This window comes from Kribbella catacumbae DSM 19601 (assembly GCF_000372465.1).
Classification (GTDB): domain Bacteria; phylum Actinomycetota; class Actinomycetes; order Propionibacteriales; family Kribbellaceae; genus Kribbella; species Kribbella catacumbae.
In genome coordinates, this window is sequence record NZ_AQUZ01000038.1 from 1 (window position 1) to 82,977 (window position 82,977).

Sequence of the window (82,977 nt, forward strand, 5' to 3'; positions counted from 1 at the left end):
CCGTCGATGGTGGACAGCAGGGCGCTGTCACCAAGCATCGACGGTGGGAGTAGCTGCGAGGTCTCCATACCCAGAACTCTAGACGGGCCCACCGACAGTTTTCGTGGCTGGAAGGCCTTATCTATAAGGCGGGTTCGCGAGTGGCCGGAAGTGGTCAGGTTGTGCACAGGAAGTCGCGCGTTGTGGAAACCCGGTGATGTTGCTTATGGCAACAGCCGGCGTCTAGGTCTGACCGTTCCCAGGCTGCCTCGAGTGAACATCTACGACGTCGCGGGTACGCATGCCGCCCTACATAGCTGCTGTTCGCACAGTCGCGACTGCAAAGATTGGCCGCGGGACGCGCAAGTTGCAGGAGTTGGGTCCGTGAAGGGACGGTTGCGGGTGCCGTGCCGATCGGCGCGTGGGTCGCCAGCGTTCCGGACCGGGCTGACGCACATGTCGCTGAATCTGATCGTTGTGATCCTATTCATCGTCAACTTCGCGGTCCGCGCGGGGCGGCAAGCTCGCCTACCGGTACGGCGTACGCGTGGCCGCTGAGGACATCCAGAGCGAGGGGTTCCGTCGGCAGACCGATACGACGGCCGGTGACCAAACCATCACCAACGGTGGACGCCCGGCTGAACACCGCCCGGCCGTGGCCCGTTCAAGCCGTGTCGTTTGCGGTTGCTGTGGGTACTGGGCTGGTACCCAGACCGCATGGAAGGTGGGTGGTCTCGATGTATGACGTTGTGCTGTTGGTTGAGGAAGAGTTGAGCGTACCCGACGCGGAGGGGCTGGTACGCCGCTACGCGAGCACGTCGGAGGTCAAGTTCCACGTGATCATTCCGTGTGAGGACGCCAGGGCTCAGATCGAGTCGTCGCTGGCCAGTCTCGCCGGCACCGAGCTCTATGGGATGGCGGCCGAGCGGTACTCGATCTACTCGGATGAGGAGGCCCAAAAGGCTCAGCAGGAAGCGCAGCGTGCTGTTGATGCCCAGGCCACCGCTGCGCTTGAGCGCAGTCTTGAGCGGTTGCGTTCACTCGGCCGGGATGCGGACGGAGTGATCACTCGCCAGCACCCCGTGGACGAGCTCGTCGACTACCTCAAGCTGGTGGACGGCGACGAGGTCGTGGTTCTCACCCGGAAACACGTCATTGCCGAACTGCTCCACATCGACTGGTCCGCCCAGGCCCGCCGGCACCTCGGCGTACCGGTGTTTCACCTGGTCGAGACGACGGAGGAAGCAAGCGATGAGGCTGATTGAACCCAAACCCCCACCGTCTCCCGGCCCGATCCGGTCTACGGTGTTTTCGTGGAGCAGACAGAGGAGTTCGTTGTTCGGCCGCTGACTCCGCAGACGTGGGGTGCGTTCGCGCGGTTGGTCGAGGCGAACAACGGCGTCTGGGGTGGCTGCTGGTGTATCGGCTTTCAGGTCAAGCTGAAAGAGCGAACCGCTGAGCAGAACAAGGCCGACAAGGAACGGCTGGTGCGCGAAGGGGGAACGCACAACGCGTTGGTGTTCGACGGCGACGAATGCCTGGGCTGGTGCCAGTTCGGGTCGCCCAGTGAATTGCCAGAGATCAAGAGCCGACGCCTGTACGAGAAAGGGCTCACCGGGCTGCCCGACTGGCGGATCACCTGCTTCTTCACAGGCAAAGGCTTTCGGGGTCGTGGCGTCGCCAACGCCGCTCTGGGCGGAGCACTTGCCGAGATCGCCAAGCTCGGCGGTGGCACGGTGGAGGGCTATCCCGAAGAGACAGACGACCGGAAGGTGGCCGGCTCCTTCCTGCATACCGGGCCGATGGCCGCGTTCGAGCATCATGGCTTCACTCGAACGCGGCCCATCTCCCCTCACCGCTGGGTCGTCACCCGAGCTGTGGCGAAGTCCTAGGGCTTCGCCATCGTGTACCTGACCAGGTCGGTTCGTAGTACGTCGCCCGAGACTTTCACGATGCGCAGGGTGTGCTGTCCATCCTTCAGGCCGGCCTGGGAGAACACCTGCCGTGCCGTGACCCGCGCCTCGTTGAACAAGTTGACCCGGGCAACGACCTTGCCGTCGACGGAGACATCCGCTTCGCCCTGATCCGGGCCGAGCGCCGTCACCCACTCAACGCCGGTACCACGGAACGCGAACTCGATCGCCGCGCCGTTCGCCGTCGCGGCGTGCACATCGTCGCGATAGTCACCACGGAAGCCGAAGTCGAGCTTCGTCGTACCGGTCGGCTGCGTCGCGAGGTACTCCTTCTTGATCGTCACGACGCGCCCATCGACGGTGTAGTCGGTGCCTTTGACGAGTGCCTTGCCGGCGTTCGCGATCCCGGCCAGCTCGCCGGGGTCGCGCCCGATCTCGGTCGTCAGGTCAGCCTGAGCAGTCTTGTCGAAGGCCGCGGTACCGGGGTTCAGCAGACTCTCCTGCCGGACGACCAACTTGTCGACCAGCATGAACTGTCCCGACTTCTTCACCCCGCGGATCGTGTGGCTCCCGTTCGGCAGGTCCGAGATGCTGAACACCACCTGCTGCGCGGAGCGCGCATCGGCATGGGTGTCCACGGTCGCCTTCAAGGCACCGTCGACATAAATCTCAACCTCACCCTGCGACGGGTCCTTCTCCGTCACGTAGTCGACGCCGTTGCCGACGAAGCTGTACGAGAAGGCGTCGCCGTTGGTCTCCGTGTACTGCACATCGTCCTGATAATCACCAAGCCCACGCCCCGTACTGCGGCTCCATGAACCCGTGTAGACGATGCCCGGATCATCGTTGTTCAACTCAACAGTTCGTACGCCGGACGTAGCGGCCGGCGGAATCCCGGTATCCGTCACCGTGACCGTCAGCGGCTCCGACACCGCCGGAACCTCGCGGTTGCCGTTGCGCTGCCAGACGCCGTCGTACGAGATCCGCAGATCATCGTCGTTGACGCGAATCGCCGAGCCCTTCTGCGGCGTGACCTTGAACAGGCGGGCACCGTGCGGGGGCACAGTCGCCGCGGTGTAACCGGACGCAAACTGCCCAAGGTCCTTCCTCGCCCACAGGTCGCGTACCGTCGCCGAGCCGTCCAGGCCGAGGTCTGCCCAGTTCACCGTCAGGTTGGCCTCGGTGGTTCCAAGGTTGAACAGCGCAACGGAGTACGAGCCGTCGGCGTTGAGCGAGTACCACACCTGCCGGTTGGTCTTGGTCGACACCGGTTGCGCAGGGCGCCCGGCCTGGTTGACCCCGATCACCTCGGGGTTCGTGAGCAGTTCCAGCCCATACGCATCGAGCTTGGTCATGTCGTTGCCGACGTAGAACGGCGCGGCGGAAACGGCCCACAGCGTCGCCGCAGTACGGCGTTCGTCCCTGGTCAGCCCGTCCATCGTGCCGTTGCCGACATTCAACGAGTCGAGGTCGTTCCAGCCGCCCGGCCCACCGTGGCGCCACCAGTCCGCCACCTTGGGGAAGAGCCGCGAGATGTTCGGCCAGGCCGTGAGCGCCTCACCCGGGCAGTAGCACTCGACATCCCAGTCGACCCGCCAACCGTTCGACCACTGCTTCCAGTACTCCGCGTAGTTGATGTCGAGCGCCCAGGAGAGCTCGAGCCAGATCTTGTGCCGGGCGAGGGCCTGCGACCATCCCTTGACCTCGTCGCGTGCATCGAGCGACAGGTCGTTCTTGCCGGAGCCCGGCGTCACGCTGTCGAACTTCAGGAAGTCGACACCCCAGGAGGCGAGGAGATCTACGACCGAGTCGATGTATGCCTGGGCGCACGGCTTCGTCATGTCGATGCGGTACCCGAAGCCCCAATAGTCACCTTGCTGCAACGGCTGCTTGGCCAGGTCCCCCGTCCTGCACTCCGGGTGGCCGTAGACGGGAAGGTTCGCGTCCAGCAGCGCCTTCGAGATGCCGGGGATGCTGTAGAGCCCGACCTTCTGGCCGTTCGCGTGGATGTGCTTGATCACGGCCTGCAGACCGTTGGGGTACAGCTTCTTGCTCGGTACGGGCCGGCCGTACTCGTCGATGCCACCGTTCCACGCCGCGTCGATGTTGATGTACTTGTACCCGTACGGCTGGAGCTTCTTGTGCATCGCATCCGACTGGGCCATGATCTGAGCCGCCGAGATCCAGTTGCCGCCGTCGTTCGAGTACACCTGCATGCTGTAACTGCTCCAGCCCATGTACGGCTTCAGCGCCGCCTCCCCCGCCGGCCCCAACGACGGCCCCGTCGCCGCGGTGACGCTCGCCGGACTACTGATGCTCGCCACGCTGGGCGTACTCGCCGTCGTGCTAACGCCACGCGGCCCTGTTGGAGGCTTACCCGGGCCCGGTACGGCGGACGACGTCGCAGCCGGGAGCAACGCCCCGACGACGGCAAGCGCGACCACGCCTCGCAACGCCCTACTTCGAAGGGATCTGGTCATGAGCGGCGACCTCTCTGATGATCTGACAGCCGAGACCCCTGGCACGCACGCCTTCTAGGCACCGCCCCAGAAACTCGGATCCGATAGGATATTGGAACAATTACTTAACCCTGTCAAGATTCAGAGCCGGACCGGCTGAAGCGGGCAAGCCCAGTACTCCGGCTACCGCCCGTTCGGTGGGGTGCCCTCGCCGAACGGCCTGCCGCCCAAGACCTCCCGGCCAGGTGGGATGAGCCAGCCCGACAGGTCCGGACCCTTGGGAACGATCTGGGTCGGGTTGATGCCGGTGTGTACCTCGTAGTAGTGGCGCTTGATCTGGACGAAGTCGATGGTGTCGCCGAACCCCGGGGTCTGGAACAGGTCGCGCGCATACGCCCACAACACCGGCAGCTCGGTGAGCTTGTTGCGGTTGCACTTGAAGTGCCCGTGGTACACGGCGTCGAAGCGCGCCAGCGTGGTGAACAGCCGTACGTCGGCCTCGGTGATGGTGTCACCCACCAGGTACCGCTGATCGCGCAGCCGCTCAGACAACCAGTCCAGCGTCGCGAACAGCCCGTCGTAAGCCTCGTCATAGGCCTCCTGCGAGCCGGCGAAACCGCAGCGGTACACGCCGTCGTTGACCTCGGTGTAGACGCGCCGGGCCACTTCGTCGATCTCGGCCCGCAACGGCTCGGGGTACAACTGCGGGGCACCGCTGCGGTGGTACTTCGCCCACTCGGTGGACAGGTCGAGCGTGAGCTGAGCGAAGTCATTGGTCACGACAGCACCGGTCGCCTCGTCGACGATCGCGGGCACCGTGATGCCCTTCGAGTAGTTCGGGTCGCGTTTGAGGTACGCGTCCTGCAACCGCGGGATCTTCAGCACCGGGTCGACGCCACCGGGGTCGAGGTCGAACGTCCAGCTGCGCTCGTCGTGGGTCGGCCCGCAGAATCCGATGGACAGCACGTCTTCCAGCCCGAGCAGGCGGCGGACGATGATCGCCCGGTTCGCCCACGGACACGCTCGCGCCACCACCAGCCGGTACCGGCCTGGCGCAACTGCGAAACCGTCACGACCGTCGGCGGTGATCCGGGTCGTGATGTAGTCGCTGTCGCGGTTGTACTCGCCCTTCGCGTTCACGGTGGAAACCAACTCCTCAAGCATGCCGGTCAGGTGGTGGGGGCGCGATCGACTCTCGGTAGATGACGTGGTTGACCGTCCGGTTGGACGGTTCGGGAACCGGCTCGCCGCGAATCTCGGCGAGCAGGCGGTGCATCGCGTCGTGGCCCTGGGCCTCGAAGTCGACCGCGACCGTCGACAGGGACGGGGTGGTGAACCTGCCGAGCTCGTCGTCGTTCCATCCGAACACACTGAGGTCCCCAGGCACAGTCCAGCCTCGGGAGAGCGCTCCACGGATGGCGCCCATGGCGATGAGATCGTTGGCCGCCACGACCGCGGTGACGTCGCTGTCGTCCGGCAGGCTGGTGATCGCGTCGAATCCGGACTGTCCTGACCAGTCGCCGTCGACCGCGCCGGCCGATCGCAGACCGAGGCTCTCGATCGTTTCCAGGTAGACGCTTTTGCGGTTGCGCGCCGAGGTAAAGGTCTGATCGCCGGCCACGTGCAGGAAGGTCCGGTGGCCCAGCGAGCTCAGGTGCTCGATGATCTCGCGGACCGCCGAGGCATCGGCGAGTTCGCCCAGGACATGCAACTGCTCATCGTAGGAATCGATTTCGACAATCGGTACGGATCGCGTTCTTCTGCCTTTTCCGCCGATCGAGGAAATGGCCAGAATTCCCTCCACCTGACCGGATCGAACCAGGTCCTCAATGCGTTCGGCCCGCGCTCGCGGACCGCCTTCGACGCTGACCACCTCGACTTGATAACCCGCCCGATGAGCCGTTTCAGAGGCCGCGGAGAGTTGCCGTCCGGGAAAGTACGACCCGGCGGCGAGGACGATCGCGAGCCGGTTCGAGCGCCGGGTCCGCATGGACCGGGCGACCAGGTTCGGTCGATAGTCGAGGGTCTTTACGGCGAATTCGACCTTGATTCTTGTCTTCGGTTTCAGGCTGTCCTTGTCCTGCAAGTACCGGGACACCGTTGTATGTGATACGCCGGCCAGTCCAGCCACTTCGTGAATGGTTGCAGGCCGTTTCGGCCTTGCCTCTGACACGTTTCCTCCCTCGCGCCCGGCCGTCCGCGCGGCGGCGTACGAAGGCTAGCCGATCCATCCGCCCTCGGCACGCTCTCTAGGCGGAAGTCCGGCTCCGGACGCGATCGTCGAAGCGCGGTCGATGCGGCGGGGACGACTCGACCGGCCGCGGCGAATACCGGGCCGAGGGGTTGACACCCCCTGACGGCCTGCGGTTAGCTACCGGCTCAGAAGTGGATCGATCACTTTTTTTGGGCCGCCCCAAGGAGTGCCTGTGACCGATACTGACACTGCTCCCCCGCCATCTAGAAATTTGCCAATCCGCACGCGTTTACGCCGTGATTACGCAGTACTGCTGTTGGCGCTACCGGGAATGCTGGTCATCTGCGCGTTCCAGTACTACCCGCTGTGGGGCAACGTCATCGCGTTCCAGGATTACCAGCCGTATCTGGGCATCAATCAGAGTCTCTGGACGGGATTCGAGAACTTCAAGACCATCGTCGATGGCGATCCAGAATTCCTGAATGCCGTCAAGAACACCTTGATCCTGACCGCGATCCAGACCGTCATCGTCTTTCCGGCCCCCATCGTGGTGGCTCTGGTCCTGCACAGCCTGCTGTCGAACCGGCTCCGGCAGATCGTCCAGACCATCATCTACGTGCCGCACTTCATGTCCTGGGTGATCGTCGTCGCGGTCTTCCAGCAGGTGCTGGGCGGCACCGGGATGATCAACAACTGGCTGCGCGGCCACGGGTACGACCCGATCCACATCATCGGCAATGTCGAAGCGTTCCGTGTCCTGCTGACCTCGCAGGTGATGTGGAAGGACACCGGGTGGGCCACGATCCTGTTCCTGGCCGTCCTCTCGCAGATCGACAGATCGCTCTACGAGGCATCCGCCGCCGACGGCGCCGGCCGATGGCGCCAGACCTGGCACATCACTCTGCCGGGCCTCAAGCCGATCATCATCCTGCTGCTGATTCTCAAGCTCGGAGACTCGCTGACGGTCGGTTTCGAGCAGATCATCCTGCAGCAACCAGCCGTCGGCCAGGAGGCGAGCGAAGTACTCGACACGTACGTCTACAACAACGGGATCATCGGCGGCGACTGGGGCGTATCCGCTGCTGTCGGCTTGGTGAAGAGCGTGGTCGCGCTGGCCCTCGTCCTGGGCGCCAACAAGCTGGCACACCGCCTGGGCGAGGAAGGGGTGTACCGCGGATGAGCCACAAGCGACAGCAGGTACTGGTGGGCGGCATGCCGATGCCGGGGCGGGCGGAGAGAGTCGTCAAGGCCCTCTTCCTCACCGTGATCTGCGGCGTGGTCGTCTTCCCGTTCATCGGGGTGATCTCCACCAGCCTCGCCTCACCCGAGGAAGTGATCCGGGCCGGCGGCTTCGTGATGTTTCCGACCGACGGCATCGACCTGTCGGCGTACCGGTCGATCCTGTCCGGTGGAACGGTGACCCAGGCGCTCGTGGTGAGCGGTTTCATCACCGCTGTCGGCACCACTCTCGCGCTGTTCCTCACCTGCACCCTCGGCTGGGCACTGAGCCGGCGGGGAACCTTCGGCAACAAGCCATTGCTGCTGCTCGTCCTGATCAGCCTGTTGTTCAATCCCGGGCTCATCCCGACCTATCTCGTGGTCCAGCAGTTCGGACTCCTGGACAGCCTGTGGGCGGTCATTCTTCCGGTCTCGGTGAGTGCGTTCAACGTGATCGTCGTCCGGGCGTACTTCGCCGGCCTGCCCGCGTCCGTGCTCGACTCTGCCCGGATCGACGGCGCCTCCGAGTGGAAACTGTTCTGGCACATCGGGCTGCCGCTGTCCAAAGCGGTGGTCGCCGTCGTCGGCCTCTTCTACGGCGTCGGCTACTGGAACAGCTTCTTCGGCGCCCTGCTCTACCTCAACGACAGCAGCAAATGGCCGCTCCAACTGGTGTTGCGAACCTATGTAGTGAACGGCGTCGAGATCGGCGCCCAGGATCTGGGGGCCGCGGGCGAGGCGCTCCCACCCCAGACCTCCATCCAGATGGCAATCCTGATGATTTCGGTTGTCCCCATCCTGTGCGTCTATCCGTTCATCCAGCGGCACTTCGCCAAGGGCGTGCTGACCGGTGCCGTGAAGGGCTGAGAGGTAGCAAAAATGAGTATTGACGATCTACGACCGGTCACCCGCCGGACGTTGCTGGCCGGAGCCGGCGCGGCCGGCCTGGCCGGTGTCTTCAGCGGCTGCTCCAACGAAGGCCGCGGCGGCACGGGCGGGGGCACCGACAAGGCATCCGCGACCCAGGTCCGGCCGGCCTATGTCCGGTACGCCGGGGTCAAGCCGGATCTGCCCGGCTCCGACTACAACATTCCCGACGCGTTCCTCCGCTACCCGGCCGACCCGGTGACGGCCATCACGCAGCCGCCGGGCGACGGCAAGCCCATCAACGTGATGACGTTCACGAACACCCCGATCCCGCCGAAGCTCGAACAGAACCGGTTCTGGCAGGAACTCGACAAGCAGGCCGGATCGCCCATCTCGGTGAGCCTTACGCCCTCGGTGGACTACACGCAGAAGTTCGCCACCGCGGTGGCCGGCGACCGGCTCGGCGACGTCTTCCTGGTCGGCAACGTGCCCCAGGTCCCGCAGTTGCTGGAAGCCAAGGCGACCGACCTGACACCGCACCTGTCCGGTGACAACATCAAGAAGTACCCCTTCCTCGCGAACCTTCCCGAGGTCGCCTGGAACGCGGCCATCTTCGGCAACAAGATCTACGGCGTCCCGATCTCGCGCGGAGCGATCAGTTCCCAGGTCCTGTACAGCCGTGCGGACATTCTGGAGAAGCAAGGGCTGAAGGCGGAGGTCAAGAACCTCGACGACTTCACCGAACTGTGCAAACAGCTGACCGACAAGCGCCAGAACCGCTTCGCGCTGGCGGCAGCACCGACGCAGTTCGTGCGGAACATGTTCGACATGCCGAACCTCTGGAGCGAGAACGGCAAGTCCGTGGTCAGCTACTTCGAGCACGAGGCCCACGAAGAGGCGTTCGAGATCCTGCGCAAGCTGTGGAGCGCCGGCTCCATCCACCCGGACGCCTTCTCCGGCCAGAACCAGGACCTGAAGGTGAGATTCGGCAACGGATCGAGCCCGCTGGTCCAGGACACCTTCAGCGGCTGGCCGAGTTATCTCCAGACCGCGGTCGACAAGACGGCCCGGATCGGCATCATCGCGCCGCCGAAGCACGACGGCTCGGGACAGGCCCGGATCTGGCTGGGCGCTCCCGCCGCCGGCTTCACCGCGATCAGCAAGAAGTCCGAGGGCCGGGTCGAGGCCCTGCTGTCGTACCTGAACTTCCTCGCGACGCCCTTCGGCACCAAGGAGTACCTCTTCCGGAAGTTCGGCCTCCGGGACGTCCATCACACCCTCGTCGACGGCAACCCGGTCCTCACCGAGCGGGGATTCAGCGAGACCCAGCTCGGCCTGATGTACCAGGCGGACGGACCGTGGACGATCTTCCTGCCGGAGAAGAAGGGCAACACTGAGGCAGAGTTCAATGCCATGAAGCAGACCTGCCCCGACGCCATCGCCAACCCGGTCGCCGGCCTGTACTCCGAAACGAACGTCCGCAAGGGCCCGCAGATCACCGAGGACATCACCCAGGTGACCAACGACATCATCCAGGGCCGCAAGCCGGTCTCGGCCTGGGCCGCCGCGGTCAAGAAGTGGAAGAGCGGTGGCGGTGACAAGATCGCGGAAGAGTTCTCGCAAGCACTCGTTGCCTCACGCTGAGCCGAAAGGACCATCTTGACCTCCACGCAAACCCCCCGGTTCGCCGCCGTCGGTCTCGATCACGCCCATATCCACGGTCAGATCGCCGGCCTGATCGAGGCCGGTGCGAAGTTCGTCGCGATGGCGACCGACGATCCGTCGTCTCCCATCGCCGCCCAGGTGCGCGAGCGTTATCCCGACGTTCCCGTGGTCGACGACCCCGACGACCTGATCGCCCAGGACGGGATCGAGCTGATCGTCACCGCCGCCGTACCGGACCGGCGCGGACCGATCGCCGTCGCGGCGTTGCGGGCCGGCAAGGACGTCGTGGCCGACAAACCCGGCTGCGTCAGCTTCGACCAACTGGAGCAGATCGAGAAGGCGGTCGCCGAGACCGGCCGGTTCTGGTCCGTGACGTTCTCCGAACGGTTCGAGGTGCGCTGTGTGATCAGGGCCGGCGAACTGGTCCGCGCGGGCCGGATCGGCACGGTGGTGCAGACCCTCGGGCTCGGTCCGCACCGGATCGGGGATCGCGGCCACCTCGGGGGTGGCGCCGGCCGGCCGGACTGGTTCTACGACAAGAGCCGGCACGGCGGCATCCTCGTCGACATCGCCTCCCACCAGATCGACCAGTTCCTCTGGTTCACCGGCGCGCGCACCGCCGAGGTCGTGGCCAGTACGGTCGGGAACTTCGCCAACCCCGACAAGCCCGGTCTACAGGACTTCGGTGATGTGCTGCTCCGCAGTGACAACGCCCAGGGCTACATCCGGGTCGACTGGTACACCCCGACAGGGTTGCCGACCTGGGGAGATGGCCGGCTGATGATCCTCGGCACCGAGGGATACATCGAGATGCGCAAGTACGTCGACATCGGCGGCCGGCCGGGCGGCGACCACCTCTTCTTGGTCGACCAGGAAAGTACGCAGTACATCGACTGCTCGGACGTGGAGTTGACGTACTACGCCGACCTGGTGCACGACGTACAGGAGCGGACCACCACGGCCGCACCGCAGGAGCACACCTTCGAGACCATGCGGCTGGCCTTGACGGCCCAGCAGCAGGCGGTCGTGCACGGAGCGGCGCGATGACGAGTGGTTCAGGTACGCCGGACCGGGCCCTGAAGGTCGCGGTCGTCGGCTGCGGCAACATCAGCCATCGGCACGCGGAGGGTTACGCGAACACCGGCCGGACCAGCCTCGTCGGAGTCGCCGACATCGTAGCGGCGAAGGCGCAGGCGCTCGCCGCGAAGTACGGTTCGAGGCCGTACGGCGGCGTGACGGAGTTGCTGGCCGCCGAGGATCCCGAGCTGGTCTCGGTGACGACGCCGCCCGGGAGCCACGCCGAGATCGCGATCGAGGTCCTGGGTTCGGGTAAGTCGGTCCTGCTGGAGAAGCCGCCGGTGCTGAGTCTCGCCGAGATGGACGCCGTCGCCGAGGCCGAGCAGTCCAGTGCAGGCTCGGTCTTCGTGATTTTCCAGCACCGGCACGGGTCCGGAGCGGTGCGGGCGGCCGACCTGCTGGCCAGCGGCGCGCTCGGCGCCCCGCAGGTCGCCGTCTGCGAGACGTTGTGGTTCCGGCCGCGCAGCTACTTCGCCCCGGACTGGCGCGGCACGTGGGTCGGCGAGGGTGGTGGACCGACTCTCGGCCACGGCATCCACCAGATCGATCTGTTGCTGCACCTTCTCGGGCCGTGGCGGACGATCAACGCCACCGCCGTACGGCTGGATCGCCCGGTGGAGTTCGAGGACGTGTCGATGGCGTCGGTGGTCTTCGAGAGCGGCGCGGTAGCGACCGTGATCAACAGCCTGCTCTCGCCACGGGAGCTGAGCAGGATCCGGATCGACACGACCGGCGGAACGCTCGAGGTCGGCCACGTCTACGGGTACTCCGACGCCGACTGGACCTTCTATCCGGTACCCGACGCGAGCCGCGCGTCCAAGCTGGGCCTGGATCCCGGCGTACGGCGTACCGACGATTCGCAGCTCGAGACGGATGAGACCGATCCGTGGACCGCCTCAGCCGGCAAGGACGTACCGAGCAACCACGACGCTCAGCTCAACCGCCTGGTGGACGATCTGCTCAGTGGCCGGACCCACGGCACCACCTTGACCAGCACCCGGCCGACGATGGAGTTCGTCACCGCGCTCTACGCCTCCGCGCTCACCGGCGATCCGGTCCATCGCGCCGACCTCACCCCCGGGCACCCGTTCTACCGCGCACTGCACGGCGACGTACCGCAGTCCAGGATCAGCGAGGCGTTCAAAACCTGACATGATCGAGAAAGAGCTACCCCGACGGCGAGCGGAGGCAAGTTGTGTCCAGCTGGGCTGATGCGGTCGCGATCGCCTCCCGATTGCCGGAAACCGGGGAATCCACCTCGTACGGGACGCCCGCACTCAAAGTGCGCGGCAAACTGCTGGCCAGGCAGCGCGGTGACGAGGAGGACAGGACCCTGATCGTCTGCGACCTCGCTGAGAAGCAGGCCCTGCTGTCCGACGGGCACCCCGCCTTCTCGACGACACCGCACTACGACGGGTACGGCGGGGTCCTGGTCCAGCTCGCCCTGCTCGACCGCACCTACCTCGAAGAACTCCTCACCGAGGCTTGGCGGCTGCAAGCCCCCGCCAAGCTCCGCGCCGCCAACCCGGGCATCTAATAGCCCTGCAGCCTGCGCCCGCTCTGAGCCTTGACAGCACCATGCACGGTGAGTGAGAGTCTCTGCGCTGTCCGTTAGCGCTGACAGCTCCTTCTTCCGCCTGGATGTTCCGGGACTGGTGGCGCCATCTGAAGAGCCGCTACGGCTACTGATGTCGGGGCCGCGTCACGTCCAGGGGGCGTGACGCGGCGCCGGCACCGCGACTCGACAGCGCCGACCGTGATCCGGGGTGGCGACAGGTCAGAGCGTGTGCAGTTTGTCGAAGGGCGACAGGACCCGCAGCAGCTTGCCGCCGCCCAGGTCGACGATCACCGCGTGAGGGCCCTCGACAGCGCTGATCCTGCCGATGCCCTCCTTGTCGTGGGACACACGGTCACCCTCCTCGAACGTCTTGATCGGGGCGGGGACCCGGGGCTTGAAGGGACTCGTGGACAGGTGACGACGCGTCGTCGCGCGGGAAGGCTCCATCAGAACTCAAGTATGCGCCCAACTCCACCCTTGCGCACACCCCGAGCAGTCTCCGCTCCGCTCTGACATGATGCTTGCATCAATGCAAGTATCATTGATGCAAGCCTTAGCAGTGGAGTTGACTCAACGATGGATGGGTTTGTCGGACGTCGAGCCGAGCTCGAAATTCTCGACGGCTTGTTGTCCGTCGTACGCGATGGTGGCCGGACCGGCCGGCCTGGACGCGCAGTGCTGATCCGGGGTCGACGCCGGGTCGGCAAGTCCAGGCTGGTCGAAGAGTTCCTCGAACGCTCGCAGACACCACACGTATTCTTCACCGCCGTCGGAGGTTCCAGAACAAACGATCTGAGCGGATTCGCCACCGAGGTCGCGACTTCCTCGCTTCCCGACGCGTCACGCCTCAGAGACTTCGCCGGACCGCAAACCTGGGACGCGGCGCTCGGCCTGCTGGCCACCGCGCTGCCCACTGACCAGCCAAGTGTCGTCGTCCTCGATGAACTCCCCTATCTGATCCGCGAGGACGCCACCGTCGAAGGAGCCTTGCAGAAGGCCTTCGACCGGACACTGTCCAAGCTGCCGGTTCTGCTGGTTCTGATCGGCTCCGACGTCGCCAAGATGGAGAAGCTCAACACCTACGGCAGGCCGTTCTACCAGCGCGGCACTGAGATGGTCGTACCTCCCCTGAGCCCGGCCGACGTCGCGGCCATGCTCGATCTGTCACCGGCCGAGGCCTTCGATGCCTACCTGATTTCCGGCGGGCTCCCCCTCATTTTGGAAGAGTGGCCGCATGGCGCCGGCGTGTGGGGCTACCTCGAACAAGCCCTGCGACGACCGACATCCGCACTGCTCGTCAGTGGCGAGCGAATACTTTCAGCCGAGTTCCCGAGCGAGGCCCAAGCTCAGACCGTACTGCGGGCTATCGGACACGGTGAACGCACCTTCACCCTCATCGGGCGGGCCTCCGGCGCCCTCAATCCCGGATCTCTGACCCGCTCGCTGGAACAGCTCACCAGCCGACGCGTGGTTGCGGCCGAGCTACCTCTGTCCACCAGACCCAGCAAGGAAACCCGCTACCGGATCGACGACCCCTACCTGCGTTTCTGGCTCTCCTTCGTCGGGCCTGGCATTCCGGCCGTCGAACGCGGTCGCGGCGATTTGGTGGTCGACACGATCCGCCGCAACTGGACCTCATGGCGCGGGAGAGCCATCGAGCCCGTCATCCGAGAGGCCCTCTGGCGCAGTGCTGACGACCGGCTCCCCGTCGACACGAACGTGATCGGCGGCTACTGGACCCGCACCAACGACCCGGAAATCGACCTCGTAGGTGCGGACCGGTCCCCCGTCGCCCGCAAGATCACGATGGTCGGCTCAATCAATTGGCTCGAGAACAAGCCCTTCGACGCACGCGATCTCGCCCGCCTGGTCAGCCATCGCTCTCAACTACCCGGGACGGCCGAGACCACCCCGCTCGTTGCCGTCACACGAACCGGCAGCACCGCCCAGGGAATCCTCGCGTTAACCCCCGCGGACCTGCTAGCAGCCTGGCCCTAGGCCGAACCCCGAGCCGTGCCCGACTTCATCCCCCACTGCTGAGCCAGCCGGTCCGCGGGCGGTTGGTGGAAACATCAACCGCCCGCCTTTCTGATCGGCGTTCTGGAACTTGCTCTTGCGGTGGGAGTGGGAGCGGTATCTGCTGGAAGGTGGGCAGGCAGTCTTTGCGTACTGAGAGGAGCACGATCATGAAGGCGGCAACTGGCGACTGGCTGGTGATCGAGGGCACTCACCTCAACGACCGGAAACGGCACGGCCGGATCCTCGAGGTCCACGGCTCCGACGGCGCACCGCCGTACCTGGTCCGGTGGGATGACACTGGCGCCGAGACCGTCGTCATCCCGGCCGCGGGCGCGCACATCCTCACAACCGAACAGCTGAAGCAGGCACCGAACCACCTGACCTGAGCCCCGCCGGTCAGACCAAGGTCATCGGTCCCGTCTCAAGCGGTGAGCCCCGGGTCTGGGACCCGGGGCTCACCATTCAGCTCAGAAGCGGTAGATCGTGTAGCGGAAGGTCGTGCTGCCGGTGACGCCGCCGGAGTCCGTGGCGGTGACCACCACGGTGTAGATACCCGCAGTGGTCGGCGTACCTGCGATGACTCCGGTCGAGCTGATGGTCAGTCCGGCCGGCAGGCCTGTTGCCCGGAAGGTGATCGCGCGACCCGCGGACGAGGTCGCCCTCAATTGCAGCGGGAACGTCTGGACACCGGTCCACCAGGTCTTCGCCCCCGGGTTCTCCACCACGACGCTGCCGGTCGATGCCCCGGTCACCGTAAGGCTGTACGTCGCCTGGTGGCTGACCGCCCCTGTTCCCTTGACCGTCACCTGGTACGTGCCTGCGGGTGTGCTCGCCGTGGTGCTGATGACGAGCTTGGAGCTACCACCCGAGTCGACAGTCGACGGAGCGAAGGCGGCAGTGGCCCCCGTGGGAAGACCGGATGCGGCGAACTGCACGGGCTGAGGAGCACCAATCGTCGTAGTACTGACGGTGGTCTCGACAGACCCTCCCGCCTGAACGCTGCCAGAAGCCGGGCTGATCGCCAGCGAGAAGTCGTTACCCACAGGCTGGGTCTCTCCGACCGCGAGCTTCCACAGGCCGTACGCCGCCGCGTCCGCACTCCGGTCAAGCACAATCGACGAAACGTTCGTCGGGTACTTGTCACAGGCCGAGTGATAGCAAGGGTCGTACGCCGTACCCGACGTGCCGCCCCATTTCTGCGCCTGCGCCGAAGTCTTGCGGGCACTCGCACCAGCAGCCACACCGCTGGTCGGAATCCCCGCGTTCTTGAATGACGCGTCGTCGGACCGGCCGACACCCTCGACGTTTTCCTCCGGCTGCAGGTTCAGACCGTCGTAGAAGGCCTTCAACACCTTGCCGGTCTCGCTGGTGATGTTGTTGACGAAGTACCCGGCATTGGTCGAGCCGACCATGTCGAAGTTCAGGTAAGCCTTGATCTTCGACCGCTCGGCCAGAGGCAACTGACCGACGTAGAACTCGGAACCGTTCATCCCCTGCTCCTCGTCGGTCCACCAGCCGAACCGGACATGCTTGGCCAACGCCGGCTTCTCCTGAGCCAGCCGCAGCGCGACCTCCAGGATGGCGGCCGAACCCGATCCGTTGTCATTGCCGCCCGGACCCGCGCTGACGCCGTCCAGGTGCGCACCCAGCATGATCACCTGGCTCGGATCACCGCCCGGGAAGTCCGCGATCAGGTTGTCCGACGGATACGTGCAGTTCGTGCAGCGCTGCTTGGCAACCGTGTAGCCGGCAGCACGCAACTTCTGCTCGAGATAGGTGACCGACGCGGTGTGACCCGCGCTCCCCGCCCGACGGTGACCGCCGTTGTTGACCGCTGCCTGCTGCAACGCAGCCAGATGCGCCTTGACCTGCTCGACGTCGATATCCGGTACGCCGACGGAGGGAGTCGTTCCTCCGACGGTCAGCCGGTAGCCCGCGGTACGGTCGACGCTTACGCCATCTCCGGTCACCTTCAGGTCGTACACACCCGCCGCAGTGCTGGAGGAGGTGTTGATGGTGAGGGTGGCGGAGTTGCCCGACTGCACCGAGCTCCGGTCGAACGTCGCCGTGGCACCGGCCGGCAGACCGGTCACCGCAAGGTTCACGGTCTGGGCCGAGCCGTTCGCGATCGTTGTGTTGACCGTGGCAACGACTGACTCCCCGGGCTTGACCGAACCACTGGCCGGCGACACAGACAGCGTGTAGTCGTTGCCGGACGCAACACAGGTCGCTTCACCGGCCTGCGCGCCGAGGCTCACCGCCGTCCACGCCGCCTTGACCTTGGCGTGCAGCGCACAGCTCGGGTCGAGGTTCTTCGCGGCGGCCAGAGTGCCGAGGCGCCACTTTGGGTAGGTCATGCCGGTGGTCTTGGTCAGCATCGCGTTGTAGAAGATCTTGCCGGCTTGCTCATGCCCGATGCCGGTGAGCGAGGTGTTGTCGCAGGTCGGGCTGGCCGGCTTGCCGTTGCCAGGACTGGTGCCCTCGGCAAGCAGGTAGAACCAGTGGTTCATCGGACCCGCCGCGGCATGCACCGACGACGGAAGGCTCGCCGAATAGCAGTTCGGGTGCCCGGCCTTGGCCGGCTCGTACATGTACCGGATCGGACCGTTGCCGGCCAGGTCGACCCGCTCGCCGACCTCGTAGTCCGGCGCGTCGTTCGGGTTGTTCAGGTATGCCTCGGTGAGCGCTCCCCAGATGTCAGCGACGGCTTCCTGCGTCGGGTACCTCGACACGCCACCGGGCGTGTTGGCGTCCAGGCCATGTCCGTACTCGTGGGCGACGATGTCGATCTGGGTCGCCCACTGCTTCTTCGTGTTGTACCCGTACGCCGTTCCGCCTGGGTTGTGCGGGCCGTCCCAGTGCGCGTTCTGCTCCTGCATGCCGACGAGTGCGTCGGCCCAGGAGCCGTTGCCGTCCAGGCCGTTCCGGCCGTACTGCGCCTTGAGCAGATCCCATTGCCCGGCTGCGGCGTACATGACGTCGACACAAGCCGCCTCGCGACTCAACTTGTCAGCGCTGCCCCAGACGTCATCGGGACCGCTGTACGTCCTCCCGGTGGCCAGATCGCCACACCTGAGGTTCGGCCGGAGCGGGTCGGTCATCGTGAAGGTCGTTCCCGACTTGGTGGAGCCGACGGGCAGGTTCGCGCCGTTCCACCCGCCGGTACCGGTGCCGGTGGCCGTAAGCTCGACTGCGTCCAGCACCTTGCCGTTGGAAGCGTCGACGTACACCTTCTGGTGCGAGGCTTCCCCCTTGTCCTTGCCCTTGACAACTGCCTCCCAGGCGAGCACGGGCTTCTTGCCACCCGCGTACACCACCAGGGCCGGATCACCCTTGTCCGGGTTCGCGACGTCGAGGGTCGCACGGGCCGCCTTGGTCGCGGCGCGCTTGGTGACGACGGGCCGGCGATCGACGTTGATGGCCTGCTGCTGGGCGACGGCCAGTCCGCGAGTGTTGCCCTCGGCATCGGTCGTGACGACGAAGTCACCACCGATCACGGGCAGGTCCTGATAAGTACGTTCATACGAGACGTACTCCAGACCCCACGGCGTGGCGACGGACTGCTGCCGGATGAACGAATCAGCCGGAGCAGCCTTGAGTTCGGCCGCGCGACCCCGCACCAGCCGTTCCGCCGTCCGTACGGCGGCCTCCAGGGGGCTGGCAGGTGGCGCGGCGGCCAGCGATGCGGTGGAGTCCGCGGATGCCGGCGAGGTCATCCGGACGGCGATCGACGTACTGACGATCCCCAGACTCAGCACACAGCCGACCGCGGCAAGGCGGAGGACTTTTGTCTTCACGTGGGCACTTCCTCATCTCACAGGGCGAAGGCCGCTTGTCGCCGGATCGCGACCGGGAGCGGCGCAGAGACCGCTGGTCGCCTCAAGGGGCGGGAGGCTGAACAGCAGGGGTTCTCTGTGAGAAGACAGTCGCACCGACGGTTGTCGCAGAGACATCCCAAGGAGGTATAACCTGCCCACTATGGAGCTGGAACTCCGGCATCTGCGAGTGGTCTGCCGGCTGGCCGACACGGGCAGCGTGTCCAAGGCCGCGGCCTCGATGAGCGTCTCTCAACCGTCGCTCACGGCGCAGCTGCGCCGGATCGAGGCGGCCGTCGGTGGCCAGCTGTTCCAGCGTGGTGTCCGGGGTGTGGTCCCCACCCCGCTCGGCAAGCACATCCTCGGCCGCGCGCGGGTTCTGCTGGCCGACATGGACGACCTGGTCAACAGCAGCTGCAAGTACGTCGACACCGGCGGGCCATTGCGTCTCGGCTCGGTCAACACGGTCACGTTCGTGTCCTGGCTGACCCGGCTGGAGGAGCAACTGGAAGGGCGGGAGATCAAGGCCCAGGTGGACCCGTCGTGCGGAGTACTGACCGATCTCCTGGAAGCCGACGTCCTCGACATCGTCATGCTGATGCTCTGCGACGAGGCCCATGCGCCGCCCTGCCCGGTGGGGATCCAGGAACAGGCCATGGTCGATCCCGAGCCGGTCCTGATCGTGATGGCCGCGGATCACCGGCTGGCCGGCCGGTCCGTGATCAGGCTGACCGACCTCGCCGACGAGACCTGGCTGATGCCGCCGGGTGGCAAGCGGGACGGCAACCTGGCCGCCCTGCGCGCCGCCTGCGAAGCGGTCGGCTTCACGCCGGGATTCCGGTACGACGCGCTCGGCGAGGCCGAAGTCGAGCAGTTCGTCAGCGCGGGCCGCGGCATCGTCACCGCCGCGCCGACCGTCGGATCGATCCCGAACACCGTGGGTCTGCCGCTGGCCGACCATTCACTCGGACTGCGACGGGTCCTCCGCTGGCGGCCCGAGCGGGTGCCGCCGGAGCTGGTGGACAAGGTCCACCGGGCGTTCACTGGTGCCTACCGCGAGATCCTCGCCAGCCGGATCCCGAACCACCCCTGGTGGCCGGCCACTCCGCACGCTCACCCGGTCATCCACGAGCCATTTCAGGACTGAGCGACCAATCCGCCGGCGGAGAACGGGAAGTACAAGTGCAAACCGGACTAGCGGCCGGTAGCGCCGTCGATTTGTTCGCGGAGGATGTCGGCGTGGCCGGCGTGGCGGCCGGTTTCCTCGATCATGTGCACCAGTAGCCAGCGCATCGTGGGTGCCTGCCTCTTGCGGGTGGGGGCGGGCGCGGGCAGCGTCAGGTCGGTGTAGGACTCGATGACCTGGTTGGACTTGCCGACCACCTCCCGGTACGCCGCGACGATGTCGCCTTCTCATCCACCGCGGTCTGGGGAGGCCTGACGTCCTTGCGTCCAGGTGACATCCACTGCTCCTTCGTAGGTCGACTCGCGCACCACGGTAACCAGCCCTGCGAAGGCCGGTCGAACCGGACGGCCTCACGCGGCGTCTCAGAAGGCATACCGGGTTGAAGCGGGCTCGGCGCCGCGGTGGTCATCGGGTCGGGATTCGATCAGCCGCGGCGACTATCGGGGTGGTTCTGAAATTCTGGGGGAATTTCATGAATGCGGTACAGATGTCGTTGCCGGCTGCGCCCAGCGAGGCGGTGTTGCCGGAGGTCCTGCCTTGGCGAAGGCGGGTTTTGAAGCATCCGCGGTTGATGCAGAGCAATCGGTTGGCCTCCTTCGTGCTGCTGGCCAACGTGGCGATGTTCGGGTGGGGAGTGGGGAATCACTGGTGGACCGAGGTCGCCAACCTCGCACTGGTAGCCCAGGGCAACTTCGCGCTGGGAATCCTGATCCGCCAGCAGTTCTTCGTGAATGGCCTTTCCCAGCTGGTGATGAAGGTGCCCAAGTCTTGGCCGCTGCGGCTGCGATGGGCGTTGGCGAAGGGCTACCACCTGGGCGGGTTGCACGTCGGTGGTGCCGCGTGCGGGACCTTGTGGTTCCTTGGACTCACCGTCGTCGCGACCGGCGAGGTGGGCTTGGGACTGCTCCTCGTGTACTACGTCCAAGCGCTTCTGCTACTGGGAATCGTGATGACTGCTCGGCCAAGCTTGCGGGTCAAGCGGCACGACCTGTTCGAGCGGGTTCACCGGTTCGGCGGGTGGGCACTGTCGGCCTTGTTCTGGATCGGCGCGGTACTGCTCGTGGACGAGCGGCGTGGCTCCGAGTCGTTGCCTGAGGCAATGGTCGGTACGCCGACGGTGTGGGTGCTCGTCCTGACGACGATCAGCTCACTGGTGCCGTGGATGTTGCTGCGGCGGATCCCGATCGAGGTAGTGCGGCCGTCTTCGCATGTCGCGCTGGTGCGGAGCGGTCGCAGTACGCCGATGGCCGGGTCGACGCGGTCGATCTCGCGGCATCCGTTGCGGCAGTGGCACAGCTTCGCGGTGATCCCGACGCCCGGTGCACCCGGGTTCCGGATGGCGGTGTCGCGGGCCGGCGACTGGACCGGGGAGTTCATCGACGATCCGCCGTCGCACGTGTGGGTACGAGGCGTCGCGACCGCGGGTATGGCCAACTACGGCACGGTCTTTCGCCGAGTGGTCTATGTGGTCACTGGAAGCGGGATCGGACCCGTACTCGCGCACGTCCTGGCCGCGCGCGTGCCGCACAAGCTGGTGTGGGTGACGCGTGACCCGGTGAAGACCTACGGGCGCGAACTGGTCGACGAGATCCTGGCCGCCCAGCCCGACACCCAGATCTGGGACACCGACGCGCACGGCAAGCCCGACATGGTGAAGCTGGCCTACTCGGCGTACGCGTCCTCAGGTGCGGAGGCCGTCATCTGCGTGTCGAACAAGAAGGTGACGTGGTCGGTGGTGCACGGGATGGAGCGGCTTGGCATCCCTGCACTCGGCCCGATCTGGGACTCCTGAACCAACGCCCAGCGACCGATGGCCAGCGGGCATGCTGGCCTGTCGGACTGGGTGGCAGGTCAGTAGCTGGGTAGTTGTAGGCGGAGTCTGATGAGTTGGGCGTCGCTGGCCCCGCAGGCGGGTGGGGGTTCGACCTCGGCGGCGCTCTTGATTCGCGTGGTGGCGTCGTACCAGGAGATGCTCGAGGCGACGCAGAAGGCCAGGCTGTCCGCGTTCTCGGCGATCGATGGCGGCCAGACATTGTTGTCCAGGACCGTCAGAAAGCGATGCTCCGCCGCCACGATCAAGGCGGCATCCTGCCTCAGAGTCTCGACCGACGCCAAGGCCTTCCAGTCCGCGTCGAACTTGGCGAGAGCGGAGTTGCGCGGCCTAACAGCAGCGAGGTACGCCGTGGCGGCCTGCTCGACGGTCAATGGCGGCAGGCTCGGCCGCGGTACCGGCGTAGTCACCACCGGCGTCGAGGTCGGCTGTACCGGAGGAGTAACCAGGTCCTCCGTGGCGCCGTCGCCACTACAGCCGGCCGACAGCATCACCAGCGCAACGACGGCTGCGGCCCTGACGCCCATCGCGGCCCCCGTTCGGAGGTGTGAATCCCCTCAGTCTAGTTGAGTTGCCGCGGCAGAGCTGGGAAATCTGTGGACGAACGCTGTTTGTGGGGCCACTGGCGCGCTACAAGGGCGCCAGCGTCCCCACAAGGCGCTAGTGAGCTACGCGGGCTTGGCGTAGCCTGCGACGCCGGTGTCCATGATCACGCAAGCTTCATCGCCGGTGGTCCAGGCGTCGTGTCCGGGATCGATGTCGACGACATCGCCGGCGGCGACGCTGAGTTCGTGGCCGTCGTCGAAGCGGATGGTCATCTGCCCGGAAAGGACCAGGCCGGTGTGATGGGCCTGGCAGGAGTCGGTACCGGCGAGCGGCTTGACGTCGTCGGACCAGCGCCAGCCCGGCTCGAAGACACCGCGGCCGAGAGTGAAGTCGCCGAGAGTGACCACGTCCATATGCCCGTGATCCTTGAAGGGCCGCCGCTCGTGCGGGGCATCGATGCTCTGCTTGTCGGACATGGTCTCTCCCTCTCCCCCTGGGCAGCATCCCCCGCCCGGATCAATTCAATGACTCACTTGAATAGAACGCCGGTACCACGAGCGTTGTCAAGGAAGCACAATCCGGCATCGTCACGTGGTCGGTCTGACCGAAATGTCCCGCCCGTTGACGCGGACAGTCACTTTGCGGGTGTGGCCGGCGAGGTCCGCGACGATCTCGTAGTTCGTGACCTTGCCGTCTTTCCAGGAGCAACTGACCAGGTACCCGCCGCGCGCCCGCAGACCGCTGAAGGATCCCTTCTTCTGCCACGCGTCGGGGCAGGCCGGCAACAGATGGATGACGCCTTGATGGCTTTGGAGCAGCATCTCGGTCACGGCACCGGTGATGCCGAAGTTTCCGTCCAGCTGGAAGGGCGGATGGTTGCAGAACAGGTTCGGCAGTGTGTTGTAGGTGAGGAGACCTCGCAGCATGATCCCGGCTCGCGTGGCGTCACCGAGCCTGGCGAACAAGGCCGCCCGCCACGGCCAGGTCCAGGACCGGCGGCTGTCCCCGGAGACGGTTTCAGCTGTGAACGGTACGCCGGCCTTCTCGCCGCACCGGGCCTTGAGGGACACCAGAGCCGCCTCGGCGAATTCGGGTGTCTGCTTGGTGATCTGGCGGCCCGGATAGACGGCGAACAGGTGCGAGGTGTGCCGGTGAATGTCATCCGGATCGTCGAGGTCCTCCTGCCACTCCTGCAGCTGCCCCCAGCGTCCGACCTTGTTGGGTGCCAGCCTTTCCTGCAGGTCGATGATTCTGGCCCGGTACGCCGGGTCGGATCCGAGGACGGCCTGGCAGTCGAGGTAGTTCTGGAAGAGGTCCCAGATGATCTGCTGGTCGTACATCACGCCGTCTTCGCGCGGACCGTGCTCCGGTGACCAGCCGTCGGGTGAGACGAGCAGACCGTCCGCCCGCTCGACCAGGCGGTCCTCCCAGAACTCGCAGATCTCCTTGATCATCGGATAGGCGATCGTGCGCAGGTAGACCTTGTCCTGGGTGAAGGCGAAGTGTTCGTACAGATGCTGCGCGTACCAGGCGCTGGCGACGGTGTTCCACTCCCAGCCGTTGCCGCCGAAGATGCTCTGACTGGTCCGGGCGGTCCAGCCGCGAGTGCTCTGACCGAACGCGTTGCGGGTGGCCACTCTGCTGGGCACCGCGACCTGCCGGACGAAGTTGACCAGAGCCAGGTGGCTCTCGGACAGGTTGGCCGTCTCGGCCCCCCAGTAGTTCATCTGGACATTGATGTTCGTGTGATAGTCCGAGGCCCAGGCCGGACTGTTGCTGTTGTTCCAGAGTCCCTGGAGGTTGGCGGGCAGCCCGTTCGGGCGGGATGAACTGAGCAGCAGGTAGCGACCGTAGTCGTACATGGTCTGCTCGAGAACGGGATCGGCCGCTCCAGCGGCATAGCGTCGCAGCCGCACGGCCGTCGGGAGGGCGGCGGCCGCCTCGTCTGTCTTGCCCCAATCCACCGAGACGCGCGACATGATCGCCTTCACCTCCGCAGCGTGCGCCTCGCGGAGTACGTCGTACGAACTCGACGCCGCGGCATCGATGGCGCCCGCGATGCGCGGCTGCGGGTCGGGTCCACGCCATCCCGCCGACGCATCCAGCGCATAGTTCGTTCGCGCGTCAAGTACCAGGGTGAGGGTCTTGCACCCCGCGAAGACCAACTTCGCGCCCTCGGCCCGTACTTCGCCGTCGGCCTCGATGACCTTGACCGCGCAGGCGTGCTTGAGTCCATTGCCCAGTACGCCGCTGAACCCGAGCTGGCCCTTCGCCGCGTCGGCCGTCGTGGGCGCGCCCGCTTGTGCAGAGGTCAGCGCGATCGAACCGGAGAGGCCGGCCGGATTGTCGGTGCGGTAGCGGATCAGCATGACGTCAGCCGACCGGCCGGCGAATGCTTCGCGGAGTACCCGGCGGCCCGGTGCGCCGTACCTGGTGAGGTGGATGCCGGTGGCCGGATCGAGAGCTCGCCGGTAGTCCACCACGGCGTTCAGCGTGCGCGAGTCGAAGCCGTTCCCCAGCAGAGCTACCTGGAATGCACTGTCAGGTGAAGAGGTGACCCGATAGGCGCTGTAGGCGGTGGTGTTGGAGATGGTGAAGGTTTTCGTTTCGCCTGGCGACGTCCAGGGCGTGTCCGGACCGCGGGAATCGAGGGTGGCCCAGGTGTGTCCGTCCGACGTGGCCTGCAGCTCCCATCGTTTCGGAGCGCCGGCCGGCGACGCGGTAATCGCGTACGAGGTGACGACGACCTTCCGGGTGAGCTCGGCCTGCCACCTCACACCCCTGTCAGGAGAGCTGAGGTAGAGCTGACCGCGGCCACTGAGGTCGACCCCGGCGAGCCCGATCTCGGCGACCTGGAAGTGACTCACGCCAGGCTTGGGGACGAAGCTGAAGCGGAAGAAGCGGTAGGCGGTCGTGTTGGTGAAAGAGAACTCCTTGGTCTGGAACCGGTTCTCGAACGGCGCCGCAAGGGATCTGGTGTCGAGGGTGACCCACGACCCGCCATCGTCCGAACCCGCCAGAACCCACTGCTGCGGATCGCGGCTCGGCACATCATTGGCACTCGTGAGCTGGTACTGCGTGACCACCTGGGGGTCCGGGAGCTCGACCTGCCACAGCACCGTCGTCGGCGGCCCATCGATACACCACTTCGTCCGCGAGTCGCCGTCGATGCTCTGATCGACTGTCTCGTTCGAGGAGGTTTGGTAAGGCCCGCCGGGACTGGTGACCTTCGGACGGCCGGCGAAGGCAACAGAGAGCAGCCCGAAGTCACGGTAGGAGCCGAAGCCGGTCATGCTGGTGTCGAAGACATTGTCGGGCTGGCCGGCCAGCGCGTTGTCGTAGTCGTTGCGGCCGCCCCAGAGGCTCTGCTCGTTGAACTGGATCCGATCCTCGTCGGGGTCGCCGAACAGCATCCCCCCGAGGCGGCCGTTGCCGATCGGGAGCGCCTCTGCCTCCCACCCGGACGCGGGCACCGAGTACCACAACGCTTTCCGGGACAGCGATGGCCAGTTCAGGCCGGCAGACGTTGCGGTGGTTCCGTACGCCGGCGTGCCTCGAACGGCCGCGGCCGTTCCACTCGTCAGTTCACCCACGAGCGGCGTGAGTGCGAGAGCACCGCCGATCTTGAGAATCGATCTCCTGTCCGGGGCGGAATTTTCCTCGAGCGACAAGTTGTCCCCTCCGACGGGAGTTGGTCACGGGCGGCGGCCTTCAAATCCAATACGATATAGGAACCTTGAAGGCAGTCGTGACCGATGTCAAGAGCGGCCGGAGGGCTTGTTGACGCCGGCTTTCAGCGGTAGCGACGGGACTGGTTGGGAGCTTTCGATTCGCCGGGTTGCCAGCCGGCGATCCAGGGGCCGGTGCCTTCGGACTGGTCGAGTACGCCGGCTTCGAGCCAGTCGTACCTTCCGTCCAGCAGCTGATCCGCAATTCGGCGATCGCTGTCGTCGGTGTTCGACCACAGCTGGTCGAACAGGCGGTCCACCCGCAACCGTGCCTGCTCGCAGAACACCCCAGCCAGCTCGTACGCCGAATCGCCTTGCGCCGGATCGTCGGTCCGCAGCATCTCGGCCCGTGAACAGCAGGCCGCCATCACGAACAGCTCCGCGCCGATATCCACGATCCGGGCCAGGAATCCCTGCCGGTACTCGAGTTTGGCCTGCCAGCGGCTCATCCCGTAGAACGTCTGCCGGGCGAGCCGCCGCGACGCGCGTTCGACGTACCGCAGATGATTGGCGAGCGGTCCGAACTCGGAGTACGACGTCGGCACGGTTCCCTTGCCGACGGCAAGTTGTGGCAGCCATTTCGCGTAGAACCCGCCGGCCTTCACGGCCGCTCTGGCCTTGGCCCGCAGGTCCGCGTCGACCGAGGCGAGGTCGCCGGCCGCGGCCAGGTGCGCGTCGACCGCCTCCCGGGCGATCAGCAGATGCATGATCTCGGTCGAGCCCTCGAAGATCCGGTTGATCCGCAGGTCCCGCAGGATCTGCTCCGCCGGTACGGCGCGTTCGCCGCGAGCCGCGAGCGAGTCGGCGGTCTCGTACCCTCGTCCGCCGCGGATCTGGACCAGCTCGTCAGCAACCTTCCAGGCCATCTCGCTGGACCACAGCTTGGCCAACGCGGCCTCGATCCGGATGTCCTTGCTCCCCGCATCGGCCAACTGGGCCGACAGTTCGAGCACCGCCTCGAGGGCGAAGGTGGTCGCCGCCATGAACGAGAGCTTCTCGGCCACGGCACCGTGCTTGCCGACCGGACGACCCCACTGGACGCGTTCGGCCGACCATTCGCGGGCGATCTTGAGGCACCACTTGCCCGCCGCCGCGCACAGGGCAGGGATGGACAGTCGCCCGGTGTTCAACGTCGTCAGCGCGATCCGCAGGCCGTCGCCCTCCCGGCCCAAGCGGTTCGCGGCCGGCACCCGGACCTGATGGAACCGGGTCACGCCGTTCTCGATCCCTCGCAAGCCCATGAACGCGTTCCGGTTCTCCACCGTGATCCCTGGCGAGTCGGCCTCGACCACGAACGCGGTGATGCCGCCGCGTTCGCCATCGCGCTTGGGTACCCGCGCCATCACCACGACGAGTTCGGCGATCACGCCGTTCGTGGTCCACAGCTTCACGCCGTCCAGCAAGTACGCCTCGCCGTCTTCGGTCGGGGTCGCCGTCGACGCCATCCGCGCCGGGTCGGAGCCGACATCGGGCTCGGTGAGCAGGAACGCCGTCACCGCCCCAGCCGCACACCGCGGCAAGAACTGTTGCTTCTGCTCATCGGTGCCGAACTGCTTCACCGGCTCCGGTACGCCGATCGACTGGTGCGCGGACACCAGTGCACCGAGGGTCGGGTGCACCGAACCGATCAGCATCAGCGCGCGTCCGTAGTACGCCATCGACAGCCCGAGACCGCCGTACTCGAGCGGGATCTTCAGGCCGAACACGCCCAGCTCCGCGAATCCACGCAGGTACTCGTCGGGGACACGGGCCTCGCGTTCGATCAGGAGTCCGTCGAGCGTTGCGCAGTACTCCGCCAGCCGGCCGAGGAACTCCTCCCCGCGGACGGCGTCATCGACCGCGGCTCGCGGATGCGGATGGATCAGCGACAGCTGGAAATCGCCCAGATACAGCTGTTTGGCGAAACTCGGCCGCTCCCACACCGTCTCCCGCGCCGCCTCGGCGGTCTCCCGGGCTTCCCGCTCATCGACATCCCGTACTACCTGCTCGTCGGTGGTCACGCCGTACCCCTTCCTGGTCGGCTTTGCTACTCACCAGTCTTACTCCTAAGTAGTGCGTTTACCACTGGGGAACTGGTACAGGTCAGCTCAGCTCTGGAGGCGATGATGAGTTTCGACCGACCGGGCCTGAACAAGCCCGCTGCTGCCACTGACACCGACCTCAACGAGGCGCTGGAGAAGGGCGAGCTCGACGAGAGCGGCCTGAACGTCGACAACCTCGAGCACGACGACGGCCAGCGGGCACCGGGTCCGGTGGACGACGACCAGCGCGGGCCGGTGGACGACGAGGAACGGCGCCCGCCGCGAGACCAAGACGTCAGCTACGGCGAGAAGGGCACCCCGGTCGAACCCCCCGACTGATTCTCCTCAGCCTGCTGACGCTGTGCCCGTGCGGTTCCGGATCCGGAAGGTGCCGGGGGTAAGCCGCGTCTGACGTCGTTTATGATCGGCCGTCTCACCGGTCCAGACCCCGCCTGGTCCGGCAGCCGGTACGTCGATCGCCGACGGATCGCGATGGTCGGTCATTCACTCGGCGGCGCGAGCACGATCGCCGCGATGCGGGCCGACCAGCGCATCCGCGCCGGAATCACCATGGACGGCCAGATCCACGTCCAGCCCGGGGGCCTCGACCGGCCGTTCCTCCTGCTCGGCGCCCCCAGCGGCTCAGCGTTTGACGCGGTCGACGCGGTGGCCGTGGGGGTCGAAGATGTGAATGCGGGAGACGTCCAGTGCAAGGCGGATCCGGTCGCCGGCGCTCAAGCCGCCGGTGTTGTCGATCTCGAGGACCAGGTCGGATCGCCGATGGGTCGGCGACGTGATGAGCTCCGGCGGGGCTGGGGTCGCCTTGCGGATCAGGGATCGGGTCTTGGCTCCGAAGGCTGACACGCGACCGGCCGTCCGATGGGCCCGGGATCCGGCGCTGTGCGACGTCGGCCGGCCCTCGGAATTGGCCCTGCTCCGCTTGCGCTTCGACAGTCCGATGAGATCGGGACTCAGCAACTCGACGCCACTGTCGACGAACGCGATCCATTGGTGACCGTGGAATTCGAGGGCCCGGAGTGTCCCGGTGAGCTGGTTCGTGGCGTCGGTGTCCGTGGTCAGTGCGAAGGCGTCCGAGCGTGCTCCGACGACGACCTGCTCCCCGTCGTGGTGGCTCAGGATCATCGATCTGCGGTCAGTCGGTGGCAAGGCGATCGACTGCGTTCCGAAGGCCAGAGTGACTCTGTGCCTGGCCGTGACCTGGACGGTTGCGCCGATCAGGTTGATCCTCGGCGTACCGAGAAAGCCTGCCGTGAAGGCGGTGGCGGGATCGTCGTACACCTGCGCCGGGGTGCCGACGTCCTCGATCTTGCCGTCGCGCATGATCGCGATCCGGTCGGCCAGCGTGAGTGCTTCGACCTGGTCGTGGGTGACGTAGACGGTCGTCACCTTCATGTCCCGGGTCATCGAGCCGATCTCCTGGCGCAGTTCGGTCCGCATCGTGGCGTCGAGGTTCGACAACGGTTCGTCCATCAGGAACACCTGGGGCTGCCTGATGATGGCCCGGCCGATCGCGACGCGCTGGCGCTGGCCGCCCGACAGCGTCCACGGCAGCCGGTCGAGCGCCCCGTCGATGCCCAGGATCTGGGCCAGCCCGGCGGCCTTGGCACTGGCCTCCACCGGGTCCTCCCCCGCCATCCGCAGCGGGAAGATGATGTTCTCGCGAGCCGTCCGGTTCGGGTACAGCGCGCCGTTCTGGAAGACCATTGCGACGCCACGATCCTTCGGAGTCATGGGCGTGGCCTCAGTACGGCCGAACCACACCTGGCCGTCGGTGACCTCCTCCAGACCCGCGATCATCCGCAGCACGGTGGTCTTGCCACACCCTGACGGCCCCAGCAGCACCATGAACTCGCCGTCCGCGACCTCCAAGGACAGCTCGTCGACGGCCAGGTGGCCACCGGCGTACACCTTGGACACGGAGTCCAACCTGATTCCTGTCACTACCCCTCCCGCTCGCCCAGGGCTGAGTAGACAGTGTCCGCCAGTAGCTGTCCAGTGTCCACCAGGTGGACACCTGATATGCCAACGTAACTATACCGACCGTCTGGTACAGTTACGAAATGAGGCCGAGTTCGAAGACAGCGATTCTCGATGCGGCGTTCCGGTTGGCGGGGCGTGACGACGGGGCGGTGGAGATCACCTTCGAGGCGACCGCACGCGAAGCCGGCGTCACCAAGGGCGGGGTGCTGTATCACTTCCCCACCCGGCAGCATCTGGTGCTCGCCGTGGTCGAGTACGTCGCTCTCCGCCTGGAGGAGACGATGCTCGCCGGCCTGGGCAAGCCGTTCGAGCAGGCCACCCCCGCGGAGCGGGTTCGTGCGTACGTCGGCGCCGTCGAGGCCGGCCGGCTGACCCGTGCCGACCTGGCCGTCTACGCCGAGAGCCTCGCGAACCCGGCGCTCTGCGTCCCGTGGGAGAAGGTCCTCGGCCCTTGGCTCAGCCTCGAAGACGTCACGGACCCTGTTGAGCGTGCCCGGCTGCGCACTGCCCACCTGGCCGCCGACGGCCTCTGGATCGCCGACGCCACCGGCGTTTTCTCACCGGTGGCCGACCGCGCCGCGACCATCGGCCAGCTGCTCGCACTCACCGAAGTACCGCAAGACTGGTCGAGCTCGGCGCCGCCCACTGAACCGGGTTTTGAACGGGCCGGATCGTGGCACCTGGAGACATGACGTACTCCGACGCGACGCCACCACCACCCCACAGCGCGTTGACCCTGCGTCTCGTCCTCGCGACCTTCGGGCTGATCGTCTGTGGCGGTGCCGCGATCGTCTTCGCGCTCCTCGACCTGCCGCCCGTCCTCATCGCGCTCGCCGCTCTGCCGGCCGTTGTCGCCGCGGTCGACATCACCATCATCATCCGCCGAAAACTCCACGGCGAACCAGGCTGAACGACAGCTCAATCATGGGCGGGTGGCTCGGTCAGGAAGCGTGCTGGATCGCCTGCCGCACTGGCGTTTGAGGCCAGCCAGGCTTGGAGGCCGGCCGGATCCCTTCGTTCGAGTTCGTCCAGGCAACGCGCCCGCTGCTGGACGATCTCCAGCCTGCGTGGAAGGGCCGACTCGGCCCGCAACTCGTCATAGCTGCGTTGCCACTGCCGGCACAGCATCACCGTCGACTGCTCGCGAAGCTCATCATGCTTCTCAGCCTTCGCGAAGAACCGGCGTACGACGATCGGCGACCCCGCGGCCGCGAGGACTCCGATCAGCAACGCACTCGGCCCGATCAGCGCAAGCAGTCCCGCACCAGCGACGCTGGTCGCCCCGGCTATCAAGGCCAGGGTCACCACCCGCCACAACCGATCCCGCGCCCGAACGTCGGTTCCACTTTGCAAAGTCACCAAAGCGAACATCAGGCCGACAACCCCCGACAGCACGAACAACGGCACCAGCGCCCCAACAGGCACCGCAAGCAGCGCCGCCACCACTCCCAACGCGACCAGCAGCCCGCACACACATCCCCAACCACGGCGATACCACACCATGCCCACCAGGTACCCACCCCGAGCGCGGAAAATTCGCCCGACACCTCCTGTTCCATCCGCATCAACCAACTGCAGCCACAAGGTCGCGGCCAACGGCGGACCGCAGTCGGCTGTCGTCTACCCGTCGTACAGCGGGGATCTGCTGTCCGACCGCCTAACCGTCAATCCAAACAGAACTCATTGCCCTCGGGGTCCGTCATCACGATGAAGCCGAGACTCATCGGGGGTTCGGGTTCGTGGCGGCGTCCGCGCTTGGCTCCCAGGGCGACCAGCCGGTCGCACTCGGCCTCCAGGGCAGCCATCCGCTCGTCGCCCTGCAACCCGGGAGCCGCCCGGACGTCCAGGTGGACACGGTTCTTGGCGACCTTGTCCTCGGGCACCTGCTGGAAGAACAGCCGCGGGCCGTCGCCGTCCGGGTCCTCGAGGGCCGACCGCGTGTTGCGCTCCTCCTCCGGTACGCCGACGCGCTCGAGGAAGTCGGCCCACGCGGCCAACGGGTCAGCGCCTTCAGCCAGCTCGACGCCGGGCGGACCAGGATGGACGTACCCGAGGACCTCGCGCCAGAAGAGCGACAGCGCCGCCGGGTCATGAGCGTCGAAGGTGATCTGCAGTTCGCGACTCATCGCGTTGCTCCGTTCGTAGCAGCCGTCGTGTGCATGTAGAGGTCGCGCAGCAGGCAGACCTCGGACAAGTGATGGATCAACTCACGCTGGATGTGCAGCACCAGCGCGGCCATCGGCGAGTCGGGGTAGGGCTCCTTCTCGCCGACCGGTGCCCGCAACTCGGCCTCGCTGAGATCGCGTACCCCGGCCAGCCACACCTCAAGCTGGGTCTCGAGCTGATCGAGCGCGGCGGCCGCACTCCCGGCGTACTCCCAGGTCTGGTACGACACCTCCGGCGCGCCGAAGTGCCCGGCATTGCGGGCGGCGAGCACACCCACGATGACGTGACCGAGTCGCCAGGCGATCGTGGTGAACGCTGGGGGCACCGGCTCGGGAATGGCGAAGTCAATCGTGAAGTCCCCTGTGCCGACCTGCAAGGGCGCCGTCGAAGTGCCGCGCGGGCGTACGCTCCAGGCGTCCGGCACCGGTGACCAGAAGTACTCCTCGTCGGTGAGGTCCTTGAGCCGGTCTCTGAGCTGATAGTTCCAGTGAAACTCCCACTGCTCGCGCAGGATCTGGTTCCAGCTGAATTCGTCTGCGTTCATGAGATTCACTCTGGCACCCCAAGCGGACAGGATCGGTCCGCTATGTCTGGCAGGGTGGGTGGCATGGATGACGAGCTGGGGACGACGGAGCGGGTGCTCACGTTGCTCGGGTTGTTGCAGCAGCGACAGGTCTGGACCGGGCCCGAGCTCGCCGAGCGGCTGAGTGTCACGCCGCGCACCGTACGGCGTGACGTCGACCGCCTGCGCACGCTGGGCTACCAGATTCGTGCCAGTCAGGGTGTCGGCTATCAGCTCGGCCCGGGGCAGGACCTGCCGCCGCTGCTGCTCGACGACGAGGAGGCGATCGCCACCGCGGTCTCACTGCTCGCCGGCGCGGGTGGCGGTGTCGCGAGCGCCGGCGACGCCGCAGTACGGGCTCTGACCAAGCTCGACCGCGTGCTGCCAACCCGGCTGCGGCACGAGGTGCGTGCTCTCTCCGGCTCGGTGGAGTCGTTCGGCGGAGGCCGCCCGCCGGTCGACGCCGAGGTGATCATGACGCTGGCCAGGGCCTGCCGCGATGAGGTCGAGGCCGGCTTCGACTACCCGTCCGGCAGCGAGGTCCGACGGCGGCGGGTCGAGCCCTATCGCCTGGTCGCCTCCGACCGGCGCTGGTACCTCCTCGCCTTCGACCTCGATCGCGACGACTGGCGCAGCTTCCGCGTCGACCGGATGACCGAGGTGTCCGCACGGACCTGGCGCTTCCATCCCCGCCCGGCGCCCGACGCAGCGGCGTACGTGCAGGAAGCCGTGGCAAGTCGGGTCTATGCACACCAGGCGCGCTTCCTCGTGCACGCGTCGGCCGACACGGTGCGCGCGCAGATCCCGGCGTCGGCAGCCGTCGTACGGCGACGCGGCAGCGACCGCTGCGAGGTGCTCAGCGGCGCCGGCAACCTCGACTTCGTGCTCATGCATGTGCTCCTGCTGGGCCACGACTTCGAAGTACTCGACCCTCCCGAACTCGAAAGCCGTTGCCGCGCCCTGGCAGCAAAACTCCTCGCGGCCGCCCCGGCGCAGGACGTCAAGAATTCCTGAGACTGGTGGACATATCGTGAGTGCCATGAGCATCGAAGTTCGTCCGGCTGAGGTTTTCGAGGATGTCCGTGCCGTCCTCGGTCCCAAGTCGCCGGACGCCAACGTCTGCTGGTGCCTGAGCTATCGCATCCCCTCCAAGCAGAACAACGAACTGCGCGGACCGGCCCGAGGCGAATACGTCGCTGAGTTGTGCCGGGCCAAGCCCGCGCCGGGAGTGCTCGCCTATGACGGCAGTACGCCGGTCGGCTGGGCCGCGATCGCGCCACGCTCGGAGACAACCTTCGCCCGCAATCGCAAGATCCCGCACGTCGACGAGCTGCCGGTCTGGTCGCTGTGGTGTGTTCGCGTCCGCCCCGGGCACCGCAAGCAGGGCATCTCGCACGCGCTCATCGCCGGCGCTGTCGAGTTCGCCCGCGCCAACGGAGCCCCGGCGATCGAGGCCTACCCACTCGACAACGGTGATGCCAAGGTCGACCTGACGATGGCGTACGCCGGGATCCGGAAGAACTTCGAGCGTGCCGGCTTCACCAAGGTCGCCGACACCACCTCGGTCCTGGCCGGCCACCCCCGAATCCTCATGCGCCTGTCCATTTAGGCCTGGGCACCGGCGAACCACTCCTGGTGGCGCGCCGGCGAAGTGCGGCCAGCCTCGTACTACAGCCGGAGTTCGTGATGGTCAGCGTGCGGTCGTCGCGTTGGGCCGGACCGCCGCCACTCACAAACCTCAACTGATCGCCCCCGGCCAGGCGTGCACAGGCGCGCTCCCGGGCGGAAACGGGAGGTTTGTGAGTGGCGGAGGTCCGGGCCTGCCGCCCAACGTCTATCCGGTGGCCGCGTCCGAGGCCGATGAGGCCGAAGAGATCGCGCACAGCCAGGAAGAGCATGTCGAAGGTTGAGGCCTGGGTACCGGCGGGGTATGAGTGAGAACGAGCGGCTGATCCAGGCGTCCGTCGAGGACGTTTTCGCGATCCTCACCGATGGTTGGACGTATGCGTCGTGGGTGGTCGGCGCGTCCCGGATCCGCGACGTGGAGCCCGGCTGGCCGCAGCCGGGGCACAGCATCCACCACTCCGTCGGCGCCTGGCCGCTGCTCATCGACGACACCACGACGGTCGAGCAGTACGAGCCGCTGCGCTACCTCGAGTTGAAGGTCCGCGCCTGGCCGACCGGCGAAGGCAAAGTGGAGTTCGTCGCCACTGACCGGGACGGCAACTGCCACCTGGTCATGCGCGAACAGACCTCCAAGGGCCCAGCCGCCCTCCTCCCGGACGCCGTGCTAGAGCCCGTACTACGCCTGCGCAACGCGGAAACCCTCCAACGCCTAGCGCTCCTCGCCGAAGGCCGCCACCCGTAGACCGTCAGAAGCCCAGCCCGCCGCCGATTCCCGCCCGGGCAAACTCATTCCGGGTTGTTGGATCAGGAGGAGCTTTCGCGGTCTTCGAGGCCGACGGCGTCGCGGAGTTCCGTGGACGCGTCCTGCAGCTTGCGAGACTCGCCGGTGTCCTCCATCAGCTCCGCCAGTGCGGCCGCGAGCGCATTGAGCTTGTCCTGTACTGCGGCGTCAGCGCGGGTCTGGGAGTTCTGCAGCAACGCGACCATCAGGAAGGTGACGATGGTGGTGATCGTGTTGATGATCAGCTGCCAGGTGTCGACGGTGCCGATCAGGAAGTACGACGGCGCCCAGACGACAACCAGCAGGACGCAGAAAGCGAAGAACCAGGCGCGCGAAGCGAACTTGGACGCGGCGCCGGCGAACCGGTCGAACAGGCCCGGTCGCGACGAGACATCGGACGGCATATGCGCCGATCCGCTCATCTCGGTCACCGTGTTAGCCACCACAACCTCCTCGATTCAGGGGCAGGCCGGAGCACCGGGGCGGCGGATGCCGGCCTTCGCCGGTCCGGTGCCCCGGGCACCGAACCGGTATGCATCGGCGAGGCGGTCGTCAGGGCTGGGAGATCGCCTGGACCGTGTCCCCGGTGGCTCGTTCAGGCATCGCCCGGGCGATGTCGGCCTGGGCGAGCATGCCGACCAGGTCGTGGCCGTCGATCACGGGCAGCCGCCGGATCTGGTGCTTGGTCATCATCGCCAGCGCTTCTTCGATGCTGTCGTCAGCGCCGATCGTGATCGGCTTGCCCTCACCGAACTGACCCGCGTGCGCGGTCGCCGGGTCGCCACCGTCGGCCAGGCACTTGACCACGATGTCGCGGTCGGTCAGCACGCCCTTGAGTCGCTGGTCCTCGCCACAGATCGGCAACGCCCCGACATCGAGGTCCCGCATCTTGCGGGCCGCGTCCACGAGCGTCTCGTTCTCGCCGATACATTCCGCGCCGGCCGTCATCAGATCTCGTGCCTTCGTCATCGCCACATCACTCCCACCACTTGGCCGATCCGACTGGATGACCCTGCGGTTCCCCCGCTCAGCCCTACCGAAACAGCTGGCGCGCCGGGTTCCACGGCCCGGACGGGCACGCGATGATGGGCAGATGCGATGGATACGGCTCAGAGGGCTGTTGCTGGTGAATCTTGGGTTGTTCGCGGTGTTTCTGGGCGGGGTTCTGCTGACCGGAAATGCGCACGAGAACGAGCAACTGACCGATCACGGCCAACCGACGCAGAGCCTGGTCGCGTACGCCGGCTCCTCCTCGTTCGGTGAGACCGTCTTCGAGAACTGGGAGTCGGAGTTCCTGCAGATGGGCATGTACGTCCTGCTGACCACTTTCCTGGTGCAGAAGGGCTCCGCGGAATCCAAGCCGATCGACGAAGCCGTGCCGCAGGACGAGAACCCGCGGAATCACCGCACCGACGCCGACGCGCCCTGGCCCGTCAGGCACGGGACGGAACTGGTGCTGAAGCTCTACGAGAACTCACTCGCCATCGCCTTCGGGATCTGTTTCGCGCTGTCCATCTGGCTTCATGCCGTCACCGGCGCCGGCGCCTACAGCGAGGAACAGCAACTGCACGGCAGCGAGGCGGTCACCGCCTGGCAATACCTTGGTACGTCGCAGTTCTGGTTCGAATCGTTCCAGAACTGGCAGAGCGAGTTCCTCGCGGTGGCTGCCATCGTCGGCGGCTCCATCTACCTGCGCCAACGCTCGTCGTCCCAGTCGAAGCCGGTCCACGCCCCCCACGCCCAAACCGGCGGCTGACCGGCACGCATCGGATACCTCGGCCGGGGTACCGGAAGTGCATGGTTTCCGTTTGGACTGCAACCGCCGAAGTCCCTCCGTACGACGCGTTGCGCACCGACAAGCGCGCCGAGGTGGCGGTCATCGGTGGCGGCTGGATCGGGCTGACCACCGCACTACTCCTTGCCCAGGACGGCGCCGACGTCGTCCTGCTCGAAGCGGGCAGACTCGGCTCCAGAACCAGCGGGCACACCACCGGCAAAGTCACCTCGCAGCACGGCGCGATCTACGCGGACCTGATCGATCGCCACGGCGAGGACAAGGCCCGTCTGTACGCCGACGCCAACCAGGCGGCAGTCGGCAGGGTCGCCGGGCTGGCCGAGTCCGAGGCAATCGACTGCGAGCTGATCCGGACGCCGGCCTTCGTCTACTCGCCCGATTCGGAAAACGAACTGAAGCGCGAAGTCGAGGCAGCCATCTCGCTGGGCCTGCCGGCTCAACTGACCGATGGGTCTGACGTCGGAGTGCCCGCGGCCGCGGCGGTGCGGTTCAACGACCAGGTCCAGCTCCATCCAGTGAAATACCTGGCCGGCGTCGCCGCGGCGCTGACTCGGGCCGGCGGCCGGATCTTCGAGCACACCAGGGTCGTCGGGCTCCACGAGAAGGACGACGTAGTACGGGTCAGCACGGAGGCCGGTCCCGAGGTTCGCGCTCGCCACGTGGTGGTGGCGACGCTGTTGCCCTTCGGCCTGACTGGCGGTTATATCGCCAAGACGCGACCAGAGCAGTCTCATGGGATCGCTGTCCGGCTGCCGGTGGAGGCGCCGGTAGGGATGTCGATCTCGACCGGCTCCCCCGTCCGCTCCACCCGCCCCTGGCCGGGTGGCGGGCCGAACGGGCTGATCGTTGTCGGCGGCAACCACGGGACCGGCACCGTCGAGGACACCGAGGCGATCTACCAAAGCCTGATCGACTGGACCAGCTCGACGTGGAACTACTCCTGCCAAGCCGAATATCGTTGGTCGGCGCACGACTACAGCACCCCGGACCTCCTTCCGTACGTCGGCAGGTCACCCGGCAGCAGTGCCGTACTGGTTGCCACCGGCATGCATAAGTGGGGACTCAGCAACGGAATGGTGGCCGCTGGCATCCTTTGTGATCTGGTTGCTGAGCGCACCAATCCCTGGACGGACCTGTACGACGCCGGGCGGATCGGTGACGCGAAAGCCGTCGCCAAACTGCTCAAGGACAATCTGCTGGTCGGCAAGGACTTCGCCACCGGCCATCTCAGCCGGGCGATGCACGGCCGGCTCGACCATCTCGAGGTCGGCCAAGGCGGGCTCATCGACATCGACGGGCAGATCGTCGGCGCCTACCGCGACCACGAGGGCACCCTGTACACCGTCAAGCCGACCTGTACCCATGTCGGCTGCGCCCTCCGCTGGAACAACGCCGACACAACCTGGGACTGCAGCTGCCACGGTTCCCGCTTCTCCCCCGACGGCACCGTCCTCGACGGCCCGGCCACCAAGCCCCTCAGTCGAGATTCATAGCGTTGTAGACGATCTCCGTGGCGGCGTCGCCGAGAGGTTGCCCGCCGTCGCGGGCCAGCGCGAGCAGCAGGTCGAACGCCACGTCCCGGTCGCTTGATGGATCGCTGCCCGCGAGGACCAGGCTCCGCTGTCCGTCGTGACACGGTCCCTCGCCCAGCACGTCCTGCAGATCCTCCAGCCGGACCAGGATCACCGCGTGGTCTGTCATGACATTCTCCGTATCGAGCCGTGATGGAGTACCACCACCACACTTCCGACGGTACGCCGACCGCCGGCCTCGGGCTGGTATCCCCGCCGCGCGATCGCAGCAGGCGGATCCAAATGGTTACCGAACGTGACGGCCATGTTGAGGTGTGACTTCTGGACAGGATTGGCATGATGGTGGCCATGGATCACTCCGACGGAGCGGGTGCCCCTGACGCACCTTTGGAGCCCACCGTGGCGATCGACCATCAAGAAGTTGCCGACGCGTTCGCCCGGTTGGCGATCGAGCTGCACGATGCCGACGGCGTCGTGGAGACCGTCGAGACGGTCGCGCAGTTCGCCCTGCAGGCCCTGGACTGCTCGTACGCCGGCGTCATCTTGTCCACCCGTGACAGCCGGCCGGAGATCGCCGCTGTCACCGATCCTCTCGTCGCCGAGGCCTTCGAGCTGCAGCTCGCCAGCGACAACGGGCCGCTGATCACCTCGCTGCGCAACCGGACCACGGTACTGATTCCTGACACCACCACGGAGCAGCGATGGCCCGAATGGGCCGGCAAGGTGGCCGCGCTCGGCGTACGCAGCGTGCTCGATGTTCCGCTGGTCATCGGCAGCCAGCGATCCCAGACCGTCGGCGTGCTCGGGTTGTACAGCCTCACCGCGGAGGCGTTCGACACCGACGACGAGGCGATCGCCCACATCCTCGCCCGGCATGCGTCGGTCGCCCTCGCGACCGCCAGGCACGAAGCCTCGATGGCGCAGGCCGTAGACGCCCGCAAACTGGTCGGGCAGGCGATGGGCATCCTGATGGAGCGGTTCGCCATCGACGGCGACCGCGCGTTCGCCATCCTCAAGCGCTACTCCCAAGACACCAACACCAAGTTGCGCGACGTCGCGCAGCAGTTGATCGACACCCGGAAACTGCCGACGGCCGGCCACCCCGATCAGGCGAGCAGCCGGCCACCGGTCTGAGTGCCTACGGCCCTATAACTTGTCCCAGTGCGGGAGCTGCTCGTTGGGGTCTTCTTCGCCAGAACCCGGCTTCGGCACCGGCTGCGTCAGCGGGCTGTCATCACCGGGACGGGTACCGACGTCCGGGTTCTCGGTGTCCGGGTCGACCAGATCGGGGTTCTCGGGGTCGCTTCCGGGTCCCATCGGCGGCACGGGCGGAACGGGTGTGGTGCTCATCGCAGTACCTCCTCTTGGATGGTCCACAGAGTGGACAAACCCTCCGGTACCCGTTGGTTTTCCTGGCAATCAGGCCAGCCGGCTCCAGCGCCAGTCGCGGACCTCGGGGAGGTCCTCGCCGTAGTTGGTGACGTGCACGCGATGCCGGGTTCGCTGATCGGCGAACCACTGCCAACTGAGGCAGGTGTTCGCGCAACAGGTCGACCGCGGCCAGCGTCTCCAGCGTCGGTACGTCACCGGCGCACGCCATCACGACGTCCGGCTCACCGCCGTCATTGCTGGCGAAGTCCCAGACCCCGATCCCCCGAGCGCGGTGCAGCGCGGCCGCGTCCCAGTCGAGCCAGTTCGGCTGCGGTTGCTTGCCTGCGACAACGACATTGACGTAGTTCCTGGTCCGCAGGCAGTGATCCATCGTGGACAGCAACGTGTTGGTGTCCGGTGGCAGGCAGACCCGCACGACCTCCGCCTTCTTGTTCACCACGTGATCGATGAAGCCGGGATCCTGGTGCGAGAAGCCGTTGTGGTCCTGCCGCCAGACGTGCGAGGTCAGCAGGTAGTTCAGCGACGGGATCGGCCGGCGCCAGTCCAGCCGGTTCACCGTCTTGAGCCACATCGCGTGCTGGCTCACCATCGAGTCGACGATGTGCACGAACGCCTCGTACGACGAGAAGACCCCGTGCCGCCCGGTCAGCAGATACCCCTCCAGCCACCCCTGGCAGGTGTGTTCGCTGAGCATCTCCAGCACCCGTCCGTCGACCGCGAGATGGTCGTCGGTGTCACTGCGGCCCGCGTTCCACGCCTTGGCCGTCACGTCGTAGACCGCCGACAACCGGTTCGACTCGGTCTCGTCCGGTCCGGCCATCCGGAAGTTCTGGTGCTCCTCGTTGGCCGTGAAGACATCCCGCGGGAAATCTGAAACGGCACGACGACCCGATCACCAGGCACCAGGTTGCTCACCTCGGACCCAACCTCGGTGACGAACCCCATCGGCTCATGGCCGAGCACGTGTAGGCGACGTCCCGCTTACCTTGCCAAGTCAGAGCTTTCACTTTCGGCGGTACCCCCTGCCCCGATCACCAATCAGTGAGGCGTGGCAGGTGTCTCCAGTGGTGGGTACGGCGCTTCGGCGAGGCCGAGGTTGCGCCAGACGAAGCGGGGGATGCGGGCCAGGAAGCCGCGGAGGAAGATCGAGCTGTGCGCGATCGTCGGCTGGCTGTGCTGGCTCACAGCGAACCAGGCCCAGTGGTCGGTGAACGCGAACGGCATCCCCGGGTTGGCCATCAGGTACTCCATCTGCCGCGGATGGATCACGTCGTACGCGTACTTGGGGTCCTGCGCGTGGACCGCGAACTGCTCGTTGAACGCGCCGCTCTCGAAGCTGATGCCGCCGCCGAACCCACGAGGGCCGACCTGCAGTGGTGGCATCCGGGTCGGCAACTGGAACCCCAGCAACGCCTGGCTGTGGTTGTCGGTGACGGTCCGGGTCTGGGACCGACCTTGGCTGTCGGTGTAGCTCTCAGTGCGGGTGGTCTTCCAATGGTGGTTGAAGGCAACGAACGGCGGGCCGTCACCGTCGCGGCCCCGGATCACCTCACTGGTGCGGTGGGCGTGGCCGGCCCGAGTCACCGGGGTGGTTTGCAGCAGGCTGTCGTCGACACCGATCCAGTGCCAGTCCGGGTGGCGGTAGAAGCTCAGCCTCGGCGGCCGCTCCGGCTCGATCCGATGGTCCAGCGGTAGGGCGTCGATCACGGCAGCGACGCCGGCGAGCTGCTCCAGCCAGGGACCGAGGAGGTCGACCTCCTCGCGCGGTGGATCCAGCACGACCAGCTGGTCGCCGTCGATGCTGAGGTTCAGACCGGGCTGTCCCGCCGCCATCGCGTTCAGCCGCTCGCACAGCTGCGGAGTCAGAACCTCATCGGCGTACGCCGGTACGAGCGCGCCGATCTGCCACCCCGGACCCAGTTGCGCAGGAGACGGTACCCCGGTCACCGCCACCCCGAACCGGGGCTGGGTCTGACCGCCCGTGATCCACAACTCCGGGAGCCTGCGCGACAAGGTGACCATCCCCACCCAGCCAGACCAGTGCTCGGAGCCGTACTCGATCACCTGGAACGGCCGGCCCGTACTCGTCCAGCCGGTGATCTGGTCGTCGGTACGGCGGTGGAAGCCGATCCCGAACGGCGGGTTGCCGAGCCTGGCCACGGGTTCGAAGGTCGGGCTGTTGACGAACGTCCAGCCCCGGTCCCGCAACGACTTGATGTACTGCTGCCGGCGCACGATCGCGATCACGCCCCAGGTGACACCGGCGATGCCCAGCACCACGACCATCACGAAAGCGACCACCGCTGCGCTCACGTCCACCTCCTGGCTCCTCGGCTGATACCGCCCGGCTGGTACCGCGCCGGGACCCGATTGTTCCCCATCACAGGGCGAACACTTCCCGTAGTCCCGATTTGTGATTAGCGTCGTTATTTCCAGGGGTGGAGTTTTATGGCGGGGGCCAGGGGGTTTGTGATGTCCGATTCCGGGCGGTATCCGAAAGAAGAGATCCGGTTCGCGGTGGTGCTCAACGGCGGCGTCAGTCTGGCCGTCTGGATGGGCGGCGTCGTGAACGAGATCAATGCCGTCACCTACGGGAGCGGCGCCTATGGGCCGCTGCTCGAAATGCTGAATCTGACGGCTCGGGCGGACGTGATCGCCGGTACGTCGGCGGGCGGGATCAATGGCGCGGCCCTTGCCCTCGGGCAGGCGAACAAGCTTGCCGATGTGTCGTTGTTGCGCGATGTGTGGGCCGAGCAGGGCCGGATGGACAGCCTGCTGCAGCAGCCGTTCCGTGGCTCGCCGACCTCGCTGTTGCGCGGCGACGAATTCTTCCTGCCGAAACTCCAGCTGGCTCTGAAACGTCTGATCGAACCGTGGGAGGCGACGACCACCGAAGATCACCCCATCGATCTCACGATCACGACCACGCTGCTCAACGGAGCCCGGACCGTGTCCGTCGACTCACTCGGCCAGCAGTTGCCCCAACGGCAGCACGAGGGACAGTTCTGGTTCCGGCGTGGCGCTCCCTCACTGGACGGAACCGACGACTTCTCCCCCGGCGACGACCCAGACCTGGTCGCGGCCCGGCTCGCCGTCGCCGCCCGGTGCTCGGCCGGCTTCCCGCTCGCGTTCGAGCCGTGCTTCGTCCCCGCGGTGGCCAGTCGCACCGGCCACCAGGGAAAGGCCGTCTGGGATGTGCCCCGCGGCCAGCGAGACGTCTCCGAACCGAATCGGCGACCCGACCTCGGGAAATACGTGTCCTGGCGGGAGGCCGGGCCGGCCGATCAGGTTCCGGACGACCGCTCCCGGTACGCCGTCGACGGTGGCGTCCTCGAGAACACGCCCACCAGGCGGGCCCTCAACGCGATCAGCCTGATGCCGGCTCGCGGGCCGGTGCACCGGGTGATGCTGCTGGTCTATCCGCACGCGCCCAGCCACGACGTCGACCCGCCCGACGACCCGGACAGCCCGCCAGAGGTCACCGGCACGATGGGAGCCCTGCTCGGTGCGCTCATGAGTCAGAGCAGCCGGACGTTCGTCGACGAGGTGGAGGACTTCAACCGGGCCAGCGCTTCGCGGCGCGGTACCCGGCACGACGTCCTGACCAGCGCGTCCGGCGTGGCCGGTCTGTGGGAACTGTCCAACGCCATCTTCGAGAACTACCGGCAACTGCGGATCCGCCGGGCGGCTCGCGATCTGGCGAAACGCTTCACGCCACCGACGAACTGGTCGTACGAGCGCATCCGGCAGGCGGCCGAGGACGCGCAACGGACCTTGCTGCGGACCCAAGCGCTCCCGTACGTACCGGCTGGCGCCTTGCCGGCCGGCGCGACTGCTGTGCCGTCGCCGTGGAACTGGGGCGTGACGGCCGCTGCCGACATCTCGGACGCCGCGATCGACCTGCTCGATCTGCTGATGGGCGTGGTCTCGGACGAAAACGCGACCAAGGTCGCCGACGCACGCGCCATGACCTGCATGTCACAGGAGGAGCTGAGAAGGGTCCGCGCCGGCACCGACGACATCTGGCTGACGAACGAGATCCTGGCGAAGCTGCAGCCGAGCGCGGAGTACTGGTCCCTGCGGTTGGCCTTCTACACCGCGACCATGCTCGGCGACGACAGCCTGCTCGATGCGGCCGCCGCCGATCTCAAGGACTTCGAGCTTGCGGATCTCAACGGCAAACTGCCGGCCGCTCAACTGGACCGCGTCGCCGGGATACTGCGCCAGGCGAACACCAACGGCGGGCTCGGGCAAATGGCGAGCGGAGCCGTGCAGCAAGTGGTCAAAGCCGTGGCCTCCGTGACCGGGCAACTGGCCGGCCTCAGTGACGACTTCCTCGAGGCCACTGGGCTGGACGCCTGGAAGTTGTTGTTCGAGGGTGCGGGCGAAGCGGGCGTCTACCAACGCCTGCTCTGCCTGCACGTGGCGACCTGGACGATCGCGGACGAGGCGCCGAACGAGGCGAGCCTGCCGATCGACCTGGTCCAGGTGTCGCTGCAGACGGCCAACGACTTCGCCGTCTACTCCAGAACGCCGGACGACAAGGTCGGCGGGCTGTCGCTGAGACGTTTCGGCGGCTTCCTCAAGCGTTCCTGGCGGATGAACGACTGGACCTGGGGCCGGATCGACGCCGCGACGATGCTCTGCCAGATCATCTTGTCGCCGCAACGGATCCAGCGGCAGATCATCCGCGACGATCAGCTGCAACCGGACAACGAGCAAGCACACGAGGCCGCCAGATCATTCGTCCGCAAGCTCGAACTGAAGCTTTTCGGCTGCGAACCGGCCATGCTGGAGCGGCTCCGGCGCGATGCCGCCAGCGAGCTTCTCCCCTTGTTCCACCGGGGTGCGACCGGCAGCCAGCTTCCTCCCAGCCTGCCCAAGCTGGCTGCGATCGCCGCCTGGGCGGTCCATCTCGGGATCGCCACGAAGGAGCTACCCGCGATCGCCGCGGCAGTGAAGACCGACCGCATCGACCGGGCCAACCGGTACTCCCGGGGCGAGTTGTTCGTCGAGCAGTACGCCGATCTGCTCCGCACGTTGCAGAACACCCGTGATGACCAGCCGCTGACCGAGGACACGATCAGGAACGGCTGCCAAGCACTCCAGGCACTCGATCGCGCCGGTATCGGCCGGGAGCCGATCTCCGAAGAGTCCCGCAGCGACCAGCTGATCCGTACTGCGACCACGGCGGCCAGCGTCGCGGTGACCGTCGCGGACGGACCCCGATCGGGCCTGTCCGCGATCAAGCCGGTCACCCGGGCTCTGCGCGGCGTGATGCTGTTCCCCTACTGGACCGTTCTGGGCCTGGCATCGAGCGGCCCGATCGCCCGCTTCCTCGCACTCTGGTTGCTCGGCTCCGGCGCAGTACTGCTCGCGCTTCCGCTGCTGGGCGTCCTGCACGGCTGGGCGGCCGCACCGGCCACCGCGATCGGCGTCGGTGCATTGCTGACCGCATTCGGCTTCGCGGCGTTGCGCACCGGGAGCCTGTTGCACGGTGTCGTCCTGCTCACCCCGCTGATCCCACTCATCGCCCTCGCCGCCGAGCGCTGGCGTGAACGGCCCCGCGACGACGGCGAGATCATTGCCCTCGGCACCCTTGGCACGATCCTCGCCCTCGCCCTCGCGTTGACGCTGCTCGGCAGCTTGCCGTCGAACCTGGGTACTCCGCTCGCGAGCCTGTACAACGCCCTCGATCGGACCGCCCGCCGCTATCGGGCGAAGTACGGCCCGTACGTCGTCGCGGAGGCGCCGAAATCCAAGCGCAGGTGGGAGACCTTCGTCGTCTGGTTGTCGTTGACGGCGATCAAGGTCGGGGCCGTCGTCGCCGCCGCGCTTCTCGCGTACGCCGGTGCCCTCTGGGTCGATGACCAGGCGAGTTCCTGGAAGACTCACCACGCCCTGCTCCTGGTGATCTCTGCGGTGCTGATCCTGGTCGCCTGGGGTCTTGGGTTCCTGGCTGGCTGGTCGTACCGGCTGTGGTCCGAGACTGGCGGCGTGTGGGCGACACGAGCGGTCAATCTCGCCAAGGCGACCGCTGCGACGTGGTCCGTGATCTACGGCACGGTGTTCCTCGTCATCGCCACCTGGCTGATCTGGCACTGGCCGAAGCCGTCCGGCTGGGCCTGGCAAGCAGCGCTGATCACGGCCGTCTTGTTCGCCTTCTCGCTCCTCTTCGCCGTACCACTCCTGGTCCTGCTCCGGTCCCGCGCCGGCATCCGGCGCCAACTCATCGACGACGCCCAGCAGGGCCTGATCACCTGGCCGCAGCCGGTCAGCGAGGCACCCGCCGCCGACCGCGAACTCCAGCAGACGACCGCAGTGATCACTCTGCTTCATCGACAGCAACTGGCCTACAGATGTCTGATCAGAGCCAAACGCCCCGAGCGGAAGGACCAGAACTGGCGCAAGTGGTTCCTCAAGTACGTCGTGGGCGTCAAGCGTCCGGAGGTCAGCGAGGTGGTGCTCACCTCGGCCGGCACCAAACTCACCAGCAAGGTCACCACGGCAGCCGCCCGCGCCCGCCCGTCAGAGTGACCGGCGGGCGCGGTCGTGCTTGGTCAGCTCACGGGTAGCTCACCACATTCACCGGTACGGTGCCCGGAGGCGTCACCGCGCCGGTGTCGTTGATGACGTGGGTGATAGTGCCCTGGTAATTCAGCGACACCGTGCACAGGCTGTGGAAGCGCACTCCTGCGTTGACCGGCGTCTCGAACGCGTTGTACGCGCTCACCGAGGGATTCACGTTGAAGTAGTTGTAGCTACCCAGCCCCCACGCTTCGTGCGAGGTGACGTTCTCGCCGACCTTGTACGCCGCGTACCCGTTGCGGCCACTCGGCCGGTTCCAGCTGGCCTGGTTCGGTACGTCGTACGGCATCTCGTTCTGGAAGAAGATCGTCTTGCCGCCCTGGCCGTTCCAGATCACCTGGGTCTTCTGGTAGTGCTCGACGAACAACCCGGTCGCGAGCACGTCGTTGCCATTGACAACCACTCCGGTGTCGCCGGTGGACTGTGTCCAGCCCCAGGTGCCCGCGTTGCCGTGGTCGGCGCGCCAGGCCCAGATGTGGTCGATGATCGTGTGCTGGCTGTTGACGACCAGACTCGTCGTCGCGTGGCCGGCGATCGACCCTCCGATGCGGAAGAACACGTCCTGCAGCGTTGTCGGATTCGCCGCATGGCTCGCGGCGGAACCTGCCGGTCCGACGGTCAGCAGCGCAGCCGACTTCGTCGTACCGGCATCGAACAGCAGGCCCTTGACGCGGACTCCGTCGACATCGGCGATCTGCATCGCGTTGACGCCGTTGTCCGGGATCAGCGTCGGGTAGCCGATGCCGAGGACAACAGTGTTGGCCTTCGTCACGTTCAGCGTCTGGTTGAGGTGGTAGACGCCGGGCGTGAAGAACAGGTGACAGCCCGCCGACAATGCGGAGTTGATGGACGAAGCGGTGTCCCCCGCCTTCACGACGTAGAACTGGCTCATCGGGATCGACGTACCGGGGGTTGAGCCGTTCGCCCAGCTAGCGCCAGAAGCGTTGGTGCGTAGCGACGGAGTGAACACGCGGTACTTGCCCGCGCTGTCTAGGTACAGGTAGGGCACGTCGCGCGAGACCGGCGTGGTCGCCAGGGTGGTCTCCGGCGGGTTCGGGAACGTGGTCGGCGGAGCGCCGGGGGTGCCGGAGAAGACCATGTTCCAAACGCCACCGGCCCAGCTGCCGAGGTTGCTGTCCCTGGTGTACCACTGCTGCTGCGAGATGGACGCCGTCTGGCCGGACACCTTCGAGTCGGCGATGTAGCCGCCGCTGGCGAAGCCGTAGCTGGCCGGGTAGAGCTGCAGGTTGCCGCGGATGTCCATGCGACGGAACGGTGCCGCCTGAGCGACCGCCCAGCGGTTGGAGCCACCGATCGGGTTCACGGCCATGTTCTCCGCGGACCGCCAGAAGTTCTGCAGTGCCACGCCCTGGTCGGACTCGTTGAACGCGTCGACCGTGATGGCGCCGTTGATGACCACGTCACCAGGGTTCTGGCCGAGGCCGGCGACCGAGGTGTAGTAGCCGACGTCGTCGTGCACGCTGTAGGCACCGGGCTTGAACAGATGCGCGATCCGGCCATTGCCCATCTGGTGCGCGATGGTGTCCTTCTGCGCGTTGAAGTCGGCATCGAGCCGCGCCTGGATGGTCGCGGCCGGCATGCTCGGGTCGAAGATGCGCGTGTTCGGGCCGAAGTTCGGTACGTCCGATTGCGTCGGGCAACCCTGCGCAGTACCGATCGTGTACGTCGCACTGGCGACGGTGGAATTCGACAGGCCGGCCTTGATGGCGATCGCGTTGACCGTCCGCGTCGACGGCACACTGATCGGCCCGCTGTAGAGCGTCGAGGACGCAGTGGGAGTGGAGCCGTCCACGGTGTACCGGATGGTGGAACCGGAGGTGGCCGTGGAGATCGTCACCGTCTGCGCGGACGTGTATTGACCGCCCGCCGGGGAGAAGGCCGGCGTCGCGACGGCCGTAGTACCGCCGCCGTGCGTGTAGGTGAAGTGCGGTGTGTCGTACTGCGGGCCGCTCTTCTCGTACGTGAACCAGTAGTCGATGGCAGTGCCCGTGGACAGCCCGCTCACGGTCTTGCGCCAGGTGCCGGCGCTGAGCTCCATCCGGAAGTTCTGCTGGCCCTGCCCGGCGACTATGTAGTGGACGTCGACGTAGACCGCGGGCGTCGTCGGGGTGAAGGAGATCTGGGCCTGGGTCGCGTTCAGCGACGTGACCGACTGGGTGTAGTCGTCGGCTGCCGTCGCCACGCCGCCCACCAGGAGGGTCGAGGTCACGGCCAGGACGACTGCGGCACAGGCCGCGCGCCAGCGCGCGCGGCGTCGGCGGGTTCTTTCAGGACTCCGAATCACGGGGTACCACCTCCGGGGCGGAAGAAGGCGAGAAGGCAGAATGTGAGAGCGCTCTCACACTCGTGACAGTAGACCGATTCAGCCCGGCGCGGAAGAGGTCACCCAGCAGCGATCAACGGCGGGCGAAGAACGGATGCACCCACAACCGCAGCCGATCCAGGATGCGGGCCCTCAGCTTTTCAAGCTCGCGGGCGGCACGAGCTCGCGGATTCTCCTGGTCAGCAGATGCAGGTCGGAACTCTTCCGCACATAGCTGCCGAGCAGTGGCATGGTCTCGCCACTTCTCTCGAGATCGCTACGTTCCAGAATGGTGTAGATGATCACCGGGACGCTGCTCAGCTCATCGTCCTTGGCCATCAGCTCGGCGCAACGCAGCCCGGCACGAAAGTAGTCACCCTCGATGACATCGGGTGGTGGTTCGGGAAGGTCCGGCCGTGGTGATGCCCAGCGCAGCATCACGTCTAGGATGACGAGGTCCGGCTTGGCTTCACGCAGCGCCGGGAGACGCTCCCTGAATTCGCTCTCGGTGCTGAGAGTCTCGATGCAAGCTGCCGGGAACGTGTTCTGGAGGTGTTCTTCCAGCGGTCCTTCCTGCAGGAAGTCGTCTTCTACCACGACGATATGGGCGGGCATGATCAGCTCCTTCGGGGCCGCGTCTGGTCGGCGAGAGGTAGGGACAGACGGACCGTCGTTCTCTCGTCGGCGGGGATGATGTCGATGGTCGCCTGCATCGATCGCATCAGGTTGTCGACGATCCAGAGTCCGAGTCCGGATCCTTCGCCGGTGGAGTTGCGTGCCCGCGCGCCACGCCAGTTCCGCTGCAGCGCCAGGACCGCGTCCTCGGCTTGGAGGGCCAGGCCGGTGCTCGTCACCGCGACAGCGAAGACCTCCTCCGTCACGAGCCCGGAGATCTCGACCCTGGTCTGTTCGTAGCTGTACTTCGCCGCGTTGTCGAGAATGTTCCCGATGCACTGTTCGAGAAAGGCATTGTCGAAGCTGACGAGTCGTCGGCCCAGCCCCTGGATCGACGCCCGGTCGACGTCGAACCCGATCCGCCGGCGTGGGTTGCTCAGCATCTGCGCGTCATCGGCCGCCGCTATCAGCATCCTCAGCAGATCATCAGCACCGTGTACCTCCACCTTGGCCTTGGGCGATGCTCCCTTGCTGAGCGCGGCGAACACGCCGGCTGACATGGCCACCCGACTCGCCTTCCGGCACAGCCCCCGGATGGCCCGCAACTGGAGTTCGGTCTTGCTGTCGAAGCGGGCGCTCTTCAGAACGAGTTCCGTTCGGCTGGTTGCCGCGATCAAAGGGCTGACGAGCTGATGCTCAAGATCCTCCAAGGCTTCGGCCTGGCCCCGGTTGGTGACCTGGAGGTGTTGGCGGGTCTCGTGCAATCGGCGGAGGGACTCCTGGAGGTGCTGGTACAGGCCGATCTGATCTCCGACGATTTCGCAGACCTGCGCGGAGTTCGCGGGCACCTCGCGGGAGGGGCCGAACGCCTCCAGGACGCCGAAGAACTTCTCGCCGACGCTGATCGGCGTTCCGATCAGCCAGTGAACCGGCCGGTCCAGCCCTTCGTCGGCCAACGCCTGGTCCTCGGTGGTGATCAGCTGCGACTTCGACCGGTGCACACTGCCCGCGAAGAAATTGTGGCGGGACGTCTCGCCCTTGCGCCGGCGGTTCACCGCTGCCCCCGCCCGCGGGGACCCGGTCGCCAGCACGCGTTCCAATCTCGATCCGTTGCTGCCTGCGGATACCGTTCGATGCACTCCCGCACCGGTGCAGTCCTGGACCACGTCCTGCACGATGCTCAGGGCCTTTTCGTAGATGAGTTCGTCTCGAGGAGCATCGCGCTTCAGCTCATCCGCGACCAGCTTGTTCAAGCCTGTGATCGCGGCGGCCAGCCGACGCCAGGACTCGATCTCGGCCGAGATCATTCGCCGCTGGAGCCAGTTGCTCCAGTGCTGCGCCACCAGCGACCCGACCGGAACGAGCAGCGACAAATCGGCGGGGGTGAAATGGAACGGCGGGCCATGCAAGCCACTGCAGCTGATCAGTCCCCAGATGTGCTCACCGGTCGCCAACTGCGCCACCATTTCCTCCTGGTCAGCTTCGACATTCGGGCCGCCACGCTCGACAGACTGCCCGGCCACGCCGGCTCGACGGACGTGGACCGGCTGGTGATCGGACTTCTCCGACGATGTCGCGACCAGTGGGAAAGGCTGTTCCGCTTCTCCCGGTTCGTGCAGGTAGATCGACACATCGGCGCATCGCAAGGACTGTCCGACCGCCTCACACAACGTCTTCAGATGGCCTGCCAGCAAGTCCCGGTCCAACGGAAGCAGCGAGGTCTCGAACTCGGCCTCGCGGAGGATGCCGTCGCACAAGTTCACCAGGTCCAGGGTCTGCCGGTCCCGGACGACACTGCACAGCTCCGGCAGTACCTCCAGCAGATCCACCGCGAGGTCGAACGCCTCGTTCCCTAGCGGTTGCCCGCCGTGAAGGGTCAGCACGCCTTGACCGCCGTCGAGGAAGTCAACCGGCAACGCTGCCATGGCCGGGCGATGGCCGTCGGCGGCTGGGGTACTGCTCTCGTCTGCGGCCAGTGGTATCGCCAACGACCGATGGGCAAAAGCCGCGAGGGTGACCGAATCCGCGCGTGCCGGAGCTGTCGGCGCGGACCGCGCTCCATCCGTCCAGATGGCGAGAACTGACGGTACAGCCGGATTTGCCTGGCTGTGCACTGCCTCCCAGAGGATCACCGAGGATGCGCCGGTTGCCTGTCCGATGACCCCCACGAGGTCGTCCAGACTTCCTGACGGCTCGCCACGAAGCGCGGCACGCACCATGCGGCTGAGCCAGGAGGCCGACGAGACGGACTCCATTTCAGACGCCTCCGCCGTGGAGCCATTTCGCGGCGACCGGCTGAGAGGAGGTCGAGAGCCCGTACTCCGCTCTGTCTACCCTCACATCGGCCAGGCCCAGCAGGTTGAGCCGCGCCTGATTCGATCTCGGAACAACACCCTCATCGAACACCGCCCCACGGGCAGCGAAGTCCTGAAACATGTGCGCGGCCAGGCCGATCAGCGCCGACTCGCTTTGGAAGGGCATCTGGACGAGGCCTGCCTCCAGAGCACTCGCGCATTGCTGGAGGTGGCTCGCTGCGGGGCTGTCGGCAACCGCCTCTGTCAAGGCGCCAGGCACCACCTCGCCTTCGGGCTGCCACTCATACTGGGATGGCACGATCTGGAGGAGGTCCGAGTAGACCTCGATCCGGTTCCTGCCGTCGGGCAGATGGCCGAGGAATCTGAACAAGCCACCCGCTCCGTTGCCGGGAGTCGAATCGTCACTGTCGCCGACCAGCCAACGGAGCAGGGACACAGCCTCCTGCGCGGCCTTTTCGACGTTCGGCTCGACCTGAGCTCGCACCCGACGCCAGCTGAGGGCCGACAGCAACCGATCTGGCGCGGCGCTGGACGGAACCTCCTCATCCGGCCGGCGGGTCAGCTCGTGCGCGAGGTTGAAGAACCAATCAGCCAGTCCGCGGTCCGTGGGCTTCTCGACATAACTCACCAGCGCGCACACGTCGGTCGCGGTCTCGACCAGGAACTCCCCCGCCACCTCGCGGCCCATCGCCTCCGACTCGGTCAGGGTTGCCAGCGCGAAATCCACCCGCAGCCGCGGCGCCGGACCGATCCAGCTCTCGGACGGGCCGCCGCCGGGCGCCTCATCGTCCGCGCCCAGCATCCACCAGTCCGATCGGCCTGAATCCGCCGCCACGAACTGACGCAGATAGTTCCTCGCGGTGGCCGCCATGATCCGGCGAACGTCGGCAGACTCCTCAGCCGCGCAGCTGATCAGAGTCTCCTCGGCACGCAGGAGCCGAATCCGGGTCAGCGGATCTTTGCGGCGGGGCTGCGCTGCCGCTCGTGCGGTCCGACCTGGAGCGGATGTCGCGATCAGGTCGCGCAGACCCGTCGTGTCAACCACATGCCAGCGCTGCGCACCGAGCAGGTCCGGCCCGCTCTCGCGCTCATCAGTCGGCTGATCGCGGGGCTGGACGAGCGGGTGCGCCGAAGACAGGACCTTCAGGATGCCGGCGGGATCGGCCTCGCAGTACGCGGCAAGTTCGAACAACGAGAACTCCTGCAGAGTTGCCGCGGCCGCCAGAACGCTCGAAGTCGTGGTCATGGCTACCTCACCTCACATCGACTTCCAGCAACTGCTCGGCCTTGACCGAATCCGCGACCCAGGATCGGAGCGCCTCCTGCATCTGGGGCGGGAGATCCGCGCAGCTCAGGAATCCGACGAACCTGTCCTTCAGGTCGAGCGGCCGGTCGAGCACATTCAGCTGGACCGCCAGCCTCGCGACCCGCGCCTCGCTCTCCTCGGGACTCAGCTCCAGGTCGCCCTCGAGCCAGGCCACCAGATTGTCCGCCGCAAGGTGACCCATCGCCCGCGCGTGTACCTCGGGTGCGTCCGGGCGTCTCTCGAGGACGCCCTTGAGCCGGTCGGCATGCCGCCGTGCGGCCGGTGCCAGCTGTGGATCGATCTTGCCGGCCCATCGGTCGAGGAAGTAGTGCGCCGCCCAATCGAGGAATCCCTCGGCGAAATCACTGTCGTTCTTCACCTTGTCCTGCCGGGCAGGCACGTGACAGACGAACTCGTGAGCCAACAACATCGGCACCGCGGCGTAGGCAGCCGGCCCGAACTTGTCGCAGAAGATGCGCAGTTCGACTTCCGCGGCCTGTGCATTAGGCGGTAGATGCGTGACGGCCGTGACGGCATACGGATCGATCTTCAGATCCGCGTTGCGGGGATGGCTGAGAGTGTGAGCAACCGACAGCCGCGACGGTCTCCACGAGGGTCCGTAAAGAGCACCTGCCTGGGCTTGTACGCTCTCGAAGAGGCCCTTGAAAGGATCCTCTACATTTGCGGACTGAATCCGATCCTGAAGCTCGAGCAGCAGTGTCCGCTCCTCCGGACCCGCGGGCTTTCCGGCGATCGTCTCGACAATGACTTGTTTCCAGTCGCGAACGACCGTCGCGACGGCTGTGGCGTCGTCGCAGTCCAGCGCCGACAGGTTCCGCGCCAGGAGGTCCAGCTCGAGGAGCACCAACTGCACTGCCTGCATCTGGTCCGTCACGTCGGTCAGCCGGGCCAGGCTTGCCCGTACGGCGTGGAAAACAGCTGCCCTTGCCAGCAGACTTCGCCACATGATCGGTTCGAGCCCCGCGTACGGGGACGTGCCGACCGGGCTCATGGGACTCGGCCGTCGGCACCGTCGACCTGTTGTGGTTCCTTGAGAACCGCAACGCCGAGGCGCCGCCTGAGTCGTGGCCAGATCACCTCCTTCCACAGGGTCTCCGCGACCTTCGAGCCGGCACTGACCGTGATGCCAATAATGATGGGAGTCAGGATCGGGTCCAGCCCTTGGCTGCCCTCCGTGACCACTACTTCGGCGCGATCGACCTCATCGATGCGAACATCCGCCGCCACCGCGGCAGCGGCCGCTTCGCTGGCCGGATCGCTCAGTTCGGCCAGGATCTCGTCGACCACTGCCTGGATCTTCTCTGCCCCCGCGTCGCCGCGAACATAACGCAGCTCAATCGTCGAACTGATCATCGTCGTTTCCCCCATTGCCCCCGCGCAACGATTTCGATGCGCGTCTCCAATCTGGCACCGCGGACCCCTGGACGCCAGAGGTGGTCGGCCGCAAGTTTCCACCCGGCAGATCAGAGCAGTCGTCCATCAGTGCCGTCCGTTCGCTCCAGATCACACCTCGCGTTGCAGGCCGGTTGAGTTAGGCGAACTAATGAATTGAAATCGCCCTGCCCTTTCATCTTCGCAGCCGTCAGAGGAAACAATTGCCGTAAGGCTTCCCGGCGCGCGGTGAGCGCGGAGTCATCGGGACTTCCGACCGCCCATCGCGGCATCAGTGGAGCTGCCCCGCGGCGGCTCGGGCGGTGAGCATCGCCACTCGAAGGCCGGAGGGGATGGTCTGCCCATTAGGGTGGAGATGCCTCCACGGGGTGGCCCGGGAGCGACACGAGGAGCAGAGGACGTACCTGGTGACTGAGTCGACCATCATCTATACCCACACGGACGAGGCCCCGGCACTGGCGACGTACTCGTTCCTGCCGGTGATCCAGGCGTACGCCGCGCAGGCCGGGGTGAGCGTGGAGACCCGGGACATCTCGCTGGCCGGACGGATCATCGGCGTCTTCGGCGACCAGCTGACCGAGGCCCAGCGGATCCCGGACGCGCTCGCCGAGCTCGGCGAGCTGGCCAAGACGCCGGCCGCGAACATCATCAAGCTGCCCAACGTCTCCGCCTCGCTCCCCCAGCTCAAGGCCGCGATCGCGGAACTGCAGAGCCAGGGGTACGCGCTGCCGGAGTACCCGGACGAGCCGAAGACCGACGCCGAGCGGGAGATCCGCACCCGCTACGACAGCACCAAGGGATCGGCCGTGAACCCGGTCCTGCGCGAGGGCAACTCCGACCGCCGCGCGCCCGCCTCGGTGAAGAACTACGCCAAGACCCACCCGCACCGGATGGGCGCCTGGACCGCCGACTCGAAGACGAACGTCGCCACGATGGACGCCGACGACTTCCGCTCGACCGAGAAGTCGACCGTGATCGAGGCCGACGGCACGCTCCGGATCGAGTTCGCCGGCGCCGACGGCGAGACGACCGTACTGCGCGAGTCGATCCCGGTGCTGGCCGGTGAGGTCGTGGACAGCTCGGTCATGCACGTCGCCGCGCTGCGCGAGTTCCTCACCGCCCAGGTGAGCCGGGCGAAGGCCGAGGGCGTGCTGTTCTCGGTGCATCTGAAGGCCACCATGATGAAGGTGTCCGACCCGATCGTGTTCGGGCACGTGGTCCGCGTGTTCTTCCCGAAGACCTTCGCGCAGTACGGCGAGACGCTGGCCGAGGCCGGTCTGTCCGCGAACGACGGGCTGGCCGGGATCTACACCGGGCTGGCCGGGCTGCCGGACGGCGACGCGATCAAGGCCTCGTTCGACGCGGAACTGGCCGACGGCCCCGCGCTGGCGATGGTGGACTCCGACAAGGGCATCAGCAACCTGCACGTGCCGTCCGACGTGATCGTCGACGCCTCGATGCCGGCCATGATCCGCACGTCGGGGCACATGTGGGGTCCGGACGGCGGGGAGCACGACACGCTCGCAGTACTGCCGGACAGCAGCTACGCCGGGATCTACCAGGTCGTCCTCGACGACTGCCGTGCGAACGGCGCCTTCGACCCGGCGACGATGGGTTCGGTCCCGAACGTCGGCCTGATGGCGCAGAAGGCCGAGGAGTACGGCAGCCACGACAAGACCTTCGAGCTGGCCAGCGCGGGTACGGTTCGGCTGGTCGATGCCGACGGCAACGTAGTACTGGAGCAGGAAGTTGCCGCGGGCGACATCTTCCGCGCCTGCCAGACCAAGGACGCGCCGATCCGCGACTGGGTCAAGCTGGCCGTCACCCGGGCTCGCGCCACCGGCGACCCGGCCGTGTTCTGGCTGGACGAGGCGCGCGCGCATGATCGCAACGTCATCGCCAAGGTCAAGCAGTACCTGGGCGAGCACGACACCGAGGGTCTGGACCTCCAGATCCTCAAGCCGGTGGACGCGATCAAGTTCTCGCTGGAGCGGATCCGGCGGGGAGAGAACACCATCTCGGTCACCGGCAACGTGCTGCGCGACTACCTGACCGACCTGTTCCCGATCCTCGAGCTGGGCACCAGCGCGAAGATGCTGTCGGTCGTTCCCCTGATGGCCGGCGGCGGTCTGTTCGAGACCGGTGCGGGTGGCTCGGCGCCGAAGCACGTCCAGCAGTTGGTGAAGGAGAACTACCTGCGCTGGGACAGCCTCGGCGAGTTCTTCGCCCTGGCCGCGAGCTTCGAGCACCTGGCCCAGACCACCGACAACGCCCGGGCCCAGATCCTCGCGGACACCCTGGACCGCGCCACGGCGACGTTCCTCAACGAGGACAAGTCCCCCACCCGCCGCGTCGGCGGCATCGACAACCGCGGCAGCCACTTCTACCTGTCCCTGTACTGGGCCCAGGAACTGGCCAAGCAAACCGACGACACCGACCTGGCCAAGGCCATCACCTCCCTGGCCGAAACCCTGGCCGGCAACGAGCAGACCATCGTCGACGAACTCCTCGCCGTCCAAGGCGACCCGGCAGACCTCGGCGGCTACTACCAGCCCGACCCGGCCAAGGCCGCAGCCATCATGCGCCCGTCAAAGACGTGGAACGACGCTCTCGCTTCCTTGAGCTAATACCACCAACAAAGGCGCCCGGTGACCATCTGATATCGGTCACCGGGCACTCTTGTGTTCGCCACCAGACCGAGGATCATGAGGGCCCATGGACAGCTTGGTTATTCAGACAATTGTTGGGCTGCTGTTGATTTTCGCGGGCCTTTCCGTGGTGGTCTCGGTGGTCACCGAGGGGGCCACGCGGTTCATCGGGTTGCGGGGCGAGTATCTGCTGCGCGGGATTCGGTCGCTGGTGGATGGGCCGACGGCCAATCAGATCATGATGCAGCCGATGGTCGCCCGGACGGCCGACAAAGGAGTACTGCCGGACAACGCGGGTAATACCGCGCTGGGCAGGGTGGAAAGAAGGAAGCTTCCGTCTTATCTCTCGGGTCGTTCTTTTGCGCGGTCGTTCCTCGACGTTCTCGTGCCGGACATCTCCGGGACCACCACCGTCGCTCAGGTCAGGACCAAGGTCGTCGGCTGGGAAGACGACAATGCGCTGAAGAAGCCGTTGCTGAGTCTTCTCGCTGAGGCCGGGGACGACATCGGGAAGTTCCGGGAAGGCCTGGAGCAGTGGTACGACGACCACATGGACCGGGTGACCGGGTGGTACAAGCGCCATGTCCGCTGGATCTCGCTCGGCGTCGCGACGGTCATGGTGCTGCTCTTCAACGTCAACGCCATCGGCATCACCCGCTCGCTCTACACCGACGAAGCGCTTCGGGAAACCGTCGTCACCCAGGCCGCGAACTCCGCCGACTGCTCGAACAAGGACGCGGGCGACTGTCTGAGCGACCTCCGCACAGAGATCCAGAAGGTCCGCGCGTCCGGCCTTCCCATCGGTTGGGGCCCTGTCTCCGCCTGCGCTGCGCCCGATGCGTCCTGCAACTGGTTCGAACAGCGAGGGTTCGCCGACCCGGACCAGGGAACCGGCCAGGACATTCAACTTTTTCTGCTCGTCCTGGCCGGCTGGGCGCTGATGGTGGCTGCCACCGTCCCCGGAGCTCGCTTCTGGTTCGACGCGCTGTCGCGGCTCGGGAGCCTGCGATCCACCGGGCCGAAACCGTCGAGCAGATAGCGGCCTAGCTCAGCAGGCTCGGCAGCGGAGTTGTGTGGACTATTTGCAGAGAGCTGACTGCGCGTGTCAGTACGACGTACAGGCGGTGGAGGCCGCGGGGTTCGGCTGCGACGATGTGGGCTGGTTCGGCGACGATGACCGCGTCGAACTCGAGGCCCTTCGCGAGGCTGGCCGGGACGCAGACCAGGCGTTCCGTGTCCATCTCGTCTTCGGTCGCGCCCAGGAGTGCCGGGTGCAGACCGGCCGCTGCGAGTACGTCGTACAGGGGTGAGATCTGGTCGTCGGCCGCGATGAGTGCGACCGAGCCTTCGCCGGCGAGGGCGGTCTTGCAGGCGGCGACGAGGGTGTCCGTGAACGAAGGCTCGTCGGTCGAGACGATCGAGAGCGCGTCGGCGACGGTCCGGACACCGCGCGGTACGCCGAGCGTCGGTGCGATCTGGGGCAGCAACCTGGCCGCGAAGTCGATGATCTGGTCCGGGACGCGGAAGCCCCGATCGAGTTCGGCCACGATGGCGTCGGACTTCTCGAGGTGATCGAGGACGCGATCCCAAGAGCCTGCTGCCCAGGGCGTCGTCGCCTGCGCGAGATCGCCGAGGACCGTCGCCGACCCGGTGCGGCACCGCCGGCCCAACGCGCGCAACTGCATGGCCGACAGGTCTTGTGCCTCGTCCAGCACGAGATGGCCGAGCGAGCCGGCCTGGCGTTCGATCAGGTCGTCTAGCTCGTCCAGCAAGATGGTGTCGGCGCCCGACCACTTCGCCGACTTCCACGAACGGGGAGCCTTCGGCCACAGCAGTGCGGCGCGCTCGTCGGCGGTGAACTCGTCGGCCGCCTGCGCCAGGAACTGGGCGTCGGAGAACAGCCGCCAGAGCACCTGCTCGGGGACGACGCGGGGCCACACCGTATCGAGCACTGCACGCACGGGCTTCGAGCGGGCCACGGCGTTCTGCGTACGGTCGTCCGGCGACTCGCCCCGCTGCTCCATCTGAACCAGTACTGCGTGCGCGATCCGCTGCGCCAAGGCGTTCCGTCCCGGGGCGTATCGCGTCGACTCGCGCAGGGCGGACACGATGTCCGCGAGCTCGTAGTCGTGCACCCGATAACGATAGGAACCCTTGCTGTAAAGGATTCCGGTGGTCGGCGTACCGACAGCTGACCACAGGGCGCGGCGCAGTACGCGGGCCATCCGTGCATCACCTTTGAGCCGCGCGGCCTCCGAGTCGTCCGACGCGGCCGCGGGCTGGTTGATCAGCTCGTCGATGGTGATCTGCCGTACGTCGACCTCGCCGAGCGCCGGCAGGACCTTGCGGATATAGGAGAGGAAGGAGCGGTTCGGCCCGACGATCACGACTCCGCCGCGACTCAGCCGTTCCCGTTCGGTGTAGAGCAGATACGCAACCCGGTGCAGGCCGACGGCCGTCTTGCCGGTACCGGGTGCGCCCTGCACGCAGACGCTTGGATGCAGCGGGGCGCGGACCAGGTCGTCCTGCTCCGGCTGGATCGTCGCCACGATGTCGCGCATCGGTCCGGTGCGCGGGCGCTCGATCTCGTTCCGCAGGAAGGCGTCGGCCTGGTCGGCGTACCCGCTGCCGATCATCGGCTCGTCCTCGAACCCGGTCAGCTCAGCCACATCGGAGAACCCATAGCGGCGCCGCAGCATGACCCGCTGCCGGTCGCTGCGGGTCGCTCGATAGAACGGCACCGAGACTCGCGCCCGCCAGTCGATCACCAGTGGGGTGCCGTTGCCGTCGTGAACGTGCCGGCGGCCGATGTAGATCCGGTCGATGTCCTCGATGGCGCCGGCCTCGTAGTCGAGCCGGCCGAAGAACAGCGGCACCTCTGGCAGGTCGAGCAGAGCCTGCGTCCGCATCCGTTTGGCGCGTTCGTTCGCTTCGTTGGTGAAGCGTTCGTCGTTGTCCTCGCCGCCGATCAGCGGCACGTCTCGTGCCTCGACCTCCTGGTACATCCGGGCCAGCGCCACCCGGGCCTCGGCGAGGAAGGCCTGTTCGGCCTCGAGTTCTTCTTCGGAGCGTGCGGATTCGAGCATCGGAAAATGCAGCCTCGACTCGTGTTGGAGAAAGCGAACGACGGACAGGCGATCAACAGATCCCGCCCCGGAGACCATCCGGTTCGATTCGATCCTTCACGCAGTGCACGGAAACCACCCGAAAAGGCAGGCCGGGGACGCTACCAGCACCCCCGGCAACCCGCCACTGATTTATTGGCCGGCTACAGCGCCTCTTCCAGCCGGTTGCGCAGCAGCTGTTCAAGCGGCAGGGAGTCCCCGTCCCGCGCGCCGAGCCCGACCGTGAGCGGCGGATCCGACGGCACCACCCGTACTCCGAACAGCCGCGCCTTGAGGCCGGCCGGCGTACCGAGGATGTAGAAGTTGCCGTCGGCATCCGCACCGAGCGACCGGTTGCGACGCAGGTACCAGCCGACGATGCCGGTCCGGTAGCTCGCACTCGACCCGACCACCGGCGCCCGCAACGGCTGCGGCTCGATACCCGCCGCCTTCAGCTTCTCAATGAAGTCGGCCAGGAGCGCCCGAGCCTGCGCGGTCTCGGTGGCCTTGCGGTGCGCGAGGGCAGCAGCCTGAGCGACGGATGCCTCCCGCCGTCTCTCACGCCAACTCGGCTCGTTGTCCACTCCCCCAGCCTAGGCCGGGCTCAGGGTGACGACCGTACCGGTGGTGCGGGCGCGTTCGGCGGCCCAGACGACTCGGTGGCTGGCGAGGCTGATGGTGGCATCGGTGGGGAGTAGTCCCGGATCACCGGTCTCGACCGCGCGCAGGAACGAGGCGGTGAGTTCCTGATCTCCCCCGCCGTGACCGTCACCGTCCGCCTCAGGTACGGCGACGAGCTCCTCGGCGCCGGTGCGGAAGTCCACCAGCCGGATCGTGCGGCCGTTTCCTTCCAGATAGCCGTGAGTGCCCAGGAGCCGGGTCTGCCGGTGTTCCATCGGAGTGAACGCACTCATCGTGAAGGAACAAGTACCGCCGGCTGGGAACTCCAGGTTCACCACCTGATGATCGACGACGTCGTTGTCGCACGCGTAGACGCACCGGCCGTACGGACCGGTCCGTAGAGCCTCGAGTACGCCGGCCTCGGTGCGCTCCTGAGTGACCGCCCCCAACGGCCAGAAGTGCCGGCCGGGGTCGGCCAGGCAGTCGAGATAGAGGCGCTTGGCCGAGTAGGGGCACGACGGTTCCAGCGGGCAATCGACGCATCGCGACGCGGCTCCAGCCGGTCGCTCGGAGGCCCGGAAGTGGGTCAGGCTGCCGAACGAACTGACCCGGGCCGGCACCTGGCCGAAGAGATGGACGAGCCAGTCGAGGTCATGGCACGCCTTGGTCAGCAACATCGGCGCTGACGTGTCCGACCGGCGCCAATGCCCACGGACAAAGGAATGTGCGTGATGCCACCAGCCGACGGGTTCCAGGTGCTGCACGTTCACCAGCCTCCCGATCCGGCCGGAGTCGAGCAGCCCTTTCAGCATCCGGGTGTACGGCGTGTACCTCAGCACGTGACAGACGGCCAGGATGATCCCGTTCCGCTGAGCCGCCCTGGCAATGGCGGCAGCATCGTCCTCGCTGGTGGCCATCGGCTTCTCCAGCAGGATGTGATAGCCGAGATCCGCGAGCCGTACCGCGGGTTCGGTGTGCAACTGGTCCTGGGTGGCGATGATCGCCGCGTCGGCCAGCCGCCCGGCATCGGCGAGTTCACCCCAGTCGGAGTACAGCCGATCGGCCGGTACGGCGAACTCTGCGCCGAGTGCCGATCGCCGGCCCGGATCGGGTTCGGCGATGGCGGTCACCCGCGCCACTGAGGACCCGACCGCGCTCCGGGCGTACAGCTGACCACGCAGTCCCCCGCCGACGAGGGCTAGAGTCACGCTAGCCATGGATTCCTTTCCGCTACATTATTAAGGAGTCCATCATTATTGACCCTGACAGCAACGAACCTCAAGGGGAGACATGACCGAGGAGCCGAGCGGCGGAGACTTGTCCCGGCTGCGGCAGCTGAACGGGCTGGCGGTGATCCGCGCACTGCGCGACGACAAGGCGCTGACCCTGACTGAGCTGGCCAAGCGAACCGGCCTGTCCCGCGCCTCGACCGAGGATGTGGCCCGGGAACTGATTGGGCGCGGCTGGGTGGCCGAGGTCGAGCCGACCGCGGGTACAGTCGGCCGGCCCGCCCGCCGTTACCGGTTCCGCGCCGACGCGGGACGGGTCCTCGGCGTCGACATCGGTGGACACACGATCCGCGCCCTGGTCACGGACCTCGACGGCGAGGTGCTCAACTCCGCCACTCTCGCCGTGACCCCCCAGCTCGGCCGCAGGCAACGCTTCGCCGCTCTGGACGCGTGTGTCAGCACGGCTCTCGCCGGGGCCGGGGTCGCCTCCGACCAGATCTGGTCGACCGGAGTCGCCACCACCGGCCTGGTCGACGGGACGGGACGAGTCATGCTTTCCGACTCGCTGACCGAGTGGACCGGCGTCGACCTCGCCGCACACCTGCGACGACTCGTCCCCGCGCCGGTTCGGGTGGAGAACGACAGCAAACTGGCCGCACTCGCCGAGTCCTGGCGTGGGGTCGCCCGGTACGCCAAGGACGTGGTGTTCCTGCTGGCCGGCGTACGGACCGGCACCGGCCTGATCATCGACGGCAAGCTGCACCGCGGTTTCGGCAACGCCGCGGGCGAGATCGGCGCATTGCCGGCGGCCGGCTGGCTCCGGGCTCCGGACCACCTGCGCGCCTGGTCGGGCGGGAAGGACGAGTTCGAAGACGTCTTCCTCGCCGCGCGGGACGGCGACCGCGACGCCGTCAGGGCGGTCCGGCGGTACACCCGCGACATCGCGGTGGGTGTCTCCGCGCTGGTCCTCACGCTGGACCCGGAGCTCCTGGTGGTCGGTGGCGGCTTCTCCCGCTCCGCGGATCTGGTGGTCCAGCCACTGCGCCGCGAACTCGATCGATGGTGTCTGCGAACGCCGGAGATCCGGGTCTCCACCTTCGGGGACGAGGGCGTGGCGCTGGGCGCGGTACGGCTCGCGCTCGAGCAGGTCGAGGCAGCCCTGTCCGGGGGTGCCGAGCTGGCCTCCGCGGAGATCTTCGGGGCGACCGGGCGGAACTGATCTGCGCTGGGCTCTTGACATAATTTCCATGGACTCCATGATTAACCCATTCACTGCGGATGTGTTTGGAGGACCCAGGATGCGGATGTCGAAGAGGCTGAGTGCTGTTCTGCTCTCGGCGGTACTGGCTGTTTCAGCCTGTTCGGGTGGCACCGGCGCCCAGCCGGCTGCCGACCCCAACGCCAAGGTCACGCTGTCGTACGGCGTCTGGGACGCCAACCAGAAACCGGTGATGGAGTCTCTCGCCGCGGAGTTCACCAAGACTCACCCGAACATCAGCGTCGAGGTCCAGCTCACTCCCTGGGCCGACTACTGGACCAAGCTCAAGGCTGCCGCGACCGGCGGTGCGGCGCCGGACGTCTTCTGGATGAACGGGCCGAACTTCCAGCTCTATGCCTCGAACAAGGTGATCGGACCGATGCCCGGCCAGCCGGACCTGTCCGTCTACCCCAAGCCGCTGACGGATCTCTACACCTTCGAGGGCAAGCCGTACGGGCTTCCGAAGGACATGGACACCGTCGGCGTCTGGTACAACAAGACGCTCTTCGACGCCAAGCAGGTCCCGTACCCGAAGGATGACTGGACCTGGGCCGACTTCCAGGACGCCGCGGCGAAGCTGACCGATGCCGGTAAGGGCATCTACGGAACCGCCGCGCCGCTCGGCAGCTTCCAGGAGTACCAGTACGACACGATCGCTCAGGCCGGTGGCTACGTCATCTCGCCGGACGGCAAGAAGTCTGGGTACGGCGACCCGAAGACGATCGCCGGCCTGACGTTCTGGACCGACCTGATCAAGAACAAGCAGTCGCCCGACCTCAAGACGATGACCGACACGACCCCGATCCAGCTGTTCGAGGCCGGCAAGATCGCGATGTACTGGGGCGGCTCCTGGAACGTCTCGGAGTTCACGGCCAACAGCTACACCAAGGGCAAGATCGATGTCGCCCCGCTCCCCCGCGGCGAGAAGCAGGCCACCATCATCCACGGCGTGGCGAATGTCGTCTCGGCCAAGACGGACCATCCGGACCAGGCCTGGGAGTTCGTCCGCTTCCTCGGCTCCAAGGAGGCCGCGCAACTCCTGGGGCAGAAGGGCCCGATTCCGGCGTACAACGGAACGCAGACGGCTTGGGTGAAGGCTCATCCCGAGCTCAAGCTCCAGACGTTCCTCGACTCGGTGAGCTACGCGGTACCGTTCCCGGTCTCGAAGAACACCGCGGCGTGGAACGAGGCGGAACTCACCTATCTGACCAAGGCGTGGAACGGTGAGGTCCCCACGGACCAGGCCGCGACCGACTTGGCGAAGGCCATGGACGCCCTGCTGGCCAAGGAATGAATCGCGGACGGGCCCGGGAAGCCTTGTGGGGGTACGCGTTCATCGCTCCCACCGGGCTGGGCATCGCGGTCTTCTATCTCTGGCCGGTCCTGCAGACCGCCTACTTCTCGCTCACCGAGTGGGGCGCGTTCGGCGGTCACACCTGGACCGGGCTCGACAACTACCGCCGGCTGGCCGACGATCCGGAGGTGGGCCGGGCCCTGGTCAATACGCTGACCTACACCGCGCTGGGCCTGCTCAGCATCCCGCTGGCGATCGGCTTCGCCGTCCTGCTCAATCGCAAGGGCATGCGGTTCGTCGGGCTCTATCGCACGTTGTTCTTCCTGCCCGTCGTCACGATGCCGGTCGCGATCGCGATGGTCTGGCGGTGGCTCTACAACGGCGACTACGGGCTGATCAACTACCTGCTGTCGCTGGTCGGCATCGACGGTCCGAACTGGGTGGCCGACCCGGCGACCGCGCTGTATGCACTGGTCGTGGTCGGCGTCTGGGCCAGTGTCGGCTACAACCTGATCATCTTCCTGGCCGGGCTCCAAGCGATCCCCAAGGAGTACTACGAGGCGGCGGCCATCGACGGAGCGGGCGGGTGGCGCCAGTTCTTCCATGTCACCTTGCCGCTGCTGTCACCGACCGCGTTCTTCGTCTCGGTCGTCTCCGTGATCGGTTCGCTGCAACTGTTCGACCTGGTCTATGTGATGGCGGGATCGGGCGCGGGTGCTCGGGCGAATCCGGCGTTCCCGCGGCTCCAGACCGTCGTCCAGTTGTTCTACGAGCGGGCCTTCGTCACCAACGATCGAGGCTATGCGGCGGCCATCGTGATGATGCTGCTGCTCCTGATCGTGGTGCTGACCGCCGCCCAGTTCCGGTTCCAGAAGAAGTGGGTGCACTATGCGTAGGAATCGCTACGTCCACACGATCCTGATCGCGTCGGCGCTGGCGATGGTCGCGCCGTTCTGCTGGCAGCTCATCACCTCGCTCAAGTCGTTGAGCAGTGCGACGTCTGTCCCGCCGTCGCTGCTGCCCGAGGGGCGATGGGACAACTACAGCAGGGTTTTCGACGTCATTCCGTTCGGTCAGCAGTTCCTCAACACCGTGCTGATGGCCGGTTTGCGAACGATCGGGCAGGTGTTGTTCTGCTCGATGGCCGCCTATGCCTTCGCCCGGCTGCGCTTCCCCGGCCGGAACCTCCTCTTCGGCATCCTGCTGTCGGTGCTGATGGTTCCGCCGCAGCTGTTCATCATTCCGCAGTACCAGATCATGTCGTCGCTCGGCTGGCTCAACTCGCTGCAGGCGCTGGTCGTTCCGGGTCTGTTCAGCGCCTTCGGCGTCTTCCTGCTGCGCCAGTTCTTCCTCGGGCTGCCCAAGGAGCTCGAGGAGGCCGCGGCGATCGACGGCGCGGGACCGGTCCGGATCTACTGGTCGATCGTGCTGCCACTGGCCCGGCCGGGCCTGGTCGCCCTGTCGCTGCTCGTCCTGCTGTGGTCCTGGAACGACCTCTTCTGGCCGCTGGTGGTGAACACCGATCCCGGCAAGATGACGCTGTCCGCCGGTCTCGCCTCACTCCAGGGCCAGTTCCAGACCGACTATCCGGTGCTGATGGCCGGATCCTTGCTCGCCTCTCTGCCCATCATCGCGATCTTCACGCTGCTCCAACGTCAGTTCATCCAAGGAATCGCCACGTCCGGCATCAAAGGTTGACCCATTCCCCCAGGAGGACTCCGCCCATGAGGTCTCTCAAACTGCTCGCCGGCGTCGCCGCCGGAAGCCTGCTCGCCACCCTCACTGTCTCGCCACCTGCTTACGCCGCGATCAGCGGCCAGTCGGCGACCAACACCGCGACCACTGTCACCTACCAGTTCACCTACACCGGCGCGCCGCAGTTCGCGCGGACCTACATCGACACGGACCGAAGTACTTCGACCGGCTTCGCGCAGAGCGGGATCGGCGCCGACTACCTGCTGGAGAACGGAAACCTCTACCACCACAACGGCGGTGGCTGGAGCTGGACACTGGTCGGAGCCGTCACCTACTCGGCCACCGGCGGGGTCGCTCGATGGACGGTCGACCGCGCCGCTCTCGGCGAGATCGCGAGTCCGAACGACGCGGATCTCGTCTTCCAGGTCGAGAGCCCGCTGGAGACGTCGTCGAAGTACACGCACGTCTACAGCGGCGGCGGTGGGACAGGCGACGTGACCTACGCGGCGTCGGGTGACAACTTTGCCAATCCCGAGCGTGGGCTCTATCACCACACTGGGGACTGCGACAAGAACGACTTCGACCTGGCTGCCTTGCAGGGGTATCGCAGCAGTCAGGGCATCTCGTTGGTGATGTGTGTGTTCTACCTGGCGGAGTACAAGAACGGGCCGATCGGGCAGGCGGCGCTGGACCAGCTTCAGCAGCAACTCGCGACGGTCCGGGCGGCAGGGCTCAAGATGATTCTGCGCTTCGCCTACACCACCTCGACCGCCGGCGATGACGCGCCGTTGGCCCGGGTCCAGTCCCACCTCGACCAGCTCGCGCCGTATCTCAGCGGCGGCAAGGACGTCATCTCCGTCATGCAAGCGGGCTTCATCGGCGCTTGGGGCGAGTGGTACTACACGCAGAACTTCGGTAACGCGGGCGTGATCAGCGCGGCTGACTGGGCCAATCGCAAGGCCGTCACCGACAAGCTCCTCAGCGTGCTGCCTTCGGACCGGATGGTCCAGCTCCGTACGCCGAAGCTCAAGCGGACGATGTATTCGACCAGCCCGGTCCAGTCAGGGCAGGCCTACAACGGTTCGTCGCTGTCCAGGCTGGGACACCACAACGACTGCTTCCTGGCCAGCCCGGACGACTTCGGTACCTACGAGAACACCGCGGTGGAGTACCCCTACCTGCAGTCGGACACCACCTACCTGGCGATGGGCGGCGAAACCTGTACGTCGAACCCGCCGCGATCCAGCTGCCCGACGGCGCTCACTGAACTCGCGCAGTTCCACTGGTCCTACCTCAACACCGACTATGAGCCGACCGTGCTCAACTCGTGGAACACCGGCGGCTGCCTTGCCGACGTGACCAAGCGACTCGGGTACCGCTTCACCTTGCAGACCAGCACTCTCCCAACCACCGCCACCCGAGGCGGCAGCCTGCCGGTGACGGTTGCCCTACGCAACGACGGCTTCGCCACGCCGTACAACCCGCACAGCGTCGAGCTCGTACTGCGCAATGCCTCCACCGGAGCCGTTCAGCGACTCCCCCTGACCACTGATCCCCGCCGCTGGACGGCCGGCTCGACGACCACGCTCTCCCAGACCCTCACCATCCCCACCAACCTCGCGACGGGCACCTACGCCGTACTCCTCAACCTGCCCGACCCGAACCTGTCCGCTCGCCCCGAGTACTCCGTCCGCTTCGCGAACCAGGGCACCTGGGAGTCGTCGACCGGCATGAACTCGCTGCTGCGCACCATCACCATCAGCTAGCCAAGGAGACCATCGTGAAACGGCTCATCGCTGCGATCGCCCTGATCGGCCTGACCTTGCCGACCCAGGTCGCCGTTGCCGACAGCAACAGTTCGGCAACGACCCGGACCTACCCGCCGACCACCGACGTGATCGCCAACCAGGAACGCGGCTTCTACCACCACACCGAGACGCACTACCTGGCCGACGGTACCGGCTACACACCACTCGACCAGGCGACGCTGCGCACCTTCCGCACCCAGGAGAACATCACCCAGATCCTCCGGGTGTTCTACCTGGAGAAGTTCGCCGGCCAGGACGTGATCGACAAGGCGTACCTGGAGAAGGTCCGCGCCGACTTCGGCATCATCCGTGCCGCCGGCGTGAAGGCGATCGTCCGGTTCGCCTACGCCAAACCGCCCGGCTGGCCACCGACCACGCCGTACGGCGATGCGCCGCTGACCCGAGTGCTCAAGCACATCGACCAGCTGAAGCCGATCCTGCGGGCGAACTCCGACGTCATCGCCGTCGTCCAGTCCGGTTTCGTCGGGCTGTGGGGAGAGGGCTACTACACCGACCACTTCTCCGACCCTGCCGACCCGAGCATCGTCACCGACCAGAACTGGGCCGACCGCCGGGCAGTGAACGATGCGCTGCTCCGCGCTCTCCCCGCCGACCGGATGGTCCAGGTGCGCACGCCGTACATGAAGCAACGCATGTTCGGCGTCCCGACCGGTACCGCGGGAGGGCTCAGCGCGGATCAGGCGTACGACGGATCGCCGGTCGCGCGGGTGGGGCACCACAACGACTGCTTCCTGGCCAGCCCGGACGACTTCGGCACGTACCTCAGCGATCCGATCGAGCTCGACAAGGAGTTCGTCGCGCAGGACAGCAACTACCTGCCTCAGGGCGGCGAGACCTGTGCCGTCAACTCACCACGGTCGGACTGGCCATCGGCGTCCGCGGAGATGGCGAGGCTTCACTTCTCCTATCTGAACACCGACTACAACCAGGACGTGCTGACCACCTGGGGCGACGGCATCACCACCGCCAAGCGGGAGCTCGGCTACCGACTCGCCCTTGCGAAGGGGACCTTCACCAACACCACCCGCCCACGCGGCGCTGTCTCGGTCAGCCTCGACGTGCGCAACGACGGCTGGGCCGCTCCCTACAACCCACGCCAGGTCCAGCTGATCTTCCAAGGTGACAAGCACACCTACGGCGTGACTTTGCCGGCCGACGCACGGCACTGGGCCCCCGGAACGACGACAACCGTCGCCCAGAAGGTCTGCGCTCCGGCCATCCCAGGCAGCTACCGACTCCTACTCAACCTCGCCGACCCGGCACCCCGCCTGCACTCGACCGCGACCCTTCCCGGCTCCACAGAGACCTACAACTCGGCGTACGCGATCCGTCTGGCCAACGCCAACACCTGGCAACCCACCACCGGCTACAACAACCTCAATCACACCGTGACAGTCACCCCCACCGCCCACGGCACCAACTGCGGCGGCCTCCCCACTCCACACCTCATCCACTAGCCCCAAGCCAACCGCAGCCAAGGGGCACGGAAGGCGAAAGCGCGGACCGCTGCGCACGCACCACCCGGCACCGATCTCCCGACACGCCGGGGGAAGCGCTTGCTGGCCGGAGGTGGGTATGCGCGGGCACCCAGACCCTCCCGGCGTTGCACCCCAGCGCCGCGCGGGTCCGGCCAGCGCGGCGACTTTGGGCACCCGCCAGCCACTCGATCTCCGGGCGGGCGGCTGACGGGTGCTCAAGGTTGCGCTTCAGTCCTGCTGCTTGGGCGACCCTTTCGAAACTCAGGGGTGGAGTTCGGGTGTTTGGGAGAGGTTCCAGTACGTGGCGTAGGGGCCGGCCTGGTGGAGGAGATCGTCGTGGGTGCCTTGTTCCGCGATGTGGCCGGCGGCTAGGAAGATGACGTGGTCGGCGCGCCGGACGGTTCGCATCCGGTGCGCCACCATCACCACAGTGCGGCCTGCCATCAGGCGTTCGATACCTTCGTGGACGGCTGCCTCGTTCACTGGGTCGAGCGCGGAGGTCACCTCGTCCAGCAGCACGATCGGCGCGTTCTTCAGCAGGGCTCGCGCGATCGAGACCCGCTGGCGCTCGCCACCCGACAGCAGCGCGCCGCCTTCGCCGACGTTCGTCGCCCAGCCGCCGGGCAAGCGCTCGATCACGTCATCCAACTGCGCAGCGGTCGCCGCCGCCCGTACTTCGGCATCGTCCGCGTCGGGCCGGCCGAGACGCACGTTCTCCTCGATCGTGCCGTCGAAGAGGTAGACATCCTGGAAGACGATGGCGAACTGGGCCATCAACGCTTCGGTGCTGATCTCCCGCACGTCCACACCGCCCACCCGGACCGCTCCCGCATCGACGTCGTAGAACCGCGCGAGCAACTGCAGCAAGGTGCTCTTGCCCGCACCCGACGGCCCGACGACGGCCAGCCGCCGTCCCGCCGGTACGGAGAACGACACGTCGTCGATCACTGTGCGATCGCCGTGCCGGAAGGTGACGGAGTCGAACTCCAGATCATGGCGTTCCGGCTGGATCGGCTCGCTGGGCTCCGGAAGCGGCTCGGTACGCAGTACGGCATCGAGCCTGGCCAGCACGGAACGGGCGCCGCGGAGCTGACCGGCGAATTCCGCCAGCGACAGCACCGGATCCGCGCAGCGGGCGGCCAGGACGAGGATCGTCAGAACCTCCGCCGCACCGATGTTCCCGCCGAGCGCGAGATAGGTGCCCAGGACAAGCAACCCGGTGAACATCGCTTGCACCGCAAGCGTCAGGCCCACGATGCCGGGCAACGCCGACAGCGTTGTACGCCGGGACGCGCGCTGGACTTCCTGCAGCGAATCGTCAAGCAGCTTGAAGCGTTCGGCGGTCCGGCCGCCGGCCCGCAGTACCGGTTGGGCTTGGAGGTACTCGACCACCCGCGCGGTGGCCTCGTTGTCGCGTTCGGCGCGATCCGCATCGGTGGCGGCCATCGAGCGTCCCGTCCGAACCTGGATCGCGGCCACGACCGGTACGGCGGCCAGCGCGGCCAACCCCAGTTGCCAGTTGAAGGCGAGCATCACGGCCACGATCGTCAAGGGAGTCACGGCAGCGGAGATGAACGGCGACAGCAGATGTGCGATCACACCCATCGCTTGCAGAACACCGCGACCCGCGAGCACGGACAACTGCCCGACGCGGCCGGTGCTGTACCAGCCGATGGGCAAGCGGGCCAGGTGATCGCCGAGCCGGTGGTACATCCCGCGGAGCAATGTGGTTCCGACCCGGAAGCCGGACAGATCGCTGCTGTACCGCAGAGTCGCGTAGATCGCGACGGCAACCCCAAACGCGATCAGCCACGGCCATGCGTCCGCCGGCTCGCTGCCGAACAGCGCCCGCAGGACGGGGACCAGGAATGCGTAGGACAGGCCTTCGGCGATCGCGGTCACCGTCATCAGGGCCAAAGTGCGACGTACCGGCCGGGCGTATTCATGGCCCAGCACCCGTAGCAGCAGTCGAATCATCGGGCCTCTTCTCCTTGCCGTGCTCCGTCGTTGGATCGCCAGAACGCGGCGAACTTTCCGTTCTGGGTCAGTAGTTCGGCCGGGCTGCCGCGCTCGACGATCGAGCCGTTCTCGAGCATCACGACGGTGTCGGCGTCGGCGATCGTCTCCAGCCGATGCGCGATGACCAGAATCGTCCGCTCCCCCGCCAACGTGGCCAGCGCTCGGCGTACCGCCTCTTCGGTCTGTGGGTCAGCGAAGGCAGTCGCCTCGTCGAGCACCAGCACGGGCGCGTCGGCGAGCAGCGCGCGAGCGATCGAGATCCGCTGGGCCTCACCGCCGGACAGGCTGGTCTCTTGGTTGAGCACCGTGTCGTAGCCGCGGGGCAGTTCGAGGATCCGCTCGTGGATGTTGGCCAGCCGGGCGGCGTCGACCACGTCAGCGAGGGAGGCCCGCGGCACGGCCAGGGCGATGTTGTCCGCGACCGACGCGCGCAGCAAACGCACATCCTGGAAGACGAAGGAGACCATCCGGTAGAGCTCGCGGCTGCCGATTTCCCGCAGATCGACACCGCCCAGAACGACCGAGCCTTGGGTTGGATCGAAGAACCGCGGCAAGAGCTGAACCAGCGTGGACTTCCCGCTCCCCGACGGTCCCACGATCGCGGTGACCGTCCCCGGCTCGAGCACCAGGTCGATGCCACGCAGTACCTCGTGATCGGCCTCGTAGCCGAACCGGACGTCACGCAGTTCCACTCGGTGCCCGTGCGGTGCGACCGGACGAGCAGGCTGTGGCAGCGACTCCACGTCGAGCACGTCCTGGATCCGCCCGACCGCGCGCCGGGCGGCCTGCATCTCGTCGAAACCGTGCCCTAGCGCGGCTACCGGAGCGGTCAGCCCCAGCCCCAGCAGCAAGAAAGGCAAGAGGTCAGCCGGGGCCAGCGAGCCGGTGGTGATCAGACTTGCACCGCCGATCAGCACGACCAGCAGGACGAACGGCGGCGACAGCGCGAGCTGCATCCCCGCGGCGATCCCGGAGATGCCGCGCACCCAGCGGTAGAAGATGGCCACGAACTCGTCCGTGGCCTTGAGGAACTTGTGGTGAGCGCGCCCGGATCCACCGAACGCCTTCACCACGGAGATCCCTTGCACGAACTCGACGACCGAGCTCGAGATCCGCCCCATCGCCGCGTCGAACTCCTCCTGCTCGCGCTGCCGCGTCGGGGTCATCATCAGCGGCACCAGCGCCACCGCCAGCAGCACCGGGAGCAGGGTGATCAACGTGAGCCGCCAATCGATGCTGAACAGGTAGATCAGCGACACCAGCGGTACGACGAAGGCGGAGACGAGTTCGCCGGGCGTGTGGGCGATGAACGGGTGGACAGCACTCACGTCCTCGCCCACGACCTTCGCCAGCTCGCCGGTCCGACGCCGGGAGAACCAGCCGATCGGCACGCTTCCCAGCCGCGTGGCCAGTTGCCGGCGGAACGACAGCTGTACGCGGTCGTCGAGAAGATGCCCGATTCCGGACGACACGGCCGTGAACAGCAGCCGGACGAACAGACCGGCCGCGCCCGCGATCACGGCGTACCAGGCCTGGCTGTCATCGATCGGGCCGGGCGACAACAAGATGCGGCCCAGCTCGACGACCGCCAGCAGCGGCGCGAGACCCGCGACGGCGCCGATGACCTGGAAGATCACGACCGCGGCGAAGCTCAGTCGATAAGGACGAAGCAACTCCCTCATCGGCTGCTCACCATCTGCTCTGCTTCTCTGCTCGTACTGCGCAGAACTGTGAATGCGATGACAACAGCGCCGACCAGCAGCACGGCACCAAGCCGCAGGCCAAGCGCATACCCGTCGTTGAGCGCCTCAGCCGTCCCTCCCCCACCCGTACGCCGATGCGCAGCGGTCCCCAGCACAGCCAATCCGAGCGAAGCGCCGATCTGCCGCGAGCTGGCCAGCAACCCAGAGGCGGTGCCCGTCTCGTGCGGCGCGACCCCGAGCGTGGCGATGGACACGACCGGCCCGAGGCACAGCCCGATTCCCACGCTGGTGACGATCGACGGGCCGAGCACGTCGACGAGGAAGGACCCGTCGGCGCTGATCAGCCCGAACCAGGCGAACCCGGCCGCGGTCAGCAGCCCGCCGCCGACCAGCAGCGTCCGGGGATCGACCCGGTAGCCGAGCTTGACGGCGAGAACGGCCCCGGCAACCACGCCGAGCGCGAACGGAAGGAACTCGAACCCGGTCGCGGCCGGGCCGGTCCCGAGCACCCGCTGGAGGTAGAGGGAAGCGAAATAGAAGGCCGACGTCATCGCAGCACCGAGCAGGAGGTTGAAGCCGTTGGCGCCCGCGACCGCACGGTTGGTGAACAGGCCGAGCCGGATCAGCGGATCGCGGGTGGTGGTCCGCTCGACGTAGATGAACCCGGCCAGCAGCACGACGGCGATCGCCAAGGTCGCCCAGGTGACCAGCGACGTCCACGAGTGCCGGTCGGTGCGGAGGACGCCGAACACGAACAGGGTCATGCCCGCCGTGGCCAGGATGGCACCCAGCACGTCTGGGCGCCCGCGGCGTACGGCAGGCGGATCGGTGGCGACGCTGCGCCAGGCCAGGGCCAGCGCGCCTGCAGCCATCGGCACGTTCACGAACATCAACCAGCGCCAACTGGCGTACTCAGTGAGCAGGCCGCCGATCAGGACGCCGAGCGCGCCGCCGGCGGCATTCGTCGCACTCCAGACGCCGAAGGCCCGGACCCGGGCCTTGCCGGCCGGAAACGTTGCGGTCAGCAACGACAGCGCGGCCGGAGCGAGCGCGGCGGCACCGACGCCCTGAGCCGCCCGGGCGGCGACGAGGTGACCGGCCACCTGGGCGAACCCGCCGGCGAGAGAGGCGAGGCCGAAGACCGCGAGCCCGAACAGCAGCACCCGCTTGCGGCCGTACCGATCGGCGAGCTTGCCGCCCAGCAGGAGCAGCCCTCCGAAGGTGAGGGCGTAGGCGTGGATCACCCAGGTCAGGCCCACCTCGCTGAAGCCGAGGGCGACCGCGATCTGTGGAAGTCCAAGGTTCACCACCGACAGATCCAGCGACACCATGAACTGCACTACGGCCACCGCGGCGAGGATCAGGCCTGGCCGGGTGCCTCGGGCGACTGACTTTTCGAACTTGTTCCGGAACATGTTCCGAAAGTAGCATCGAGACCATGACGTCGTCGAGTGCAGCGGCCGAAGTCACCCGCTTCCCCGAAGCCGGAGGCCCGGACAGGGATGATGGGACGATGCCCCGACCACTCGCAGCGTCCGGCCGCACCGGCCGGCCACCGGTGACCTCCCGCGTGCAGATCCTGGCGGCGGCCCGCCGGCTCATCGACCAGCAGGGCTGGGAGAAGCTGACCATCCGCCAGCTCGCCGCCGAGCTCGGCATCGGACCGACGACCCTCTATCACCACGTCCGGGACAAAGAGGACCTGCTCCTCCTGCTGATCACCGAGTACGCCGATCAGATCCCCCATCCCGAGCTGCCCGAGGAGCCGCGGGACCGGATCATCGTGGCCGCCAACGTGGTTCACGACGCCCTCGCCGCCTGGCCGTGGGCGGCGGAGGTCCTCACCGTCGACGGGTTCATCGCCCGGATCGGCGAGCCGACGCTCTGGTTCGTCGAGACCATGCTGGCCGGCGCCGTCGACCACGGCTGCACACCGCAGCAGGCCGTCCTCCTCTTCCGCAACATCTGGTACTACACGGCCGGCGAGATCCTCGTCCGTGCCCGGTCAGCCAGGCAACGGCCCGACTTCGACATCGACGCCGCGATGAACAGGCTCAGCACGTTGCCGCTGCCAAACCTCAGCTCCGTCGCCACTCAATGGCCCGCTTTGGTCGCCCAAGACACCTACCTCCGGGGTCTGGAGGCTTTCGTCGACGGCCTCCTCGCCCAGGCGACGTCAGGTCAGTAGCCGGGCCACCGAGCGTTCGAGCTTCTCGCGGATCGTGGTGCGGTTGAGGTTGTCGGAGCCGGCCCGGCTGATCGCGCGGGCGATGGTGCGGCCTTCCTCGTACTGCGTGATCACGCGCGGGTCGACGTAGGAGGCGCGGGCAACCGCCGGGGTGTTGCCGAGATGTTCGGACACGTCGGCGAGCATCGCCTTCACCGCGGCCGTGGTGGCCTTCTTGGTCTCCGGTGGATCGGCGTGGGCCAGCGCGACAGCTGCGTGGACCGTGGCCGTCCAGGTGCGCAGGTCCTTCACGGTGTAGTCGTCGCCGACCAGTTCCTGGAAGCGTTCGTTGATCTGGTTCGCGTCGAGCTCGTGCCAACCGTCCCGATCCCGGTAGACCAGCAGCAGACGGCTGTTGTGCCGGCTGCGTTTGAGCGCGTTGACGGCCGTGACCAACTTGGGATCGTCCAGTTCGAGGGTCCGGCGCTGGTTGCCCTTGGCGGTGAAATCGAAGACCAGCAAGCCTTTGCTCACCCGGACATCGGCGCGGAGCAGCGTCGCGGCTCCACGGCTGCCGTACTCCTCGGCGTACTCCGTGTTGCCGGTGCGGAACACGCCATGGTCGAGCATCCGGAGTGCTACCGCGAGCACACGTTCGCGGGTCAGGCCCTTCGCGCACAGATCGCGGTCCACGGCTTTGCGGAACTCCGGGAGGCGGCGCGCGAGGCGGCGTACTCGCTCATGTTTGTCCGCGTCCTGGGCGACGCGCCACTCCTCGTGGTACAGGTACTGCCGCCGGCCGGCCTCGTCCGTGCCGACCGCCTGGATGTGGCCGTTCGGGTGCGCACTGATCCAGACGTCCTGCCAGGCCGGCGGGATCGCCAGCATCCGGATCCGCTCGATCACCTCGGCCTTCCGGATGATGTTGCCCTCGGCATCGAGATAGCTGAAGCCGGTGCCCCGCTTGCGCCGCGTGAGTCCTGGCCGCTCGACATCGACCCGCTTCAACCGCACAGGACCTCCCACCGGTGGCCGATCAAACCCCTCACACCAAGCTACCGGCCCCGTCCATGAATTGTTGGCCACAACCTCCCATCAAGCGCTAGACCTGGGCGACTGCCCGGCGCATCATCGGCTGTATGGCCCGGTTCGACGTGGGTGTACGGCTGCGATGCGGCTTCCCGCCGTCGGCCTCTGAGCTGCACAAGATGCGGCGCGCTGCCCGGCGGCTGCCACGGCCCTTGCGGCTGCACTCCGTGCTGTTCTTCGTCGAGGGTGACGTCGAGGTCGTCCTCCGCATCCACGGCCCGACGCCGGCGATGGCAGTCCAGCAAGCGCGCCTCGCGCTGCCCATGCTCGGGCTGCGCCGCGACGCAGTACGGCGAATCGACGTGATCCGGGTTCACCTGCTCCGCTCCCATCGCGCCGTACTGGCCACTTGGCTGCCTCCTTCGCGCGATCGCAACTGCCCGCCTCCTCCCCCTTACTCGACAGCTGATTCGGCCTGACGGGATCGCGGCCAACCGGTTGTTCAGGTGCTGTTTGCCGTAGTGCCGCCGGACGAGGGCAGGATCAGCTCGCGGCGACGGCGGCGGTCCACTCGGGGAGCCTGCGCGCGGCCGCAGATCCCACCGATGTCTTTAGGAGCACCGCCATGTCTCTCGCTCGCCGTTCCGTACTCCGCGGCGCCGCCGCCGGCGCAACCGGTGTCGGCTTCGCCGCCTTCGGCGCCGTCCCGTCACTCGCCGAGGCGACCCCGAACCCTCAGCGCGGCCCGTACCCCACCCACCGCCCGTTCCCGCCGCTGATGGACGACCCCAAGGGTGTCCTCGCGCTGCCGCCGGGCTTCAAGTACACGGTCGTCACCCGCGCGGGCGAGACCAAGCTGAAGACCGGCCAGCCGACGCCGGGAGCGCACGACGGGATGGCGGTTTTCGGCACCGGCAAGCGCTACACGCTGATCCAGAACCACGAGATCGGCAGCAACAACGCGCTGGGCGTGCCGCCCGTCGAGGGCACCGTGTACGACCCGGGTGTCGGCTCGGCCGGCGGCTGCACCGTCATCTCCGTCGATCGTGACGGCACGAACCACGGCGAGTGGGTGGCCATCTCCGGCACGCTCACCAACTGCGCCGGCGGCCACACGCCGTGGGGCACCTGGCTGACCTGCGAAGAGACCGAGGGCAAGGCCAACGGCACCACCCGGCTCAAGGACCACGGCTACGTCTTCGAGGTCTGGGCCGACGGCGAGACCGCGCACCCGGTGCCGCTCAAGGCCCTCGGCCGGTATGCGCACGAGGCCCTCGCGGTGGACCGCGACAAGGCCCACATCTACCTGTCCGAGGACGCCTCCGGCCCCAACGGCCTGTTCTACCGCTGGAGCGCGCCGGCCGGCTACCGGCTCGGCAAGGAGAGCTGGAAGGACCTCGCGAAGGTCGACTTCGGCACCTTCGAGGCGATGGCCATCCTCGGTGACGACGGCAAGCCGATCCCGGATGTCGCCTACCTGACCTCCGCGCAGCTGCTCCGCCCGTTCCGGGTCGCGTGGGTGCCGGTGCCCGACCGGGACGCGGTCTCGGTCTCCTGCCGCAAGCAGTTCACCGACGGCCAGGTCACCCGCGGCAAGAAGTTCGAGGGCGTCTACGGCACCGACGACGGCGTGTACGTCGTCAACTCGTACGCCAATTCGGGCACGACGGACCTGCCGGCCGACGCGGTCCCGCACGACGGCATGGTGTGGTTCTACAACTACAAGACCCAGAGCATCCAGCTGGTCACGTACTTCCCGTCCAGCGGCGCCGCCGACCAGGGCGCCGGCGCGAAGTACCAGGACTTCAACTTCGACGGCCCGGACAACGTCACCGTCACGCCCTGGGGTTCGCTCATCCTCGCCGAGGACGGCAACGCCAGCAGCCACGTGCTGAGCTCCACCCCCGGCGGCCCCACCTATGCGATCGCCCGCAACATGCTCAACGACTCCGAGTTCTGTGGCCCGGCCTTCTCCGAAGACGGCAAGGTGCTCTTCGTCAACATCCAGTCCCCCGGCCTGACCCTCGCCATCACCGGCCCCTGGCGCGACTACCTCGGCTAAGACTCACCGCGTGGATCAGCTCTAGCGAAACCTGGTTGGTCGCGAACAGCCGGCTGAGACACTCGGCCTGCCGGGCGGCAAGTTCGTAGGCTTCAGCCGAGCGATGTCTCGCGGCGATCACTCCCCTGACCTGGTCCACTCGGCGGGACCAGGACAGGGGCGTGGCGTGGCGACCGGTCTGCTCGATCAGAGTGAAGCCCGTCCGGTCGAGCAGGGCTTCGAGGTCGTCCTGGGTCGGGAAGTAGTTGCCCTCGGGAACCGGCAGGCATTGCGGGCTTTGGGCAACTACCACTAGTAGCCCCAGCGAGGCACCGGGTGTCAGGACCCGGTTGATCTCTCCGAGCAAGGCGGCTTTGTCCTCCATCGTGCACAGCACGCCCAAGCACCAGGCGGCATCCATCGACGCGGTCCGGAGTGGAATCCGGGCTCCGTCGGCGGCTATGACGGGCAACCCGAAGAGCCGTGCGGCGGCCCGGGAGGCAGCCTGCATCGGCTCCAGTAGTACAGGCCGTACTCCGAACTGCTCGGCCACCCACGCCGCGGGACCGCCCGCGCCGGCACCAACGTCCAGCAGCCTGGTTCCGGCGGACAGCTCGCAGGCCTCGGCCAGCCAAGCCAGAGCACCCGGGCTGGCACTGCCACGACAGGCTGCCGGGATCGCGTACTGGATGCCGAGCTCTTCGACAGCTTCGGCGGTCCACCCCGCAGCATCGTCGAACTCGGCGACCATCGCCGCAACGGTCACAACACCACTGTCGTCTCGTCTGGCGCCGTCGGCAACTAAAACAGTGCAGCCGGACTGGCTGTGACAGGCCCCTGACTCAGGGTTTGCGCGAGACGACGAACAGGTGCGGGAGCGTGCCGGGCACCTCATCGAGTGGCGTCAGCAGGTCGTCCTGGGCGGCCAGATAGCTGTCGGCCCAGCCGGCATCGGCCAGCAGCTTCAGGAGGTGGTCGACAGGTACGACGATGTTGGTCATCGTGGTCTCGAACCTGTCGTAGCGGCCGTCCTCGGCTTGGACGACTCCGGAGATGCGATAGAAGCCGACGCCCAGGGGCTCGTTCAGCGCGCCCCGGAACAGCAGCATCGCCTCGTCGGTCTCGCGAATCTGGACCGTGTTCATCCCCCGCAGCCCCGTGACGGTGGCGATGTCGAACACGAACAGGCCGCCCGGCGAGACCGCCCGGTACACGCACTGCAGATAGGCCCCGATCCGCTCCAGGTCCGGCAGATGGTTCGGGATGTCGTACGTCGACACCGCGACGGGAAACTGCTCGTCGACGGTGAAGTCGGCCGCATCCCCCTCGATCAGCGCTGCCGCATCGCCAAGGCGTGCCCGGGCCCGGGCGAGCATGGCCGGCGACTTGTCCAGCCCGGTCACCGCGTAGCCGGCCCGCTGGAGGTGATCGGCCACGATGCCGGTACCGCACCCGACATCCAGCACGGTGCGGGCGTCGGGTACGACGCTTTGCATCAGCTTCAGCAGCGACGCCGCGGACTTGGTCGGATAGGGATGCCAGAACTGGTCGTAGGCCTGGGCGAATCCTTCGACGTATCCCTCGTTCATGGGCGGACTCCAAGGTCTTGTCGGGGTAGGTGATGCCGAACTGCTGGGTGGGCCAACGCACTGGCCGCCGCGACGACCATCAGGCCGCCGAAGAGCAGAAGTCCTGTGGCTGGACCGAGCTCGGCGGCTACCAAGCCCGCGACCACTGCTCCGACGGGCTTCAGGGACAGGGAAACCAGGTACTCGTACGAGCTGACTCGCGACAACGCGTCGGCCGGCACCTCGGTCTGCATGGTGGTGTCCCACAGAACGCCGAAGATGTCCGTCGCGACGCCCGCACAGAAGGCCGCGACGACGATGACCGGCACAGGTGCGCGGAAGCCGAGTGCCAGTAGCGGTAACGCCAGCAAGGGCGCGAACATGACAGCTGTCGGCAGCGGCCGCCGCGGCTTGAACCTGATCGCCACCACGACTCCGGCCAGCATGCCGACCGCATAGCCCGCCAGTACCAGTGACCAGGCCACCGCGCCGCCGAGGCGTTCCTTGGCCATTGCCGGACCGAGTACTCCGAACGCGGCGGTCAGGGCCGCGTTGATCACCGCGGCCGCGGCCACGGTGGACCACAACCAGGACCTGCTCGCGAACTCATGCCAGCCGACTCGCAGATCGCCAAGCAGATCACGGCGACCGGCGACGGCCGAGCCGGGCAGCCGGACCGCGCTCAGGAGCCCGGCCGCGACGAAGTAGGTCGCTGCATCGACCACCAGCGCTATGCCCGGTCCGAGCCAGGCGACGATCGCTCCCGCAGCGAGCACACCGGCGATGCGAGCCGAGTTAGTACCAAGCCGAAGCTGCCCGTTTGCGCGCTGCAGCTCGTCGGCCGGCACGAGGTCGGCCACGGTGCCGGTGAGAGACGGCAGCAGTAGCGCGGAGGCAGCGCCCGCGACAAAGGCGGCCGTACACAACAAGACGATCGGCGCTTGGCCGGTAAGCAACATCGTCGCCAGTCCGGCATAGGCGAGACCTGAGACCAGTTCGGCGACCACCAGTACGCGGTTCCGGGGGAACCTGTCGCCGATCACACCGCCCAGCAGGAGCAGGGCGAGTTGCGGAACACCTTGGGCGGCCAGAACCACGCCGAGTGTGGCGGACGTCGTACCTGGCAGCGAGAGAACTCCGAACGCCAGGGCGATCGGCCCGAAGGCGCTGCCGAGCACTGACACCGTCCGGGCACTAAGAAAGATCCAAAACCGTCCCGGCACCCTTTACTCGCGATCCGGTCTGCCCTGCGGCAACCACCGATCGACCGTCGCGCCGCCGTCGATGACGGTGATCTCGACCTTGCCGCGCATCAGGTTCACGGCCAGCGGGCAGACGTGACCGGGCAGCAGCCGACCGTCCCTGGGCACCGACACCGAGTCCGGGTCCCAGGGCTGGGCACAATCGGCAAGCAGGTCTGCCCGATCGCCGGCCACGCTGATCGCCACCTCAGCAAGATCACAGACGCCCGCGGCGGCAAGCCCGGCATCCAGGGTCGCGTACGCCCCCGCGACGATCTCGGTGATGCCGTTGACGCTCAGGGCACCCAGAGCTGTCGGAGTACCGCCGGCGCTCACCACTGGGCACTCGATCCCGTCTGCTCGAATCGACTCTGCGGTGGCGACAAGCTCTTCCGCGTGGCGTCGTCCCAGCAGCGAGAAGTCCTTGATGTCCTCGGCCGTCTCCGGCCCGTGGTACCCGGTCACCCCGTCCAGCCGTACTCCGGCAGTCGACTCGGTCAAGCGAGCCAGTGTCAGTACGTCGGCCGCCGGGGTGTGCCGCAGATCGATCCGTACGCCGATCTGCACCCCAGCCGCGGCGGCCGCTCGCCCCAGCCCGGTGATCGTTTCTGCATCGTCGACGTGGACGGCGAAGTGCTCAAGCTCGTGGGCGGCGCCGACGTACAGCGGCCACCGCCACGGCTCCCGCCAGGGCCATGCCACCACGACATCGGTCACCCCGACGGCAGCGAGGTCACGCGCGGCCTGCGCACTGTGGACGGAAACTCCCACCGCGCCGGCCGCTACCTGCCGCGCGGCCAGTTCGGTGGTGCGATGCGCCTTCAGATGCGCTCGGGTCATACAGCCGGCCTCTGCCACCTGCTGATGAAAGCGCTTGATATTCCGATCGAGCTGCCGGGTATCGACGGTGACAGGTACTGCGGGCATCGGTCCTCGCACAATCGACCTCATTGACGTGCGCCCGGGCCGAAGCGCCGGGCGCAGCGCCATGCTTGGCTAGGGCACTACGGTCAGCTCTCCACTGGCGGATCGATACAGCGCATGACGCCCCCTCCCTGTGGTCCGTGTCGGAGCATCGGAGTCTAGGTCAGCGACCAACCGGCCGGAACCCCTCAATCTCGGCAAAAAATGAGCAATCCGGCCACCCCTCCTCTGATCATTCGCCCCCTTTTCACCCACGTTCCGAGCCACAGTCATCGGATCGGCTGCCTGGAGGAGTCGGGCAACACCCCGAAAGACCCACGGATCAGTCAGGAGAGCCGAAAATCGGGCCTTACCCCCGGTTCATGGACACGGTGGTGGATTACGCCGCCGACGGGAGCGTAGCGGGGTAGAGGGTTTCGTAGGTGTTCGGGGAGTGGTAGCGGCACCAGGAGTGCCGCCTGCGGGTGTTGTAGCGGGTGACCCAGCGGAACACTTCGCGGCGGCAGGTGGCCTCGTCGGGCCAGGAGTTGTGGTCTTGGAGGATCTCTCGCTTGAGGGTCGCGTTGAACGACTCGGCGAGTGCGTTGTCGGCGCTCGTGCCGACCGCACCCATGGACTGGGTCACGCCGAGGGCGTTG

At 66.8% G+C, this 82,977-nt stretch carries 71 protein-coding genes and 1 pseudogene; 34 read left to right on the forward strand and 38 right to left on the reverse strand.

The genetic code is table 11. From position 1 onward, the window contains the following. Positions 1 to 716 precede the first annotated feature (716 nt). Both A3ES_RS0131040 and A3ES_RS0131045 read left to right on the forward strand, forming a co-directional pair. A complete protein-coding gene (locus A3ES_RS0131040; RefSeq protein ID WP_026163371.1) occupies positions 717 to 1,244 on the forward strand; it encodes a hypothetical protein in 528 nt (175 codons plus the stop codon). A 48-nt stretch (positions 1,245 to 1,292) separates the two neighbouring features. Beyond that, positions 1,293 to 1,871: a hypothetical protein gene (locus tag A3ES_RS0131045; protein WP_020390745.1), complete on the forward strand. Its 579-nt coding sequence runs from the start codon at positions 1,293 to 1,295 to the stop codon at positions 1,869 to 1,871. On the opposite strand, the gene A3ES_RS0131050 is transcribed toward A3ES_RS0131045, so the two are convergent. From A3ES_RS0131050 to A3ES_RS0131060, 3 genes are all read right to left on the reverse strand, one after another. Beyond that, the gene (locus tag A3ES_RS0131050) at positions 1,868 to 4,372 is read right to left on the reverse strand and encodes a X2-like carbohydrate binding domain-containing protein (RefSeq protein ID WP_026163372.1); all 2,505 of its coding nucleotides are present in this window, start codon (positions 4,370 to 4,372) and stop codon (positions 1,868 to 1,870) included. The genes A3ES_RS0131045 and A3ES_RS0131050 overlap by 4 nt on opposite strands. A 162-nt stretch (positions 4,373 to 4,534) precedes the next feature. Continuing rightward, positions 4,535 to 5,515 (reverse strand): glutathione S-transferase family protein, encoded by a 981-nt coding sequence (locus A3ES_RS49010; protein WP_020390748.1) that lies wholly within the window; start codon positions 5,513 to 5,515, stop codon positions 4,535 to 4,537. After that, positions 5,508 to 6,524, reverse strand: a complete 1,017-nt coding sequence (locus tag A3ES_RS0131060) for a substrate-binding domain-containing protein (RefSeq protein WP_026163373.1) — start codon at positions 6,522 to 6,524, stop codon at positions 5,508 to 5,510. The genes A3ES_RS49010 and A3ES_RS0131060 overlap by 8 nt, the downstream gene beginning before the upstream one ends. 292 nt (positions 6,525 to 6,816) lie before the next feature. Between A3ES_RS0131060 and A3ES_RS0131065 the strand changes: the two genes are divergently transcribed. The 6 genes from A3ES_RS0131065 to A3ES_RS0131090 are packed head-to-tail and all read left to right on the forward strand — an operon-like array spanning position 6,817 to position 12,909. Further along, positions 6,817 to 7,725 (forward strand): ABC transporter permease, encoded by a 909-nt coding sequence (locus A3ES_RS0131065; protein WP_237745104.1) that lies wholly within the window; start codon positions 6,817 to 6,819, stop codon positions 7,723 to 7,725. Beyond that, positions 7,722 to 8,630 carry a carbohydrate ABC transporter permease gene (locus tag A3ES_RS0131070; protein WP_020390751.1) on the forward strand — a complete coding sequence of 303 codons (909 nt, stop codon included), beginning with the start codon at positions 7,722 to 7,724 and terminating at the stop codon, positions 8,628 to 8,630. The genes A3ES_RS0131065 and A3ES_RS0131070 overlap by 4 nt, the downstream gene beginning before the upstream one ends. Before the next feature lie 12 nt (positions 8,631 to 8,642). Next, positions 8,643 to 10,274 carry an extracellular solute-binding protein gene (locus A3ES_RS0131075; protein WP_020390752.1) on the forward strand — a complete coding sequence of 544 codons (1,632 nt, stop codon included), beginning with the start codon at positions 8,643 to 8,645 and terminating at the stop codon, positions 10,272 to 10,274. A 15-nt stretch (positions 10,275 to 10,289) separates the two neighbouring features. Beyond that, positions 10,290 to 11,342, forward strand: a complete 1,053-nt coding sequence (locus A3ES_RS0131080) for a Gfo/Idh/MocA family protein (protein ID WP_020390753.1) — start codon at positions 10,290 to 10,292, stop codon at positions 11,340 to 11,342. Beyond that, positions 11,339 to 12,523: a Gfo/Idh/MocA family protein gene (locus tag A3ES_RS0131085; RefSeq protein ID WP_020390754.1), complete on the forward strand. Its 1,185-nt coding sequence runs from the start codon at positions 11,339 to 11,341 to the stop codon at positions 12,521 to 12,523. The genes A3ES_RS0131080 and A3ES_RS0131085 overlap by 4 nt, the downstream gene beginning before the upstream one ends. A gap of 44 nt (positions 12,524 to 12,567) precedes the next feature. Then, entirely contained in the window at positions 12,568 to 12,909 is a 342-nt protein-coding gene (locus A3ES_RS0131090) for an MmcQ/YjbR family DNA-binding protein (protein ID WP_020390755.1), read from the forward strand. Positions 12,910 to 13,149: 240 nt separating this feature from the next. Here the strand turns inward: A3ES_RS0131090 and A3ES_RS0131095 are convergent, their stop codons facing one another. Beyond that, positions 13,150 to 13,377 carry a hypothetical protein gene (locus tag A3ES_RS0131095; protein ID WP_020390756.1) on the reverse strand — a complete coding sequence of 76 codons (228 nt, stop codon included), beginning with the start codon at positions 13,375 to 13,377 and terminating at the stop codon, positions 13,150 to 13,152. A gap of 129 nt (positions 13,378 to 13,506) precedes the next feature. On the opposite strand from A3ES_RS0131095, the gene A3ES_RS0131100 reads away from it, so the two are divergent. Next, positions 13,507 to 14,928 carry an ATP-binding protein gene (locus A3ES_RS0131100; protein ID WP_020390757.1) on the forward strand — a complete coding sequence of 474 codons (1,422 nt, stop codon included), beginning with the start codon at positions 13,507 to 13,509 and terminating at the stop codon, positions 14,926 to 14,928. A 188-nt stretch (positions 14,929 to 15,116) separates the two neighbouring features. Next, positions 15,117 to 15,335 carry a DUF1918 domain-containing protein gene (locus A3ES_RS0131105; protein WP_020390758.1) on the forward strand — a complete coding sequence of 73 codons (219 nt, stop codon included), beginning with the start codon at positions 15,117 to 15,119 and terminating at the stop codon, positions 15,333 to 15,335. An 81-nt stretch (positions 15,336 to 15,416) separates the two neighbouring features. Here A3ES_RS0131105 and A3ES_RS0131110 read toward each other — a convergent pair whose 3' ends face one another. Next, positions 15,417 to 18,746 carry a M28 family peptidase gene (locus A3ES_RS0131110; RefSeq protein ID WP_026163374.1) on the reverse strand — a complete coding sequence of 1,110 codons (3,330 nt, stop codon included), beginning with the start codon at positions 18,744 to 18,746 and terminating at the stop codon, positions 15,417 to 15,419. 181 nt (positions 18,747 to 18,927) lie between these two features. On the opposite strand from A3ES_RS0131110, the gene A3ES_RS49015 reads away from it, so the two are divergent. Further along, positions 18,928 to 19,911 (forward strand): LysR family transcriptional regulator, encoded by a 984-nt coding sequence (locus tag A3ES_RS49015; RefSeq protein WP_020390759.1) that lies wholly within the window; start codon positions 18,928 to 18,930, stop codon positions 19,909 to 19,911. 47 nt (positions 19,912 to 19,958) lie between these two features. On the opposite strand, the gene A3ES_RS49020 is transcribed toward A3ES_RS49015, so the two are convergent. Further along, positions 19,959 to 20,168: a mycothiol transferase gene (locus A3ES_RS49020; protein ID WP_083933812.1), complete on the reverse strand. Its 210-nt coding sequence runs from the start codon at positions 20,166 to 20,168 to the stop codon at positions 19,959 to 19,961. Between the two features lie 254 nt (positions 20,169 to 20,422). Here A3ES_RS49020 and A3ES_RS0131125 point away from each other — a divergent pair, with 254 nt between their 5' ends. Continuing rightward, on the forward strand, positions 20,423 to 21,742 hold the full coding sequence (locus tag A3ES_RS0131125) for a ferredoxin reductase domain-containing protein (RefSeq protein WP_202806631.1): 1,320 nt from the start codon (positions 20,423 to 20,425) through the stop codon (positions 21,740 to 21,742). Positions 21,743 to 21,801: 59 nt separating this feature from the next. On the opposite strand, the gene A3ES_RS0131130 is transcribed toward A3ES_RS0131125, so the two are convergent. From A3ES_RS0131130 to A3ES_RS0131145, 4 genes are all read right to left on the reverse strand, one after another. After that, a complete protein-coding gene (locus tag A3ES_RS0131130) occupies positions 21,802 to 22,308 on the reverse strand; it encodes a hypothetical protein (protein WP_020390762.1) in 507 nt (168 codons plus the stop codon). 141 nt (positions 22,309 to 22,449) lie between these two features. Beyond that, on the reverse strand, positions 22,450 to 22,803 hold the full coding sequence (locus A3ES_RS0131135; protein ID WP_020390763.1) for a cupin domain-containing protein: 354 nt from the start codon (positions 22,801 to 22,803) through the stop codon (positions 22,450 to 22,452). A 111-nt stretch (positions 22,804 to 22,914) separates the two neighbouring features. Continuing rightward, entirely contained in the window at positions 22,915 to 25,998 is a 3,084-nt protein-coding gene (locus A3ES_RS0131140; protein WP_020390764.1) for a glycosyl hydrolase family 95 catalytic domain-containing protein, read from the reverse strand. A gap of 122 nt (positions 25,999 to 26,120) precedes the next feature. Next, positions 26,121 to 28,055: an acyl-CoA dehydrogenase family protein gene (locus A3ES_RS0131145; protein WP_020390765.1), complete on the reverse strand. Its 1,935-nt coding sequence runs from the start codon at positions 28,053 to 28,055 to the stop codon at positions 26,121 to 26,123. Between the two features lie 105 nt (positions 28,056 to 28,160). Here A3ES_RS0131145 and A3ES_RS0131150 point away from each other — a divergent pair, with 105 nt between their 5' ends. Both A3ES_RS0131150 and A3ES_RS57245 read left to right on the forward strand, forming a co-directional pair. Then, on the forward strand, positions 28,161 to 28,415 hold the full coding sequence (locus A3ES_RS0131150; RefSeq protein WP_157630840.1) for a hypothetical protein: 255 nt from the start codon (positions 28,161 to 28,163) through the stop codon (positions 28,413 to 28,415). A gap of 81 nt (positions 28,416 to 28,496) precedes the next feature. Beyond that, positions 28,497 to 28,643: pseudogene (locus A3ES_RS57245) on the forward strand (alpha/beta hydrolase); the annotation flags it as partial. A 75-nt stretch (positions 28,644 to 28,718) separates the two neighbouring features. Here the strand turns inward: A3ES_RS57245 and A3ES_RS0131160 are convergent. After that, positions 28,719 to 30,014 carry an ABC transporter ATP-binding protein gene (locus A3ES_RS0131160; protein WP_202806632.1) on the reverse strand — a complete coding sequence of 432 codons (1,296 nt, stop codon included), beginning with the start codon at positions 30,012 to 30,014 and terminating at the stop codon, positions 28,719 to 28,721. A 143-nt stretch (positions 30,015 to 30,157) separates the two neighbouring features. Here A3ES_RS0131160 and A3ES_RS49025 point away from each other — a divergent pair, with 143 nt between their 5' ends. Together A3ES_RS49025 and A3ES_RS49030 are read left to right on the forward strand one after the other, a co-directional pair. Further along, positions 30,158 to 30,769: a TetR/AcrR family transcriptional regulator gene (locus A3ES_RS49025; RefSeq protein ID WP_020390768.1), complete on the forward strand. Its 612-nt coding sequence runs from the start codon at positions 30,158 to 30,160 to the stop codon at positions 30,767 to 30,769. Beyond that, on the forward strand, positions 30,766 to 30,987 hold the full coding sequence (locus A3ES_RS49030; protein WP_020390769.1) for a DUF6343 family protein: 222 nt from the start codon (positions 30,766 to 30,768) through the stop codon (positions 30,985 to 30,987). Before A3ES_RS49025 ends, A3ES_RS49030 begins: the two co-directional genes overlap by 4 nt. An 8-nt stretch (positions 30,988 to 30,995) precedes the next feature. Here A3ES_RS49030 and A3ES_RS0131175 read toward each other — a convergent pair whose 3' ends face one another. The 3 genes from A3ES_RS0131175 to A3ES_RS0131185 all read right to left on the reverse strand — a co-directional run bounded on the left by A3ES_RS0131175 (position 30,996) and on the right by A3ES_RS0131185 (position 32,787). Continuing rightward, positions 30,996 to 31,580: a bMERB family protein gene (locus A3ES_RS0131175; protein WP_157630841.1), complete on the reverse strand. Its 585-nt coding sequence runs from the start codon at positions 31,578 to 31,580 to the stop codon at positions 30,996 to 30,998. 161 nt (positions 31,581 to 31,741) lie between these two features. Further along, entirely contained in the window at positions 31,742 to 32,203 is a 462-nt protein-coding gene (locus A3ES_RS0131180) for a VOC family protein (protein WP_020390771.1), read from the reverse strand. Next, complete coding sequence (locus A3ES_RS0131185) at positions 32,200 to 32,787, reverse strand: DinB family protein (protein ID WP_020390772.1); 588 nt, start codon at positions 32,785 to 32,787, stop codon at positions 32,200 to 32,202. Before A3ES_RS0131185 ends, A3ES_RS0131180 begins: the two co-directional genes overlap by 4 nt. 63 nt (positions 32,788 to 32,850) lie before the next feature. Here A3ES_RS0131185 and A3ES_RS0131190 point away from each other — a divergent pair, with 63 nt between their 5' ends. The 3 genes from A3ES_RS0131190 (at position 32,851) to A3ES_RS0131205 (ending at position 35,173) form a co-directional block, all read left to right on the forward strand. Then, entirely contained in the window at positions 32,851 to 33,819 is a 969-nt protein-coding gene (locus A3ES_RS0131190; protein WP_020390773.1) for a helix-turn-helix transcriptional regulator, read from the forward strand. A 25-nt stretch (positions 33,820 to 33,844) separates the two neighbouring features. Next, positions 33,845 to 34,414, forward strand: a complete 570-nt coding sequence (locus A3ES_RS0131195; RefSeq protein WP_020390774.1) for a GNAT family N-acetyltransferase — start codon at positions 33,845 to 33,847, stop codon at positions 34,412 to 34,414. 321 nt (positions 34,415 to 34,735) lie between these two features. Beyond that, complete coding sequence (locus tag A3ES_RS0131205; protein WP_020390776.1) at positions 34,736 to 35,173, forward strand: SRPBCC family protein; 438 nt, start codon at positions 34,736 to 34,738, stop codon at positions 35,171 to 35,173. Positions 35,174 to 35,235: 62 nt separating this feature from the next. On the opposite strand, the gene A3ES_RS0131210 is transcribed toward A3ES_RS0131205, so the two are convergent. Then, positions 35,236 to 35,655 carry a low affinity iron permease family protein gene (locus tag A3ES_RS0131210; protein ID WP_237745105.1) on the reverse strand — a complete coding sequence of 140 codons (420 nt, stop codon included), beginning with the start codon at positions 35,653 to 35,655 and terminating at the stop codon, positions 35,236 to 35,238. 109 nt (positions 35,656 to 35,764) lie between these two features. Then, positions 35,765 to 36,181 carry a CBS domain-containing protein gene (locus tag A3ES_RS0131215; protein WP_020390778.1) on the reverse strand — a complete coding sequence of 139 codons (417 nt, stop codon included), beginning with the start codon at positions 36,179 to 36,181 and terminating at the stop codon, positions 35,765 to 35,767. A 124-nt stretch (positions 36,182 to 36,305) separates the two neighbouring features. Here A3ES_RS0131215 and A3ES_RS0131220 point away from each other — a divergent pair, with 124 nt between their 5' ends. Further along, positions 36,306 to 36,968, forward strand: a complete 663-nt coding sequence (locus A3ES_RS0131220) for a DUF6766 family protein (RefSeq protein ID WP_020390779.1) — start codon at positions 36,306 to 36,308, stop codon at positions 36,966 to 36,968. A 41-nt stretch (positions 36,969 to 37,009) separates the two neighbouring features. Then, positions 37,010 to 38,500, forward strand: coding sequence for an FAD-dependent oxidoreductase (locus tag A3ES_RS0131225; RefSeq protein WP_020390780.1), 1,491 nt, complete (start codon positions 37,010 to 37,012; stop codon positions 38,498 to 38,500). On the opposite strand, the gene A3ES_RS0131230 is transcribed toward A3ES_RS0131225, so the two are convergent. Then, the gene (locus A3ES_RS0131230) at positions 38,484 to 38,708 is read right to left on the reverse strand and encodes a hypothetical protein (RefSeq protein WP_020390781.1); all 225 of its coding nucleotides are present in this window, start codon (positions 38,706 to 38,708) and stop codon (positions 38,484 to 38,486) included. The two genes, A3ES_RS0131225 and A3ES_RS0131230, sit on opposite strands and share 17 nt — an antisense overlap. Positions 38,709 to 38,887: 179 nt before the next feature. Here A3ES_RS0131230 and A3ES_RS0131235 point away from each other — a divergent pair, with 179 nt between their 5' ends. After that, the gene (locus tag A3ES_RS0131235; RefSeq protein WP_157630842.1) at positions 38,888 to 39,673 is read left to right on the forward strand and encodes a GAF and ANTAR domain-containing protein; all 786 of its coding nucleotides are present in this window, start codon (positions 38,888 to 38,890) and stop codon (positions 39,671 to 39,673) included. Positions 39,674 to 39,773: 100 nt separating this feature from the next. Here A3ES_RS0131235 and A3ES_RS49035 read toward each other — a convergent pair whose 3' ends face one another. The 3 genes from A3ES_RS49035 to A3ES_RS0131245 form a co-directional block, all read right to left on the reverse strand. Continuing rightward, positions 39,774 to 40,751 carry a phosphoketolase family protein gene (locus tag A3ES_RS49035; RefSeq protein ID WP_026163377.1) on the reverse strand — a complete coding sequence of 326 codons (978 nt, stop codon included), beginning with the start codon at positions 40,749 to 40,751 and terminating at the stop codon, positions 39,774 to 39,776. Beyond that, positions 40,697 to 40,876, reverse strand: a complete 180-nt coding sequence (locus tag A3ES_RS57250; protein WP_202806633.1) for a hypothetical protein — start codon at positions 40,874 to 40,876, stop codon at positions 40,697 to 40,699. Before A3ES_RS57250 ends, A3ES_RS49035 begins: the two co-directional genes overlap by 55 nt. Before the next feature lie 93 nt (positions 40,877 to 40,969). Beyond that, the gene (locus A3ES_RS0131245; protein ID WP_237745106.1) at positions 40,970 to 42,244 is read right to left on the reverse strand and encodes a hypothetical protein; all 1,275 of its coding nucleotides are present in this window, start codon (positions 42,242 to 42,244) and stop codon (positions 40,970 to 40,972) included. A 159-nt stretch (positions 42,245 to 42,403) separates the two neighbouring features. Here A3ES_RS0131245 and A3ES_RS49040 point away from each other — a divergent pair, with 159 nt between their 5' ends. After that, positions 42,404 to 46,468 carry a patatin-like protein gene (locus tag A3ES_RS49040; protein ID WP_020390784.1) on the forward strand — a complete coding sequence of 1,355 codons (4,065 nt, stop codon included), beginning with the start codon at positions 42,404 to 42,406 and terminating at the stop codon, positions 46,466 to 46,468. Between the two features lie 28 nt (positions 46,469 to 46,496). Here A3ES_RS49040 and A3ES_RS0131255 read toward each other — a convergent pair whose 3' ends face one another. From A3ES_RS0131255 to A3ES_RS0131280, 6 genes are all read right to left on the reverse strand, one after another. After that, a complete protein-coding gene (locus A3ES_RS0131255) occupies positions 46,497 to 48,824 on the reverse strand; it encodes a chitobiase/beta-hexosaminidase C-terminal domain-containing protein (protein WP_026163378.1) in 2,328 nt (775 codons plus the stop codon). Between the two features lie 171 nt (positions 48,825 to 48,995). Beyond that, entirely contained in the window at positions 48,996 to 49,457 is a 462-nt protein-coding gene (locus A3ES_RS0131260; protein ID WP_020390786.1) for a response regulator, read from the reverse strand. A gap of 2 nt (positions 49,458 to 49,459) precedes the next feature. Continuing rightward, positions 49,460 to 51,712, reverse strand: coding sequence for a sensor histidine kinase (locus A3ES_RS0131265; RefSeq protein ID WP_020390787.1), 2,253 nt, complete (start codon positions 51,710 to 51,712; stop codon positions 49,460 to 49,462). 1 nt (position 51,713) lies between these two features. Further along, on the reverse strand, positions 51,714 to 53,018 hold the full coding sequence (locus A3ES_RS0131270; protein ID WP_020390788.1) for a hypothetical protein: 1,305 nt from the start codon (positions 53,016 to 53,018) through the stop codon (positions 51,714 to 51,716). Between the two features lie 7 nt (positions 53,019 to 53,025). After that, positions 53,026 to 54,090: a hypothetical protein gene (locus A3ES_RS0131275; RefSeq protein ID WP_020390789.1), complete on the reverse strand. Its 1,065-nt coding sequence runs from the start codon at positions 54,088 to 54,090 to the stop codon at positions 53,026 to 53,028. Further along, the gene (locus A3ES_RS0131280; protein ID WP_020390790.1) at positions 54,087 to 54,452 is read right to left on the reverse strand and encodes a hypothetical protein; all 366 of its coding nucleotides are present in this window, start codon (positions 54,450 to 54,452) and stop codon (positions 54,087 to 54,089) included. Before A3ES_RS0131280 ends, A3ES_RS0131275 begins: the two co-directional genes overlap by 4 nt. Before the next feature lie 446 nt (positions 54,453 to 54,898). Between A3ES_RS0131280 and A3ES_RS0131285 the strand changes: the two genes are divergently transcribed. Together A3ES_RS0131285 and A3ES_RS0131290 are read left to right on the forward strand one after the other, a co-directional pair. After that, positions 54,899 to 57,118 (forward strand): NADP-dependent isocitrate dehydrogenase, encoded by a 2,220-nt coding sequence (locus tag A3ES_RS0131285; protein WP_026163379.1) that lies wholly within the window; start codon positions 54,899 to 54,901, stop codon positions 57,116 to 57,118. An 88-nt stretch (positions 57,119 to 57,206) separates the two neighbouring features. Continuing rightward, positions 57,207 to 58,178 carry a hypothetical protein gene (locus A3ES_RS0131290; RefSeq protein ID WP_020390792.1) on the forward strand — a complete coding sequence of 324 codons (972 nt, stop codon included), beginning with the start codon at positions 57,207 to 57,209 and terminating at the stop codon, positions 58,176 to 58,178. Positions 58,179 to 58,182: 4 nt separating this feature from the next. Here A3ES_RS0131290 and A3ES_RS0131295 read toward each other — a convergent pair whose 3' ends face one another. From A3ES_RS0131295 to A3ES_RS0131305, 3 genes are all read right to left on the reverse strand, one after another. Then, entirely contained in the window at positions 58,183 to 60,225 is a 2,043-nt protein-coding gene (locus A3ES_RS0131295) for a HelD family protein (RefSeq protein WP_020390793.1), read from the reverse strand. A 182-nt stretch (positions 60,226 to 60,407) separates the two neighbouring features. Further along, positions 60,408 to 60,827 carry a hypothetical protein gene (locus A3ES_RS0131300; protein WP_020390794.1) on the reverse strand — a complete coding sequence of 140 codons (420 nt, stop codon included), beginning with the start codon at positions 60,825 to 60,827 and terminating at the stop codon, positions 60,408 to 60,410. Positions 60,828 to 60,836: 9 nt separating this feature from the next. After that, positions 60,837 to 62,081, reverse strand: coding sequence for a Gfo/Idh/MocA family protein (locus A3ES_RS0131305; protein ID WP_040455983.1), 1,245 nt, complete (start codon positions 62,079 to 62,081; stop codon positions 60,837 to 60,839). A 73-nt stretch (positions 62,082 to 62,154) separates the two neighbouring features. Here A3ES_RS0131305 and A3ES_RS0131310 point away from each other — a divergent pair, with 73 nt between their 5' ends. The 6 genes from A3ES_RS0131310 (at position 62,155) to A3ES_RS49045 (ending at position 69,626) form a co-directional block, all read left to right on the forward strand. Continuing rightward, a complete protein-coding gene (locus A3ES_RS0131310) occupies positions 62,155 to 63,312 on the forward strand; it encodes an ROK family transcriptional regulator (protein ID WP_020390796.1) in 1,158 nt (385 codons plus the stop codon). 85 nt (positions 63,313 to 63,397) lie between these two features. Next, entirely contained in the window at positions 63,398 to 64,645 is a 1,248-nt protein-coding gene (locus A3ES_RS0131315; RefSeq protein ID WP_020390797.1) for an ABC transporter substrate-binding protein, read from the forward strand. Beyond that, the gene (locus A3ES_RS0131320; protein WP_040455985.1) at positions 64,642 to 65,541 is read left to right on the forward strand and encodes a carbohydrate ABC transporter permease; all 900 of its coding nucleotides are present in this window, start codon (positions 64,642 to 64,644) and stop codon (positions 65,539 to 65,541) included. The genes A3ES_RS0131315 and A3ES_RS0131320 overlap by 4 nt, the downstream gene beginning before the upstream one ends. Continuing rightward, a complete protein-coding gene (locus tag A3ES_RS0131325; RefSeq protein ID WP_020390799.1) occupies positions 65,534 to 66,343 on the forward strand; it encodes a carbohydrate ABC transporter permease in 810 nt (269 codons plus the stop codon). Before A3ES_RS0131320 ends, A3ES_RS0131325 begins: the two co-directional genes overlap by 8 nt. 26 nt (positions 66,344 to 66,369) lie before the next feature. Then, positions 66,370 to 68,106: a DUF4832 domain-containing protein gene (locus A3ES_RS0131330; protein ID WP_020390800.1), complete on the forward strand. Its 1,737-nt coding sequence runs from the start codon at positions 66,370 to 66,372 to the stop codon at positions 68,104 to 68,106. 14 nt (positions 68,107 to 68,120) lie between these two features. Next, positions 68,121 to 69,626, forward strand: coding sequence for a DUF4832 domain-containing protein (locus A3ES_RS49045; protein ID WP_020390801.1), 1,506 nt, complete (start codon positions 68,121 to 68,123; stop codon positions 69,624 to 69,626). Between the two features lie 282 nt (positions 69,627 to 69,908). On the opposite strand, the gene A3ES_RS0131340 is transcribed toward A3ES_RS49045, so the two are convergent. Genes A3ES_RS0131340 through A3ES_RS0131350 form a run of 3 tightly spaced genes read right to left on the reverse strand, consistent with a single transcriptional unit; the run spans position 69,909 to position 74,784 of the window. After that, the gene (locus tag A3ES_RS0131340) at positions 69,909 to 71,624 is read right to left on the reverse strand and encodes an ABC transporter ATP-binding protein (protein ID WP_020390802.1); all 1,716 of its coding nucleotides are present in this window, start codon (positions 71,622 to 71,624) and stop codon (positions 69,909 to 69,911) included. Beyond that, positions 71,621 to 73,348, reverse strand: coding sequence for an ABC transporter ATP-binding protein (locus tag A3ES_RS0131345; RefSeq protein WP_020390803.1), 1,728 nt, complete (start codon positions 73,346 to 73,348; stop codon positions 71,621 to 71,623). The genes A3ES_RS0131340 and A3ES_RS0131345 overlap by 4 nt, the downstream gene beginning before the upstream one ends. After that, positions 73,345 to 74,784 (reverse strand): MFS transporter, encoded by a 1,440-nt coding sequence (locus tag A3ES_RS0131350; protein WP_020390804.1) that lies wholly within the window; start codon positions 74,782 to 74,784, stop codon positions 73,345 to 73,347. The genes A3ES_RS0131345 and A3ES_RS0131350 overlap by 4 nt, the downstream gene beginning before the upstream one ends. 23 nt (positions 74,785 to 74,807) lie before the next feature. Between A3ES_RS0131350 and A3ES_RS0131355 the strand changes: the two genes are divergently transcribed. Next, positions 74,808 to 75,557, forward strand: coding sequence for a TetR/AcrR family transcriptional regulator (locus A3ES_RS0131355; protein WP_202806634.1), 750 nt, complete (start codon positions 74,808 to 74,810; stop codon positions 75,555 to 75,557). Here the strand turns inward: A3ES_RS0131355 and A3ES_RS0131360 are convergent. After that, positions 75,546 to 76,550, reverse strand: a complete 1,005-nt coding sequence (locus tag A3ES_RS0131360; RefSeq protein ID WP_020390806.1) for a DNA topoisomerase IB — start codon at positions 76,548 to 76,550, stop codon at positions 75,546 to 75,548. The two genes, A3ES_RS0131355 and A3ES_RS0131360, sit on opposite strands and share 12 nt — an antisense overlap. Positions 76,551 to 76,675: 125 nt before the next feature. Here A3ES_RS0131360 and A3ES_RS0131365 point away from each other — a divergent pair, with 125 nt between their 5' ends. Together A3ES_RS0131365 and A3ES_RS0131370 are read left to right on the forward strand one after the other, a co-directional pair. Then, the gene (locus A3ES_RS0131365) at positions 76,676 to 77,044 is read left to right on the forward strand and encodes a hypothetical protein (protein WP_020390807.1); all 369 of its coding nucleotides are present in this window, start codon (positions 76,676 to 76,678) and stop codon (positions 77,042 to 77,044) included. Between the two features lie 146 nt (positions 77,045 to 77,190). Beyond that, positions 77,191 to 78,627 (forward strand): alkaline phosphatase PhoX, encoded by a 1,437-nt coding sequence (locus A3ES_RS0131370; RefSeq protein WP_020390808.1) that lies wholly within the window; start codon positions 77,191 to 77,193, stop codon positions 78,625 to 78,627. On the opposite strand, the gene A3ES_RS49050 is transcribed toward A3ES_RS0131370, so the two are convergent. The 5 genes from A3ES_RS49050 to A3ES_RS0131395 form a co-directional block, all read right to left on the reverse strand. After that, the gene (locus tag A3ES_RS49050; RefSeq protein ID WP_020390809.1) at positions 78,596 to 79,372 is read right to left on the reverse strand and encodes a class I SAM-dependent methyltransferase; all 777 of its coding nucleotides are present in this window, start codon (positions 79,370 to 79,372) and stop codon (positions 78,596 to 78,598) included. The genes A3ES_RS0131370 and A3ES_RS49050 overlap by 32 nt on opposite strands. Positions 79,373 to 79,448: 76 nt before the next feature. Beyond that, a complete protein-coding gene (locus A3ES_RS0131380; protein ID WP_020390810.1) occupies positions 79,449 to 80,195 on the reverse strand; it encodes a class I SAM-dependent DNA methyltransferase in 747 nt (248 codons plus the stop codon). Beyond that, on the reverse strand, positions 80,192 to 81,397 hold the full coding sequence (locus A3ES_RS0131385; RefSeq protein ID WP_026163381.1) for an MFS transporter: 1,206 nt from the start codon (positions 81,395 to 81,397) through the stop codon (positions 80,192 to 80,194). Before A3ES_RS0131385 ends, A3ES_RS0131380 begins: the two co-directional genes overlap by 4 nt. A gap of 3 nt (positions 81,398 to 81,400) precedes the next feature. Further along, the gene (locus tag A3ES_RS0131390; RefSeq protein WP_337587775.1) at positions 81,401 to 82,366 is read right to left on the reverse strand and encodes an alanine racemase; all 966 of its coding nucleotides are present in this window, start codon (positions 82,364 to 82,366) and stop codon (positions 81,401 to 81,403) included. 352 nt (positions 82,367 to 82,718) lie between these two features. After that, a partial coding sequence (locus tag A3ES_RS0131395) for an integrase core domain-containing protein (RefSeq protein ID WP_020390813.1) occupies positions 82,719 to 82,977 on the reverse strand: 259 nt, incomplete at its 5' end.

Bases quoted from the DNA above. Each gene is read 5' to 3' on its own strand.
- A3ES_RS0131040 (WP_026163371.1), top strand. From the start codon at position 717: ATGTATGACGTTGTGCTGTTGGTTGAGGAAGAGTTGAGCGTACCCGAC.
- A3ES_RS0131050 (WP_026163372.1), bottom strand. From the start codon at position 4,372: ATGACCAGATCCCTTCGAAGTAGGGCGTTGCGAGGCGTGGTCGCGCTT.
- A3ES_RS49010 (WP_020390748.1), bottom strand. From the start codon at position 5,515: ATGCTTGAGGAGTTGGTTTCCACCGTGAACGCGAAGGGCGAGTACAAC.
- A3ES_RS0131070 (WP_020390751.1), top strand. From the start codon at position 7,722: ATGAGCCACAAGCGACAGCAGGTACTGGTGGGCGGCATGCCGATGCCG.
- A3ES_RS0131075 (WP_020390752.1), top strand. From the start codon at position 8,643: ATGAGTATTGACGATCTACGACCGGTCACCCGCCGGACGTTGCTGGCC.
- A3ES_RS0131085 (WP_020390754.1), top strand. From the start codon at position 11,339: ATGACGAGTGGTTCAGGTACGCCGGACCGGGCCCTGAAGGTCGCGGTC.
- A3ES_RS0131095 (WP_020390756.1), bottom strand. From the start codon at position 13,377: ATGGAGCCTTCCCGCGCGACGACGCGTCGTCACCTGTCCACGAGTCCC.
- A3ES_RS0131100 (WP_020390757.1), top strand. From the start codon at position 13,507: ATGGATGGGTTTGTCGGACGTCGAGCCGAGCTCGAAATTCTCGACGGC.
- A3ES_RS0131105 (WP_020390758.1), top strand. From the start codon at position 15,117: ATGAAGGCGGCAACTGGCGACTGGCTGGTGATCGAGGGCACTCACCTC.
- A3ES_RS49015 (WP_020390759.1), top strand. From the start codon at position 18,928: ATGGAGCTGGAACTCCGGCATCTGCGAGTGGTCTGCCGGCTGGCCGAC.
- A3ES_RS0131125 (WP_202806631.1), top strand. From the start codon at position 20,423: ATGAATGCGGTACAGATGTCGTTGCCGGCTGCGCCCAGCGAGGCGGTG.
- A3ES_RS0131130 (WP_020390762.1), bottom strand. From the start codon at position 22,308: ATGGGCGTCAGGGCCGCAGCCGTCGTTGCGCTGGTGATGCTGTCGGCC.
- A3ES_RS0131135 (WP_020390763.1), bottom strand. From the start codon at position 22,803: ATGTCCGACAAGCAGAGCATCGATGCCCCGCACGAGCGGCGGCCCTTC.
- A3ES_RS0131150 (WP_157630840.1), top strand. From the start codon at position 28,161: ATGAGTTTCGACCGACCGGGCCTGAACAAGCCCGCTGCTGCCACTGAC.
- A3ES_RS49025 (WP_020390768.1), top strand. From the start codon at position 30,158: ATGAGGCCGAGTTCGAAGACAGCGATTCTCGATGCGGCGTTCCGGTTG.
- A3ES_RS49030 (WP_020390769.1), top strand. From the start codon at position 30,766: ATGACGTACTCCGACGCGACGCCACCACCACCCCACAGCGCGTTGACC.
- A3ES_RS0131175 (WP_157630841.1), bottom strand. From the start codon at position 31,580: ATGGTGTGGTATCGCCGTGGTTGGGGATGTGTGTGCGGGCTGCTGGTC.
- A3ES_RS0131180 (WP_020390771.1), bottom strand. From the start codon at position 32,203: ATGAGTCGCGAACTGCAGATCACCTTCGACGCTCATGACCCGGCGGCG.
- A3ES_RS0131185 (WP_020390772.1), bottom strand. From the start codon at position 32,787: ATGAACGCAGACGAATTCAGCTGGAACCAGATCCTGCGCGAGCAGTGG.
- A3ES_RS0131190 (WP_020390773.1), top strand. From the start codon at position 32,851: ATGGATGACGAGCTGGGGACGACGGAGCGGGTGCTCACGTTGCTCGGG.
- A3ES_RS0131195 (WP_020390774.1), top strand. From the start codon at position 33,845: ATGAGCATCGAAGTTCGTCCGGCTGAGGTTTTCGAGGATGTCCGTGCC.
- A3ES_RS0131205 (WP_020390776.1), top strand. From the start codon at position 34,736: ATGAGTGAGAACGAGCGGCTGATCCAGGCGTCCGTCGAGGACGTTTTC.
- A3ES_RS0131215 (WP_020390778.1), bottom strand. From the start codon at position 36,181: ATGACGAAGGCACGAGATCTGATGACGGCCGGCGCGGAATGTATCGGC.
- A3ES_RS0131220 (WP_020390779.1), top strand. From the start codon at position 36,306: ATGCGATGGATACGGCTCAGAGGGCTGTTGCTGGTGAATCTTGGGTTG.
- A3ES_RS0131225 (WP_020390780.1), top strand. From the start codon at position 37,010: ATGGTTTCCGTTTGGACTGCAACCGCCGAAGTCCCTCCGTACGACGCG.
- A3ES_RS0131230 (WP_020390781.1), bottom strand. From the start codon at position 38,708: ATGACAGACCACGCGGTGATCCTGGTCCGGCTGGAGGATCTGCAGGAC.
- A3ES_RS0131235 (WP_157630842.1), top strand. From the start codon at position 38,888: ATGGATCACTCCGACGGAGCGGGTGCCCCTGACGCACCTTTGGAGCCC.
- A3ES_RS49035 (WP_026163377.1), bottom strand. From the start codon at position 40,751: ATGGCCGGACCGGACGAGACCGAGTCGAACCGGTTGTCGGCGGTCTAC.
- A3ES_RS57250 (WP_202806633.1), bottom strand. From the start codon at position 40,876: ATGGGGTTCGTCACCGAGGTTGGGTCCGAGGTGAGCAACCTGGTGCCT.
- A3ES_RS49040 (WP_020390784.1), top strand. From the start codon at position 42,404: ATGTCCGATTCCGGGCGGTATCCGAAAGAAGAGATCCGGTTCGCGGTG.
- A3ES_RS0131260 (WP_020390786.1), bottom strand. From the start codon at position 49,457: ATGCCCGCCCATATCGTCGTGGTAGAAGACGACTTCCTGCAGGAAGGA.
- A3ES_RS0131265 (WP_020390787.1), bottom strand. From the start codon at position 51,712: ATGGAGTCCGTCTCGTCGGCCTCCTGGCTCAGCCGCATGGTGCGTGCC.
- A3ES_RS0131270 (WP_020390788.1), bottom strand. From the start codon at position 53,018: ATGACCACGACTTCGAGCGTTCTGGCGGCCGCGGCAACTCTGCAGGAG.
- A3ES_RS0131275 (WP_020390789.1), bottom strand. From the start codon at position 54,090: ATGAGCCCGGTCGGCACGTCCCCGTACGCGGGGCTCGAACCGATCATG.
- A3ES_RS0131280 (WP_020390790.1), bottom strand. From the start codon at position 54,452: ATGATCAGTTCGACGATTGAGCTGCGTTATGTTCGCGGCGACGCGGGG.
- A3ES_RS0131290 (WP_020390792.1), top strand. From the start codon at position 57,207: ATGGACAGCTTGGTTATTCAGACAATTGTTGGGCTGCTGTTGATTTTC.
- A3ES_RS0131295 (WP_020390793.1), bottom strand. From the start codon at position 60,225: ATGCTCGAATCCGCACGCTCCGAAGAAGAACTCGAGGCCGAACAGGCC.
- A3ES_RS0131305 (WP_040455983.1), bottom strand. From the start codon at position 62,081: ATGGCTAGCGTGACTCTAGCCCTCGTCGGCGGGGGACTGCGTGGTCAG.
- A3ES_RS0131310 (WP_020390796.1), top strand. From the start codon at position 62,155: ATGACCGAGGAGCCGAGCGGCGGAGACTTGTCCCGGCTGCGGCAGCTG.
- A3ES_RS0131315 (WP_020390797.1), top strand. From the start codon at position 63,398: ATGTCGAAGAGGCTGAGTGCTGTTCTGCTCTCGGCGGTACTGGCTGTT.
- A3ES_RS0131320 (WP_040455985.1), top strand. From the start codon at position 64,642: ATGAATCGCGGACGGGCCCGGGAAGCCTTGTGGGGGTACGCGTTCATC.
- A3ES_RS0131325 (WP_020390799.1), top strand. From the start codon at position 65,534: ATGCGTAGGAATCGCTACGTCCACACGATCCTGATCGCGTCGGCGCTG.
- A3ES_RS0131330 (WP_020390800.1), top strand. From the start codon at position 66,370: ATGAGGTCTCTCAAACTGCTCGCCGGCGTCGCCGCCGGAAGCCTGCTC.
- A3ES_RS0131340 (WP_020390802.1), bottom strand. From the start codon at position 71,624: ATGATTCGACTGCTGCTACGGGTGCTGGGCCATGAATACGCCCGGCCG.
- A3ES_RS0131345 (WP_020390803.1), bottom strand. From the start codon at position 73,348: ATGAGGGAGTTGCTTCGTCCTTATCGACTGAGCTTCGCCGCGGTCGTG.
- A3ES_RS0131350 (WP_020390804.1), bottom strand. From the start codon at position 74,784: ATGTTCCGGAACAAGTTCGAAAAGTCAGTCGCCCGAGGCACCCGGCCA.
- A3ES_RS0131355 (WP_202806634.1), top strand. From the start codon at position 74,808: ATGACGTCGTCGAGTGCAGCGGCCGAAGTCACCCGCTTCCCCGAAGCC.
- A3ES_RS0131365 (WP_020390807.1), top strand. From the start codon at position 76,676: ATGGCCCGGTTCGACGTGGGTGTACGGCTGCGATGCGGCTTCCCGCCG.
- A3ES_RS0131370 (WP_020390808.1), top strand. From the start codon at position 77,191: ATGTCTCTCGCTCGCCGTTCCGTACTCCGCGGCGCCGCCGCCGGCGCA.
- A3ES_RS0131380 (WP_020390810.1), bottom strand. From the start codon at position 80,195: ATGAACGAGGGATACGTCGAAGGATTCGCCCAGGCCTACGACCAGTTC.
- A3ES_RS0131390 (WP_337587775.1), bottom strand. From the start codon at position 82,366: ATGAGGTCGATTGTGCGAGGACCGATGCCCGCAGTACCTGTCACCGTC.